Source organism: Streptomyces sp. NBC_01314 (assembly GCF_041435215.1).
In the GTDB taxonomy this organism is placed as follows: Bacteria; Actinomycetota; Actinomycetes; order Streptomycetales; family Streptomycetaceae; genus Streptomyces.
The window spans coordinates 3,217,198-3,332,540 of sequence record NZ_CP108394.1 but is presented as its reverse complement, the minus strand read 5'-3'; the positions used below and the strand labels follow the sequence as shown (position 1 = coordinate 3,332,540).

At 70.7% G+C, this 115,343-nt stretch carries 79 protein-coding genes, 1 pseudogene and 1 riboswitch (2 of these 81 only partly in view); of the genes and pseudogenes, 48 read left to right on the top strand and 32 right to left on the bottom strand.

Going from position 1 to position 115,343, the window contains the following annotated elements:
- The 7 genes from OG622_RS14630 to OG622_RS14600 all read right to left on the bottom strand — a co-directional run.
- Positions 1 to 110: the 5' portion of a cysteine dioxygenase gene (locus OG622_RS14630; protein ID WP_371576456.1), read on the bottom strand. Its footprint begins 430 nt before the window's first position; the window shows 110 of its 540 coding nt (coding positions 1-110); the start codon lies at positions 108 to 110; its stop codon lies beyond the left edge, outside the window.
- Between the two features lie 79 nt (positions 111 to 189).
- The gene (locus OG622_RS14625; RefSeq protein WP_316731559.1) at positions 190 to 276 is read right to left on the bottom strand and encodes a putative leader peptide; all 87 of its coding nucleotides are present in this window, start codon (positions 274 to 276) and stop codon (positions 190 to 192) included.
- Positions 277 to 367: 91 nt separating this feature from the next.
- A complete protein-coding gene (locus OG622_RS14620; RefSeq protein ID WP_371576455.1) occupies positions 368 to 2,059 on the bottom strand; it encodes an FAD-dependent monooxygenase in 1,692 nt (563 codons plus the stop codon).
- Positions 2,060 to 2,257: 198 nt separating this feature from the next.
- Entirely contained in the window at positions 2,258 to 3,145 is an 888-nt protein-coding gene (locus OG622_RS14615) for an amino acid ABC transporter permease (RefSeq protein WP_371576453.1), read from the bottom strand.
- Positions 3,142 to 3,819 carry an amino acid ABC transporter permease gene (locus OG622_RS14610; protein WP_371584093.1) on the bottom strand — a complete coding sequence of 226 codons (678 nt, stop codon included), beginning with the start codon at positions 3,817 to 3,819 and terminating at the stop codon, positions 3,142 to 3,144. The genes OG622_RS14615 and OG622_RS14610 overlap by 4 nt, the downstream gene beginning before the upstream one ends.
- 124 nt (positions 3,820 to 3,943) lie before the next feature.
- Entirely contained in the window at positions 3,944 to 4,792 is an 849-nt protein-coding gene (locus OG622_RS14605) for a glutamate ABC transporter substrate-binding protein (RefSeq protein ID WP_371576451.1), read from the bottom strand.
- Positions 4,793 to 4,874: 82 nt separating this feature from the next.
- Positions 4,875 to 5,651, bottom strand: coding sequence for an amino acid ABC transporter ATP-binding protein (locus tag OG622_RS14600; protein ID WP_371576449.1), 777 nt, complete (start codon positions 5,649 to 5,651; stop codon positions 4,875 to 4,877).
- A gap of 327 nt (positions 5,652 to 5,978) precedes the next feature.
- Between OG622_RS14600 and OG622_RS14595 the strand changes: the two genes are divergently transcribed.
- Positions 5,979 to 6,665, top strand: a complete 687-nt coding sequence (locus OG622_RS14595) for a response regulator transcription factor (protein ID WP_371576447.1) — start codon at positions 5,979 to 5,981, stop codon at positions 6,663 to 6,665.
- 9 nt (positions 6,666 to 6,674) lie between these two features.
- Complete coding sequence (locus tag OG622_RS14590; RefSeq protein ID WP_371576446.1) at positions 6,675 to 8,087, top strand: sensor histidine kinase; 1,413 nt, start codon at positions 6,675 to 6,677, stop codon at positions 8,085 to 8,087.
- Between the two features lie 103 nt (positions 8,088 to 8,190).
- On the opposite strand, the gene OG622_RS14585 is transcribed toward OG622_RS14590, so the two are convergent.
- Together OG622_RS14585 and OG622_RS14580 are read right to left on the bottom strand one after the other, a co-directional pair.
- Complete coding sequence (locus tag OG622_RS14585) at positions 8,191 to 9,189, bottom strand: TAXI family TRAP transporter solute-binding subunit (RefSeq protein ID WP_371576445.1); 999 nt, start codon at positions 9,187 to 9,189, stop codon at positions 8,191 to 8,193.
- A gap of 95 nt (positions 9,190 to 9,284) precedes the next feature.
- Positions 9,285 to 9,491 (bottom strand): hypothetical protein, encoded by a 207-nt coding sequence (locus OG622_RS14580; RefSeq protein WP_371576443.1) that lies wholly within the window; start codon positions 9,489 to 9,491, stop codon positions 9,285 to 9,287.
- Positions 9,492 to 9,620: 129 nt separating this feature from the next.
- Here OG622_RS14580 and OG622_RS14575 point away from each other — a divergent pair, with 129 nt between their 5' ends.
- The gene (locus OG622_RS14575) at positions 9,621 to 10,016 is read left to right on the top strand and encodes a MazG nucleotide pyrophosphohydrolase domain-containing protein (protein WP_371576441.1); all 396 of its coding nucleotides are present in this window, start codon (positions 9,621 to 9,623) and stop codon (positions 10,014 to 10,016) included.
- A 25-nt stretch (positions 10,017 to 10,041) separates the two neighbouring features.
- Here OG622_RS14575 and OG622_RS14570 read toward each other — a convergent pair whose 3' ends face one another.
- From OG622_RS14570 to OG622_RS14560, 3 genes are all read right to left on the bottom strand, one after another.
- Entirely contained in the window at positions 10,042 to 10,920 is an 879-nt protein-coding gene (locus OG622_RS14570) for a hypothetical protein (protein WP_371576440.1), read from the bottom strand.
- 64 nt (positions 10,921 to 10,984) lie between these two features.
- A complete protein-coding gene (locus tag OG622_RS14565; RefSeq protein ID WP_371576437.1) occupies positions 10,985 to 13,669 on the bottom strand; it encodes a right-handed parallel beta-helix repeat-containing protein in 2,685 nt (894 codons plus the stop codon).
- A complete protein-coding gene (locus OG622_RS14560; RefSeq protein ID WP_371576436.1) occupies positions 13,666 to 25,644 on the bottom strand; it encodes an actin cross-linking domain-containing toxin in 11,979 nt (3,992 codons plus the stop codon). The genes OG622_RS14565 and OG622_RS14560 overlap by 4 nt, the downstream gene beginning before the upstream one ends.
- A 223-nt stretch (positions 25,645 to 25,867) precedes the next feature.
- Here OG622_RS14560 and OG622_RS14555 point away from each other — a divergent pair, with 223 nt between their 5' ends.
- The 7 genes from OG622_RS14555 to OG622_RS14525 all read left to right on the top strand — a co-directional run bounded on the left by OG622_RS14555 (position 25,868) and on the right by OG622_RS14525 (position 38,055).
- Positions 25,868 to 28,120, top strand: coding sequence for a hypothetical protein (locus OG622_RS14555; protein ID WP_371576434.1), 2,253 nt, complete (start codon positions 25,868 to 25,870; stop codon positions 28,118 to 28,120).
- A gap of 98 nt (positions 28,121 to 28,218) precedes the next feature.
- Positions 28,219 to 28,518 carry a hypothetical protein gene (locus OG622_RS14550; RefSeq protein ID WP_371576432.1) on the top strand — a complete coding sequence of 100 codons (300 nt, stop codon included), beginning with the start codon at positions 28,219 to 28,221 and terminating at the stop codon, positions 28,516 to 28,518.
- Positions 28,519 to 28,840: 322 nt separating this feature from the next.
- Entirely contained in the window at positions 28,841 to 29,416 is a 576-nt protein-coding gene (locus tag OG622_RS14545; protein ID WP_371576431.1) for a sigma-70 family RNA polymerase sigma factor, read from the top strand.
- On the top strand, positions 29,413 to 30,780 hold the full coding sequence (locus OG622_RS14540; protein ID WP_371576430.1) for a hypothetical protein: 1,368 nt from the start codon (positions 29,413 to 29,415) through the stop codon (positions 30,778 to 30,780). Before OG622_RS14545 ends, OG622_RS14540 begins: the two co-directional genes overlap by 4 nt.
- Before the next feature lie 184 nt (positions 30,781 to 30,964).
- Entirely contained in the window at positions 30,965 to 35,617 is a 4,653-nt protein-coding gene (locus tag OG622_RS14535) for an FtsK/SpoIIIE domain-containing protein (RefSeq protein WP_371576429.1), read from the top strand.
- Between the two features lie 66 nt (positions 35,618 to 35,683).
- Positions 35,684 to 37,210: a tRNA (N6-isopentenyl adenosine(37)-C2)-methylthiotransferase MiaB gene (gene miaB, locus OG622_RS14530; protein ID WP_371576427.1), complete on the top strand. Its 1,527-nt coding sequence runs from the start codon at positions 35,684 to 35,686 to the stop codon at positions 37,208 to 37,210.
- Positions 37,211 to 37,338: 128 nt separating this feature from the next.
- A complete protein-coding gene (locus tag OG622_RS14525; RefSeq protein ID WP_371576425.1) occupies positions 37,339 to 38,055 on the top strand; it encodes a class III extradiol dioxygenase subunit B-like domain-containing protein in 717 nt (238 codons plus the stop codon).
- Positions 38,056 to 38,160: 105 nt separating this feature from the next.
- On the opposite strand, the gene OG622_RS14520 is transcribed toward OG622_RS14525, so the two are convergent.
- Together OG622_RS14520 and OG622_RS14515 are read right to left on the bottom strand one after the other, a co-directional pair.
- On the bottom strand, positions 38,161 to 38,487 hold the full coding sequence (locus OG622_RS14520) for an antitoxin (protein WP_371576424.1): 327 nt from the start codon (positions 38,485 to 38,487) through the stop codon (positions 38,161 to 38,163).
- A 24-nt stretch (positions 38,488 to 38,511) separates the two neighbouring features.
- On the bottom strand, positions 38,512 to 38,787 hold the full coding sequence (locus OG622_RS14515; RefSeq protein ID WP_371576422.1) for a hypothetical protein: 276 nt from the start codon (positions 38,785 to 38,787) through the stop codon (positions 38,512 to 38,514).
- 181 nt (positions 38,788 to 38,968) lie between these two features.
- On the opposite strand from OG622_RS14515, the gene miaA reads away from it, so the two are divergent.
- The 6 genes from miaA to hflX all read left to right on the top strand — a co-directional run bounded on the left by miaA (position 38,969) and on the right by hflX (position 47,303).
- Positions 38,969 to 39,907, top strand: coding sequence for a tRNA (adenosine(37)-N6)-dimethylallyltransferase MiaA (gene miaA / locus OG622_RS14510; RefSeq protein WP_371576420.1), 939 nt, complete (start codon positions 38,969 to 38,971; stop codon positions 39,905 to 39,907).
- 102 nt (positions 39,908 to 40,009) lie between these two features.
- Complete coding sequence (locus OG622_RS14505; protein ID WP_371576419.1) at positions 40,010 to 40,540, top strand: hypothetical protein; 531 nt, start codon at positions 40,010 to 40,012, stop codon at positions 40,538 to 40,540.
- Between the two features lie 134 nt (positions 40,541 to 40,674).
- Complete coding sequence (gene dapF, locus OG622_RS14500; RefSeq protein ID WP_371576417.1) at positions 40,675 to 41,544, top strand: diaminopimelate epimerase; 870 nt, start codon at positions 40,675 to 40,677, stop codon at positions 41,542 to 41,544.
- 298 nt (positions 41,545 to 41,842) lie between these two features.
- Complete coding sequence (locus tag OG622_RS14495; RefSeq protein WP_371576415.1) at positions 41,843 to 43,996, top strand: bifunctional (p)ppGpp synthetase/guanosine-3',5'-bis(diphosphate) 3'-pyrophosphohydrolase; 2,154 nt, start codon at positions 41,843 to 41,845, stop codon at positions 43,994 to 43,996.
- A gap of 151 nt (positions 43,997 to 44,147) precedes the next feature.
- On the top strand, positions 44,148 to 45,626 hold the full coding sequence (locus tag OG622_RS14490; protein ID WP_371576413.1) for a M1 family metallopeptidase: 1,479 nt from the start codon (positions 44,148 to 44,150) through the stop codon (positions 45,624 to 45,626).
- Between the two features lie 180 nt (positions 45,627 to 45,806).
- Positions 45,807 to 47,303 carry a GTPase HflX gene (gene hflX, locus OG622_RS14485; protein WP_371576411.1) on the top strand — a complete coding sequence of 499 codons (1,497 nt, stop codon included), beginning with the start codon at positions 45,807 to 45,809 and terminating at the stop codon, positions 47,301 to 47,303.
- Between the two features lie 168 nt (positions 47,304 to 47,471).
- On the opposite strand, the gene OG622_RS14480 is transcribed toward hflX, so the two are convergent.
- Genes OG622_RS14480 through OG622_RS14470 form a run of 3 tightly spaced genes read right to left on the bottom strand, consistent with a single transcriptional unit; the run spans position 47,472 to position 50,906 of the window.
- Positions 47,472 to 48,575 carry a hypothetical protein gene (locus tag OG622_RS14480; RefSeq protein ID WP_371576410.1) on the bottom strand — a complete coding sequence of 368 codons (1,104 nt, stop codon included), beginning with the start codon at positions 48,573 to 48,575 and terminating at the stop codon, positions 47,472 to 47,474.
- A gap of 11 nt (positions 48,576 to 48,586) precedes the next feature.
- A complete protein-coding gene (locus OG622_RS14475) occupies positions 48,587 to 49,501 on the bottom strand; it encodes a hypothetical protein (RefSeq protein ID WP_371576408.1) in 915 nt (304 codons plus the stop codon).
- Positions 49,502 to 49,541: 40 nt separating this feature from the next.
- Positions 49,542 to 50,906, bottom strand: a complete 1,365-nt coding sequence (locus OG622_RS14470) for a (5-formylfuran-3-yl)methyl phosphate synthase (protein ID WP_371576407.1) — start codon at positions 50,904 to 50,906, stop codon at positions 49,542 to 49,544.
- Between the two features lie 178 nt (positions 50,907 to 51,084).
- On the opposite strand from OG622_RS14470, the gene OG622_RS14465 reads away from it, so the two are divergent.
- The 3 genes from OG622_RS14465 (at position 51,085) to OG622_RS14455 (ending at position 54,949) form a co-directional block, all read left to right on the top strand.
- Positions 51,085 to 52,023 (top strand): LysR family transcriptional regulator, encoded by a 939-nt coding sequence (locus OG622_RS14465; protein ID WP_371576406.1) that lies wholly within the window; start codon positions 51,085 to 51,087, stop codon positions 52,021 to 52,023.
- A 279-nt stretch (positions 52,024 to 52,302) separates the two neighbouring features.
- Entirely contained in the window at positions 52,303 to 53,685 is a 1,383-nt protein-coding gene (locus OG622_RS14460; protein ID WP_371576404.1) for a Gfo/Idh/MocA family protein, read from the top strand.
- Positions 53,678 to 54,949: a DegT/DnrJ/EryC1/StrS family aminotransferase gene (locus OG622_RS14455; RefSeq protein WP_371576402.1), complete on the top strand. Its 1,272-nt coding sequence runs from the start codon at positions 53,678 to 53,680 to the stop codon at positions 54,947 to 54,949. Before OG622_RS14460 ends, OG622_RS14455 begins: the two co-directional genes overlap by 8 nt.
- 18 nt (positions 54,950 to 54,967) lie before the next feature.
- Here the strand turns inward: OG622_RS14455 and OG622_RS14450 are convergent.
- A pseudogene (locus OG622_RS14450) lies at positions 54,968 to 55,410 on the bottom strand (hypothetical protein); the annotation flags it as partial.
- Between the two features lie 93 nt (positions 55,411 to 55,503).
- On the bottom strand, positions 55,504 to 56,733 hold the full coding sequence (locus OG622_RS14445; RefSeq protein WP_371576401.1) for a serine protease: 1,230 nt from the start codon (positions 56,731 to 56,733) through the stop codon (positions 55,504 to 55,506).
- A 503-nt stretch (positions 56,734 to 57,236) separates the two neighbouring features.
- On the opposite strand from OG622_RS14445, the gene OG622_RS14440 reads away from it, so the two are divergent.
- The 4 genes from OG622_RS14440 to OG622_RS14425 all read left to right on the top strand — a co-directional run bounded on the left by OG622_RS14440 (position 57,237) and on the right by OG622_RS14425 (position 64,431).
- Positions 57,237 to 58,604, top strand: a complete 1,368-nt coding sequence (locus tag OG622_RS14440; RefSeq protein WP_371584092.1) for a diaminobutyrate--2-oxoglutarate transaminase family protein — start codon at positions 57,237 to 57,239, stop codon at positions 58,602 to 58,604.
- Positions 58,605 to 59,355: 751 nt separating this feature from the next.
- Positions 59,356 to 61,365 carry an IucA/IucC family siderophore biosynthesis protein gene (locus OG622_RS14435; RefSeq protein WP_371576399.1) on the top strand — a complete coding sequence of 670 codons (2,010 nt, stop codon included), beginning with the start codon at positions 59,356 to 59,358 and terminating at the stop codon, positions 61,363 to 61,365.
- A 99-nt stretch (positions 61,366 to 61,464) separates the two neighbouring features.
- A complete protein-coding gene (locus OG622_RS14430) occupies positions 61,465 to 62,205 on the top strand; it encodes a GNAT family N-acetyltransferase (RefSeq protein WP_371576398.1) in 741 nt (246 codons plus the stop codon).
- A gap of 216 nt (positions 62,206 to 62,421) precedes the next feature.
- Entirely contained in the window at positions 62,422 to 64,431 is a 2,010-nt protein-coding gene (locus tag OG622_RS14425) for an ATP-dependent DNA helicase (protein ID WP_371576396.1), read from the top strand.
- Positions 64,432 to 64,624: 193 nt separating this feature from the next.
- On the opposite strand, the gene lexA is transcribed toward OG622_RS14425, so the two are convergent.
- A complete protein-coding gene (lexA, locus tag OG622_RS14420) occupies positions 64,625 to 65,401 on the bottom strand; it encodes a transcriptional repressor LexA (protein WP_020114122.1) in 777 nt (258 codons plus the stop codon).
- A gap of 537 nt (positions 65,402 to 65,938) precedes the next feature.
- Between lexA and nrdR the strand changes: the two genes are divergently transcribed.
- Both nrdR and OG622_RS14410 read left to right on the top strand, forming a co-directional pair.
- Complete coding sequence (nrdR, locus tag OG622_RS14415) at positions 65,939 to 66,502, top strand: transcriptional regulator NrdR (protein ID WP_371576394.1); 564 nt, start codon at positions 65,939 to 65,941, stop codon at positions 66,500 to 66,502.
- 157 nt (positions 66,503 to 66,659) lie between these two features.
- The gene (locus OG622_RS14410; protein ID WP_371576392.1) at positions 66,660 to 69,554 is read left to right on the top strand and encodes a vitamin B12-dependent ribonucleotide reductase; all 2,895 of its coding nucleotides are present in this window, start codon (positions 66,660 to 66,662) and stop codon (positions 69,552 to 69,554) included.
- Between the two features lie 88 nt (positions 69,555 to 69,642).
- Here the strand turns inward: OG622_RS14410 and OG622_RS14405 are convergent, their stop codons facing one another.
- Complete coding sequence (locus OG622_RS14405; protein ID WP_371576391.1) at positions 69,643 to 70,179, bottom strand: TerD family protein; 537 nt, start codon at positions 70,177 to 70,179, stop codon at positions 69,643 to 69,645.
- A gap of 152 nt (positions 70,180 to 70,331) precedes the next feature.
- Between OG622_RS14405 and OG622_RS14400 the strand changes: the two genes are divergently transcribed.
- From OG622_RS14400 to OG622_RS14385, 4 genes are all read left to right on the top strand, one after another.
- Complete coding sequence (locus OG622_RS14400; RefSeq protein ID WP_371576389.1) at positions 70,332 to 70,937, top strand: YdbC family protein; 606 nt, start codon at positions 70,332 to 70,334, stop codon at positions 70,935 to 70,937.
- 124 nt (positions 70,938 to 71,061) lie between these two features.
- On the top strand, positions 71,062 to 71,721 hold the full coding sequence (locus tag OG622_RS14395) for a histidine phosphatase family protein (RefSeq protein ID WP_371576387.1): 660 nt from the start codon (positions 71,062 to 71,064) through the stop codon (positions 71,719 to 71,721).
- A gap of 12 nt (positions 71,722 to 71,733) precedes the next feature.
- Complete coding sequence (locus OG622_RS14390) at positions 71,734 to 72,636, top strand: ADP-ribosylglycohydrolase family protein (RefSeq protein ID WP_371576385.1); 903 nt, start codon at positions 71,734 to 71,736, stop codon at positions 72,634 to 72,636.
- Between the two features lie 236 nt (positions 72,637 to 72,872).
- A complete protein-coding gene (locus tag OG622_RS14385) occupies positions 72,873 to 74,522 on the top strand; it encodes a DUF4153 domain-containing protein (protein ID WP_371576383.1) in 1,650 nt (549 codons plus the stop codon).
- 104 nt (positions 74,523 to 74,626) lie between these two features.
- Here the strand turns inward: OG622_RS14385 and OG622_RS14380 are convergent, their stop codons facing one another.
- Positions 74,627 to 76,177 carry an MFS transporter gene (locus OG622_RS14380; RefSeq protein WP_371576381.1) on the bottom strand — a complete coding sequence of 517 codons (1,551 nt, stop codon included), beginning with the start codon at positions 76,175 to 76,177 and terminating at the stop codon, positions 74,627 to 74,629.
- Between the two features lie 171 nt (positions 76,178 to 76,348).
- On the opposite strand from OG622_RS14380, the gene OG622_RS14375 reads away from it, so the two are divergent.
- The 3 genes from OG622_RS14375 to OG622_RS14365 all read left to right on the top strand — a co-directional run bounded on the left by OG622_RS14375 (position 76,349) and on the right by OG622_RS14365 (position 78,430).
- Positions 76,349 to 76,972 (top strand): TetR/AcrR family transcriptional regulator, encoded by a 624-nt coding sequence (locus OG622_RS14375; protein ID WP_371576380.1) that lies wholly within the window; start codon positions 76,349 to 76,351, stop codon positions 76,970 to 76,972.
- An 82-nt stretch (positions 76,973 to 77,054) separates the two neighbouring features.
- Complete coding sequence (locus OG622_RS14370; RefSeq protein WP_371576378.1) at positions 77,055 to 77,756, top strand: ribonuclease HII; 702 nt, start codon at positions 77,055 to 77,057, stop codon at positions 77,754 to 77,756.
- Positions 77,757 to 77,824: 68 nt separating this feature from the next.
- On the top strand, positions 77,825 to 78,430 hold the full coding sequence (locus OG622_RS14365; protein ID WP_371576376.1) for a hypothetical protein: 606 nt from the start codon (positions 77,825 to 77,827) through the stop codon (positions 78,428 to 78,430).
- A gap of 345 nt (positions 78,431 to 78,775) precedes the next feature.
- Here OG622_RS14365 and OG622_RS14360 read toward each other — a convergent pair whose 3' ends face one another.
- The gene (locus OG622_RS14360; RefSeq protein ID WP_371576374.1) at positions 78,776 to 79,402 is read right to left on the bottom strand and encodes a hypothetical protein; all 627 of its coding nucleotides are present in this window, start codon (positions 79,400 to 79,402) and stop codon (positions 78,776 to 78,778) included.
- Between the two features lie 257 nt (positions 79,403 to 79,659).
- Positions 79,660 to 81,840, bottom strand: coding sequence for a RecQ family ATP-dependent DNA helicase (locus OG622_RS14355; RefSeq protein WP_371576372.1), 2,181 nt, complete (start codon positions 81,838 to 81,840; stop codon positions 79,660 to 79,662).
- A gap of 133 nt (positions 81,841 to 81,973) precedes the next feature.
- Here OG622_RS14355 and OG622_RS14350 point away from each other — a divergent pair, with 133 nt between their 5' ends.
- The 7 genes from OG622_RS14350 (at position 81,974) to OG622_RS14320 (ending at position 93,629) form a co-directional block, all read left to right on the top strand.
- Complete coding sequence (locus OG622_RS14350; RefSeq protein WP_371576370.1) at positions 81,974 to 83,515, top strand: DUF4192 domain-containing protein; 1,542 nt, start codon at positions 81,974 to 81,976, stop codon at positions 83,513 to 83,515.
- A 497-nt stretch (positions 83,516 to 84,012) separates the two neighbouring features.
- A complete protein-coding gene (locus OG622_RS14345; protein WP_371576368.1) occupies positions 84,013 to 86,229 on the top strand; it encodes a glycogen debranching N-terminal domain-containing protein in 2,217 nt (738 codons plus the stop codon).
- A gap of 151 nt (positions 86,230 to 86,380) precedes the next feature.
- Positions 86,381 to 87,139 carry an NUDIX domain-containing protein gene (locus OG622_RS14340; RefSeq protein ID WP_239757660.1) on the top strand — a complete coding sequence of 253 codons (759 nt, stop codon included), beginning with the start codon at positions 86,381 to 86,383 and terminating at the stop codon, positions 87,137 to 87,139.
- 195 nt (positions 87,140 to 87,334) lie between these two features.
- Positions 87,335 to 89,473, top strand: coding sequence for an ATP-binding cassette domain-containing protein (locus tag OG622_RS14335; protein WP_371576367.1), 2,139 nt, complete (start codon positions 87,335 to 87,337; stop codon positions 89,471 to 89,473).
- A gap of 185 nt (positions 89,474 to 89,658) precedes the next feature.
- Positions 89,659 to 90,546, top strand: a complete 888-nt coding sequence (locus OG622_RS14330; RefSeq protein WP_371576365.1) for a FadR/GntR family transcriptional regulator — start codon at positions 89,659 to 89,661, stop codon at positions 90,544 to 90,546.
- Between the two features lie 571 nt (positions 90,547 to 91,117).
- Positions 91,118 to 92,665, top strand: a complete 1,548-nt coding sequence (locus OG622_RS14325; protein WP_371576364.1) for an RNA polymerase sigma factor — start codon at positions 91,118 to 91,120, stop codon at positions 92,663 to 92,665.
- 145 nt (positions 92,666 to 92,810) lie between these two features.
- Positions 92,811 to 93,629 (top strand): trypsin-like serine protease, encoded by an 819-nt coding sequence (locus tag OG622_RS14320; protein ID WP_371576362.1) that lies wholly within the window; start codon positions 92,811 to 92,813, stop codon positions 93,627 to 93,629.
- Between the two features lie 126 nt (positions 93,630 to 93,755).
- On the opposite strand, the gene OG622_RS14315 is transcribed toward OG622_RS14320, so the two are convergent.
- The gene (locus tag OG622_RS14315) at positions 93,756 to 93,986 is read right to left on the bottom strand and encodes a hypothetical protein (protein ID WP_013000244.1); all 231 of its coding nucleotides are present in this window, start codon (positions 93,984 to 93,986) and stop codon (positions 93,756 to 93,758) included.
- Between the two features lie 468 nt (positions 93,987 to 94,454).
- Here OG622_RS14315 and OG622_RS14310 point away from each other — a divergent pair, with 468 nt between their 5' ends.
- From OG622_RS14310 to OG622_RS14300, 3 genes are all read left to right on the top strand, one after another.
- Entirely contained in the window at positions 94,455 to 96,575 is a 2,121-nt protein-coding gene (locus OG622_RS14310) for a type IIA DNA topoisomerase subunit B (RefSeq protein ID WP_371576360.1), read from the top strand.
- 324 nt (positions 96,576 to 96,899) lie between these two features.
- Positions 96,900 to 97,439 carry a DUF485 domain-containing protein gene (locus OG622_RS14305; protein WP_371576358.1) on the top strand — a complete coding sequence of 180 codons (540 nt, stop codon included), beginning with the start codon at positions 96,900 to 96,902 and terminating at the stop codon, positions 97,437 to 97,439.
- On the top strand, positions 97,436 to 99,028 hold the full coding sequence (locus tag OG622_RS14300) for a cation acetate symporter (RefSeq protein ID WP_371576356.1): 1,593 nt from the start codon (positions 97,436 to 97,438) through the stop codon (positions 99,026 to 99,028). Before OG622_RS14305 ends, OG622_RS14300 begins: the two co-directional genes overlap by 4 nt.
- 94 nt (positions 99,029 to 99,122) lie before the next feature.
- Here OG622_RS14300 and OG622_RS14295 read toward each other — a convergent pair whose 3' ends face one another.
- From OG622_RS14295 to OG622_RS14275, 5 genes are all read right to left on the bottom strand, one after another.
- Complete coding sequence (locus tag OG622_RS14295) at positions 99,123 to 99,803, bottom strand: response regulator (protein WP_371576354.1); 681 nt, start codon at positions 99,801 to 99,803, stop codon at positions 99,123 to 99,125.
- Positions 99,800 to 101,569 carry an ATP-binding protein gene (locus OG622_RS14290; protein ID WP_371576352.1) on the bottom strand — a complete coding sequence of 590 codons (1,770 nt, stop codon included), beginning with the start codon at positions 101,567 to 101,569 and terminating at the stop codon, positions 99,800 to 99,802. The genes OG622_RS14295 and OG622_RS14290 overlap by 4 nt, the downstream gene beginning before the upstream one ends.
- 254 nt (positions 101,570 to 101,823) lie before the next feature.
- Complete coding sequence (locus OG622_RS14285; protein ID WP_371576350.1) at positions 101,824 to 102,762, bottom strand: sucrase ferredoxin; 939 nt, start codon at positions 102,760 to 102,762, stop codon at positions 101,824 to 101,826.
- A 200-nt stretch (positions 102,763 to 102,962) separates the two neighbouring features.
- Positions 102,963 to 103,199: a hypothetical protein gene (locus OG622_RS14280; protein ID WP_371576348.1), complete on the bottom strand. Its 237-nt coding sequence runs from the start codon at positions 103,197 to 103,199 to the stop codon at positions 102,963 to 102,965.
- A gap of 268 nt (positions 103,200 to 103,467) precedes the next feature.
- On the bottom strand, positions 103,468 to 104,016 hold the full coding sequence (locus OG622_RS14275; RefSeq protein WP_371576346.1) for a DUF6082 family protein: 549 nt from the start codon (positions 104,014 to 104,016) through the stop codon (positions 103,468 to 103,470).
- A 367-nt stretch (positions 104,017 to 104,383) separates the two neighbouring features.
- Here OG622_RS14275 and OG622_RS14270 point away from each other — a divergent pair, with 367 nt between their 5' ends.
- Positions 104,384 to 105,565 (top strand): GTP-binding protein, encoded by a 1,182-nt coding sequence (locus OG622_RS14270; RefSeq protein ID WP_371576344.1) that lies wholly within the window; start codon positions 104,384 to 104,386, stop codon positions 105,563 to 105,565.
- Positions 105,566 to 105,575: 10 nt separating this feature from the next.
- On the opposite strand, the gene OG622_RS14265 is transcribed toward OG622_RS14270, so the two are convergent.
- Positions 105,576 to 108,032, bottom strand: a complete 2,457-nt coding sequence (locus OG622_RS14265) for a DNA topoisomerase (ATP-hydrolyzing) subunit A (protein ID WP_371576343.1) — start codon at positions 108,030 to 108,032, stop codon at positions 105,576 to 105,578.
- A 372-nt stretch (positions 108,033 to 108,404) separates the two neighbouring features.
- Here OG622_RS14265 and OG622_RS14260 point away from each other — a divergent pair, with 372 nt between their 5' ends.
- The 4 genes from OG622_RS14260 (at position 108,405) to OG622_RS14245 (ending at position 113,262) form a co-directional block, all read left to right on the top strand.
- On the top strand, positions 108,405 to 109,781 hold the full coding sequence (locus OG622_RS14260; protein ID WP_371576341.1) for a M16 family metallopeptidase: 1,377 nt from the start codon (positions 108,405 to 108,407) through the stop codon (positions 109,779 to 109,781).
- Complete coding sequence (locus tag OG622_RS14255; RefSeq protein WP_371576339.1) at positions 109,778 to 111,166, top strand: M16 family metallopeptidase; 1,389 nt, start codon at positions 109,778 to 109,780, stop codon at positions 111,164 to 111,166. Before OG622_RS14260 ends, OG622_RS14255 begins: the two co-directional genes overlap by 4 nt.
- 203 nt (positions 111,167 to 111,369) lie before the next feature.
- Positions 111,370 to 111,543, top strand: a riboswitch (cyclic di-AMP (ydaO/yuaA leader).
- 12 nt (positions 111,544 to 111,555) lie between these two features.
- Positions 111,556 to 112,344 carry a M23 family metallopeptidase gene (locus tag OG622_RS14250; RefSeq protein ID WP_371576338.1) on the top strand — a complete coding sequence of 263 codons (789 nt, stop codon included), beginning with the start codon at positions 111,556 to 111,558 and terminating at the stop codon, positions 112,342 to 112,344.
- Positions 112,345 to 112,557: 213 nt separating this feature from the next.
- Positions 112,558 to 113,262, top strand: coding sequence for a GntR family transcriptional regulator (locus tag OG622_RS14245; protein ID WP_371576336.1), 705 nt, complete (start codon positions 112,558 to 112,560; stop codon positions 113,260 to 113,262).
- Positions 113,263 to 113,456: 194 nt separating this feature from the next.
- Here the strand turns inward: OG622_RS14245 and OG622_RS14240 are convergent, their stop codons facing one another.
- Positions 113,457 to 113,738, bottom strand: coding sequence for an HPr family phosphocarrier protein (locus OG622_RS14240; RefSeq protein WP_371576334.1), 282 nt, complete (start codon positions 113,736 to 113,738; stop codon positions 113,457 to 113,459).
- A 190-nt stretch (positions 113,739 to 113,928) separates the two neighbouring features.
- Between OG622_RS14240 and OG622_RS14235 the strand changes: the two genes are divergently transcribed.
- On the top strand, positions 113,929 to 115,343 hold the 5' portion of the coding sequence (locus OG622_RS14235) for a GNAT family N-acetyltransferase (RefSeq protein ID WP_371576332.1). Its footprint extends 1,534 nt past the window's final position; 1,415 of the gene's 2,949 nt are visible here — the first part of the coding sequence; it begins with the start codon at positions 113,929 to 113,931; its stop codon lies beyond the right edge, outside the window.

The window sequence follows — 115,343 nt, the reverse complement described above, 5'->3', positions numbered from 1 at the left end:
ATCAGTTCGGCGTCGGCGGCCGTCCGACGTGCGAAGTCGAGGAGTTCCGCCTGCGTGGGGGTGGAGACGGCCGGCGCGGAAGAGAGGGGAACAACGGGAGACACAGACACGGGTACCGTCCTGAAGTGCGTTCGCTCGGCAGCGCGCGGCGGCACACGGGCGGCGCGCACATGAAATAGGAATGCGAATTCAGCAGGACGGACGACACACGCAGCCCGCATAGCGGACGAGGTCCATATGGACCCTCCGCCACAGGCGCGTCGAGGTGTCGGTCACGGACGGGAGTACACCATGACAGCGCGGAGTGGTCAAATGACCGTCAATATATGGACACAGGGTGACGGTCGCGCCGACAGGCTCGGACGCTTCAGCCCGAACTCGCGGCCGCCCCGGTCGTCTCGGCCTGCTGCTCCGCCATGCCCAGCGTCGCTGCCGCCGCCGTGTACAGGTCGGCCGGGCGTACGCCGCTCAGGGCGGTGACGAGGTATCCGTCGGGGCGGATGAGGAGGACGGTGTGGGCGCCCGCGCCCGGGTAGGCCTCGGCCACCAGTAGCTCGGCGGGGTGCGGCAGGGCGGCGACGGCGGCGGCGAGGCGCGGCATGAGCCCGGCGCTCATCCAGTGCTTGCGCTCCCATACCCCGGTACCCGGCGCGACCAGGAGCACCAGCAGTGCACCGCGTCCGAGCCGGTCCCGTAGGGGCACGAAGGAGCCGTCCTCCGCGGTCACCTCCACATCCACGACCTGGGTGCCCTGCTGTGTGTCGACCGGAGTCTCCGCGGCGGCGTGCGGAGGCATGAGCGGGGAGTCGGCGTACGCCCCCGGCGCACCCAGTGCCCCGCGCCCCAGGTGGCCGTCGGAGAGGAGCGCGTCATGGCCCCGGGACGAGCCGGGGACGTACGACCGCAGTCCCTTGCCGCCGCGCAGCAGGGGCAGCACCTGGTCGGCGGCGCGGAGTCGGGTGGCGACGACCGCGCGCCGTTCGGTCTGGTAGCTGTCGAGCAGGGCCTCGTGCGGGCCGTGGTGCCAGGCCAGGGCCAGTTTCCAGGCGAGGTTGTCGGCGTCCCGCAGCCCCTCGTCGAGGCCCTGGGTGCCGAGCGCCCCGAGCAGGTGCGCGGCGTCCCCGGCGAGGAAGACGCGGCCGACCCGCCAGCGCCGCGCGAGCCGGTGGTGGACGGTGTGGACGCCCGTGTCCAGCAGGTCGTACGGCGGTGTGGAGCCGCCCGTCCAGCCGGCGAGGGTCTCCCGGACGCGGGCCACGAGGAGCTCGGGTGTCACGAGGTCCTTGCCCGGCGGCAGGAGCCAGTCCAGGCGCCAGACACCCCCGTCGAGCGGCCGTGCGGTGATCTCCCCCCCGGACGGGCCCGACGTGCGCCACGGCGGCATGCGGTGGAGCAATGCTTCGCCCGGCCAGGGGAGTTCCGCGCGCAGCGCCGCCACCGCGTGCCGTTCCACCGCCGTACGGCCCGGGAAGCGGATGTCCTGGAGTTTGCGGACCGCCGAGCGCGGGCCGTCGCAGCCCACCAGGTAACTACCCCTCCACCAGGTGCTCTTGGGGCCGCGGGTGTGGGCCGTGACGCCGGACTTCTCCTGCTCGATCGCGTCGAGCCGGCTCTCCACGGCGACCTTGACGAGCCGTTCGCCGACGATGGCCTCGCGCAGGGCGGCGGTCAGGACATGCTGGGCGATGTGGAGCGGGGAGAGCCCGGCGGAGCCCTCGACGACCTCCTCCGGGCCGCCGCGGGCGCCCTTCGAGCCGTCCCGGGGCGGAACGTCCGACTCGTCGAAGTCGGCTTCCCCGAAACGGACCTGACGCATCACCTGCTTGCGCCGCATCGACCGCCATCCGGCCCAACGGCAGCCGGCCCGGGAGAGCGGTACGCCGGACAATCGTTCCAGCAGCGCGGCCGTGTCCTCGTTCAGGACCACCGTGCGCGCGAGCCGCTGCTCGTCCTTCCCCGGGCCCTCGTCGAGGACCACGGACGGCACCTCCTGCCGCGCCAGCGCAAGGGCGAGCGTGAGGCCCACGGGCCCCGCGCCGACGATGATCACCGGGTCCACGGCGCGGCGCCCCCTGCCCGACGTGACGTCCCGGCGGACGTGGGTGAACAGGAAGTTGGAGCAGGGTGCACGATCACAGAACGTATGCAACCCATTGCCGGTGCTTGCGTCAAGTGACGGAGGGCAGTGGCGATCATGCCACTGCCCTCCGGGGACTGAATCGGGGGACACCCTGGGCGGATGTCACCTGATCACCTGTCACATAGTGCCGCCACCCGCACCGGTCGCCGCGGTGCCCTGGACCGTCTCCGGGCCGAGCACGGCCCCCGTCGACTTCTTGCCCTTCCGCAGCCGCTGCTCCAGCCAGCTCGCGAAGCTGGTGATGAGGAAGTTCAGGACGATGTAGATGATCGCCACCACGATGAAGCTCGGGATGGGGTTGGCGTAGAACGCGGCCAGCGTCTGGCGGCCGTTGAGCAGCTCGGTGAACCCGATCATCACTCCGCCGAGTGCGGTGTCCTTCACGATGACCACGAGCTGGCTGACGATGGCCGGCAGCATCACGGTGACGGCCTGCGGCAGCAGGATGCTGCCCATCGTCTGGCCCTTGCGCAGACCGATCGCCTGGGCGGCTTCCGTCTGGCCCTTGGGGAGGGCGAGGATGCCGGCCCGTACGACCTCGGCGAGGACCGAGGCGTTGTACAGCACCAGACCGGTGACGACCGCGTAGAGCTGCCGTTGCTCGGTGGTGACGTCCATCGAGCGAGCGATGATCTCGTTGGCGAACAGCATCAGCAGCAGGACGGGGATGGCCCGGAAGAACTCGACCACCGCACCGGCCGGGATGCGGACCCACCGGTGGTCGGAGAGACGCGCGATGCCGAAGAGCGCACCGAGGGGAAGGGCGATCACGATGGAGAACGCCATGGCCTTGAGCGTGTTGGCGAGACCGGGCAGCAGATACGTCGTCCAGGCCTCGGAGGTGAAGAACGGCTTCCAGAGCTTCCACTCCAGCTGGTTCTTGCTGTCCAGCGCCCGCCAGAGCCACCATGAGAGGAGGGCCAGCAGAACGACGAAGACCACCGTGAGGATCACGTTGCGCCGTTTGGCCCGGGGGCCGGGGGCGTCGTAGAGAACAGAACTCATCGCTTCACCGCCAGTCGCTTGCTCAGCCAGCCGAGGATCAGGCCGGTGGGCAGGGTCAGAACCACGAATCCGAAGGCGAAGATCGCGCCGATCAGCAGCGTCTGCGCATCCTTCTCGATCATGCCCTTCATGAGGTAGGCGGCCTCCGCCACACCGATCGCGGCGGCCACGGTCGTGTTCTTCGTGAGCGCGATCAGGACGTTGGCCAGCGGTCCGATGACCGCGCGGAACGCCTGCGGCAGCACGATGAGGCCGAGGACCTGGCTGAAGCTCAGTCCGATGGCGCGGGCCGCCTCCGCCTGGCCGACGGGTACGGTGTTGATGCCGGAGCGCAGCGCCTCGCAGACGAACGCCGCGGTGTAGGCCACGAAACCGAGGATGGCGAGCCGGAAGGCCTGCAGCTTGACATCGCCACCCGCTCCCATCGTCACCCGGAAGATGTCGGCGAGGCCGAGCGAGCTGAAGACGATGATGACGGTCAGCGGGATGTTCCGCACGATGTTCACATAGACGGCGCCGAAGCCGCGCATCAGGGGTACGGGGCTCACGCGCATGGCCGCGAGCAGTGTCCCCCAGATCAGGGAGCCGATGGCTGAGAAGACGGTGAGCTTGACCGTCATCCAGAACGCACCCAAGAAGGTTGGGTCGTTGTAGTTTGAAAGGAAGTCGAACACTGTCTCCCGCGCTTCCGGGTGTGTGGCGTACGAGGCCAGGCGACGCACCGCGCCGCCGCCTCTACCGCACTGTGCGGCGGGCGGCGGCGCGACTACGAGAACCGCGCTGGGTGCGGATGTCCGCTTACTTGATGTCGCCGATCTTCGGGGCGGGCTCGTTCTTGTACTCGGCCGGGCCGAAGTTCTCCTTGACCGCGGTCTCCCAGGCGCCGTCGCTGACCATCTTCTCCAGCGCGGCGTTGATCTTGTCGACGGTCGCGGTGTCGCCCTTCTTGACGCCGATGCCGTAGTTCTCGTTGCTGAGCTTCAGGCCTGCGAGCTTGAACTGACCCTTGTAGTTCTCCTGCGCGGCGAAGCCCGCGAGGATCGAGTCGTCGGTGGTGACCGCGTCCACGGCGCCGCTCTGCAGGCCGGCGATGCACTCCGAGTAGCCGCCGTACTCCTTCAGCTGGGCCTTCGGAGCGATGTCCTTCTTGACGTTCTCAGCCGAGGTGGAACCGGTCACCGAGCAGAGGATCTTGCCGTTGAGGTCCGTGCCCTCGGCGATGTCCGAGTCCGCCTTGACCAGCAGGTCCTGGTGGGCCAGCAGGTACGGGCCGGCGAAGTCGACCAGCTTCGCACGCTCGTCGTTGATCGAGTAGGTGGCCGCGATGAACTTGACGTCGCCGCGGGCCAGCGCGTTCTCACGGTCGGCGCTCTTGGTCTCGACGAACTCGATCTGCTTGGGCTCGTAGCCGAGCTCCTTGGCCACGTACGTCGCCACGTCTACGTCGAAGCCGGAGAAGGAACCGTCGGGGTTCTTCAGGCCGAGACCTGGCTGGTCGTACTTGATACCGACCTTGATCTTGTCGCCGCCACCGGAACCGGAGCCCGAGCCGCTCTCGTTGCTGCTGTCGTCGCCACCACAGGCGGTGGCCGTAAGGGCGAGGACGAGGGCGGTGGCCGCTGCGGCGGAGACCTTGCGGAGCTTCATGGTGAACATCCTTTGAGTGGAGAAGAGATGCGGACCGTCATGGTGTGGGTGCCGGGGGCGGGACTCTGCGTCGGCAGGGCCGTCAGTGGTGCAGGATCTTCGACAGGAAGTCCTTGGCCCGGTCGCTGCGGGGGTTGCTGAAGAACTGGTCCGGCACAGCCTCTTCGACGATGCGGCCGTCGGCCATGAACACCACCCGATTGGCGGCCGAACGGGCGAAGCCCATCTCGTGGGTGACCACGACCATGGTCATGCCCTCGCGGGCGAGTTGCTGCATGACTTCCAGGACCTCGTTGATCATCTCGGGGTCGAGCGCCGAGGTCGGCTCGTCGAAGAGCATGACCTTGGGGTCCATGGCCAGCGCCCGCGCGATCGCGACACGCTGCTGCTGGCCGCCCGAGAGCTGTGCGGGGTACTTGTCCGCCTGGGTGGTCACACCGACCCGGTCCAGCAGACTCCGGGCCTTCTCCTCGGCCTTCTTCTTGTCGGACTTGCGGACCTTGAGCTGCCCCAGCATCACGTTCTCGAGCACGGTCTTGTGCGCGAAGAGATTGAACGACTGGAACACCATGCCGACGTCCGCCCGCAGTCGTGCGAGCGCCTTGCCCTCGGCGGGCAGCGGCTTGCCGTCGATCTGGATGTCACCGGAGTCGATCGACTCCAGCCGGTTGATGGTGCGGCACAGGGTGGACTTGCCGGACCCGGAGGGTCCGATCACCACGACGACCTCGCCCCTGGTGATCGTCAGATCGATGTCCTGGAGTACGTGCAACGCGCCGAAGTGCTTGTTGACGCTCTTCAGGACGACCAGGTCGTCGGCCGCGGGCACCGCGTCCTTGACCACCGAAACTTTGGTCATCGCTTTGTGGCTCCGTCCTCCTCGGTTTCGGTGGACAGTAGTGACCCGCGACGACCAGCGTCATTACATCTGAGCGAGAATTGAGCATAACGATCTGGTAGCCGGACGGACACTGCACGTGACGGGTTCGCACGGGGCGTTCCGGCTGGGTAACGGAACCCGCTCGGAACTCGTCAGGCCTTGACGGCGTCCTCACTCATCAGTGTGACTGCGAATGGGGCGATGCGCGCGTGTCCGGGATGCGGATCCGCGTAATGTGTGCCAGCCGAGACTCCGAGACGCACAAATGACCGAGACGCACGACCGACCGAACCGGAAGGGGCCGGAATGAGGCTGCTCCTCGTCGAGGACGACAACCATGTCGCCGCCGCCCTGTCCGCGGTCCTGGCCCGGCACGGCTTCAACGTCACGCATGCCCGCAGCGGCGAGGAGGCGCTCCAGGCGCTCGTGCCGGAGGGGAACGGTTTCGGGGTGGTCCTGCTCGACCTCGGCCTGCCCGACCAGGACGGCTACGAGGTCTGCGGCAAGATCCGCAAGCGCACCAGCACCCCGGTGATCATGGTGACGGCCCGCGCCGACGTACGCTCCCGGATCCACGGACTCAACCTCGGCGCCGACGACTACGTCGTCAAGCCGTACGACACCGGCGAGCTCCTCGCCCGTATCCACGCCGTCGCCCGCCGCAGGGCCCCCGACGAGGCCGCGGCCCCGGGCGACACCGGCCTGCGTCTCGGGTCCGTACTCATCGAGCTGCCCACCCGCCAGGTCAGCGTGGACGGCTCGGTGGTCCAGCTGACCCGCAAGGAGTTCGATCTGCTCGCGCTGCTGGCCCAGCGGCCCGGGGTGGTGTTCCGCCGGGAACAGATCATCAGCGAGGTGTGGCGGACCAGCTGGGAAGGGACCGGCCGCACCCTGGAAGTGCACGTCGCCTCCCTGCGGTCCAAGCTGCGGATGCCCGCCCTGATCGAGACGGTGCGTGGGGTCGGCTACCGGCTGGTCGCCCCGACGCCGTAGCGTGCCCGCGTGCGCACTCGTCTTCTTCCGCTGCTCATCGTCCTGATGGCCGCCGTGCTGCTGGCCCTCGGCATCCCGCTGGCGGTGAGCCTCGCGGCGGCGCGGCAACAGGAGGTGGTCGTCGACCGTATCGACGACACGGCGCGCTTCGCCTCCCTCGCGCAGTTCGTCACCGAGCGCCCGAGCGGCTCCCGGGTGGACACCACCGACGGCCGTGGCGAGACCCTGAAGCGGGAGCTGGAGCAGTACTACCGCGTGTACGGGATCAAGGCCGGCGTCTTCTACAGGGAGAAGGACCAGCAGGCCATGGCCAACGCCCCCCGCGAGTGGGGCAGGCCCACCGAGGGCGAAGGGCTCGCCGCGCTCAAGGAAGCTCTGCTGGGGCGCCGTCCGCACAGCCCGAAACAGGTGTGGCCCTGGCAGGAGGGCCGGCTCGTCGTCGCGTCCCCGGTCATCCACGACGGTGACGTCGTCGCCGCCGTCGTCACCGACTCGCCCACCGATCAGATGCGCTCGAAGATCCTGCGCGGCTGGCTGATCATCGGCGCGGGCGAGATCGCCGCGATGCTCCTCGCCGTCGGTGCCGCGCTGCGGCTGACGGGCTGGGTCCTCAAGCCCGTACGCGTCCTCGACTTCACCACCCACGCCATCGCCTCCGGACGACTCAAGTCCAGGGTGGCGGTGGCCGGCGGGCCGCCCGAACTCCGGCGTCTGGCACGGTCGTTCAACGAGATGGCCGACAACGTCGAGGACGTCCTGGAACAGCAGCGGGCCTTCGTCGCCGACGCCTCGCACCAACTGCGCAACCCGCTGGCCGCGTTGCTGCTCCGCATCGACCTGCTCGCGCTCGAACTGCCCGAGGGCAATGAGGAGATCGCCTCCGTCCGCACCGAGGGCAAGCGCCTCGGTTCGGTCCTCGACGACCTGCTCGACCTGGCGCTCGCCGAGCACGCGGAGTCCGATCTGCGGCTCATAGATGTGGGCGAGCTGACCGCCGAGCGCGTCGCGTCCTGGTCGCCGTTGGCCGACGACAAGGGTGTGACGCTGGTCGGCACCTGCCCGGCCACCACGGCCTGGGCCGACCCCATCGCCCTGTCCAGTGCCTTGGACGCGGTGATCGACAACGCGCTGAAGTTCACGCCTGCCGGGGAGGCCGTCGAGGTGCGGGTCACCTCGAACGGTGAGTCATCCACGGTCGTCGTCACCGACGGCGGGCCGGGCCTCAGCGACGAGGAACTGGAACGGGTCGGCGACCGCTTCTGGCGCAGCACCGCGCACCAGAACATCAAGGGATCGGGCCTGGGGCTTTCCATCTCCCGGGCGCTGATCGCGGCGGGCGGCGGTTCCATCTCGTACGCCCACCAGAAGCCGAACGGGCTGCGGGTGACGGTGACGGTGCCCCGGTCGCGTCCGCCGGCCTGAGAGCGGCCTACCAGGGGTTTTGAGCCCAGGGGCGGCCTCCGAAACCGCCGCGCCACGGCTTCGCGACCGGTACGGCGCCACGGCTTCACGGATCCGTGCAGCGCTACGGCTTCACCGATCGGTAGTACCACCGTGCGCCTTTGTGCAGTCGCAGCGGGTCCGTGTAGATGGCGGTGCGCAGGTCCACCACCTGGGCCGCGTGGACGTCCTCCCCGATTTTGTCCCGGCTCTTCAGGACGACGCGGGTCAGCCACTCGGTGAGTCGGGGGTCCAGGTCCTCGCGGGTGATGAGCAGGTTGGCCACGGTGAGCGTGGGCACGGAGTCCTTGAGGATGGTCGGGTAGGCGTCGGCGGGCATCAAGGACGTCCGGTAGTGGCTGAAGACGCCGCCCTGGTCGTGCAGCTTCGTCACCAGGTCGCTGCGGATCGGGACGAATTGGAAGTCGTACTTCTCTTTCGTCGCGAGGTTGGTCACACCCTTCGTGGGCAGTCCGCCCGACCAGAAGAAGGCGTCGATTTTGCCGGTGCGAAGGGCGTCAGGACTTGTCGCGATGGTGTCCGGCCGTGCGTCGATGTCCTTGTCGATGTCCAGCCCGTCCGCCTCCAGCAGACGTTCGGCTATCAGCCGTACGCCGGAGCCCTCGGGTCCGACGGCGACCCGCTTGCCACTCAGTTCCGAGATGTTCTGGATGGTCGAGTCGGCGGGGACGACCAGCTGCACGTAGTCGTCGTACAGCCGCGCCACACTTTGCAGCTTTTCGGCGCCGGGCCGGCCCTCCTCGATGTATGTCTGCACGGCGTCTGCCGCGGCGATGGCGAAGTCGGCGTCCCCGGTGGCCACGCCGTGGACATTGTCCTGGGAGCCGTCGCTGGGTTTCAGAACGACCCGCAGGTCTGGCATGTCCCCGGCGATCGCGGTCCGCAGCTGTTCGCCGTACTGTTGGTAGACGCCTCGGTCGGCTCCGGTCATGAGCGTGATCGTCCCGCTCGGCGGCTCCTCGCGCGGCCACAGCCACCACGCGAGCAGCCCGAGCACCACCAACGAAGCCACCGAGCCCAGCAGCGCCTGCCGCGTGCCGATGCGTGGGAGTACCTGGACCATGCGACGAGATCCTGCCAGGTCACCGGAGAGGCGGCCAGGATCGGACCCATCCGGTGCGAGGCTGTGACCTCGGAGGGCGGCGCGGGGCGGCGCGGTCAGCGGCCGGTGGCCACGGCCGTGCGGAGTTGTTCCAGCTCCTGGTACATGACCTCGCCCGGACACTCGGTCGCCAGCCAGTCCCGGTGGCCGCTGATCTCCGCGACCTCCTTCCGGGTGCCGTTGACCGGGTTCGTGTACGTCACCCGGGCCTGCGGGTCGACGCCGTGCTGCCGGACACAACGGAGGGTACGGAGTGGAGTCACTGCTTCCGCCAGTGCCCCCGACTCTGACCAAACGTCAAAGACTTCCTGCACAAAGGGACTTGAGGCGTCAGGACCGTGTGAGAAGGACAGAATTGTCGGCGTGGGGCGGCCGGTCGGTAGGGTCGCCGGATGAGTTCCTCTCCCGCTCGCCTGGTCCGCGAGTTCCACCGGGCCTTCGGCCTCGACGCCCGTACCGCGCCCACCGAGGTCTCGCCCGAGCTGGCCGCCCACCGCGGCGAGTTGCTGGCCGAGGAGGCCGCCGAGGTCGCCGAGGTGGCGGTCGACGGCCCGCTCGACCGGCTGGCCCACGAGCTGGCCGACGTCGTGTACGTGGCGTACGGCACCGCCCTCGTCCACGGCATCGACCTCGACGCGGTGATCGCCGAGATCCACCGCTCCAACATGACGAAGCTGGGCCCCGACGGGCGGATCGCCCGCCGGGACGACGGCAAGGTGCTCAAGGGGGACCACTACCGGGCGCCCGACGTGTCGGCGGTGCTGCGGCAGCAGGGCTGGACCGGGTGAGCACCCACCCCGACGGGGTGGGTGCTCAGAAGCGGCCGGAGAGGAACTCGTCGTCCGAGTCGGCGGTGACGGCGGTGACGGTGTAGAGGTCGCGGCCGGCGTCGCGCCCGCCCTGGGCGTGGTTGTACTGGACCTTGAAGACATAGGTGCCGGGGGCGAGAGTGATCCCCGACTTCAGCGTGATGACGTACCCCAGCTGGTCGCTGGTGGAGTTCTGGCCCACGGCCACCTTGTCGCCCAGGGAAGTCCAGGTGCCGCTGCTCGAGACGCCGCCGGTCTGGATGACACGGACGACGACCTTGAGCGAGGTCAGCGGCTTGGTGGACTTGACGGTGACGCTGCTCTGGTCCCAGTAGTCGTTGGAGTCGGTGTCCACGTCGCCGTCGGCCCACAGAGGGTCGGCCGGCGACGGCGACTCGGTGTTCCGGGTGGTGCTCTTCTTCTCCTCGGTGCCGGTCGAGCCGGAGGTGCCGCCGCTGGTGCCGTCGGTGCCGGACTTCGTGTCGGCGTCCGGCGCCGCGTCCGCCGCACCGCCCGCCGAAGTCCCCGCGCCCGCCCCTCCGGAGACGGGGGCATGGACGACCTCGGGGTCGTCCTTGCCCTTGCCCTGCTTCTTCGGCGACGGGACGACGGCCTCCTTCTCGGCGTCGCCCGGGGAGGACTTCTCCTTGGCGGGCCCGTCGGCAGCCGTGGTCACCTTCTCGGCGGAGCCGCCGTCCCAGTCGATGGCGGCCACGGCCGTGGCCGAGCCGACGATCACCAGGACCGCCGCGGCGGAGCCCCCGACCGCGTTCCACACCCGGCGGCCGGGCAGGAAGCCGCGGAGCGGGGCGCGGGTCTTCCGGGCGAAGAGGTCGGCGAAGTCACCGTCACCGTGGTCGCTGGGGGCGGGCGTGTGCGGCATGGGGCGGTCCTTAGAAGGTTGTCCGTGGGCTGGAGCGCGTGTACAGGGGTGGGCGAGGGGTGGCTCAAGGGCTCTGCGGGACGTCCTCGGGCCTGAGCGTCATCACGTCGGACTCCGTGGCGTCCGGCAGTTCGGCGATGCGGTACGCCTGGCGTTCCGTCATGGCCTGGAACAGCTGGCGGGCCGTACGGCCGTTGCCGAAGCCCCGGTCCCGGGGCATCGCGTCGAAGCGCGAGATCAGCGACTCGCGGGTGTCCGGGGCGAGTTCGTACTGATGTTGTGCCGCCTGGTGCTCGACGATGCTCACCAGTTCGGCGCTGCCGTAGTCCTCGAAGAGGAGGGTGCGGTTGAAGCGGGAGGCGAGGCCGGGGTTGGAGCGGACGAAGGCCTCCATCTCCTTGAGGTAGCCGGCGACGATCACCACCACGTCGTCGCGGTGGTCCTCCATCAGCTTCAGCAGGGTGGCGATCGCCTCCTGGCCGAAGTCGTTCGAACCGGCGTACTGGGTGAGGGAGTACGCCTCGTCGATGAACAGCACGCCGCCCCGGGCCTGCTGGAAGACGCGGGAGGTCTTCGGGCCGGTGTGGCCGACGTACTCGCCGACCAGGGCCGAGCGGTCGGCCTCGACCAGATGGCCGCGCTCCAGCAGGCCGACGGCGGCCAGGATGCGGCCGTAGAGCCGGGCGACGGTCGTCTTTCCGGTGCCCGGGTTGCCGGTGAAGACGAGATGGCGGCTGAGCGGGGGCGGGGCGAGGCCCATCTCCTCGCGGCGGCGGACCATCCGCATCAGCTTCACCAAGGACGACACGTCCTGCTTGACGCGGTCCAGGCCGGCGAGGCCGTCGAGTTCGGCGAGCAGGTCCTCGATGGTGTCCTCGGGGGGTGCCTCGGTCTCCCGTGCGGTCGACAGCGGGTCCCCGCCCGGGCTTTTGGTGGCCGCCAGGGACTGGTCCACGCCGGTCGGCAGGGACGGGTTCTTCACGTCCCGGGAGAGGCATTCGTCGAACACGGGCCGGGCGCCCTTCTCCAGCGCCACGTCCTCCTCGGTGTCCCGGACCAGACAGCCGCGCAGGACGGGGGCGCCGCCGGCCGACACATGCAGCGCCGGGAAGGCCGTGCCGTCGCCGCCGGCCCCGGCGAAGACGCAGTCCTCGAAGGTGCCGCGTGCCTTCTCGCCGACGAACAGGCTGTTCTTGCCGGTCCGGGCCACCGTGACGGACCTGACCCGGGGGTCGGCCCCCGGGCCCACCACCAGACCGGAGCCGGCGGTGTCCCGGACCGTGCAGCCCTCGACGCTGGGCGTGGCGCGTTCGCCGATCACCAGGCCCGCCGTCCCGGTTCCGCTGATCCGGCAGTCCCGCAGCACCGGGGTCGTCCCCGTGCCGCAGGAGATTCCGGCCCGCTCGGCGTCCGTGACGTCGCACTCCTCCAGGACCACCGTCCCGGTCGACTCGGTGGTGATCCCGGCGCGGCCGCGCACCACGGACAGGCCGCGCATCCGGGCCTCGGCCGCGCTGTCGATCCGCACCCCGGACAGTCCGCAGTCCGTGATGCGGCCGCCCTCGACGGTGAGCCCGGCGCGGTCGGTGGCCCGGATCCCGTGCTCCGGGGTCGAGGCGATACGGCACGACGTGAGCGTCACCCGGGAGTCGTCGCAGGCGTGCACCGCGCTGAACGAGGACTCCGTCATGTCGCCGGTGGCCATACGGACCTCGGAACGGCCGCCCGCCAGCAGCGCGTTGGCCCGGCTGCCGGTCACCGACGTGCTCTCGGCGGTCAGCCGGGCGGAGCCCCGGGCCACCAGACCCGAGCCGTGCGCCCGGTCGACCTGGCAGTCCACCAGCTCCGCGCGGCTCTCGCCGTCCGCGCTCACCCCGGGCCCCGAGCCGTCCCGCACACGGCAGTCGAGCAGCAGGACGTCCCCGGTGCCGGAGACGGCGACCCCGTCCGTGCCGGTGCGCAGGATCTCGCAGCGGGCGAGCAGGACGCCGCCGCGTGCTCGCTCCTGGCCCGCAGGGTCCTCGGGCCGGGCCGAACTGCCCAGCACCCGTACGCCCTCGGCGGCCGTCTCCGCCACCCGGCAGTCCAGCGCCGCGACGGACGCCTCGTCCTCCACCAGCAGGCCGCTGCGGCCCGCTCCGGAGATCCGGCACTCGCGCAGCACGGCCCGGGCGGCGCCCCGTACGCGGACGCCGGACCCGGTGACCCGCCGTACGGTCAGTTCGGTGGCCTCGGCGACGGCCCGGGCGCCGACGACCACTCCGGTGCCCTCGATGTCCTCGATCACGACCCGGGTCAGCCGTGCCGGGCCGGTGGTGTTGAGGTGCACGGCGGCCAGCTCGGCCCCCGCCACCCGGCAGTCGGTCAGCGTGAGCGACGCGTCGCCGCCCACCTCGATCCGGCCGCCGGCGACCTCGCAGGCGTCCAGCTCCAGCTCGCCGGTGCCCACCAGCACGGCGGGCAGCGCCGGGTCCTGGCCGGTCAGGACGAGGCCCTCGATCCGTACGCCCGGGGCGGCGACCTCCAGCACGGGGCGGCCGGGGGACGCGGCCAGCAGCCGTACCGCGTGCGCCGGGCCGTCCTCGGGCAGCAGGCGCACCGTGCGGTCGAGGAGCAGCTGCTCGACGTACTCGCCCGGGGCGATGTGGATCTCGTCGCCGTCGCGGGCGGCGCGTACGGCGGAGGCGATGCTGCGGTGCGTGCCGCGGCCCTTGGGGGCGACCCGGTGCACGGTGGAGGTGGGGGTCACGTGAGTTCCAATCCCTCGATGGGCGAGACGGCCGGTTGCTGCGTCCCCTGCGACGGCGTCGGGGCGGTGGTGGTCTGCGGCGGGAACGGATGGCTCGAGTCGATGTGGGCGCCCTCGGTGTTGATCCAGTAGTTGAGGATGCCCGTGGTCAGCGACTCCGCGCTCTGCCAGAGCAACTCGCCGGGGCCGCCGCGATGGAAGAGCCGCGAGCCCGCGGTGGTGTGGAAGGTGTACCTGACCGTCCCGCTGGTGACGCCGGTGAAGAGCGAGCCCGCCGCGCCCCAGGCACCGGCTTCGAGCGCTTCGAGGCCGGTGTGCTTCTCGCCGCCAATTCCCCATATGGCCGCGTTGGCGGCGTTGTTGACGAAAGCGGTGAGCGCGCTGACCGCCAGGCCGTCGAAGAAGGCGTAGGTGCCGGACCGCCAGCGGGTGGGGTTCTCGTACGACGACCACTCGCCGGCCCAGTCGTCGCCGGAGGCCAGGGAGTGGCGGTTCCAGTTCTGGCCCTGGTCGAGATTGGCCAGGCCCTGCTTGATCTTGCCGAGCGCGGTCATGTCCTGGGCCACGTTGAAGCCGGCCCGGATGCCGCCGCCGACGGCGCCGTTGAACAGCGCCCGCTCGAAGGCCACCAACGGGTCGAAGCGGGTGTTGGCGAAGTCGGAGACGATCGCCGACACCGCGAGGCTGGTGCCGAACTCGATCAGGAAGCCCGTGGCGAACTCGGTGGCCGCCTTGCGCAGCTCATGGCGCCACAGCGGCATGGCGGCCGAGGAGCCGTCCTGGACGCCGGTCCAGATCTCGTGGAACGGGTCGCGGAACTCGCGGTTCACGCCACGGAACTCGGTGGTGTAGCCGCGGAAGTCGACCTCGCGGCCGATGAGCCGCCAGGCGCGGTGGCCGTCCAGGCCCACCTGTCCGCCGACCGACGGCAGGCTGCTGATCTCCGGCAGCTTGGCGACGTCGAACGCGGACCAGCGGCCGAAGGCGTCGGTGGCCCAGACCCGTCCGGTGACGGTGCGCTGGGCCACCAGCCGGTCGCCCTGGTACTCCCGCCACTGCCCCCACAGCGACTCCGACTCCCGGTACCGGCCCGGGACGCCCTCCACCGCGTCACGGCGGTGGAGCACCTTGCCCATGTCGAACTCCCGCCAGACCTCCCGGTCGACGGTGACCGTCGTGGTCGGCTCGAAGTGGCGCGCGGACCGGGAGAGCAGATCCGCCAAGGTGGTCGGGCCGCTTTCCGGCGGGGTGGGGGCCGACGGGGTACGGGCCGCGGGGGCCGTCTCCTCCACCGTGTACGCGTACTCGCGGACCCGGCCGCCGGTGCGCCGCCTCACCACATCGTCACCGATGCGGTCGGTCCAGCGGCCCTTCGCGAGGTCCTGGTACTCGCGGACGCCCTGGGAATGGACCGTGCCGTCGGCGTTGGTCTTCTGCCAGGTCCAGGTGGTGTCGGGCTGCCGGGTGGCGTCGATCCAGACGGTGCCGTCGTCGGTGGCGTTGCGTTCCCGCAGCGCCTGTCCCGGTCGGCCGTTCTCCAGCCGTTCGAAGTCGACGAACGAGTCGTCCCAGGTGCGGGAGTACAGAGAGCCGCGGTTCTGCATGCGGATGCCCTCGGTGACCGTCCCGTCCGGGCCGGTGGCCTTCCACTGCCAGGTGCGGTGGCGGGGGTTGCCGTGCGCCTCGACGCGGAGATCGCCCCACTGGTCGCGCCGCCCGGTGATCTGCGACTGGGTGTTCTTGTCCACCCACACCCCGGAGACGTCGTCGCGGCCGATGCCACGCGCCGGATTCTCGCCGAGGTACTCGCGCACACCGGTGCCCTGCGAGCGCATCGACAGCAGTTCGTCACCGGCGGCGTTGGTGAACACATCGTCGAAGCTGCCGTCGCCGGCGACATGGCGGGTGCCGGAGACCCCGCTCGTCGTGTTCAGCCAGGGCAGTTCGTACGGGTCGGCGGTACCGTTCCACTTCGGGGCCGGGGCCCACTGCGTGGGATCGTCGAGACTGCGGCCGACCTCGACGACGTGGCCGTTCTCCAGCTTGCGGGTCTCCCGGACGATCCGGCCGAACCGGTCGACGTCCCGCCAGCTGTGACCGCCGTGCGAGACGAGCCGGACACCTTTCAGCCGGGTGCCGTCGGCGGCGGTCTCGGTCCACTTGGACACCGCGAACATGGAGTCCCCGGTGACGAGGTTCCCGAGGAACCCGTCGAACCGGCCGGCGCCCGTACGCGTCTGCCAGAGGGCCGCGGGCATGCGCTGGTCGGAGATGCGTACGACGTGCAGGGTCCCGCCGTCCGCGAGGTGCTCGATGACGTCGATCGGCTTGTTGGCGGGGCCGACGGCGGAGTGCAGCTCGGGGTTCACCCGCATGCCCGCGGGGCTCTCACCGGGCAGTACGGGGTGCTCCAGGTACTGGCGCGAGTTGTGGTAGCGGTTCAGCGGCCATATGTTGCCGCGCCGGTGGGCGACGGTCCGTTGTCCGGTGACCGGGTCGATGTAGGTGTCCTTGAAACCGATGTGGTTCCAGGACCACTCGCGGGTGCCCGACAGCACCTCGGTGCCCCCGGAGTCGAAGCGCGTCCACGTCCAGTCGCCCCCCGCGCCCTTCTCCGCCCGGATCAGACCACCGTCCATGGCCTTGGTGTACGTCCGTACGTCGAGGACGTCCATCGGGGCCCAGCGGTAGGAGAGCGTGTCGTGGACGGTTCTGCGGTCGCCGTCCCAGATCCGCTCGCCGGACCGCACCTTGGTGCCCGCCGGGTCGAACTCGCTCCAGCGGGCCCGGCCGACCCGGTCCAGGTCGATGTGGAGGACGTTGCCGTTGCGGAGCACCTCGCGTTCGAAGAGGGTCACGTTGCCCTCGCCGGTCAGTTTGAACCGGCCGGTTGCCGACATCTCCACCTTGGCCGTGGAGAAACGGCCGGTGAGCGGAGTGCCCGACGAGTCGACTCGTACGGCAGCGCTGGTCGCGTGGTCGATCCTCCAGTATTCGCCGTTGGCCTTTCCGCCCTTGATCCGTACGGCGATCGTCTCCTCCAGCAGTGTGCCGGCGTCGCTGAAGACGGTCCGCTCCATCGGCTGGGCCGCCTTGCCGGTGGGGACCAGGGCGATCCCACCGTCGTCCAGGAGCTCCGGGCGCACCCCAGGAAGCGGCCGGTCCGCCGAGTCCAGCACCTGCGGTACGCCGCCGGGGGCGTCGGCGTCGAAACGGAGGATGCCCCGGTCGCCGGGCAGCTGTACGTCCCGCAGGGTGTGCACGCCTTCGGGGCCGTAGTGCCAGCTCGTGGTGGAGGCCGCGTCGGTGACGGTGAAACCGCCGCGCGGGTTCGGCGCTGTCGTGAAGAGGCCGTCGGCCGGGCGTGCGCCCACGAAGTCGAGCGAACCCGGGGTCCATGGCCCGCCGTCGGCCGAGCGGCCGGTGATGCCGACCCTCAGCCCGTCCAGGTCGTTCGGTCCGCCTCTCAGGAACACCTCCTGGTAGAGGAGTTCACGGTTCGGGCCGAAGCCCAGCGTCACGCCCGACGGGCCGTGGTGCACCGTGTAGCGGCTGCCGCCGGGCCCGCCGTGCGGCGTCGGCGTGACGGTGAAGTCGCCGATCACGCGGCCGTCGGCGCCCCGGGCCACGGTCATGGACCGGAGGTCGTCGAGGCGGGGCGTCGGCGGCCGGTCGAGGTAGTCGCCGAGTGTGGTGACGGCGTGCTGCCGCAGGGTCTGCCGGGCCTGTCCGGTCATCTGCCGCAACTGGTCGTTCAGCAACTCCGGGCGCAGGCCCAACCTGTCCGGCGACGCGGTCGCGTCGTCGAGCCTGCGGATGACGATCTGGGCCGCGTCGTCCAGGGCGATCCCCTCGGGGAGGTCGCCGACGTCGAGGCGGACTGGTGCGGTGCCGGGTGCGGCGTCTTCGGTGAAGCGCAGGAATCCGGGGCCGTCCGGGTCCGGCAGGTCGCGGAGGACGAGGCGGTGGTCCGCGTCGAAGTGGAAGCGGCTGTGGGTGATCGTGTCGGTCACCGTGAGGCCGTTCGGCAGCCGTCCGGAGAGAGTGCTGTCCGCCGGGGTGAGCCGGAGGGCGCCGGTGAGATGCTGCGGGCCGGTCAGCTCGACCACCCTGGTCGTGGTGGCGCCCGCGCCCGGTGTGACCGTCACCTTGATCCCCAGGCCGACCGACCCGTCGAGGCCGGGCAGTGTGATCGGCAGCTCCTGCTGACGCAGCAGACCACCGGGTTCGAACCGCCACACCGCCGTGAGACCGTCCGTGCCCGACATGGGCACCCGCACGGTCAGTTCGCTCAGCGCACCGGTCGCGTTCCGGGCCGGCGTGACGGCCGCACCCGGCACGGGCACCCCGTCCCGGCCGACCACCGTCATCGGGCTGAGCGCGTCGTCGGTGAACCGCAGCGCGAAGTCGGTGCCGGACAGCGGCAGTTCCCGGTACTCCAGCTGTCCCAGGGAGTCGAACTGCCAGCGCACACCGCTCTGCGGACCGGTCGCGGTGAATCCGCCGCCCTCGCGCACGGTGACCGGGACATCCGGCAGGCGCACCGAGCCGCCCTGCGCGGTGAAGTCCACCATCTCGATCCGGACCGAAGCCGGGACGGTGTCGGTCGCCGGAACCTCCGTGACGCGCAGCCGCAGCCCTGTCACGTCGTCCAGCCCGGACAGGGGTATCTCCCGCACCGAGGAGACCGGCGGGACCGGGGAGTCGAGGGACTGCCTCAGGCCGGTGGGGCCTCTCAGGTCCGATGCCGGTCCCTGTGTGATGCGTGCCAGGTCGACGCCGGGTCCGCTCAGGTCCGAGACCGGTCCCTGCGTGATCCGCGCCGGGTCGACGACGGGCACGTCCGGGCCGCCGACGCGAGCCACCGGCCGCCCCAGTTCTTCGGGCAGCGGCCCTGGTGCGACTTGCGGCGCCACCGGCGGGGCGGAGGGGACGGCCGAAGCGGGTGGCCTGACGACGGCGGGGGTCCTCGCGGTGATGTCCTGCCACGTCCGCGGGTGCCGCGCGGCGATCCACTCGGCCTTGTGGCGGGCCGCCGCCATCCTGAGGATCGAGGCGGTGCTCTTGTTCTGGTGGATCCGCCCGGCGTCCGGATCCCTGGGGAACTCCGCGCGGTACCAGTCCGCGAAGGCGTCCCTGTTCTCCGGCCCGGAGACGAAGTCGTTGATCTTCTGGACCGCGGCCACCCGGTTCCCGCCCAGTTCCGCCAAAGGGTCGGTCACCAGAGAGACAGGTGCCTTCTCGTGCGGTACGGAGCCCTTCAGCTCGTCCGGGAGGGTCCGGAACTCGAACAGCAGGGCTCGCTCTCCGCCGACGGTGGCGTTGTTGATACCACGTCCGGCCACCTCGTTGCCGTTCAGGATGTACTGTCTGGCCGCCGTCCAGATGGACTCGTCACCGATGGCGGGGGTCTCACGGAGGAGCCTCAGCGTCACGGCGCGGTCACCGGACGACAGGGAGTCGAGGACGAGGCTCGGCCTGGTCCGGGGCAGCACCTTCCACTCGTTCTTCACCGCCGGATGGGTCAGCCCGTGGTACGGCGGCGCGCCGGCCCAGTCCTCGATGGGGATGCCGTGTCTGTTCACCAGGTCGGAGGTGAACTCGATGACGGACTTCGTATAGGTGTACGCGTTCTCCACCTGCTCGGGCGCGTCGAGCGTCTCCCGCGCGAGCGCCGTCCGCAGGGCGTCGTCGTTCCGGAAAGCGGGCTTGTACCAGTGGGCGTGGTCCGCCAGCAGTCTCAGCTCGTGCGTGGCACGGGTGCCGAAGTCCACGGCCCTGATACCGATCGTCGCCTGCTGCTGGGTGGTCGGCATGGAGACGGAGGGCAGCCCCTCGAGTTCCAGGCCGGTCCCGGCCGCGATGACGTGCCGGTCGCTCGTCACCCGCAACCTGTAGAGGCCGTCGGGGCTGATCATCGACTCGAGCGGCTGGTGGTTGTGGACGCCGAGCCGGTCCTTGAAGACGTCGAGCAGCCATTGGGTGGCGTCGTTGCGGGCGCCGATCGCCACCTGGTCGCCCAGCCGTGAGGGATAGGTGATCAGCTCCACGGTGTGCGTCTGCCAGTTTCCGTGCTGGGCCATCGGGAGGCGCGCGGGGTTGGTGTATCCGCCCGTGCCCATGTCCTTCGTGACCATGAGCAGGGGTTCGTCGGTGTCGACCTTCGACACGAAGGCGAAGGTTCTGTCCGCGCTTCCCGGGAGGGCGACGACGAACCCGCCGAGTTCGCTCTCGGTGCCGATGGAAGGGGCCGGGAAGGACGAGCCGAATCCCGGTGCCACGGCCCGCGCGGGCCGCGCGGCCACGGGCGTTTCCGGCAGGTGCACGGTGCGAGGGGCCGCGGGAACCGGGGGCGGGGCGACGCGGGGCGGGGCGGGAGCCGGCGGGGGAGCGACACGGGGCGGGGCCGGGATCGCCAGGCCTTCCATGGACACGTGCTCGCCGGCCGGAACCGTTCCCGTGAGATCGGTGGTGACGTCGTCCAGAACGCCGTTCCCCGGGGCGGTGGTGAGCGGGAGCCGCTCCGGCAGAGGGCCGCCGAGACCGTCGAGGGCTGTCATCGGGCCCACGGTCGTCTCCGGCGCCACCGACCCGGACACATCCAGCCGGGTGGGCGCGGCCCCGTCCGCCGGAAGGTCCACGAACCGGCCGCCCCGGTCGAAGACGAGCCGTGCGCCGGTCGGGTCGGTCATCGCGAACCCGCCCGGCAGCCGCTGCGCGAGCTCCCCGTCCAGCCGTACGACGGAGAAGGCGCCGTCGCCCGTCCCCGGCACTGTCAGCCGGTACGCCGGTGCCGTCGCGCCGCCCGGCAGCTGGGTGAACGTCGTGGTCAGCCGGGCCCCGGTCAGCGGGCCGCCGACGGGGCCCGACAGCGTCAACTGCTCGGACAGCCGCGTACCGTCCAGGTCGAACCGCCCGATCCAGGCCCCCTCCAGCGACTGGACCCGCACACCGGTGACCACGTTCAGCGCGCCCCTGACCGGCTCGATCACCGTGCCGCCGGGCAGCGGCACTCCGTCCGTGCCGACCACCCGGGGAAGTGCGCCCGGCCCTGGTTCGGCCTCGAAGCGGAGGAAGCCGTCCGCACCGGGGAACCGGACGTCACGGAACTGAAGGACCTCGTCCGCGGTGAAGACCAGGCGCATGTCCCCGGCCGGGTCGGTGAGCGCGAACCCGCCGTGATCCAGCGGGGTCTGCTGCCATTCCATCCGTACGCCCGGTACGCCTGTGACCTGCTGAGGATCCAGCAGCACGGTCTCGCCGCGGGGCGCGGGAGCGTCGAAGCGGTCCAGCCGGAGGGAGTCGGTGTCGACGGAGTGGTCGGCGGCGAGGGCGGGCCGGTCCATTTCCCCCGGCGCGGGCAGGACCACCTCGTCGACGCCCGTTCGCGTCACCTGCGGGACGGAGACCGCTCCCAGGTCGCCGAGGCCCGTCGGCCGGCCGTCCGTGCCGAACCTGGCGCCGATCCCGTCGGGCGTGGTGAGGGTGAAGACGCCGTCGGCCATGTCCACCCGGACGTCGGGGACGATCCCGGAGTCCGTCCTGAGGACCCAGTTGATGTTCTGCCCGGGCTCCATGGTGATCCACTGACCGGTGGGCCGCCCCAGGTCGTCCAGCAGCCCCAGCTCACCGACGCGCGGCTCCAGCAGCCGACCGGAGTTCGTGCCGGCCGGAGTGCGCCACTCGATGGTGACGGCCTTCACCTCGAAGTCCGTCTTGAACGTGTCGGACAGCCGGAGGTCGCCGGCGGCTTCGTCGAGACCACGGAGTGCGGTGCCCGTGGGCACCGAGCCACCCGCGACCTCGGACCCTGCCACCCGGGGGTACGGACCCTCCAGATAACTCCTGGGAATGGTGCCCTTGATCAGCCATTCCTGGTCACGGGTGGTGTTCAGCAGAACGCGGACATCTTTGGCGAACTTGATGAACGGGTCCTTGCCGCCCCGGCCCGCGACATTGACGTCGCTCTTCTTGAGGAACTCGATGACGTCGTTGCGGGAACTGGTCCCGGTGAGCCCCGAGAAATCGAGCCGCTTCCCGATGGTCCGCTCGATCTGGTCGCCGATCAGTTGCTGGAGATCCCGGGCCGGGAGAATTCCCACGTTCTCCAGCTTCCCGGTCTTGATGTCCAGACCCAGCTTGTAGACATCGAGGGCGAACTCCGTGTTGCCGTACACCTTCTCGCCGCCGGCCACGGCGAACGAGGTGAAGGGACTGTTGCTCTTCCGCTCCACGTTCTCGGCACCCGACACATGCTGGAAGGCGGTGGTCCTGCCGTCCGGGTTGGCCGGGACCATTCCGAGGTCGGGGTCGAAGTACGACTTGCGCAGGCCCTTGAGGACCTCCACCGCGTGGGAGTCGTCCTGCCGGATGAGCTTGACACCGCGCAACTGCTCCAGGTCGACGTTCGACATGAAGAAGTCGTCCGTCCTGATGACCAACTGCGGACTCTCCGAAGGAGAGAGCCCGGAACCGGAGGCCCGGCCCGCGGACTCCAGCAGGTCCGTGGGCGCCGTGACGGGTGCGATGGTGGCCGGCGCGGCCGGTACGCGCTGCAGGGATTCGACGGTCGGATAGGTGTCCGTCAGATACTTCTTCGGAATGGCCCCCTGCACGAGCCAGGTGTTGTCCCGGCGCGCCTGCAGCAGCGCCTTGATGTCCGTCGTGACCGATACACCCAACTTCTTCGGCACGTTGTATTCGGCGAGGAATTTCTTGATGTCGTCGTTCTTCGTCAGGTGGGTGAACTTCGACGGAATCTCCAGTGTCGAGTTCTCGACGGCGAACCGGATCTCCTTGAGGATCTCCTGTTCCAGTTGGGCGTTGGAGATGATCCGCACGCCCCTGACGTTCTCCGCACCCGCTGTGATGTCGTTGCTGAGAGATACGAGATCGAGCCCGATCTCCCTGTCCCCGAAGGGCTTTCCGGTGCCGCCGGGCACGGAGAACGCGGTGAACTGGCTTTTCTCCTTGAACACCTTGGCATTGGCGGTGGACACCGCCTGCAGCGGTGTGATGGTGCCGTCGATCCTGACCGGTACCAGACCGTCCTCGGTCAGCCGCGACTTCAACCCGGACTTGCCCAGCGCCGCCGAGAAGTTCATGTCCTGCCGCACCAGCCAGTGGACCTGCGGCACGGACGGCGCCGTCACCTCCGGCGCGACGGGCACCCGCACCGGATCCACACCCTGCGGGGCGGCCGACGGACCCGCGGGCGACGCCGGCCGGATCGTGATGTCGTCGAGCAGGGGTCTGCCGTCCAGGCCGATCCTGGTGGTGAGGCCGTCGGCCGGGGTGAGGGTGAAGGCGCCGTCGGTCATGGTCACCCTGACGTCCGGGACGATCCCGGAGTCCCCCTTGAGGACCCAGTCGACGGTCGGTCCGGGCTCCATGGTGATCCACTGGCCCGTGGGCCGCCCCAGGTTGTCCATGAGCCGCAGTTCACCGGTGGGCAGGGTGGCCGCCGGGCCGTCTATGCGGGTCATCATCACCGTGACGTCCCGGCGGACCGTGTCCAGGTTCATCCCCAGCCGGTCGAACGCGCTGCGGGCCTGGTTGAAGTCGATCTTCGCGGCGCTCAGATCCAGCTCGGCCCGGGCGCGACCCAGCGGCGGTACGTCGGTCAGTCCGTCGATCTCGGAGAGCTTGCGCCCGGCGGTGTCCAGCTGGACCTGGGTGGCCCGGGTGCGCACCCAGGTCTGGAAGCGTTCTGTGGCGAGCTTGCCGGTGGCCCCGCCGGTGACGATGTCCCGCAGGGTCAGGGGCGTGAAGCCGGGGCTCTTGGCGAGCGGGGCAGCGGTGAGGTCCGTCCTGACCGGTCCCAGGCCGAGCAGGTCACGTGCGGTGCGCGCGTCGTCGCCGGCGTCGGGGATCAGCCGGGTGAGGTCGTCGAGCCTGATCCCGAGCCCGTCCGGACGGTCGCTGCCGGTCATCGTGGTCCAGGCCGGGACCCGGGTGTCGGCCGGGCCGAGGACGTCGACCTCCACCCCGTCCTTCAACCGCACCCGGACGTCCACCGGATCGGTGGTCCCGACTCGCAGGACGACTCCGTCCGGTGTGGCGTTCACCAGGTCGATCTCGCCGTCCAGGATCTGACGCACCTGGAACTCGGTCAGACCGCCGAGCCTGCCGTCGAGGCTCAGGCCCGCCAGATCCGACAGGTCGTCGAGGGGCTTGAGCAGCCCGGCCGTGGTGCGCTCCATGCCCGTCAGTTCGTCGAGGTCCCGCAGCTGGTCGACCGCCGTGCGCGGTGGCAGCAGGGTGGTGGGGGAGCCGGGGTCGAGGGGGGCGCCGAAGTCGTCCACCTGGTCGAACATGGTGAGCGTGGTGCGCAGCCGAGGTGGCGTCAGATCGTCGCCCACCCGGCCCGTCACCGGGTTCAGCACGCCGAGCCGCTGTCCGCCGGGGACCGTGCCGACCGGGAGTCCCACCGTGTCGAGGGTGCCCAGGGTGTTGAGCCGGACACCCATGTCGTCGAGGCGGCCCGGCATACGGGGGGTGCCCGAGCCGGTCAGGGAGCTGAATCCGGGGATACGGGGTGTCGTCACGGGCGTCACCGAGATCTCGGCCAGCTCGTCGAGGGCGGCGTTGAACTCCGGGGTCCCGGGCACGGCGAGCCGGTCGGTGTTCGTGCCGGTCACCGGGCGCAGACTTCCGCCCCGGTCGAGACCGCGGCCCGGCAGGTTCGCGAGGTCCCCGGTCAGGGAGCCCGTTCTGCCGAGCGTGCCGACGGCCCGCGGGGTGAAGTGGAGACCGCGATCGACGAACCCCATGCGGAAGGCGCCCCGGTAGCCGAACCGGGCGATCTCGGAGTACCTCATGGGCAGGAGTGCCGTCATCGTGAGCCGGCCCAGGCTCATGACAGTGAAGACGCCGAGCCGTCCGGCCGTGTTGCCGCCGACGAACGCGGTCGACTCGACGAAGTCGCGGGTCAGCGCGGACGAGCCCTGCCGCCACGTGCTCCGGGCGAAGCCACCCATGAACCGCAGGGCCGACCCGAGCATCGCGGGCGTCCTGGACAGGACCCGGGGCAGCGCCATGAACCCGCTCGCGGCCCGGCTGCCGAGCCCGCCGCCGAACCGCACGAGGCCCTGCCCGGCCAGCGACAGGAGCCTGCCGGGGGAGGAGAACAGCATCCTGCCGCCCCGGAACAGCAGCCGCCCGCTGGCGGAGAGGGCGCCGCCGAGGGCCTTCGTGCCCGACGAGGCCATACGGGCCAGCCCGCCGAGGGTGGTGAGCCCCTTCGTCGACGGGAACAGGATGCCGAGGAAGGCGAGGCCCAGGCTGAGGGCGTTGCCGTTGCCCGTGGCGTAGTCGACGAGGGCCTTGGCGAAGAGCACCGCGCCCAGTCCGAACGCCACCAGGCCCAGCGGGCCGCCGATGATGGCCGCGATGAGGGTGATGACCAGCGCGACGATCTCCAGGACCTTGAAGAACGTCGACACGAACCGCTTCCAGAAGCTCTTCTTGGGCTTCTTCACGGGCCGTGACACCAGCCGGGCCGCCTCGCGCAGCGTGTCCTCCAGGATCTTCGCCTCGGCCTGGACGGCGTCGATCTCGGCGTCCACCTCGCCCCGGGCGCGGGTCATCTCCGGATCGTTCTCGGCCAGCGGCTGATCACCGAACCGGTCCAGCGCGGCGACGGTGTCCGCGGCGTTCTCGGCCCGGTCCTGAGAGTCCCCGAGGGCGCGTGCGTAGCGTGCGGTGGCGTCGGCCGCCATGTCGAACGAGCGGTTGACGTTCGCCATGAACGTCTTGAGTTCGTTCTTGACGTACGTGCGCAGCGCGTCCGCGGTCCGCCCCTCGAAGCCTCCGTCCTCGGCCTTGGTCAGCAGGGCGTCGAGGCCGCCGCTGACCCGCCCGGAGAGATCGCTGAGGCCGCGCAGTTCCTTGGTGATGTTGTCGACGACGCCCGGATTCCCCGTCACCGGATTGCCGGTGAATCCGACTCTGCTCCACTCGTCGGAGGTGGCCAAGGAGTCCTCCAGGTGGTCCGGGACTTGGGGTACCGAAAGCAGACGTACCGAGGTGGGTCCGGAGTTCAAGAAAGTGGCGCACGCCACAGTTTTCGCCGGTCAGCGCGGTGCGGACGAAATCTTTTTGAACCATCCGGACCCGAGTCCTCGTCTACAGGGCGGCTCGGCACGGACCCGACGCTTCTCGGCACGGACACGACGCTTCGAGGAAAGGACGGCGGACATGGTGCGCGTCTCCTACGACTACGACCTGATGACCGTCCTCGCACGCCATCTGTGGCACCTCCGCGACGAACTCGACGCCACCTCGCACACGGACAAGACGTTCGCCGCCGGGGACATCGGCCCGCGCCGGGAGACGGCCGAGGCGCTGGAGGACTTCTACGGCGCCTGGAAGAAGTCCTTCGGCGAGGGCTGGCAGGCCATGACGGACCTCGGCAACCTCCTCGACAAGGCGGGCAAGGCCTTCTACGACCAGGACGCCTCCCAGGCCGCCGGCGCGGCCCAGCAGGTCACGGCCCAGGTCCGCGGCGAGGCCACCCGGCAGAACGAGACCCGCAAGCAGCAGCTGAACGGCAAGCTCCGCGCGGACGAGGCCGGAAGACTGGAAGCCCGCTACAGGACCCAGCAGGCGCGTCTGAAGAAGGAACAGGACGCGCTGGTCGAGAAGCGGAAGAAGTTCGACGAACAGACCGCGGCCCAGCAGAAGCGGCAGGAAGAGCTGAACAAGGAGCAGGAGGAGCTCGCCCGGAAGCGGGAGCCCCTGCTGAAGGAGCAGGACGCACTCCAGGCCAGACAGCAGCAGCTCTGGCAGGAGGAGAAGGATCTCCTCAGGCAGCGCGAGGAGAAGCTGCAGGTCAGGCGGGACGAGCTGCAGAAGGACTACGAGGCCCTCCGCAAGGAGCAGGAGCCCCTGATCAAGCAGCAGGAGGAACTCCAGCGCAGGCAGCAGCAGCTCTGGGAGGACGAGAAGGCCCTCCGTGCGGAGCAGGACGCGGCCATGCAGAAGAAGGTCACCGCTCTGGAGGAGGAGCAGAAGGCCTACGACGGCAAGCAGGACGTCCTCCAGGAGAAGCAGGAAGCCCTGTGGAAGGAACGGCGAGCCCTGCTGGACAAGGACGGCGTCACCCAGGCCGAACTCGACGCCTGGCAGCGCCGTCAGGACGCCCTGGACAAGGAGCGCGACGCCCTGTGGGAGTCCGAGGGCAAGGGGCTCGCCGGGCGCTGGGAAGCCCTGGAACAGGAACAGCGCGATCAGGAGAAGGCGTTCGCCCCGCTTCGTGAGCGGCAGAGGGAACTCGACGACGAGCGTGACGCGCTGAGCCGCGCCCAGGAGCCCCTCTCCGAGCGGCAGGACGCACTCCAGGCCAGGCAGAAGGACCTCTGGGCCCTGGAGAAGTCCACCCAGAAGGAGGTCGAGGGCGCCGTCAAGGTCAAGCAGGACGACCTGGACTCCGATCGCGCCGACCTCCAGACCCGACTGGACCCCCTGGACCAGGAGTCGAACGACCTTCAGGCCCGCCAGAAGGAGCTGTGGGACGACCAGTCGGAGACCGACAAGGAGCAGACCGCGCTCACCGAGGAGGAGAAGCCCGTCCAGCAGCGGCAGCAGGACCTCCAGGACTCCTTCGGCGAGGAGTACGACAAGCTGCGCGACTGGGACCCGGACAAGGACGCCGACGTCGGCCGGCTCAGGGGCATGCGCGGTCAGCTGGACGATCTGCCCCCCGAGGCCTTCGTCCCCAAGGGCTACACGATCGAGGACGCCAACAACACCACCACGGTGTCGTACCAGCTCGACGAGAACGGTGAGATCAAGGTCGACAAGAACGGCGACCCCGTCGAGACGACCACCACCGTCACCAACAAGAACACGGGCCTTTCGTACTCCGAGACGTACCACGCGCTGGCCAAGGACGGCGACTCCGTCACCACGATCCGCAGCTCCGACGGCAGCGTCACCAAGATCTACATGGACTCGTCGCCCGAGGACGCGCCCGACGGGTGGATGAGGCGCTACGTCACCGACGAGACCGGCCGGGACACTCTCCAGATCTGGACCAAGCGGCCGGACGGTGACTGGGAGCTGACCATGGACAAGGAGACCTACCTCAACTCCGAGGCCGGCAAGGAGGACGACCAGCAGCGGCTGGACAGACCCCCCGCGTATCTCACGGTGGAGAACCCGCTCGTCGACGCGGGCGGCCGTCCCACCGGGTCCACCGCTCCGCCGACGACGACCACGGTGCAGGAGGGCGTCACCCGGACCGTCTACACCGGTGCGGACGGCTCCGTCACCAAGGTCGTCACCAACGAGAACGCCGGAATCCGCTTCGTCGCCGACGCGAGCAACGAGGTCCAGGAGATCTGGCAGCGGGCCGAGGACGGGACCTGGTACCTGAGGGAGTCCCTCACCCAGCACGAACGCATCAGCGCCGAACCACCCCTCGGAACACTCGGCGAGAACTGGCGCTGACCCCACCCGGGGCGGCCCGCCGCCGCACCCCACCCCCAAGCTCCCTGCGCGCGCGTTCCCCGCGTCGCCGGGTCCGTCAACAGAGAACGAGGTGCACCATGCCCAAGAACGTCATCGACGACGAAGAAGTCGAAGCAACGGCGAAGAAGCTGGACTCCGCGGTCAGCGACACGCTGGTCCCCCAGCTGTCCTCGCTGCAGGCCGACGTCGAGAACCTCCTCCAGGGAGGCCTGCTGCTGACAGCGACCAGCCCGAAGATGCAGATGTCCTACGCGAACTTCAACAAGTCGCTGACCGAGGCTGTGAACAACATCACGCAGTTCTCCAAGCAGTTCCGGGACGTCTGCAACGCCGTGAACAACCTCGACGCGCAGATCGCCGGCGGCATCCCCACCTGAGCCGGTTCCACCCCCCGAGCCGGGACGCCGCCCAGGATTCCCCCTCCGTCGGCGTCCCCTCCGCAGGGGTGCCGGTCCGTTTCCCCCCGGACCGGCACCCCTGTTCGGGTTTTTGGACAACTCATCAGTAACCTCAGGTTCCTCTCAGGACCCCTTGAAAGCTACTGAACCACTCATAGAATCCACCTTGCGGAACCTCACCTTCCACATGTGAACCGCGAGGTCATCCCGGGTACATGTGCTCAGCCCTGCCCAGCCAACGCCGCGGTCGCGGCGCCCGACCGGACCGGCACGACGATTCACGCCGGCACTGGGGGAATCCATGAGAACGTCCACGCCCAGTCCCGTCGCGACGGGGAGTGCTCTCGCCTCGGGCGAAGCACCGCCCGCCGGCGACGGATCCATCCGCAGACTCTACGAAGAGCACCACGGCCCGCTGCTCCGCTATGTCGCCGGCCTGATCCGCGGTGACCGCCAGCGCGCCGAGGACTTCGTCCAGGAGACCCTGGTCCGAGCCTGGCAGAGCACCGCGAGCCAGCCGCCCGACTGGTCGCCGTCCCGGGCCTGGCTGATGCGGGTGGCGCACAACCTGGTGATCGACTGGGCCCGGCGCGAGCGGCCGCACAACGAGGTCACCCACGAACACGCCCTGGAGCACCACGCCGAGACCGTGGACCCGATGAGCCAGGCCGTCCAGCGCCGCTTCATGGTCCACGCCCTCTCCCGGCTCTCCCACTCCCACCGTGAGGTGCTCTTCTACGTCTACGTCCTGGGCTGCACCGGCACCGACGCCGCCGACGCCCTGGGCATACCGCCGGGCACGGTGAAGTCCCGCACCCATCACGCCATACGGGAGCTGCGCCGTCGGCACCCGGAGCACACGCTGGCGGCGGCATGACCACGCCCGCCGTGCCGAGTCCCGGCCCGGCCATGTCCCACCCGAACGCCCTCGACCCGGCCCACGGCTCGGTTCTCGCGCTGGGTAAGCCCGGCGACTCGCTGCTCACGGTCCTCATCGTCGCCGTGGTCGTCCTTCTGCTGCTCCTTCTGCTGCTCCGGCACCTGGTTCGCAAACGGGGCGGCTGGCGGCGCTTCCGGCGTCGCGTCGGCCGTGAACTGACCCTGACCCGGCGGGCGTTCGGCGAACCGCTGCGCAGCTACCGGCGCCACCGGCGTGGCGTACGCGCCCTGGCCCGTCACCTGTCCGACCCCCGAGGCGGCCTGCTCGTACGGCGGCTGCTGGACGCGGCCGCGACGGCTCTGGCCGACGCGCCCGGGGCGGTCCCCCACGCCGTGCGCACGGAACCCGGGCTCGCGGCCGTACAGATCGCCGCCCGCCCGCTGCCCGAACCACCCGCCCCCTGGGAGTGGTCGGACGAGCCCGGCCCACAGCGCTGGGAGCTTCCCCTCGCGGAGGCGGAGGGGCTGCCGCAGGGCCGCCCGCGCACCGGTGCGCGCATTCGTCCGCTGCCGGTCGCCCTCGGCATGGCGGACGAGGCCTGCGTCCACCTCGATCTGGCCGCCGGACCACGGCTGATCACCGTCGAGGGCGACACCGCCGCCCGGGGCCGGCTGCTCCAGGCGCTGGCCGCACAGCTGGACCGGCCCGGCAGCGGGGCCTCGGTCACCGTCACGGCCGGGGTCCATCCGCAGTTCCCGGGGCAGCGGCTCGACGCCGTGCTGCGCGACCTGGAAGAGGCGGCCGAGGAGCCCTGGGAGACCGAGGGCGCCGGTGAGTTCGACGAGTCCGGCCGGGCCGCCACGACCGTGGTCGTCTGCGCCGCTCCCGGCCCGGAACAGGCCCGGCGGCTCGGTGCCCTCGCCGCCGCGGGCGCCGTCGTCTGCCTGATCGACGGCCGGGTGGCAGGGCACAGCTGGGCCCTGCGGGTCGACGTACGCGGCCGGGTGGTCGCGCCCGAGCTGGGGCTGGACGCGGACTCGGCCCCGCTGGGCGGAGCCGTCTCCGTCGCCGTCCGCGCCGACCGCCGCCGGCTGCGCCGCGAGTCCGCCCCTCGGCGGGGCGCACCCACCCGGCAGCGGTCCCGCGTCACGGAACCCCAGCCGCGGGAAGTCGAGGAAACCCGGCACTTCGAGGCGACCCAGGCGCTGGAGGAGGCCGAGGTCCGCCGGGAGGAGTCACCGGGGGCGGCCCTCCAGGCCCCGGCCCCCGCACGGACCACCACCGGATCCGAGCTGCTCGCCGAACCGGCCGCCGCCAGGGACCGCACCGCCGCCGCCTCCTCCGGCGCCCGAGAGGACTGACGTCCGCCGGCGGGGCCCCGAGCCCCGCGACAGGCCCCGGCCCGTCCGCCGCGAGAGGCGGAGGCCGCCAAGGGAGCCGACCCCGAGGCCGCCCCCGGTGGCCCGGCCCCACCGCACGGCGGACAGGCCCCGGCCCGTCCGCCGCACCCGAACCGCCCACCCCCGAGCACCCCCTAGGGGAGCAGTGAAACTCCTCATCACCACGGTCGCCGACGGCGACGCCACCGGCCGTCAGGACGTGCTGCTGAGCGCGTCCGGATCCACCCCCGTCGAGGATGTCGCCGCGCATCTGGCCCGGCTGCGCGCCGGTGACACCGACGAGACCGGGACCTCGCCCGCCGCACCGGGACCGGCCCCGGCCTGCTACCTGGGCGACGAGCCCCTCGCCCCGGGCACCCCGCTGGCCGCCACCCGTCTGATGGACGGCAGCGTCGTCGCCCTCGGCGCCCCGCAGCCGACCCCGGCCACCGCCTACGGCCCCGAACGCGACGCCATGCCCCAGCCGCACCGCGCGGACCACTCACCGGTGGTCGAACTCCAGGTGGTGGGCGGCCCGGACGCCGGACAGGTTCACCCGCTCGGCCAAGGCACGCACGGCATCGGCCCGCTGGCGGACGCGGCCGTCCCGCTCGACGGGCGGGGCATGCCGGGCGAGGGCGTCCGGGTGACCGTACGCCCGGACGGTTCGGCGATCGTGGAACTGCCCGAGGGCGGCCCGGCACGGCTGTCCGTCCCGGAGCCGCCGGAGCACCGGGGCAGGCCCAACACCCCGTTGCTGCCGCTCGCGGAGCAGGACGAGGAGGACGAGCCGGAGGACGCCGCCGACGCCGGCGCGGAACTCCCCGACGGCTGGGTGCTCTGGCCCGTGGGAGCGGAGCTGTCCGTCGGCGACCACCTGCTGCGGCTGACCGAACCGACCGTCAGGGACGCCGCGGTGGTGCCGTCCGAGGGCGGAGGCGGCCTGGACTACAACCGGCCGCCGCGCATCCTGCCGCACCTGGCGCCCGAGCGGTTCCGGCTGCCCGGACCGCCCGATCCCCCCGGACGCAGGCCGATTCCGCTGCTCGTGGCCCTCGCCCCGATGGTCTTCGGCGTCAGCATGATGTTCTTCCTGAACTCGTACTTCTATCTGCTCTTCATGTTCCTGTCGCCGGTGCTGATCGCCGCGAACTACGTCAGCGGACGGCGGCAGGCCCGCAAGGACTACGAGGAGAAGTCGAGCATCTACCGGCAGCGCCGGGCCTCGCTGGAGGAGGACGTCCGGCAGAAGGTCGCCACCGAACGACGGCTGCGCGCCGAGAGCGCGCCCGACCCGGCGGTGGCCGGACTGTGGGCGGTCGGCCCGGGCCGCCGGCTGTGGGAGCGGCGCCGGGGCGACCCGGACCACCTGGCCCTGCGCCTCGGCACCGCCCCGCAGCCGTCCCTGCTCGGCATCGACGACACCGCCCGCGAGGACAACCACACCGCCGTCCACTGGACGATCCCGGACGCCCCGGTCGGCGTCGACCTCGTCGAGTGCGGTGTGGTGGGCCTGGCCGGCGCGACCGGCCCGGTGCAGGCGCTGGCCCGCTGGATGACGGCCCAGGCCGCCGTTCTGCACACGCCGCGCGACCTGCGGATCGTCGTCCTCACCGACAAGGCCGCCGAGGACTCCTGGCACTGGGCGCGCTGGCTGCCCCACTCCCGCGACGGCCTGCCCGGCATCCGCGGCGGCGCCGTCACCCTGATCGGCAACGACCCGGAGACGGTCGCCAACCGCGTGGCCGAACTGGTCTCCACCCTGCGCACCCGGCAGCGGGCCGCCGAGTCCACCATGAGCAAGGCGCTGCTCAGCGAACCGGACGTCCTGGTGGTGATGGACGGCGCCCGGCGTCTGCGCGACGTACCCGGCGTGGTCTCGATCCTCAAGGAGGGGCCGGGCGTCCGGATCTTCCCCCTCTGCCTGGACCAGGAGGAACGGCTCCTGCCGGAGGAGTGCACCGCCGTGGTCCGCCACGAGAACCACCGGCTGACCCTGCGCCGCACCGGCCGGCCGGACATCACCGACATCCGCCCGGACCTGGTCGAACCCGAGTGGTGCGAACGCGTGGCCCGGGGCATCGCCCCGATCCGCGACGTCACCCCGGACGCCTCCGAGGGCCTGCCCGCCAGGGTCGGGCTCCTGGAACTCCTTGGTCTGCCCGAGCCGACGGCCGAGCAGATCGCGGCCCGCTGGGAGCGGCGCCCCGCCTCCACCGGCGTCCTGCTGGGCGCCGGCTACGACGGCCCGATCGCCTTCGACCTGGTCAAGGACGGCCCGCACGGCCTCGTCGCCGGAACCACCGGCTCCGGCAAGTCCGAGCTGCTGCAGACCTTCGTGGCCACGCTCGCCGCGGTCAACCGGCCCGACGAACTCACCTTCGTCCTCGTCGACTACAAGGGCGGCAGCGCCTTCAAGGACTGCGTCGACCTGCCGCACACCCTCGGCATGGTCACCGACCTCGACAGCCACCTGGTGCAGCGCGCGCTCACCTCGCTGTCCGCCGAACTGACCCGCCGCGAGCACATCCTGGCCGACGCCGGCGCCAAGGACCTCCCCGAGTACCAGGGCATGCGCCGCCGTACCCCCGCACTCCTGCCGGTGCCCCGGCTGGTGATCGTCATCGACGAGTTCGCCACCCTCTACCGGGAGATCCCGGACTTCATCCCCGGCCTGGTGAGCATCGCCCAGCGCGGCCGTTCCCTCGGCATCCACCTGGTCCTGGCCACCCAGCGCCCGGCCGGTGTGGTCAGCTCCGACATCCGGGCCAACACCAACCTGCGCATCGCGCTCCGGGTCACCGACGCCTCCGAGAGCATGGACGTCATCGACACCAAGGACGCCGTCAGCATCTCCCCGGCCACCCCAGGCCGCGCCCTCGCCCGGCTCGGCCACGGCACCGTCGTACCCTTCCAGACCGCCTACGCCGGCACCCCGATGCCCGGCACGCAGCCCGCCCCCGAGCCCCATGAGCGGCGGCCCGCGGAGGAGTCCCGTATCCAGGGCACCGAACTCTCCTGGCAGCGCCTCGGCCGCGCCGCGGGACCGCCCGGCACGGCGGAGTCGGACGAGGGCGGAGACCCGGCGGCGGACACGGCCGACGACGACGTCCCCACCGACCTCAACGCCCTGGTGGCGGCGGTCTCCGAGGCGGCAGGCCTCACCGGATGCGCCCCACAGCCCAGCCCCTGGCTCCCGGCCCTCGGCCAGAACCTCCTGATCGACGACCTGCCCCAGCCCGACGAACCGGGCGGCGCCCGCCTGGCCCCCGTCTCCTGGGGCCTGTCGGACCTGCCCGAGGCCCAGGCCCAGCTGCCCGTCCGCCTCGACTTCGCCGAGTTCGGGCACCTGTACGTCATCGGCATCCCGCGCTCCGGCCGCTCCCAGGTGCTCCGCACGATGGCGGGAGCCCTCGCCCGGGGCCACTCCAGCGCCGACGTGCACCTCTACGGCGTCGACTTCGCGGGCGGCGCCCTCACGGCGCTCGGCGTGCTGCCGCACTGCGGCGCGGTCGTGCCCCGAGGCGACATCGAGCGGTTGGAACGGCTGTTCGCCCGGCTCGACGGCGAACTGGAACGCCGTCAGGAACTCCTCACCGGGCGGCACGCCGGAAACCTCACCGAACTCCGCGAGACCGTCGGAGCCGGCTCCCGCCCGCCGCACGTCATGCTGTTCATCGACGGCTGGGACGCGCTGATCGAGGCCGTCGCCGACCACAACGGCGGCCGCCTGGTGGAACAGCTCAACCGGCTCCTGCGCGAGGGCGCCGCCGCGGGCCTGCACATCGTCGCCACCTCCGAACGCGCCCTGCTGTCCGGCCGGGCCACCGCCCTCAACGACAACAAGCTGCTGCTGCGCCTGAACGACAAGACCGACTACCACGCCGTCGGAAAGCGGGCGCGCGACGTCCCCGACCTCGTCCTCCCCGGCCGCGGCTTCACCTCCGACGGCGGCACCGAGATCCAGGTGGCGCTGCTCGCCCCCGGCGCCACCGGCCAGGAACAGGCCGAAGCGCTGCGCGCCATCGGCGCCGAGGCCACCCGCCGCGACGCCGGACTCCCGGCCGACCGCCGGCCCGCCCGTATCGGCACCCTGCCGGTGAAGGTCACGTTCACGGACGCGTACGAGAAGGTGGGGGAGGAGTTCCGCCGGCCGATGTGGGGCCTGCTGGGCCTCGGCGGCGACGACGTCTCCCCGGTGGGCGTGGACTTCGCGGACACCGCGCCCACCTTCTCGGTCGTCGGCCCGCCCGGCTCCGGCCGCAGCACCACCCTGGCCGCCCTGGCCGTCTCCCTGCTCGCCTCGGGTACCCGCCTGGTGATCCTCGCCCCGCGCGAGTCGCCGCTGCGCACCCTGGGGAAGCACCCCGGCGTACGGCTGGTCACCGCGACGGAACCCACCGTCGAGGAGTTCACCGAGGCCCTGGAATCCGGCGACGGGCCCCGGGTGGTCATGGTGGACGACGCCGACCTGTTCGTCCTGCCGGACATCGACCAGAACCTGCGCTCCCTGGCCCAGTCCGGCCGGGACCACGGCATCGGCATCGTCATCTCCGCCACCGCGGAGACCATGACGGGCGCGATGGGCTGGCTCAGTGCCCTGAAACGGCACCGCAAGGGCGTCCTCCTCGGCCCGCAGAGCGTCCTGGAGGGCGACTTTGTCGGCGCCCGCCTCGCCCACGCCCACTTGCGCGGCGGCCGCAGACCCGGCCGGGGCCTCACCGTCGACCAGCGCACCGGTGAACTGATCAACGTGCAGATCCCCGAGACCGTCCTCGACGGCGACGGCGGTGACGACGGGGGCGACACGACGGCCTGACCCCGGCCGAGAGACCGCAGCGCCCGGGGGACGAGGGCTCCCCGGGCGCTGCCTTAGGCTTACGGAGTGACCAACAGCAGCGACCGGAGTCAGGCAGTGGGCGTCAAGACATACGAAGTGCGTACTTATGGATGTCAGATGAACGTCCACGATTCCGAACGCCTGTCCGGTCTTCTGGAGGACGCCGGATACGTACGCGCGCCCGAGGACGCCGGCGAGGGCAACGCCGATGTCGTCGTCTTCAACACCTGCGCCGTACGGGAGAACGCCGACAACCGCCTCTACGGCAACCTCGGCCGCCTCGCCCCGATGAAGACCACCCGCCCGGGCATGCAGATCGCCGTCGGCGGCTGTCTGGCCCAGAAGGACCGGGACACCATCGTCAAGAGGGCGCCCTGGGTGGACGTCGTCTTCGGCACGCACAACATCGGCAAGCTGCCCGTCCTGCTGGAGCGCGCCCGCGTCCAGGACGAGGCCCAGGTCGAGATCGCCGAGTCCCTGGAGGCCTTCCCCTCCACGCTGCCGACCCGCCGCGAGAGCGCCTACGCCGCCTGGGTCTCGATCTCCGTCGGCTGCAACAACACCTGCACGTTCTGCATCGTCCCGGCCCTGCGCGGCAAGGAGAAGGACCGCCGGACGGGCGACATCCTCGCCGAGATCGAGGCCCTGGTCGGCGAGGGCGTCTCCGAGATCACCCTGCTCGGCCAGAACGTCAACGCGTACGGCTCCGACATCGGCGACCGCGAGGCGTTCAGCAAGCTGCTGCGGGCCTGCGGGAAGATCGACGGACTGGAGCGGGTCCGCTTCACCTCTCCCCACCCCCGCGACTTCACCGACGACGTGATCGCCGCCATGGCCGAGACACCGAACGTGATGCCGCAGCTGCACATGCCGATGCAGTCCGGCTCGGACACGGTCCTGAAGGCCATGCGCCGCTCGTACCGCCAGGAGCGCTACCTCGGGATCATCGAGAAGGTCCGCGCCTCCATCCCGCACGCGGCCATCACCACCGACATCATCGTGGGCTTCCCCGGCGAGACCGAGGAGGACTTCGAGCAGACGATGCACGCGGTCCGCGAGGCCCGCTTCACGCAGGCGTTCACCTTCCAGTACTCCAAGCGCCCCGGCACGCCCGCCGCCACCATGGAGAACCAGATCCCCAAGGAGGTCGTCCAGAAGCGCTACGAGCGCCTGGTCGCCCTCCAGGAGGAGATCTCCTGGGAGGAGAACAAGAAGCAGGTCGGCCGCACGCTGGAGCTGATGGTCGCCGAGGGCGAGGGCCGCAAGGACGGCGCCACCCACCGCCTCTCCGGCCGCGCCGCCGACAACCGCCTGGTCCACTTCACCAAGCCCGACCACGAGGTCCGCCCCGGTGACGTCGTGACCGTCGAGATCACGTACGCCGCCCCGCACCACCTCCTCGCCGAGGGTGCCGTGCTCGACGTACGCCGGACGCGGGCGGGCGACGCCTGGGAGAAGCGGAACGCCCTTCCGGCGGACAAGCCGGCCGGTGTGATGCTGGGCCTTCCCAGGATCGGTGTGCCGGAGCCGCTGCCGGTGGCCACGACCGGCGGTTGCGACGTCGGTCAGTAGCGGGTCCGGCTCAGCGGCGGCGGTCGTTCGCGGACCGCGGGTGCGTGGGAGTTGTTCGCGCGGTTCCCCGCGCCCCTGACGGGGGCGCGGTCGTCGTCCCGCGAGTCGCGGAAGTTACCCTGCGGATCATGCTTGTAGCCGCCGCCGTCTGTCCCTGTCCGCCGCTGCTCGTGCCGGAGGTCGCCGCGGGGGCCGCGCCCGAGATGAGTACGGCGCGGGACGCCTGTGCCGAAGTACTCGGGGTGCTTGCCGCCGCTCGGCCCGACCGGCTGGTGGTCGTGGGCCCCGCCGAGCGGGACGGGCGGCACCCGCAGGGCTCCCGCGGTTCCTTCCGGGGCTTCGGCGTGGACCTCGACGTCCGCCTGGGGCGCGGCGGCACGACCGACCCGGCACCCTCGCAGGCCACGCTCCCCGCCTCCCTCGCCGTCGCCGCCCGGCTGCTCGACCGCGTCGGCTGGGCCGACACCCCCGTGGAAGGGCTCGGGGTGGGGGGCTCGCGCTCCGTCGAGCGGTGTGTCCAGGCCGGACGGGACATCGCCGGGTCGGCCGAACGGGTGGCTCTGCTGGTGATGGGCGACGGCAGCGCGTGCCGGACGCTGAAGGCCCCGGGGTATCTGGACGACCGCGCGGTCGGCTTCGACGCGGAGATCGCCCGTGCGCTCGCCGCCGTCGACATCGCGGCCCTTCAGGCGCTGGACGCCGGGCTCGCGCGCGAACTGCAGGCCTCCGGCCGCGCCCCGTGGCAGGTCCTGGCCGGCGCCGCCGAGAGCGCGACGCTGGGTGGCAGCCTGCTGTACGACGACGCGCCGTACGGCGTGGGCTACCTGGTGGCCGTCTGGTCGTAGATCGAAAGCGGTGGGGCGGAAGCCCGGCTCGGCTGCCGCAAGGGGCGTACATGGCGGACGGCCGGGAGCGTGAGACGCTCCGCGGCCGTCCGGCGATGTGAACGTTCAGGAAGCAGGGGGCGGTGGTGTGGCGCCGCCACCCGGAGGTGGGGGCGTGTGGCCGCCTGCCGCAGGCGGGGGTGTGTGCCCGCCGCCCGCCGACGGGGGCGTGTGGCCGCCGTCGTCCTGGTGCGCGAGTCGGTCCATGGCGTGCTTCGCCTTGCCCGTGCCCGACTGGATCTTGTGGCTGTACTTGCCCTTGGTCTTCTTGTCGACCGTGTGCGCGGCCTTGTCGAGACCGTGCTGGACCCTGTGCTCGTGCTTCTGCGCGAGGTGCGAGACCTTGTCCTTGGCCGGGGAGAGTTTGGATTTCAGATTATCCAGCAGATCCATGGTTCACCTTCCCGCGCGGGGCAGTCACTTGCGGGCGCCCTCACTGGCCTCGTTGTCGGCCGCCTGCTCGGCGGTCTGCTGCTTGGGGATCTCCACGTCGTCCGCCGCGTCGACGGCCTCGGCCGCCTGCTCGGCAGGCTCGTCCTCGGTCGCGGCCTTGCCTTCTGGCTGGGCGACCTCGGTGGATCCCTTCGCCTCGTCCGACTCCTCCGCCTCGGTCTCGGCGGTCGGTGCGGGTGCCGTCACGGCGGCCTCGTCCGCGTCCTTCGCCTTGCGCCGGAAAAGTGAAAAAACGCCCATGTCAACCTCAATGCTAATCATGCGGGGTAATTCCCGCGCTCTCCCGGAGTGTCCCATTGCGTCATCCGGGCCGCCGGCACTCGAATCCGGCGCTTCGAACTCCCCACACGCAACGACCCCGGCTCCGTCGCGTCACGTAGCTCGTTCGAGAAGAGGCCCCGACATTTGCGAGACTGGGGTCGTGAGTAGCGCAGTTCCCCCTCCCCGAGTCATCGCCGTCGTCGGACCGACCGCGGCCGGAAAATCCGATCTGGGTGTCTTCCTTGCCCGGCGCCTCGGCGGCGAGGTCGTCAACGCCGATTCCATGCAGCTCTACCGGGGGATGGACATCGGCACCGCCAAGCTGACCCCCGGAGAGCGCGACGGAGTCCCGCACCACCTCCTGGACATCTGGGACGTCACGGCCGCCGCCAGCGTCGCCGAGTACCAGCGGCTCGCCCGCGCGCGCATCGACGCCCTGCTCGCCGAGGGACGCTGGCCGATCCTGGTGGGCGGCTCCGGGCTGTACGTCAGAGGGGCCGTCGACCATCTGGAGTTCCCCGGCACCGACCCCGAGGTCCGCGCCCGTCTGGAGGAGGAGCTGACCCTGCGCGGCTCCGGCGCGCTGCACGCCCGGCTCGCCGCCGCCGACCCCGAGGCCGCCCACGCGATCCTGCCGAGCAACGGGCGCCGGATCGTCCGGGCCCTCGAAGTGATCGAGATCACCGGTAAGCCGTTCACGGCGAATCTCCCGGGCCATGACTCGGTCTACGACACCGTCCAGATCGGCGTCGACGTGGCGCGCCCCGAACTCGACGAGCGCATCACCCGCCGCGTCGACCGCATGTGGGACGCCGGACTGATCGAAGAAGTGCGCTCCCTCACGGCGCAGGGGTTGCGCGAGGGGCGTACGGCGTCGCGTGCGCTCGGCTACCAGCAGGTCCTCGCGGCGCTCGCCGGGCAGTGCACCATGGACGAGGCGCGAGCCGAGACCGTGCGGGCCACCAAGCGCTTCGCGCGCCGCCAGGATTCATGGTTCAGACGCGACCCGCGGGTGCATTGGCTCAAGGGGGGGCTCGCCGACCTGACGGAACTCCCGCAGCTCGCGCTGGCGTTGGTCGAACGACCGGTCACAGCCTGATCACGTCATGGCATCGGGTCGCCCCGGCGGTCATCCCGGCCTCCGGGGGCGTGCCATCATCGAGCTTCGATCGACCAAGTGGAGTCCGAGTTGGGAGGGCGCGTGGCGATGGAGGCCGGCCCTCGCGACACCGCACAAGGCGCGGAGCACGGCACCGCGGAGGACGCGGAGCAGCTGGTTACCGAGGGGTACGCACTGGATCCCGACGACGACCCGCTGAGCCCCGACGGTCCGGAGGACCAGACTCCCGGTGGTGTGAGCGACGACGGACCGGAACCGGACGAGATGTCCGGGCCGGAGGTCGAGGTCGAGCTGCGCCCCCAGCGCAGACTGCGGCTCTGGCAGCTCGCGCCCATCGTGGGCCTCGCCGCGGTCGGCTCCCTGATGTTCGCCTTCCCGCTCGCCTTCGAGTTCGGTGACGGCGGCGCCGTGGTCGCCATGCTCGGCCTGCTGATCTGCGCCACCTCGGCCGGCTGGGGCATGATGGCCGCCCGCCGCGTCGGTTACACGTGGCCCGGCCTGCCCGCCCGCGGCTCCGGCCGCCGCCCGGACTGGCGGATGGCCCTGCTCTACGTCCTGATCGTCGCCGCGGTGGTCGTCCTGGCCGTGTGGCGGGTGGCGCGGCTCCGCTAGAGCGCCCCGCACGGGGCGCGGGGCCGTATCGGCATACGGCTCCGCCACCGGGCGCGACCAGCCACGATCGACCCGCGCCGACCCCCGCACCCTCCGTCGGCCTTCCCCGCGGAGCGCTCCCGTACGATCGAGGAATGAGCACGCGGATCGCCTTCCTCAAGGGCCACGGGACCGAGAACGACTTCGTGATCGTCCCGGATCCCGAGAACGCCCTCGACCTCTCCCCGGCCGCCGTCGCCGCCCTGTGCGACCGCCGCGCCGGCATCGGGGGCGACGGTGTGCTCCACGTCGTACGGTCCGCCGCGCACCCCGAGGCGAAGGGGCTGGCGGCCGAGGCGGAGTGGTTCATGGACTACCGCAACGGCGACGGGTCGATCGCCGAGATGTGCGGAAACGGCGTCCGGGTCTTCGCCCGCTACCTCCTGCACGCCGGTCATGTCGCCGAGGGCGACCTCGCGGTCGCCACGCGCGGAGGCGTGAAGAGGGTCCACATCGACAAGGACGGTGACGTCACGGTAGGCATGGGCAGCGCCCGCCTCCCCGAAGGGGACGTCACGGTGAGCGTCGGCGAGCACAGCTGGCCCGCGCGCAACGTGAACATGGGCAACCCGCACGCGGTCGCCTTCGTGGCCGACCTCGCGCAGGCGGGCGACCTGCTCTCCCCGCCGCCCTTCAGCCCGGCCGCCGCCTACCCGGACGGTGTGAACGTCGAGTTCGTCGTCGACTGCGGTCCCCGGCACGTGGCGATGCGCGTCCACGAGCGCGGCTCCGGCGAGACCCGCTCCTGCGGCACCGGCGCATGCGCCGTCGCCGTGGCCGCCGCCCGCAGGGACGGCGCCGACCCGGCCGTCACGGGCACCCCGGCGACGTACACCGTCGACGTACCCGGCGGCACGCTGGTGATCACCGAACGGCCCGACGGCGAGATCGAGATGACCGGCCCCGCGGTGATCGTCGCCGAGGGGGAGATCGACGCCAAGTGGCTTGAAAGCGCGGCGCGTTGAGGTGTGGTAGGGCTTGACTTGGCGGTGTCCGGAGCGCGGCCGCCGTGTACATCCAAGCCCACCATGCGTGCAGAGGCGCGAATCCATGGCGCACCCCGGATGAGCTGACTCGAAACCGCGCACCTCGGCACCTTCCCTCGAATGGGTGATCCGTTTCACGCTCGGCGAGAGGCGGTCGGACGGGCGTGATGGGGTCGGTAGCATCAAGCACCGGCACGGACGGGGGAACGACACGATCCCCTGAGCCGCCGCACGCCATGGGGCACCCGTCCGCCGGTCCACGCAGCCGGAGGTGCCCATGAGCGCGGAGGCCACGAACCCCGCCGTATCGCCCGCCCCTGCGCCGCCGCCAGCGCACCGCAGGAAGGGCCGACCCCGTATCGACCTGCGCCGTCTGGGCCGCGCCGCACTCCTGGGCCCGGCGACTCGCGACCGGCTGCCCGACGCGATCAGCCATGTCGCCGAGGCGCACCGCGCCCACCATCCCGACGCCGACCCGGAGGCGCTGCGCCGGGCCTACGTCCTCGCCGAGTCCTCGCACCGCGGTCAGATGCGCAAGAGCGGTGAGCCGTACATCACACACCCGCTCGCCGTGACCCTCATCCTCGCCGAACTGGGCGCGGAGACAACGACCTTGACGGCCTCTCTGCTCCACGACACCGTCGAGGACACGGATGTGACCCTCGATCAGGTGCGCGAGGAGTTCGGCGAGGAGGTGCGGTATCTCGTCGACGGCGTCACCAAGTTGGAGAAGGTCGACTACGGAGCCGCCGCCGAGCCCGAGACCTTCCGCAAGATGCTCGTCGCCACCGGCAACGACGTCCGCGTGATGTCGATCAAACTCGCCGACCGGCTGCACAACATGCGCACCCTCGGCGTGATGCGCCCCGAGAAGCAGGAACGCATCGCCAAGGTCACCAAGGACGTCCTGATCCCGCTCGCCGAACGGCTCGGTGTCCAGGCGCTCAAGACCGAGCTGGAGGACCTCGTCTTCGCGATCCTCCACCCCGAGGAGTACGCGCACACCCGCGAACTCATCGCGGAGAACGAGGCGCGGGAGAGCGACCCGCTCGCCGAGATCTCCGACGAGGTGCGTGGGGTCCTGCGCGAGGCCGGCATCCAGGCAGAAGTCCTCATAAGGCCACGCCACTTCGTCTCCCTGCACCGGGTCTCCCGAAAGCGCGGACAGCTGCGCGGCTCCGACTTCGGCCGGCTCCTGGTCCTCGTCAACGAGGACGCCGACTGCTACGCGGTCCTCGGCGAACTGCACACCTGCCTCACCCCCGTGGTCTCGGAGTTCAAGGACTTCATCGCCGTACCGAAGTTCAACCTGTACCAGTCACTGCACACGGCCGTCGCCAGGAGCGACGGCCAGGTCGCCGAAGTCCTCATCCGCACCCACCAGATGCACAAGGTCGCCGAGGCCGGCGTCATCGCGCTGGGCAATCCCTACGCCGCTCCCGCGGAGGAGCAGGCCGACGGAGAGGGCGAGCGCATCGACCCCACCCGCCCCGGCTGGCTCTCCCGGCTCCTCGACTGGCAGGAGGCTGCACCGGACGCGGACATGTTCTGGTCGACCCTGCGCGAGGACCTCGCCCAGGACCGCGAGATCACCGTCTTCCGGCCCGACGGGGGCACGTTGGGGCTCCCCGAGGGCTCCAGTTGCGTGGACGCGGCGTACGCGCAGTACGGCGAGGACGCGCACGCCTGCATCGGCGCCCGCGTCAACGGCCGCCTGGCGAGACTGAGCACCGTCCTGAAGGACGGCGACACCGTCCAGCTCCTCATGGGCCAGGACCCGGCCTCCGAGCCCTCCAGAGAGTGGCTGGACCACGCCCACACGCCCGGCGCGCGCATCGCCATCCAGCGCTGGCTCGCCACCCACCCCTCGCCCGTCGCCGACGAGGAGCACGCGGAACGGGACGGCGCACGCAAGGACGGGACACCGCCCCTCCGCCCCGCCATGGACGAACCCGCCGCCACCTCCGACACCGTCGGCGCCGTGGTCGTCGTCGACAGGCCCGAGGCGACCGTACGCCTCGCCGGCTGCTGTACGCCCGTACCGCCCGACGAGGTCACCGGCTTCGCCGTCCGCGGGGGAGTGGTGACCGTGCACCGCGTCGAATGCGTCACGGTGACGCGCATGAAGGGCCTGGGGCGCCCGGAGATCGAGGTGCGCTGGGGAGACACCACCGAGTTCCGGGTCACCCTCGTCGCCGAGTCCTTCCAGCGGCCCCACCTGCTCGCCGACCTCACCGAGGCCATCGCCCTCGAAGGCGTCGCCGTCGTCTCCGCCACCGTCGAGCCCCCGACCCAGCAGCGCGTCCGTCACACCTACACGCTGCAGCTCCCGGACGCCGCCCACCTCCCGGCCCTGATGCGGGCCATGCGGAACGTGCCGGGCGTGTACGACGTGGGCCGGGCCCAGCACCAGGCGGCGGCCGCCCACTGACCCCGGCGGCCGGCCGTGCACCGATCTCGGTGGCCGGCCGCGCGGTGACCCCAACGGGTGGAGGCGGCCCGGCAGACGGCGGGCCGCTCGTTCGGGTGGGACCGCTGCGCGTCGGCAGCGCGGAGCACGGGCGCGCTGGTAGCGGTGGTCCATGCCGCTCACCCCACGCCCCAGGAGCCGCGTCCAGGCCGCGCTGCTCGCCTCCGCCGTCTCCGTCTGTCTGATCGCCGCGAGCGCCCCCGCACCCGCCGTGCCCCTCGGCATCGGCGACCGGCTCTTCCCGCACCTCGGCAACCCGGGATACGACGTGGAGTCGTACGACCTCGCGTTCACCTACCCCGGCAGAAACCGCGAGCCGCTCACCGCCGTCACCTCGATCGACGCCCGGACGACCTCCCGTCTGGAACGGCTCAACCTCGACTTCTCGCACGGAAAGGTCGGCTCCGTGGAGGTCGACGGGGAGTCCGCCGCCTTCACGAGCGCGGGGGAGGACCTGGTGATCACACCCAGGGAGCCGCTCCCTCGGGGCAGCCGGACCCGCATCACCGTGCGGCACACCAGTGACCCGGTGTACACGGGGGACAAGGAGGGCGGCTGGCTGCAGACCGCCGACGGGCTCGCCATGGCCAACCAGGCCGACGCGGCGCACGTGGTGTTCCCCTGCAACGACCATCCCTCCGACAAGGCCATGTTCACCGTCCGCGTCACCGTGCCGGACGGGTACACGGCCGTCTCCAACGGCCTCGCCGTCGGTAGGGACCGTGCTCCCGGAACCACCACCTGGACCTACCGTACCCAGCACCCCATGGCTACCGAACTGGCCCAGGTCTCCATCGGCCGTTCCGCGGTCCTCCACCGCACCGGACCGCACCGCCTCCCCGTACGCGACGTGGTGCCCGCGAAGGACCGCGAGAAGCTCGAACCCTGGCTCAGGAAGACCCCCGCCCAGATCGAGTGGATGGAGGGCAAGGTCGGCCGGTACCCCTTCGAGACGTACGGTGTGCTGATCGCCGAGGCGCAGACCGGGTTCGAGCTGGAGACACAGACCCTCTCCCTCTTCGAGAGGGAGTTGTTCGTCCGGCCCGAGTACCCCAAGTGGTACGTCGAGTCGATCATGGTGCACGAGTTGTCGCACCAGTGGTTCGGCAACAGCGTCAGCCCCCGCACGTGGTCCGACCTGTGGCTGAACGAAGGGCACGCCACCTGGTACGAGGCCCTGTACGCCGAGGAGACCGCGGGCAGGACCGTGGAGGCGCGCATGAAGGCCGCGTACGGCGCCTCCGACCGCTGGCGGACCGCCGGGGGACCGCCTGCGGCACCGAAGGAGCCCAGGAACGGCCAGAAGATCGGCATCTTCCGGGCGAACGTCTACGACGGGGCCGCGCTCTTCCTGTACGCCCTGCGCGAGGAGATCGGCGGCCCCGCCTTCGCCCGGCTCCAGCGGGCCTGGGTCGCCGTCCACCGGGACGGCGTCGCCTCGACCGCGGACTTCCAGGAGCTCGCCTCCGCGATCGCCGGCCGCAAGCTGGGCGGCTTCTTCCACGCCTGGCTGTACGAGGTGCGGACACCGCCGATGCCGGGGCACCCCGACTGGAAGTCGGCGCCGGTGGAGGCCTCGGAGAAGCGGTAGCCGGTGATCCACCGGGGTGTGGCCCCGGTGCGAACGGGAATAACCCGGGTGACGAGACGGGGCGTCCCGTGCGACCATCTTCGAGTCGGCGGCGGGAATCTCCCGGACGCCCCGGGCGTTGTCGCCAGTGACGGATCGTGATCCGTCGACCTTCGTTATCCCTCTCGACGTAAGGACCCAATGACCTCCTCTTCTTCCCCTTCCCAGGCCGCACAGAGCGCCTTCGCGCAGAACGACCCCGAGAATCTTCGGGCCGATGCCCTGATGGAAGAGGACGTCGCCTGGAGCTTCGAGATCGACGGAGAGCGGGACGGCGACCAGTTCGACCGCTCCGACCGTGCGGCCCTGCGCCGTGTGGCGGGCCTCTCCACCGAACTCGAGGACGTCACCGAGGTCGAGTACCGCCAGCTCCGTCTGGAGCGCGTCGTACTCGTCGGTGTCTGGACCACGGGAACCGCGCGGGACGCGGAGAACTCGCTGGCCGAGCTGGCCGCCCTCGCGGAGACCGCGGGAGCGCTCGTGCTCGACGGCGTGATCCAGCGCCGCGACAAGCCGGACGCGGCCACCTACATCGGCTCCGGCAAGGCCAACGAGCTGCGGGACGTCGTCCTCGAATCGGGCGCGGACACCGTCATCTGCGACGGTGAACTGAGCCCTGGCCAGCTGATCCACCTCGAAGACGTCGTCAAGGTCAAGGTCATCGACCGTACGGCCCTGATCCTCGACATCTTCGCCCAGCACGCCAAGTCCCGGGAGGGCAAGGCACAGGTCGCGCTCGCGCAGATGCAGTACATGCTGCCGAGGCTGCGAGGCTGGGGTCAGTCGCTGTCCCGGCAGATGGGCGGTGGCAAGGGCGGCGGCCTGGCCACCCGTGGTCCCGGTGAGACCAAGATCGAGACGGACCGGCGGCGGATCCGCGAGAAGATGGCGAAGATGCGCCGGGAGATCGCGGAGATGAAGACCGGCCGCGAGATCAAGCGCCAGGAGCGCCGCAGGAACAAGGTGCCCTCGGTCGCCATCGCCGGTTACACCAACGCCGGCAAGTCCTCGCTGCTCAACCGCCTCACGGGCGCGGGCGTGCTGGTCGAGAACTCCCTGTTCGCGACCCTCGACCCGACCGTGCGCCGGGCCGAGACCCCGAGCGGGCGGCTGTACACGCTGGCGGACACCGTCGGCTTCGTACGTCACCTGCCGCACCACCTCGTCGAGGCGTTCCGCTCCACGATGGAGGAGGTCGGCGACGCCGACCTGATCCTGCACGTGGTCGACGGTTCGCACCCCGCGCCGGAGGAGCAGTTGGCCGCCGTGCGCGAGGTCATCCGTGACGTGGGCGCGACCAAGGTGCCCGAGATCGTGGTGATCAACAAGGCGGACGCGGCCGACCCGCTGACGCTGCAGCGGCTGCTGCGGATCGAGAAGCGCTCCATCGCGGTCTCGGCCCGTTCCGGCCAGGGCATCGATGAACTGCTTGCCCTGATCGACAACGAACTGCCGCGCCCCTCGGTCGAGATCGAGGCGCTCGTGCCGTACACCCACGGCAAGCTCGTCGCCCGCGCCCACACCGAGGGCGAGGTGATCTCCGAGGAGCACACCCCGGAGGGCACCCTGCTCAAGGCCCGGGTGCACGAGGAGCTGGCGGCCGATCTGGCACCGTACGTTCCGGCGGCGACGGCCTGACGGTCGACTGAATCGCCCGTACGTTCGATGCTCGACCGGCACGTCTGATGCCTCTGACGCAGTCGTACGTCCCGAAGGCCCGCCCTCTCCGCCGAGGGGCGGGCCTTCGGTATGTGCGGGGGCACCGGCCGCTTGGTGCCCCCGCACACCCCCCGTCCGTCCCCCGCGCTACGCGGTCTTCTCCGTGACCTCGTAACCGGGGGAGGTCTCCAGTTCGCTCTCGGCCATCGAGCGGGCGCGTCCGCCGTAGTAGGCGGCGATCAGCTCGCCGGGGCCGTAGGCCGGGTGCCCGGCACGTGCCCTGTTCAGCCGGACGAAGATGTTCCACTCGTCGTGGCAGCCGAGGCTGTACGAGCCGCCCGCGCGCACGGTGTAGAAGCGGACGAACTCCTTGCGCCTGGCCTCCCACACCCTCGCGTCGTCGCGGTCGGTGAGATCCAGGGGGCGGCGGTTGCCGGCCGGTCCGGGGACGGTGCCGAAGTCGGTCCAGAAGTCGGGGTCGACGGCGTACTTGCGGGCGAAGTACGCCTCCACCGCGGCCACCAGCGCACCGCCGCCGCCCGAGTCCGCGCGGAAGAAGCCGTGCATGTCGTCGGGGCCGAGGAAGTAGAACGCGTCGAAGAGACCGCCGAGCTGAAGCTTGTGGCGTGAGGGCTGACCGGGCGGGCCGGGCAGATCCGTGAGGTAGTGGTCCTCGGCCAGGACCCGGGTCCACATGCGCATGTAGTCTCCGCCGGTCGGCCGGGCGGTGGCCATGAGGTCGTCCAGGTTCAGCGGCCGGCCGGTCTCCCGGGCGAGTTCGGCGATGTGCCGTGCGACCAGTCCCGTGCCCTCCTTCGACTCCAGCTGATACGCGGCCGGGTTGACGACGAAGAACCGCTCGCCCCATTCGGACGCCAGCCGACGGGCCACGAAGTTCGCGATCTCGGTGTTGGTCCGGAAGTGACCGCCGCCCCGCGAGCTGATCGGGCAGCTCAGATAGACGATGACACGGTCCTCGGCCTGGGCGCGGGCGATGTCCGACTGGATGAGGGCGACATGCTTCTCGAAGACGTCGAACCAGTCACCCGTGTGCCACTCGAAGCGGATGTCCGGTCCGCCGGTGACCGGGAAACCGGTCTCGGTGGGCACGACCGCGCGGGTGAAAGGGGTGGATCTCCCGGGGGCAGGGGCAGGGGCAGGGGCAGCGGCGCTGGTGGTCGGGCTCGCGGCGGCAGGCGTCTTGGCGCTGGTCGTCTCGGTGGTGGTGGTCAGGATCGGGTTCTCGGGCATGGGGTCCGTCCTCACCTTCCCCAGCCCGTCGGGCCGAGCAGGTTGTTGTTGCGTACCTTGATCCGGTCCGGGACCTCCGCGTTGTAGGCGGCGACGAAGTCCCCGCCCAGCTCGTCCTCGGCGCCCGTCTCGTCCATCACGCGCAGCACGGTGAACCAGGAGTTGAGCAGGCCGTCGAAGTGCACGATGCACCAGGTCAGTTCGACGGTCATCGCGTTGACCCAGGCGGCCAGATAGGCCTCCGTCCCGGTGCCCGGGACCTCCGCGAGCGGTCCCTTCGCGATGTTCTCCGCGGCCACCCCGCGCAGGACCTCGCGCAGATCGGCGAACTGCCGGTCGGTGACCGAGTGCGGGTCCCGCTGGATCGCTTCCGCCAGCCGCAGGCAGTGCTGCTGCGGCACGGTGTAGAGGGGTTCGACGACCCCGTTCCAGGCGAAGGTCCGGTCCTCCCAGTCCGGGCGCCCCGTCGAGTCCACCAGCCGCAGCAGCATCTCCTCGGCGCGCGCCGCCCGCTGCGCCGGGTCCACGTGCGGCAACCGGCCGCTCAGCACGCCGTAGCCGATGAAGCTGTGGTGGGTGAGGGAGTACCGGCTGCGGTTGAGCAGGCTCACCAGGTTGATGACCAGTTCCTTGGTCACCCGGTCCACGAAACCGCCCTGCGGGAACAGGATGTCCTGTCCGTCCGGGTCCCCGGGAGGCCGGGGCGCGGGCGCGTACCGAGGGGCGTCGAAGATGAACGAGTTGGCGTACTCGACCTCGGTGAGCGCGAGCCCCGGCAGCCACGCCATCGTCCGGAACAGGTTGCTGGGAATGCCCCAGTCCCGGACCGATCTGTCGAGCTCGGTCCGGACCCGGGCCTCGGTCCGCCCGGCGGGCAGCACGGGCACACGGGGGCCGGGGGCGACGGGCGGGATCAGATCGGACATGGGGGTCACGCTCCTCTGCTTCGTTGTTCGGTGTCGGTCGTCAGCCGAACGGCGTCAGGCGGCCGTACCTGTCCGCCCAGTGCCCGGTCAGCCCCGGGAAGCGGTCCAGTACCTCCCGCACAGCCTCCCCGGACCGCGGTTTCATCTCCTGCGGCAGCCAGAGGTGGCCGCCCTGCTCCGGCGGGGCCAGACCGCGGACCAGGCTCCGGACGATCACCCGGTCGCGCCGGGAGTCCTCGCCCTCGCCCTCGGGCCGGTGCGGGTTCTGGGCCACGGCCGAGGCGGCGCCCCGGGTGGAGATCTGGTCGATCTCCGGGACGAGCCGCCAGAGCTGCTGGGCCTGGTAGCTGGTGACGGAGCCGGCGAGGTTGGCCTCGATGCCGCGGTGGTGGCAGTAGTCGACGAAGAACCGGATGTCGTCGAGGCCGAGGATGCCCCGCCGCTTCAGACCGGTCGTCTCGTCGACGTCCAGGGAGTTGAAGTCGGTCATGTCCGGGCTGCGTTCGGTGGCGACGAGTCCGACCCGGGCCACCTTCAGCAGGACGCTGGTGTCGAGCATCATCGCGCCCGCGCCGGCCCGGACGGTCGCGTCGACCATGCGGGCGATCGCCTCGCGGTCGGTGCGGCGGGCGGAGCGGTCCCCGGTGATGCCGTAACGGGCGTGCGGGAACAGCTCGTTGAGGGCGACCGTCGTGTGCCGGGTGCCCTCGGGCAGGACGCCGTGGTCGACCAGCGACTCCAGGTCCACCTGACCGGGGTCGGTGAACAGGAGCTTCCCGTCCTCGTCCCGCAACGTCCCGGCCGCGTATGCGGTGAGGTCGAAGCCGTGCTCCGCGCCGGGCTCACAGGGGTGGAACTCGCGCAGTCCGACCAGGGCCTGGCGGATCGCGCGCACCGAGCGACGCTCCTCCCACAGATCGAGGTCCTGGGCGAACAGCACCGACATCACCTGGGTGTGCGAGAAGCCCTCGGTGCGCCGCAGGGTCTGCACGCACTCGCGCAGCACATCGGTGAGCAGGCCGGTCTCCATGCCGTCCAGGCCCACCTTCACGATGCCGCAGGGGTGCACACGGGTCCCCATGGACACCGCCACCCCGAGCGCGGCCTGGGAGGCCTTGCCGGCGATCTCGTACGCGGACTTCTGGATCGCCGCCCCGGTACCGGAACGGTCGAAGAGCAGCTGGTCCTCGCCGATGTTGGTGGAGAGCTGGACCTCCAGATCGCGCCGGAATCCGAGGACCGCGTCGCTGATCGCCATGATCTGCTGCGGCTTGATATTGCCGAGGGCGCTGCGCGGATCCTCGCTGTCGATGATTCTGCCGCCCCCGAGAACGGCCTCGCGTGCCTCCTGCGGATTGAAGACACTGACGAGCAGTTTGCGGTTCGTCGTCCGGTCATCGGTCATGAGAAAACCCCGGTATCGGATCGCTGCGTCGGATCGCGCGGACTCGCACGGATTTGCCATTTCCCGGCCCCTGTGCCGTCCTGGACGGCGGCCGGTTCATTAGCCGTCCGCGATGGCCATTCGAATGTCGCAGTACGGGGCGCGCCGTGTCCAATAGATTCGTTGATAACCTCTCGGCATGGATGTGGATCTGCGCTTGCTGCGATCATTCGTCGCGGTCGCGGAAGAACTTCACTTCACCCGTGCGGCGCAGCGCCTGCACATTACGCAGCCCGCGCTTTCCAAACAGATCGAACAACTGGAGCGATCCCTTCGGCTGCCGTTGCTGAAGCGCTCCAGCCGTTCCGTGACCCTGACCGCCGCCGGGAGGGCGCTGCTGCCCGGAGTGCGCCGCATCCTGGCCGACTGGCAGGGCGTGCTCGGTGCGGCCCAGGAGGCGGCGGCGACGGAGGAGCGGACGCTGCGGGTCGGGTTCATCGCCAACGCGGCCAGCGAGCTCACCCCGCGGATCCTCGCGACGTTCGGCATGATCCGGCCGGACTGGCGGGTCGTGATGACCCAGGCGCCGTGGATCGACCCCACCGCCGGGCTGGCGGGCGGCGACGTGGATGTGGCCCTGGTGAGGCTGCCGCTGCCGCACGGTCCGTCGAGCATCCGTACGCAGGTGTTGCTGTCCGAGGACCGCTGGGTCCTCATGGCCTCCGGACATCCGCTGGCCGGGCAGGACGTGGTGCGCTTCGAACAACTGCTGGACGAGCCGTTCGTCGCCGTGCCCGTGGAGTCCGGGGTCTGGCGCGACTACTGGCTGGCGCTCGACCACCGCGACGGTCATCCCGTGGTCATCGGCGCGGAGGTGAACAGCACGGACGAGTGGATGGAGGCCATCGCCAACAACTTCGGGGTCTGCCTCACGGGTGCCTCGACCGCGCGGTTCTACCCCCGCCCCGGTGTCGTCTGCCGCCCGATCGACAGGATCACGCCCACGGAGGTCGCCGTGGCCTGGCGTGCGGCCGACCACCGTGAGGTGGTCGCCGACTTCGTCACGGCCTGCGCGGAGACGGTCGCGGGGGCGGGGGCGGGGGACGCGAGGGCGGGGGACGGAGGGGTCGGCCCGTGACCGAGCCGGAACTCCGGCAGTGCCTCCCGGATTGTTCTGGCCGGTCGAAACGACCCTCGAATTCACCCGTCGAATCAGTGGGCGCGAAAGGCGCCGAATGGTTTCTTCCTAGTCCCCGTCGACTCGACGGCAAACATTCCATCCAGGCATGGACGAATCTATTGGACGCTGCCGGTTCGGCGTTGCGAGCATTCGGGAGAAAGGACCAGCCTCCCGGCCGGGCCGCCGAGCCACCGGCCCCACGGTCACCGGCCGCCGCATCGCCGAAGGGCATTCACCGTGGTGAATCTCCGCGCAGCCGTTGTCGGCTGCGGACGTATCGCCTCCACCGACCATGCCTCCGCCCATGCCGCCGACCCTCGCGTGAACCTGGCCGCGGTCGTCGACCCCGACTACGACCGAGCCCGGTCCCTGGCCCGCCGGTTCGGCGTACGCGAGGTCTTCACGTCCCTGGAGGAGATGCTCGCCACCACGGACGTGGACCTCGTCAGCGTCTGCGCCGCGCCCCACCCGCACGCCCCGCTCGCGACGACCGCCCTCCGGGCCGGCTGTCACGTGCTCTGCGAGCCTCCCGCAGCCACCGACGCCGCGGACCTGGCCCGCCTGGCCGCGATCGCCACGGCCGAACACCGCGTCCTGACCGTCGCCTTCCCCTATCGCCACCTCACCGAGACACGCACCGCCCGCGGCATCGTCGACGCCGGCGAGATCGGCGAGATCCACGACATCCAACTCACCGTCAGGGGCTGCCACGAGACGCCGGCCGGGGGCCGCCACCACGACCGGGCCGTTGGCGGCGACGGGCCCCGTGACCGGCCCCGGGGCGCCGACGAACCCCGGCGGTCCCGGGCCGCCGACGAGCCCTGCGGTGGGTTCCGGGCGGACGGTGATCCGTGCGACGGGTTCCGTGCGGACGGTGATCCCGGCGGCGGGTTCCGAGGGGCCGAGGGAGCTTTCGACCGGCCCCTGGCCACCGCCGACCCGCATGATCCGCACCGGGCCAGGGGCGCGTGCGGTCCCCTCACCGATACCGGCATTCACCTGCTGGACCTGGCCATGTGGATCACGGGCTTCCCCGAGGTCGTCGAAACGCTCTGTGCCCCCCACGGCCTCGTCATCGCGAAGGGGACCTCCCAGGTCCGGGACAGGGCCACCACCCTTGTCCGCTGCCGCGACGGCATGTCCCTGAGCATCACCACCTCGTACGCCGCCCGTCCGGCCGACGAGGAGACCGTCCGGGTACGGCTGCTCGGGGACCGGGGAGGTCTGGAGGTCTTCCCGCTGCTGCTGTCCCACCCCGACCTGCCCGCCCCGGGCCACTCGCGGCTGCCCCTGCCCGGAAAGCCCTGGGACCTCCGACTCGCCCGCCGACGGCAGATCGCCGCGTTCGTCGACGCCTGCCTCGGCCGGGGCCCCGCGCCCGTCACCGCCGCCGAAGCCATCCACGTCCAGGAAATCGTCGACCGGCTCCAACGCTCCGCCCACGACACCGCCGTACGAGGAGAGTCGGACGCGCGCGGACAGGGGGAGGGCTGCCAACAGTCGTTCGTCCTCGGGCAGTTGGACATCCGCGGGCAGTTGGACGTCCGCGGGCAGTCGGACCTCAGCGAGACGGTCCCCACCACTGTCGACGACCTCGTCCAGGAGGCGAGCCGTGCCTGAGACCTCTCTCGCGCTCTTCGGCGGTGACCCCGTGGCCGCCGAACCACCCTGCTGGCCTCAGCGCGGACCGCAGGAAGCCCGCATGCTGCGCGAAGTCCTCGACGACGGCCTGTGGTCGCTGCACGGCGGCACCCGCTGCACCCGCTTCGAGTCACGTTTCGCCGAACTGCAGGGCCTCGACCGCGTCCTGACCGTCAGCAACGGCACCGCCGCCCTCCAACTCGCCTGCGAGGCCCTGGGCCTGGGCCCCGGCGACGAGGTCATCGTCCCCGGCCTCACCCGGCCCGGAACGGCCGGCGCGGTCCTGGACGCCAACGCCGTACCCGTTCTGGTCGACGTAGACCCCGACACCTGGTGTCTGGACCCGGCCACCGTGGAGTCCGCCGTGACGGAACGGACCCGCGCGGTCGTAGCCGTCCACCTCTACGGGACGATGCCCGACCTCATGGGCCTGGCCGCACTCTCCGCCCGGTACGGCCTCGCGCTGATCGAGGACTGCGCCCACGCGCCCGGCGCCCGCTGGCAGCGCTACGGCGCCGGCTCCATCGGCACCCTGTCCTGCTTCAGCTTCGGGATGAACAGCACACTCACCGCGGGCGAGGGCGGCTGCGTGGCCACCGCCGACCCCCTGCTCGCCGGCCGTCTGGCCGGCCTGCGTGACTGCGGACGCCGACCGGAGGGCTCACCACTCGGCTGGCGGCCCCTCCAGAGCGGCAACCACCGGATGACGGAATGGCAGGGGGCGATCCTGCTCGCCCAGTGCGACCGGTTCGCGGCACAACGCGAACGACGGGAAACCGTCAGCCGCCGCTGGCGCGAAGCGGCGCTCGCCTCCGGCTTCCTGCGCCCCGCCCGACTGCTCCCCCAGGTCGAGCGACCACCCGGACAAGCCCTGGCCCTGTCGTACGACCCCGACACGGCCCTCCCGCGCGACATCCCCGTCGCGGCCGTCCGTGCCGCTCTCGCCGCCGAACTCCGCGTCCCCGTCGAGGCCTGCCACCGCCCCCTCGACACCTCGCCCGCCTACCTGCCGCACAGCAAGCCCCGGCACCGCCTGTCCCAGGAGTACTGGGAGGCCATCGACCCCCGCCGCGCCCGACTCCCGCACTGCGCCCGCCTGTACGACTCCTCCGTGATCCTCCCGCACACCGCGATGCTCCGCCCCGGCGCCGAGGAAGACCTGCCCCGGGCACTCGACCGGCTGACCCGCCACGCCGGGCAACTGCGCGACTGGGCCGCCGGACGAAGGAAGGCGGCAGCATGACAGCGCCCTCGGCCACGCTCACCGACAGCCGTACGAGCAGCTCATCTCCTCGTACAAGGCCCTGGCCCCTCGCCCACCTGCGGTCCCGCGAGCCAGGTGCCGTCGGCCGGGCCGATCGACGTGTCCGACACGAGCCGGGGCTCGGTGCCGACCCTGCGGAACCAGCCGCCGCCGGAGGCACCGCCGGTGAGGGTGCGGCCGATGCGGTACACCGTCGACAGGGACGGATCGAGGGAGAACCGCCCCGGCTCGTCGACATACCGGAACATGGTCAGCCCGTTGCACGGCGGTGCCGCCGGGTAACCCGAGGCACCCGTCGCCTCGGACGCGGACGGCGCGGAGCAGTCCACGCCCAGGGCCCTCCCGACGATCTCCTCTTCGGACTTGCCCGGTTCGTTGAAGGCCGGGACGAAGACGATGTCGCGGTACCAGCCGCCCCCGCCACCGGTGTGCACACAGTGGCTGAGCCACAGGTGGTGGCGCCTGGGGGCGGACGGAGGGCGCGCGGCACACTTTTCCACGCGCCGCCCGTCGTCGTCACCGCCTGCCAGGCGTCACCGCGCGAACTTGTCACTCACCGCCTGGTACACGCCCTCGGCCTCCTTGCCCAGCCGGGGCCCGGCCAGCCAGCCGGCGCTCACCGGTCCGATGGAGGTGTTGGACACCAGCGCGGGCTGACCGTCCGAACCCTTCGCCACCCAGCCACCGCCGGACGAACCACCGGTCATGCTGCAGCCGATGCGGTACATCGTCGGATCGGCCTCGACGAGCGAGAGCCGCCCCGGCTTGTCCGCGCACTGGTACATCGTCTCGCCGTCGTACGGGGCCCCGGCCGGGTAGCCCGTCGCCGTGATGCTCTGCACCTGCGTCACGGCAGGCGCGTCGAAGTCCACCGGCAGCGCCGAACCGACCATCTCCTCCAACGACTTGCCCCCGCTGCCCTCCTCCGGCGTCACATGGATCACCGCGAAGTCGTACGGCGCTCCGTCACCGCCCGTCTGGCCGCCCTGCTCGATCCACTGGTCCGAGGTCTGCGCCCAGTCACCCCACCAGACGCCGTACGGAGCGACCTGTTCCTTGGTGGCGGTCTGCAACTCCGACGCCGACATACCGCTGTCGTTGTACGAGGGCACGAAGGCGATATTGCGGTACCAGCCGCCCGACTTGCCGGCGTGCACACAGTGGCCGGCCGTCCACACGATGTTGGACTTGCCCGGGTTGGCCGGGTCCTGGACCACGGTCGCCGAGCAGACCATCGTGCCCTCGGGCGCGTCGAAGAACACCTTGCCCGCCTCGGGCGCGTTCGCGTGGTACTCCGTCGACACCGCCTCGGCGTCGACGGACCGAGGCGTCGGGTCGGTCACGCCCTGGTCACCGGTGAGGTCGCTCTCGTCGACCTCCTTCTCCGGCTCCTCGGCGTCCCGCATCCGGTCCGGGTCCCACAGGTCCTCGATGATCGGGTTGACGTAGTCCTCGGCCTCGCGCAGCCAGTCGTCCTTGTCCCAGTTCTTCCAGGCCCCGCCCCGCCACTTGTCGAGGTCGATCCCGTGTTCCTTGAGCTTGTCCTTGATGTCGTCCGGAATCCGGATCTTGCCGTCGCCCGAGCCGGCGCTGTCCTGCGCGGACGCCGACGCGTCGGCGTTCGCCGTGGTGTCACCCGAGCCGCACGCCGTTGCGGTCAACGACAGAACCGTGGCAAGGCCGACCGCGGCCAGAACGGGGGAGGTTCTGCGGCGTGTGCTCCTCCCACGACGGGCGGTGAAGAGCGGTCGTATGGGTCGCATGGTCTGGACTCCCCCTGGGGCGTAAGAGAACTCTGTGCTGCCGAAGCGGATCGCGCACGGTTCCTCCGCGCGCCCACCGCCTCCTTGTACGTATCCGACACGGCATCGCGCGGCTCCGTACACCTGATTCTTCGTACGTAGCCGTCGTACGCGCGGCTTGGTTCGGATCCGCCGAGCCGCGTCCTTCGGAACGGCACCACACACTATGCGGTCGTTGTGGGGGACATCCGATGGAACGGCAACGGTTCCGTCACGGCAAGGATCTTCGTCTCACCCGCTTCCCCGTGCGAGTCGCGTCGTTGGTACGTGCGGGGGGACCGGCCGGTGCTCGGTGACCCCTGCCAACTCGCCTCTGAACAGCGGGAGGAAGTGCAGTCGTGGCGGTGACCGACTCTACGGTGGCGCGATTGGAGCGTGAGCCCGAGCGAGCCCGTTCGGGACACGAGGACGAACCGGCGCGCACACGACGGGAACGCGACGGGGCACGCGCGGCGCACGAGGGGATCCTGCGGCGGCAGGCCGCCCGAGAGCCGGCGGCGCGCACCTACGCGCGCGCCCTGCCCATCGTGCCCGTCCGAGCTCGCGGGCTGACCATCGAGGGTGCCGACGGCCGCCGCTACCTCGACTGTCTGTCCGGCGCGGGCACCCTGGCCCTCGGCCACAACCACCCGGTCGTCCTCGAAGCGGTCCGCAAGGTACTGGACTCGGGCGCTCCGCTGCACGTCCTCGACCTGGCCACCCCCGTCAAGGACGCCTTCACCACCGAATTGTTCCGCACCCTTCCGCCAGGACTCGCGGACCGCGCACGCGTCCAATTCTGCGGACCCGCCGGTACGGACGCGGTCGAGGCCGCTTTCAAACTGGTCCGGGCGGCGACCGGACGCACCGGAATGCTCGCTTTCACCGGCGCCTGTCACGGCATGACCGCCGGGGCACTGGAAGCGTCCGGCGGCGCCTACGACGTACGGGTGGCACGTCTGCCGTACCCGCAGGACTACCGCTGCCCCTTCGGCGTCGGCGGTGAGCGCGGCGCCGAACTCGCCGCCCGCTGGACCGAGTCCGTCCTCGACGACGCCAAGTCCGGCGTACCGCTGCCCGCCGGCATGATCCTCGAACCCGTTCAGGGCGAGGGCGGCGTCATCCCCGCCCCGGACGGCTGGCTGCGGCGGATGCGTGAGATCACCGCCGCGCGCTCGATCCCGCTGATCGCCGACGAGGTGCAGACGGGCGTGGGCCGCACCGGTCGGTTCTGGGCCGTCGAGCACAGCGGCGTCGTCCCCGATGTGATGGTCATGTCCAAGGCCATCGGCGGCAGCCTGCCGCTGGCCGTCGTGGTCTACCGCGAGGACCTCGACGTCTGGCGACCCGGCGCCCACGCGGGCACCTTCCGCGGCAACCAGCTCGCCATGGCCGCCGGCACCGCCACCCTCGCCCACGTCCGCGAGAACGGCCTCGCCGAACGTGCCGCAGCCCTGGGCACCCGCATGCTCACCCAACTCCGCGGCCTCACAAACCAGTTCGCCTGCGTCGGCGACGTACGGGGACGGGGGCTGATGATCGGCATCGAAATGGTCACCCCGGACGCACCGCCTCCCTCCGAGGACACGGGTCCACGCCCACCGGCGCCCTCCCTCGCCACCGCGGTCCAGCGCGAGTGCCTCCGCCGCGGCCTGATCGTCGAACTCGGCGGCCGCCACGCCGGCGTCGTCCGCCTCCTCCCACCCCTGACGATCACCGACGAACAGACGAACGCCGTACTCGACCGCCTGACGGACGCGATCGCCTCGGTAGCGGCCACCGCCGAAACCCGAGGATCGGTGAGCCCGACGCCCGGGCGAACCGGAGGATTCGGACGCCCGCCCGGCGGCTGACCGCCGAGCCGACCCGAGCAGCCACCCGAAACGACCCCCACCCCACTGGGACCCAGCCACGCACCCCAGATACCGCGTCATTCCGACACCGTCCCCCCCCACATCCTCCGGGCAAGCCCCCACCACGCCATCGCCCCACCTCCCTGCCACAGCCCTCACTGCGCCATCGCTCCACACTCCTCCCACACAGGCCCCCGACCCCGCTCGACTCGACCGCACAGACCAGACCCGCGACTGCCCTCCCGCACGAGCAACCCCAGGAACCGCTTTGAAGCCGCCGCCCGCCCCCGAGGCCCGCACCCACGATCCCCACGCGGACGCCCACACCTTCCAGGCACCGAGCCCGCCGAGTGCCGAACCGTCGCCCAGTCAGGCAGAGCAGTCGCCCAGCCAGGCCGAACGGGGGGCCGGTCCGGCCGAGCGGGGGCCCGCTCAGCCCGAACCGGAGTTCGGTCAGGCTGAGCCAGCGCCCTGTCAGGCCTTGCCATTGCCCTGCCAGGACAAGCCAACGCCCTGCCAGGCTGAGCTGGGCTCCGGTCAACCCGCGCAGGTTCCGTACTCTGCCAAGCCAGTCCCTCGCCAAGCCGCGCTCGCTCACGATCCGGCCGAGCCACGGCATGAGCGCGACGAGCCAATCCCCGGCCAGGTCGGCGGAGCCCGGACCACCAAACGTCTACCCACCCCCGCCACCGACGCCCTGCACCACCCCGACCCCCACACCGCGGCCCAAGCGGCAGCGGTCGAGAATCTCTTGCGCTGCTGGGTACGCGAACACAACCTCGCCTCCCCCCACGACGGCATCCTCCATATCCCCCTCCCCACGACCGGTACGACACTCCTCGCCCCGGTGCGCTACTGGTCCCCCACCGGCTGGCACCGCTTCGGCCCGTCACACCTCGCCGACACCCCCGAGACTGCGCCCCCGGTCGACGCGGTCACAGTGGCGACCCTCCTGGCCAGGGAGGCTGCCGCGCGAGACCGTCACGAGACAGGCATCCCCGAGCCCCGATCCGCAGCAGCGCACACCCCCGCGTCCGCCATCTCCGCGTCCCTCGCCACGGGCCGAGCGGATCACCTCACCGATTCCCTCGCCCCGCTCGACCACCCTGGCCCGCCCCGCCGACCCGGCCCCCTCGACCAGCCTCGCCAACCAGGTCCACTCGACCGGCTCGACCCGTCCGAGCAAATCGACCGACTCGACCGGCTCGACCTGGTCCGCAGGGTCGCCGACTCCGCCCGACGCGTCACCATGTTCATTGCCGAACGCCGAGCAGAGCCCGCCGACCATCCGGACCGATTCCTCGCCGCAGAGCAGGCTCTCGTCCTCGGTCACCCCCTGCACCCCACCCCGAAGAGCCGGGAGGGGCTCTCCAACGCCGAAGCACGGCTCTACTCCCCGGAGTTGCGTGGCTCCTTTCCTCTGCACTGGCTCGCGATCGCACCCTCCGTCCTGTCAACCGACTCGGCATGGACCGAACGCGGTCGTGTCATCCCCGCCGAGCGGCTGACCGCACGGCTGGCCGGCCCGGGGCTGTCTCTGCCGGAGGGATACGCCGCCCTGCCTGTGCATCCCTGGCAGCTCCGCGAGATCCGCTACCGCCCGGCCGTCGCCGCTCTGCTCGCCGCCGGCCTGCTCCAGGACCTGGGTCCGCACGGTGACCCGTGGCACCCCACCTCCTCCGTGCGCACCGTTCACCGCACCGGCGCCCCCGCGATGCTGAAGCTCTCGCTGGGCCTGCGCATCACCAACTCCCGTCGTGAGAACCTCCGGAAGGAACTCCACCGCGGTGTCGAGGTCCACCGCCTGCTGCGCACCGGCCTGGCCGCGCAGTGGCAGGCGACCCACCCCGGGTTCGACATCGTCCGCGACCCGGCCTGGCTGGCGGTCACCGCACCGGACGACAACCCCATGCCCGGCCTGGACGTGCTGGTCCGGCACAATCCGTTCGGCCCGGCGGACGACGCGTCCTGCCTCGCGGGACTTGTGTCACCGAGGCCGTACGGCCGTGTCGAGCGACGAGCGGACCACGTCGCGGACCATCCCGGGCAGCGGCAGGACCGCCCCGACGGCCAGGAGCCGGAGTGCCCCGGCAGCCCCCTCCAGCAGGGCTGCGGCATCCCTCCCGATGAGCGTTTCACCCTGCGGTCGCGGCTCGCCGACGTCGTCACCCGCCTCGCCGGGCGCACCGGCCGTCCCCGAGGCACCGTCGCCGCCGAGTGGTTCCTGCGCTATCTGGAGCAGGTCGTGCGGCCCGTGCTGTGGCTGGACAGCGAGGCCGGGATCGCCCTCGAAGCGCACCAGCAGAACACGCTCGTCCTGCTGGACCCCCACGGCTGGCCCATCGGTGGCCGGTACCGCGACAACCAGGGTTACTACTTCCGCGAATCCCGCCGCGCGGATCTCGAAGCCCGACTGCCCGGCATCGGCGAGCGCAGCGACACATTCGTCTCCGACGAGGTCACCGACGAACGGTTCGCCTATTACCTCGGCATCAACAACGTGCTCGGCCTCATCGGCGCGTTCGGCTCTCAGCGCCTCGGTGACGAGCGACTCCTGCTCGCCGCCTTCCGCCGCTTCCTCACGAATGTGGCCACCGGCCCAGCCTCGCTGAACACGACCCTGCCGACCCGGCTGCTCGACTCACCCCTCCTGCGCTGCAAGGCCAACCTCCTGACCCGCCTCCAGGGCCTCGACGAACTCGTCGGCCCGGTCGACACCCAGTCCGTCTACGTCACCATCGCCAATCCCCTCCATCGCTGACCAGGCCGTTCGCCGCTGTCAGTCCACCTGTCTCCGTACTCCGACTCCCTTCAGCCCCGAGGAACATGATCCGCCCGATCTCATGAGAGGAGCGTCGCCGTGGCTCCCACCGACGCGAGCACCGACACCGGCACCGCCTCGGCCCCGACGAGCAATGAGGACACACTCGAACTGCGCCTGCCCGACGACTTCCTCGCGCTCCTGTCCGAGGACAGCGACTCGTGCGGCGGCAGGACCGAGGCGGGACAGAAGGCGCACCCGGACAACGGCGAGTTGCTCGACGACCTCGCCGACTGGGGGCCGGTCGTCACCACGGCAGGCACCCTGCACCTTGTTCCCGTCCGCCTCGAACGGGAACTCCCGCTGATCTCCCGCTGGATGAACGACTCAGCCGTGGCCTCCTACTGGAAGCTCGCCGGAACCGAGGACGTGACCGCGAACCACCTCCGGACCCAGCTCGGCGGAGACGGCCGCAGCGTGCCCTGCCTCGGGCTGCTGGACGGCACCCCGATGAGCTACTGGGAGATCTACCGGGCGGACCTCGACCCCATCGCTCGCCACTACCCCTCCCGTCCGCACGACACCGGAATCCACCTCCTCATCGGCCCCGTCGCCGACCGGGGACGGGGCCTCGGCGCCACTCTGCTCCGTGCCGTCGCCGATCTCGTCCTCGACAGAAGACCATCCTGTGTCCGCGTCGTCGCGGAACCCGACCTTCGAAACTTTCCCTCCGTCTCCGCCTTCCTGAGCGCAGGCTTCCGGTTCTCCGCCGAGGTCGACCTGCCCGACAAGCGGGCCGCCCTCATGGTGAGAGACAGGCTCCTGCGCGATCTGATGTAGATCCGTTGTGGATCCGATGTGGATCTGCTGTGACGCCGTCATTTTTGGTACACCGCCCGCGCCGATCCGGTTCCCGATCGAACCGACTCGATTTCCGGCCCCCGAGAATCGGCCCTTCCCTCACGAAGAGAACCCGGCCTTGATCCCGCCTCTCACACCCCGTGCCTCCGCCTTGATAACCCGTTTGTCAGTGGTGACCCGTAGGGTGGTCGCGCTATGACGAAGCCCTCACTCCACGAACTCCTGCACGCCGCCGTCGCCGCTGTCGGCGGCATGGAGCGCCCCGGCCAGGTGACCATGGCCGAAGCCGTCGCGGAGGCGATCGACGACGGCTCCCATCTGCTGGTTCAGGCGGGCACCGGCACCGGAAAGTCGCTCGGTTACCTGGTGCCCGCGCTCGCCCAGGGGGAGCGAGTCGTCGTGGCGACGGCGACCCTGGCGCTCCAGCGCCAGCTCGTGGAGCGGGACCTGCCGAGAACGGTCGACGCGTTGCATCCGCTGCTGCGCCGCCGCCCCGAGTTCGCGATGCTCAAGGGCCGGTCGAACTACCTGTGCCTGCACCGCCTGAACGAAGGCGTGCCGCAGGACGAGGAGGAGGGCCTCTTCGACCAGTTCGAGGCGGCCGCGCCCTCCAGCAAGCTGGGCCAGGACCTGCTGCGGCTGCGGGACTGGTCGCAGGAGACCGAGACCGGTGACCGGGATGACCTCACCCCCGGTGTGTCAGACCGTGCCTGGGCGCAGATCTCCGTGTCGTCCAGGGAGTGCCTGGGCGCTTCGAAGTGTGCGTACGGCGCCGAGTGCTTCGCCGAGATGGCCCGGGAGCGGGCCAAGCTCGCCGAGGTGGTCGTCACCAATCACGCGCTGCTCGCGATCGACGCCATCGAGGGCGCGCCGGTGCTTCCGCAGCACGAGGTGCTGATCGTGGACGAGGCGCACGAGCTCGTCTCACGGGTGACCGGCGTGGCGACCGGCGAGCTCACCCCCGGCCAGGTCAACCGCGCTGTGAAGCGGGCGGCGAAGCTCGTGAACGAGAAGGCCGCCGACCAGCTCCAAACCGCCGCAGAGGGGTTCGAGCGGGTCATGGAGCTGGCCCTGCCGGGCCGTCTGGAGGAGGTTCCCGAGGACCTGGCGTACGTCATCATGGCGCTGCGCGACGCCGCCCGTACGGTGATCTCGGCCCTCGGCAGCACACGCGACAAGTCCGTCCAGGACGAGGACGCCGTTCGCAAGCAGGCGCTGGCGGCGGTGGAGAGCGTCCATGACGTGGCGGAGCGGATCAGTAACGGTTCCGAATGGGACGTCATCTGGTACGAACGCCACGACCGCTTCGGCGCGTCCTTGCGCGTCGCCCCGATGTCCGTGTCCGGCCTCCTCCGGGAGAAGCTCTTCGCGGACCGGTCCGTCACCCTGACCTCGGCCACGCTCAAGCTGGGCGGCGACTTCAACGGCGTGGGCGCGTCACTGGGTCTGGCGCCGGAGGGCACTCAGGGAGACGACCTTCCCCACTGGAAGGGCGTGGACGTCGGATCGCCGTTCGACTACCCGAGGCAGGGCATCCTCTACGTCGCCAAGCATCTGTCGCGGCCCGCACGGGACGGCGACCGGACGGACATGCTGGACGAGCTCACGGAGCTGATCCAGGCGGCCGGCGGCCGGACGCTCGGCCTGTTCTCGTCGATGAGAGCAGCCCAGCTGGCGGCGGAGGAGCTGCGCGTCCGGATCCCCGAATATCCGATCCTGCTGCAGGGCGAGGAGACGCTCGGCGAGCTCATCAAGGGCTTCGCGGCCGACCCGAAGACCTGTCTCTTCGGCACGCTGTCGCTCTGGCAGGGTGTCGACGTGCCCGGTCCCAGCTGTCAGCTGGTCGTCATGGACAAGATCCCGTTCCCGCGCCCCGACGACCCTTTGATGAGCGCCCGCCAGAAGGCGGTCGAGGAGGCGGGCGGCAACGGCTTCATGGCCGTCGCCGCCACCCACGCGGCCCTGCTGATGGCCCAGGGCGCAGGCCGGCTCGTTCGGGCGCAGGGAGACCGCGGAGTGGTCGCCGTACTGGATCAGCGGCTGGCGACCGCGCGGTACGGCAGCTATCTGAAGGCGTCACTGCCCGACTTCTGGTACACGACGGACCGTAACCAGGTCCGCAGGTCGCTCGCCGCGATCGACGGCGCGGCGAAGGGCAAGGAAGAAGAGGCGGAGGAAGAAGAGGCGGAGAAGGCGGATGCGTGAACGGCCGGTGGCCTGTCCCCGTGGTTTCAGGGGACAGGCCACCGGCCGTTCTGCGCACAGGCTCACAGGGCCTGGACCGTGATTCTTCGGCGGGCCCTGACAGCCCAGGGCCCCGGAACCGGCGCAGTGGATTCCGGGGCCCGGATCAGGGGCGGGGACGGGCATGGCATGGGCGCCCGTCCGCCGCTGGGTGTCACACGCGGCGCAGGACGGCCACCACCTTGCCGAGGATGGTCGCGTCGTCACCCGGAATGGGCTCGTAGGCGGCGTTGTGCGGGAGCAGCCAGACGTGGCCGTCCTCGCGCTTGAAGCGCTTGACCGTGGCCTCGCCGTCCAGCATGGCGGCCACGATGTCGCCGTTCTCGGCTACGGGCTGACGGCGGACCGTCACCCAGTCGCCGTCGCAGATGGCGGCCTCGATCATGGAGTCACCCACGACCTTGAGGACGAAGAGTTCGCCGTCGCCCACCAGTTGGCGGGGGAGCGGGAACACGTCCTCGACGGACTCCTCGGCGAGGATCGGGCCACCGGCGGCGATCCTGCCGACGAGTGGCACGTACGAGGCGGCCGGCTTGCCGGCCGTGTCCGTCGGTTGTGCCGAGGACTGGTCGGAGCCGCGGACCTCGTACGCCCGAGGGCGGTGCGGGTCTCGGCGCAAGAATCCCTTGCGCTCCAGTGCCATCAGCTGGTGTGCCACGGAAGACGTGCTGGACAGGCCGACCGCCTGGCCGATCTCCCGCATCGACGGCGGGTATCCCCGCCGCTGCACCGAGTCCCTGATCACCTCGATGACCCGGCGCTGCCGATCGGTGAGCCCGGAGCTGTCCGCCCTGATGCCTGGAGGTCGGCCGGGCAAGGCTCGCTTGGGCCCTTCATGGTTCGTGGCTTCGTTCATCGCATGCACCGGCTCGAGTCGGCTCTGGGAGCGGTCCTGGGCAGTGATGGTGGCACTGTCAGCGGTGGTGGTCACGTCGGCCCCTCTCGATGGTCTCCCGTGCAGCACAACGGTAGTTGCTTTCGAAAGGTTGCGCCAAACACACGTTCGAGTGAAAAACCGTGAATAACCGGACGTGACCATGAGTCTGGGTGTAAGGCTTGCGGTCCGGCGGACAAAAGCACTGATTGCCGTACTCTTCACCGCCGAGGTGGAGGGCCTTGTGGGCCGCTGTCACCGCGTGGCCCAGTCTGCCACCCGGTACTCCGTCGGCCCAGTACCGGCCCCTTTTCCGCGGTGCCCCACCGTATCCCCGTCCGCTCCGCGACGGTACGGCTGCGCTCCGCGACAGTGTCCCCGTCTGCCGCATGCCCATACGCGGGCGACACGCGCGCCGTGGGTGGATTTATGTGCCAAGCCCTACATCTAGTGCTTGGATTGCCGCAACAGCCCAGAAGTTGTGGTCCCCCGGGTCCTAGGGCTCTTGGTCATCCCCTATGCTTGGGGCTGCTTCCGCGGGGCCCGAGTGGCTCGTGGGGGCCATCGAACCGTGCTGTGAGGAGGGTTGGAGTTATGCACTGTCCCTTCTGCAGGCACCCCGACAGCCGTGTCGTCGACAGTCGTACGACGGACGACGGCACGTCGATCCGCAGGCGCCGCCAGTGTCCCGACTGCTCCCGTCGTTTCACGACGGTGGAGACGTGCTCACTGATGGTCGTCAAGAGGTCCGGCGTGACTGAGCCCTTCAGCCGTACCAAGGTCATCAACGGTGTGCGCAAGGCGTGCCAGGGGAGGCCTGTCACCGAGGACGCGCTCGCCCAACTCGGCCAACGGGTCGAGGAGGCGGTGCGCGCCACCGGAAGCGCCGAACTGACCACCCACGACGTGGGACTGGCCATACTCGGCCCGCTGCAGGAACTCGACCTCGTCGCCTACTTGCGGTTCGCCTCGGTCTACCGGGCGTTCGACTCGCTGGAGGACTTCGAGGCCGCCATCGTGGAACTCAGGGAAGAGCAGGACAGGCGTCCCGACGCGAACGACGAAGACGTCGAGAACGCGGTCGAGGGACGCCCGAAGAGGGACCGCGGGTCCGGAGGGGCTGCCCAAGTCCCCGTGCCCGCCAACGCCGCCGACTGACGGCGGGCCGCATCGCCGGACCAGGGGTCCGGACGGCGGCGGCGATCCAGACCTGTCGCGAACGGCTGTGTCAGCCGGGTCGCGGCACAAGACAGAACACCGTGTCACGGGAACAACGTGGCACTTCAGGGCGTTTTCGCCCGTACAGGGAGGCGGCATGACAGAGACGGCGAGCGGTCCGGCACGGAGTTCCCGCGCCAAGGGCGCCAAGGCGAGCAGGGGCCTGCGTATCGAGCGCATCCACACCACCCCCGGCGTGCACCCGTACGACGAGGTGGTCTGGGAACGCCGTGACGTCGTCATGACCAACTGGCGCGACGGCTCGATCAACTTCGAGCAGCGTGGCGTCGAGTTCCCCGACTTCTGGTCGGTGAACGCGGTCAACATCGTCACCAGCAAGTACTTCCGGGGCGCCGTGGGCACCCCGCAGCGCGAGACCGGCCTCAGGCAGCTGATCGACCGCATCGTGAAGACGTACACGAAGGCCGGCGAGGACAACAGGTACTTCGCTTCGCCCGCCGACGCCGAGATCTTCGAGCACGAACTGGCGTACGCCCTCCTGCACCAGGTCTTCAGCTTCAACAGCCCCGTCTGGTTCAACGTGGGCACCCCGCAGCCCCAACAGGTGTCCGCCTGCTTCATCCTGGCCGTCGACGACTCCATGGAGTCGATCCTCGACTGGTACAAGGAAGAGGGCATGATCTTCAAGGGCGGCTCCGGCGCCGGCCTGAACCTCTCCCGCATCCGCTCCTCCAAGGAACTGCTCTCCTCCGGCGGCAACGCCTCCGGCCCGGTCTCCTTCATGCGGGGCGCCGACGCCTCCGCGGGAACGATCAAGTCGGGCGGCGCCACCCGTCGCGCGGCCAAGATGGTCGTCCTCGACGTGGACCACCCGGACGTCGAGGACTTCATCGCCACCAAGGTGAAGGAAGAGGAGAAGATCCGCGCCCTGCGCGACGCGGGCTTCGACATGGACCTGGGCGGCGACGACATCACGTCCGTCCAGTACCAGAACGCCAACAACTCGGTCCGCGTGAACGACGAGTTCATGACGGCAGTCGAGAACGGCACCGAGTTCGGCCTCCGCGCGCGAATGACCGGCGAGATCATCGAGAAGGTCGACGCCAAGGCGTTGTTCCGCAAGCTCGCCGAGGCCGCGTGGGCCTGCGCCGACCCGGGCATCCAGTACGACGGTGTGATCAACAACTGGCACACCTGCCCCGAGTCCGGCCGCATCACGGCGTCCAACCCGTGCAGCGAGTACATGCACCTGGACAACACGTCCTGCAACCTGGCCTCGCTGAACCTGATGAAGTTCCTCAAGGACGACGGCAAGGGCACCCAGTCCTTCGAGGTCGAGCGCTTCGCCAAGGTCGTCGAGCTCGTCATCACCGCGATGGACATCTCCATCTGCTTCGCCGACTTCCCCACCCAGAAGATCGGCGAGAACACCCGCGCCTTCCGTCAGCTCGGCATCGGCTACGCCAACCTCGGCGCCCTGCTGATGGCGACCGGTCACGCGTACGACTCCGACGGCGGCCGCGCCCTCGCCGGTGCCATCACCTCCCTGATGACCGGCACGGCGTACAGGCGCTCCGCGGAACTGGCCGCGGTCGTCGGCCCCTACGACGGCTATGCCCGCAACGCCGACGCCCACAACCGCGTCATGAAGCAGCACTCCGATGCCAACGGCACGGCCGTGCAGATGGACGACCTGGACACCCCGGTATGGGCCGCCGCTACCGAGGCCTGGCAGGACGTGCTGCGCCTCGGCGAGAAGAACGGCTTCCGCAACTCGCAGGCGTCCGTGCTCGCGCCGACCGGCACGATCGGTCTGGCCATGTCCTGCGACACCACCGGTGTCGAGCCGGACCTTGCGCTGGTCAAGTTCAAGAAGCTGGTCGGCGGCGGCTCGATGCAGATCGTCAACGGCACGGTTCCGCAGGCCCTGCGCCGCATGGGTTACCTGGAGGAGCAGATCGAGGCGATCGTCGCCCACATCGCCGACAACGGCAACGTGATCGATGCCCCGAGCCTCAAGCAGGAGCACTACGAGGTCTTCGACTGCGCCATGGGCGAGCGAGCCATCTCCCCGATGGGCCACGTCCGCATGATGGCCGCGATCCAGCCGTGGATCTCCGGCGCCATCTCCAAGACGGTCAACATGCCGGAGACGGCGACCGTCGAAGAGATCGAGGAGATCTACTTCGAGGCCTGGAAGCTCGGCGTCAAGGCGCTCGCGATCTACCGCGACAACTGCAAGGTCGGCCAGCCGCTCTCCGCCAAGACCAAGAACTCGGAGAAGGCGGAGATCACGGAGAAGGCAGAGGAGACGATCCGGGCCACGGTCGAGAAGATCGTCGAGTACCGCCCGGTCCGCAAGCGTCTCCCGAAGGGCCGTCCCGGCATCACCACGTCCTTCACCGTCGGCGGCGCCGAGGGTTACATGATCGCCAACTCCTACCCGGACGACGGCCTGGGCGAGGTCTTCCTGAAGATGTCCAAGCAGGGCTCGACCCTCGCGGGCATGATGGACGCCTTCTCGATCGCCGTCTCGGTGGGTCTGCAGTACGGCGTGCCGCTGGAGACGTACGTCTCGAAGTTCACGAACATGCGCTTCGAGCCGGCGGGTATGACGGACGACCCGGACGTGCGGATGGCGGCGTCGATCGTCGACTACATCTTCCGCCGCCTGGCGCTGGACTTCCTGCCCTTCGAGACCCGCTCCGCGCTCGGCATCCACTCCGCCGGTGAGCGGCAGCGGCACCTGGAGACCGGTTCGTACGAGCCGATCCTCGACGACGAGGTGGACGTCGAGGGCCTTTCCCAGTCGGCGCCGCGTCAGTCCTTGAAGGCCGTTTCCGCTCCGAAGGCCGAGGACGAGAGGGCCAAGCCCGCGCCGAAGCAGGCCCACACCAGCGCCGAACTGGTGGAGATGCAGCTGGGTATCCAGGCCGATGCGCCGCTGTGCTTCTCCTGCGGCACGAAGATGCAGCGGGCCGGCTCCTGCTACATCTGCGAGGGCTGCGGCTCGACGAGCGGTTGCAGCTGATCTGAGCGCCCCCGGGCGCGAACCGGCAGCTCAGGGCGGTGGAGTCGAAGTCGGCTCCACCGCCCTCGGCGTGTCGACGGGCGGCTCGTCAGGGTCGGGGCGGGCTGCCCATGACGCGGGCGAACGTCGCCGGGTCCTCGTCGTAGCCGGTGATGCCGGGGTGGAAGGTCCACTCGCCGGTGGCGTCACGGACGAACTCGGCGACGGTCGCGGCGGTGGAACCGAGGACGCTGCCGAAGTCGTCCTCCGCCAGGACTGTGTAGGCCTCACGGATGCGCAGGCCGGGCTTGTGGACGTTGGCGAAGGTCCTCGCGCCGGATCCCTGCTGTATGGCGACACCGAGAACGACCCGCCCGTAGCGGCTGTCGAGGCGGTTCAGCTCCACGGTCATGATCTCGTCCCAGCCCAGGCCCTGGCCGGTCTTGCTGTCGCGGTTGAGGGTGATGGTGCCGTCGGGCGAGCGGCTGTCGAAATGCACGACGTAGGCGGGACTGCCGCTCGGATCGGCCGCCGTGTAGGTCGCCGCGATGATGTCGAGATCCGTCGGCGGCTGTCCGGTGGGGCTCGGGTCCCACTTCACCGACACCTCGACCTTGCGGATGCCCTTGTTGAGGCCGTTCAACAAAACTCTCCTCCCCGTTCCTCTGAAGCTTGCGAGCCGAACTGCCTGGCGGTCCAGGCCAGTTGTCCATCCTTGCACGCGCGCGGGGGCGCTCGCCCGGGCGCGACCGGCCGGAGAGTGACCGCCGCCACGTTCTGTGGCCTTACCATGGCGCGGTGCTGGTCAAGTGGATTCGCTGCACCGTGGTGGACCGCCGCGGTTTCGAGCGGGGGCAGCGAAAGTGGGCGGGGCTTCTGGGGGAGCCGGGTTTCCGTGGACAGGGTGGGGGTTGGAGCCGGGCGCGGCCCGGAGTGACGCACATCTTCTCCTTCTGGGAGAGCCGTGCCTTCTACGACTCCTTCATGGCGCGCTCCCACGACCGGCTCGCCGCCTCGCAGTCGGGCACCTTCAAGGACATCCAGGTCAAGCTCTTCGACCACCGCTTCGATGTGAAGACCGGTTTCGAGCCGCGCTTCACCGAGGCCGATCTGGTGCGGGTGGCGCACTGCCGCGTCCACGAGGAGCGCGCCGAACACTTCGCTCTGATGCAGGAGAAGGTCTGGAACCCCGCGATGGCCGGCTCTCCGGGCATGGTGCGGGGCCTGTTCGGCGAGGCACCGGGTTGCGAGTTCATGATTCTCTCCATGTGGCGGTCGGCCGCCGAGCACGGCAAGTACCGAGCCGAGCGCATCGAACGCCTCGCCCTGCGGGCCCAGCTCGAGGCCGATGTCGCCGCCCTGGCGGGAGACATCGTGGAACTGGAGCCGAGCTGGACGGTTTGAGATCCGAACTCGCGCGAGTTGGAATTTCCAACCTTCATGATCGATGTGCGGGAGTTGTGTGACCTACGCCGTATGGCACCCGGACGAGTGCTCGATCCGGCGTCGTCCCCTTTAGGGTCTTGGCATGGCACGACCGCGGCGCATCATCCTTGTCCGGCACGGCGAGTCAACGGGCAATGTTGATGACACCGTGTACGAGCGCGAGCCCGACCACGCCCTCGCGCTCACCGATCTCGGTTGGCGGCAGGCGGAGGAGAGCGGCAAACGCATCCGCGACGTCCTCGGCCGCGAGCGCGTCAGCGTCTACGTCTCCCCGTACCGCCGTACGCACGAGACGTTCCAGGCGTTTCATCTGGACCCCGAACAGGTGCGCGTGCGCGAGGAGCCCCGCCTGCGCGAGCAGGACTGGGGCAACTGGCAGGACCCCGGTGACGTACGACTCCAGAAGGCGTACCGGGACGCGTACGGGCACTTCTTCTACCGCTTCGCGCAAGGGGAGTCCGGCGCCGATGTGTACGACCGGGTCGGCGGCTTCCTGGAGAGCCTGTTCCGCAGCTTCGAGGACCCCGACCATCCGCCGAACGTGCTGCTGGTCACCCATGGGCTCGCCATGCGGCTGTTCTGCATGCGCTGGTTCCACTGGACGGTGGCGGAGTTCGAGTCGCTGTCCAATCCCGGGAACGCGGAGATGCGGCTGCTCGTTCTGGGGGAGGACGGCAAGTACGCGCTCGACCGGCCCTTCGACCGCTGGCGGGATCCGGAGTCGTACGGGGCCACCGGATAGAGTGGCAGGGCCATGACCGCTGACTACTCTTTTGACGGCCGCCTGGAGCGTGCCCTGTCCAGTCTGCGCGGACTCGCGGTGGGGGACGCGCTGGGCTCGCAGTACTTCGTGCCCGTGAACTACCCCCTGCTCAAGCGCCGTGAGACCCCGCCCGGCCTCTGGCAGTGGACCGACGACACCGAGATGGCCTGTTCCGTCGTGGCCGTCCTGGCGGCTCACCACCGGATCGACCAGGACGAGCTGGCCCGCTCCTTCGCCGTGCACCACGACTTCGACCGGGGCTACGGACCCGCGGTCAACCGTCTGCTGCGCCTCGTCCGGGAGGGCGGCGACTGGCGTGAGCTGGCCTCCGCGCTCTTCAACGGCCAGGGATCCTGGGGCAACGGGGCCGCCATGCGGATCGCGCCCCTGGGTGCCTGGTACGCGGACGACCCCGAGCAGGCCACCCACCAGGCGGAGATCTCGGCCTACCCCACGCACCAGCACCGCGAGGCCGTCGTCGGCGCCATGGCCGTCGCCGCTGCCGCCGCGCTCGCGGCCGACCCGGCCGGACCGCCGAGCGCGGGAGCACTGCTCGACGGTGTCATCGCGCTCGTCCCGAAGAGCGCCGTAGCTGCGGGACTGCGGCGCGCCCGGGACATGCTCGACTACGCCGACGCGGACACCGTGGCCGCCGTACTGGGCTGCGGGCGGCGCACGACGGCGCACGACACGGTGCCGTTCGCGCTCTGGTCGGCGGCGCGCGCCCTCGGTGACTACGAGCAGGGATTCTGGACGACGGCCCAGGTGGGCGGTGACGTCGACACGACCTGTGCCATCGTCGGCGGAGTGGTCGCCTCAGCGAAGGCCGGGACGCCTCCCGAGGCATGGGTGGCGCAGACCGAGGCGTTCCCGGGCTGGCTGCAGGTGGGATAGCCGACCGGACGGGATGCCTTTCCCAGGCACATCGGCCCCAATCGCCTCGACTGTCACAGGAGTGCCACAGTGCCCTCCTCGGTCGGCCACGGGTGCTCTCCTGCGGCATACCCTTTCCGCGACGCCGCCTGTTGATCATGACGAGACGCGGCGACGAGGTACCGGCCACGAGCCTCCCGCCGCAGCTGGGCGCTGCGCACGCAGGGCTTTGAGGGCCGGTCGGGGGAGGGGGTCCCATGTCCGAGACACCGTCGGCACCAGCCACGCCGGAGCCCGAAGGTCCGGCACCCAGGGCACGCGCCGCGACCGAAGAGGGCCGCTCAGGGCCGAAAGTGCCCAAGGACGCCGCACCGGAGCGCAAGGCGGGCGGGCCCGAACCGATACCGGGCGGACCGCCGCCCGCGGTGCCCGGACGGATCGACTTCGGCCCTGACGAACCCGCGCCGATCCGCACCGCGACCCTGTGGGCCGCCCTGGCCACCGGCGTCCTCAGCTTGGTGCTGCTCGGCGAGGGACTGGCGGTCAACCTGCTAGTCGTCGCCGTGCCCGCCACGCTGGCCGTGTACTTCGCCGGACGGCGAGCGGGCCGCCGCCCGCGACCGTGGGCGCTCGCCTGGGGCGTCGGCGGGGTCGCCCTGCTGACCGTGCCCGCGCTGCGCGCCGCCGAATGGCCTTCGTTCCTCGCCGTCGTCACCGCCCTCGGGGCAGGCTCGCTCGCCCTGCACGGCGGCCGCACCTGGCCCGCCGTCCTGCTCGGCCCGATCGGTGTGTTCACCTCACTGGTCACAGGCCCGGCCTGGGGATGGCAGGGGCTGCGCGAGCGGGTGGGCGGTGACCGGGACCGTCTGGTGCCCCTGCTGCGGGCGCTGGTCGTGGCCGCGGTCCTGCTCTTCGTCTTCGGCGCACTGTTCGCCGGGGCCGACGCGGCCTTCGCGGATCTGCTCGGCGCTCTGGTGCCCGACGTCTCCGTGTCCGACGGCCCCTGGCGGATCCTGCTTCTCGCGCTGGGCCTGTTCGGGACCCTCGCGGCGGCCCGTACGGCGGCCGCGCCCGCCCGCTGGGACCGCGTGCAGGTGCCCGCGGGGCGCGCCCGCGGCCGCGTCGAGTGGGCGCTGCCCCTGGTCGGGCTCGTCGCGCTCTTCGCTGTCTTCAACGCCGTCCAGCTCGCCGTGCTCTTCGGCGGCTACGACGCCGTCCTGAAGGAGACCGGCCAGACGTACGCCGAGTATGCCCGCCAGGGGTTCTGGCAGCTGCTCATGGCCACGCTGCTCACCCTGCTGGTCATCGTGGTCGCCCTCCGTTGGGCCCCGCGCACTCGGTCGAGTGACCGGACGCTCGTGCGCGGTGTGCTGGGAACCCTGTGTGCGCTGGCGCTCGTTGTCGTGGCATCCGCTGTGCGCCGTATGGACATGTACGTGGAGGCCTATGGGCTGACGCGGCTGAGGATCTCGGTGCTGACCATGGAGCTGTGGCTCGGCCTGGTCATCGTGCTCATCATGGCCGCCGGGGTGTGGGGCGCCCGCTGGCTGCCGCGCGCCGTCGCGGCCAGTGCGGTCGCCGTGGTACTGGCGTTCGGGCTCGCGTCGCCGGACGCGCTGATCGCCGAGCGCAATGTCGAGCGGTACGAGACCACGGGACGCTTCGACCTCCCTTATGCCAAGGGGCTGTCCGCCGATGCGGTGCCTGCCCTGGACCGACTCGAGGAGCCCATGCGCTCGTGCGCGCTGTGGGACATCACGGAGGAACTGGACGAGCGGCGACACATCCCCTGGTACGCCACGAGCTGGGGCGAGGCCGAGGCCAGGCGCATCCTGGACGGGCGTCCGCCGGTGGCGGGGGCGAGCGGTCCGGCGTGCGGTGAGCTGGGGCCGGAGTTCTACCGCTGAGCAGTCATCGCGCCGCCGCATACGACACACGGCCGGACCATGCCCTCGTCATCGCTTCCCTGGGCGTGGTCCGGCCGTCCGCGGTCGTTTCCACGGCGGTCCTGTCAGCCTCCGGCGGCGGGGCCGGCCGTGCCGGAGAGGGCCTCCAGGTCGCTCTTGCGGACCCTGATCACGAAGATGGCGGTGATCAGGGCCAGTACGGCCATCGCGACGGCCGGGACGAACGCCGTCGAGATGCCCTGGGCGAGCACTTCGTGGCCCCAGGGGGCCGGCAGCTGGTGGGTCCTGGCGAACTCGGCCTTCTGCTCGTCCGTGGCCTGCGTCATGAAGAGCTGCACCTGCTTGTCCGCCTCGGTACGGCTGGCCGTACCGAAGACCGTGGTGAGGATGGACAGGCCGAGCGAGCCGCCCACCTGCTGAGTGACGTTGAGCAGACCGGAGGCCGCACCCGCCTCGTGCGGGGCGACCCCGGAGACCGCGGTCAGGGTGAGGGTCACGAAGTTCAGGCCCATGCCGAAACCGAACATCACCATCGGGCCGAGCACCCCGCCGGCGTACGAGCTGTCGGGGCTGATGAAGGTCTGCCAGCCCAGGCCGAGAACGACCATCGTCGAGCCGACCACCATGAACGGCTTGGGCCCGAGCACCGGCAGGAACCGCTGGGACAGCCCGGCACCCGTGACGATCGCGACGGTCACCGGAAGGAAGGCCAGGCCGGCCTCGATCGGCGTGTACTGCAGCACGTTCTGTACGAACAGCACGATGAAGAAGAACATCCCGAACATCGCCGCGGCCAGGCTCAGCATGATCACGTACGTGCCCGAACGATTGCGGTCGGTGAACATCCTCAGCGGGGTGATGGGCTCCTTGGCCCGCCTCTCGATGAAGCCGAACACCAGCAGCAGGACCACGGCTGCAGTGAAGGAACCGATGGCCAGGCTGTCGCGCCAGCCGTCCTCCGCCGCGCGGATGAACCCGTAGACCAGTGAGGCCATACCGGCTGTCGAGGTGAGCGCGCCCGCGATGTCGAACCGTCCCGGGTGCCGCTCGGACTCGCTGATGTACATCGGGGTGAGGACGGCTATCAGCACACCGATGGGCACGTTGACGAACAGTACCCACCGCCAGTCGAGCCACTCGGTGAGCATGCCGCCCGCGAGCAGTCCGATGGCGCCGCCACCCGCGGAGACCGCGGCGAAGACACCGAACGCCCGGTTCCGCTCGGGACCTTCGGGGAACGTCGTGGTGATGAGCGCCAGCGAGGTCGGCGACGCGATCGCCCCACCGACGCCCTGGAGGGCGCGTGCCGCCAGCAGCTGCCAGGGCTCCTGGGCGAATCCGCCGAGCAGTGAGGCGAGTGTGAAGACGAGAATCCCGGTCATGAACACACGGCGGCGGCCGAGGATGTCGCCGGCCCGGCCGCCCAGGAGCAGCAGACCGCCGAAAGTCAGCGTGTAGGCGCTGACCACCCATGTCAGGTCGGTGGTGCTGAATTTGAGCGCGTCTTGAATGTGCGGGAGCGCGATGTTCACAATCGTCGCGTCGAGTACGACCATGAGTTGGCAGGCCGCGATGACGGTGAGCGCGATGCCGGGGCGCCCCTCCCGGCGGGCGGCTCCCGGCTTCTGATTCTGAATCAACGGAGAGGTTGTCACTATGGGTCCCCCACAACTGCCTTAGTGAACGCTTGCGTTCACTGACGCGCCCACGGTAGTGAGTCCCCCTTAGTGAACGCAAGCGTTCATTGAAGTCGCCGCCGTGGTGTGCGTCGCCCGTCCGATTCCGCTTCTCGCATCCCCACCCCTCGGCTCAACGGAGAAACACAGATGGTCACTTCGCGCTGGACGGCCGCCCCCGCTCAGACGGCCTCCCCGCGTCGGCGCGGCGCCGTGCTCGAGCGCGCGATCCTCGATGCCGCGCTCGAACAGCTCAGCACGGTCGGCTGGAGCGGCCTCACCATGGAGGGGGTCGCCGCGGGCGCCCAGACGGGCAAGGCCGCGGTCTACCGCCGTTGGCCCTCCAAGGAGGACCTCGTGGCCGACGCGCTCCAGGCCGGACTGCCGCGCTTCGAGGAGGCGCCGGACCTCGGGAGCGTGCGCGAGGATCTGCTGGAGCTGTGTCGGCAGACGCGCGAGGCGATGTTCTCGCGGCCCGGGTTCGCGCTCCGCTCGGTGATTCACGAATGCGACACCGTCCAGGCCGAGCGCTTCCATGGTGTGATCATCGGGGGCGTCGTGGAGCCGACGGTCAGGCTTCTGCGAGACGTTGTCGAGCGGGGAATCAGGCGCGGCGAGGTGCGGTCCGACGCGGCTAACAGCTACGTCTTCGACGCGATTCCGGCCATGATGATGTACCGCTCGAAGATGTGCGGGAGCGAATGGAACGAGCATGACATCAAGGAGATGATCGACCAGTTGATGGTGCCGCTGCTGTGCCGGAGAGGGGCCTGAACCGGGTCGGCGAGAAGGCTGAGGTTGCCCCGGGAAGCCTGGGTGTCGTGTGGGGGTGCGGGCGGCGTAGGCTAAGGGCGCCATGCCGTACGAACCACCTACTCACACTGTCGAGCGCTCTCTGCGTGCCACGACCGGAGCGAAGATCATCGCCGGCGTCGACGAGGTGGGGCGCGGAGCGTGGGCCGGCCCTGTCACCGTCTGTGCGGCGGTCACCGGACTGCGCCGACCGCCCGAGGGCCTCACCGACTCCAAGCTCCTGACGATCAAGCGACGCGAGTCGCTCTCCGAGGAACTGCTGAAGTGGGTGACGTCGCACGCCCTCGGTCACGCCTCTCCGGAGGAGATCGACGACCTGGGCATGACGGCCGCGTTGCGGCTGGCCGCGGGACGGGCCCTGGAGGCCCTTCCGGTGCGGCCCGACGCGGTCATCCTTGATGGCAAGCACGACTACCTGGGGTCACCCTGGCGGGTCCGTACGGTGATCAAGGGCGATCAGTCCTGCGTCGCCGTGGCGGCCGCCTCGGTGATCGCCAAGGTTCAGCGCGACAAAATGATGGCCGAACTGGGTGTCGACCATGCAGACTTCGGTTTCGCGGCCAACGCCGGGTATCCGTCGCCTGTCCACAAGGCCGCACTGGCGGAGCGGGGCCCCACCCCGTACCACCGGTTGTCGTGGGCGTATCTTGATGCGCTGCCTCAGTGGCGGCACCTCAAGAAGGCCCGCAACTGGGCGAACGGAAACGTTCCGGAGATCGAGGGCCAGCTCGGCTTCGATTTCTGACGGATCAGTTCGCACTCATGTGCCACCCGCCGATGCGGGTCGCACCAGTGTTTGATAAAAATCAGCTCATGCCTCTCATTCCCGAGGAGCCTCAGATTCACGAGAGTGCCCAGGGCCCGCGTGTCACTCCGGCCAGCGGCCGGGTCGCACCGACCCCCCGTCCCGTACCCGGTCCCCGTCCCGCGGCTCCGCCGCGTCCCGGTCGTCCGGGTCCTGCCCGGCCGGTGCCGGCCCAGCGCGCGGCGCACGCCGCGGTCAAGCCCGGGCCGTCCGCTCCTGCCGCCACCCCGCAGATCCAGCTGATCCCGGCCTCGGCCGAGGGCGCGCTGGACGCCGCCGAGGAAGCCGTCGACCTGCTGCTGGAGTCGGGCCGTGCCCCCGGTGACGTGCTGGTGATCACCACCGGCGAGTCGCATCCGTGGGCCGACCACGAACTCTCCTTCGGCGAGGCCGCCTACTGGGCTCAGCACGACGCGGGCGACGACGTCTTCTACGCCGATGCCTCGACCACCGAGCGGGCCGCGCCGCGTCCCGTGGTAGTGGTCGCCGTCAACGGCGGAAACGAGTCCGTCGCCGCGCAGGCGCTGCCCAAGGCCCTCGGCCGGGCCAGGGCTCTGCTGATCGTGTGCGGCGAGCTGCAGACGATCAACTCGGTGTTGGGCGCCGGAGTCTGAGCGATTCGAACCGTGCCCCGGTCGGCCCGTCAGGGTTCGCCGGGGAGCCGTTCACGCCCCGAGCACCATCAGGGCGCCACGACGGCCACACCCCGCGACGGGGCGCTTCGGCGTGCCTGCGGGGTGTTTCGGCGTGTCCGGGTGCTTCGCTGGCGGATGCCCCATGGCTGTCGGTGCGGTGCGGTGCGGTGCGGTGCGGTGCGGTGCGGGCCGGATACGGGTGCCGCGTGGGCTTGAGGGTGCGAGGGCGGTGCTCGGGCCGCCGGGGCCCTTGCCGCCCCCGCGCAGACTCAGGCGTGGGGGTGGGTCGTTCTGCCGTGGCTGTGTCGGCAGCCGAAGAGGCTTTCAGCGTGCGGCGGCCCGGCGCAGTACCTCCGACGCGACGCCGCCGGTGCGTGGCATGGGCGGCGGTGCCACGGCCGTGGCGAAGGGCTCGGCCGGTGAGCCCGCGTGGGGGCGACGGCCGCCGCGGCCCTCGCCGAGAACCTGCCAGCCGTCACGTGTAAGCGTGATGTACGCGCCGCAGCGCAACCCGTGCAGCGTGCAGGCGTCCCGCAGCCCCCACATCCACGCCCCGTCCTCCTCCGTCCAACGCGCGTCGCCGTCACGGCAGTAGAGCAGCACGGCCGTTCGCACGGGAGTCCGTCGGCGCAGGTCGTGCGGAATGACCCGCCGCAGTTGGGCGAGGAGCGCGTTGCGGAACATCCAGCCGTCGGCAGGGGCCGGACGTCGGATGAACGAGGCGCTCGCCCTCAACCGCTCGTCCGGATCCAGGATGGCGATGACCGCCGTCGCGGGCCGGGGCTGATGCCGCGCGTGCAGCCCGCTGACGACGTCCCGGGGATTGCGCAACAGCGGAATCCCGGCGGCGGCCCATTCGGCGGGCTCGAGCATACGGCTGGCGGAAGCGGCGGACAGGTCGGCAGACGTTGACACGGAGGCCGCCGAGGACGGAGCGAATCCGAAGGTCACGATCCTCCCTTCGGCTACGCGCCCACTCTGCGGGCGAGGGTCGGACTTGGGGGAGCGCACGCCGCAGCAGAAGCCCTACCGATTCACGGGTAGGCCGTGCGGGGAGCGGACTCCAATTCTTCCTGGCGAACTTGGTTGCGGCAACGAGCAATTGGGGCCACTGACAGGTTTGTGGTGATTCACTGCTTATATCCTTGCGCAAGGGACTCGTCGGCAACGCCCAGGCTGCACGGTGCCCCCGTCCGGTTGACTGTCTGTTACGCCCGGACGGCGAGAACGAGTGGCAACACCCCCTGTGCGCCCGCGCGCCGGAGCACGCGCGCGGCGACCGCGAGTGTCCAGCCGGTCTCGGTGGCGTCGTCGACCAGGAGCACGGGCCCGTCCGCCTCCTGGAGAGCGAGGGCAAGCTCGGGCGGCACGGTCAGCGCCCCGTCGAGCGCCTTGAGCCGTTGTGCGCTGTTGCTACGGGTGACCTGGGAGACCGCGCCGGTGTACGCCACCGATCCCAGCAGGGGCAGCCGGCCGATCTCGGCGATCCGTGCGCCCAGGGAACCGATCAACTGCGGACGGGAACGGGACGCCATGGTGACCACACCCACCGGGCGGGGCTGGGCGTCAGCCTGCCCGGAGGCCCAGCCGCCGGGGCCCTTCGCCCAGTCGGCCAGCACGGCGACCACGGCCTTCGCCACATCGTCGGGGACCGGGCCGTCCGGGGCCTGGGGCGCGAGCATCGGCCGCAGTCGATTGCCCCAGCCGATGTCCGACAGCCGCCCCAACGCCCGCCCCGGCGTGGCCAGCTCACCGGCCGGAATACGCCCCTTCAGATTGACCCCGACCGCCGGCAGCCCCGTCGGCCACATCTTGCGGGGCTCGACCTCGACACCCGCGCGCCCCAACTCGCCGCGCGCCGCGTCCAGTGCCGCCGGGGAGACGGAGTCCGAGAATCTGGGCTTCGTACAGGTGTCGCACCGCCCGCACGGGACGGCTTCCTCGTCGTCCAACTGCCTCCGCAGGAACTCCATTCGGCAACCCGAGGTCGCGACGTAGTCACGCATGGCCTGCTGCTCGGCGGCGCGCTGCTTGGCGACCCAGGCATAGCGCTCGGTGTCGTACGTCCAGGGGACGCCGGTGGAGACCCAGCCGCCCTGGACGCGTCGGACCGCACCGTCCACGTCGAGGACCTTCAGCATCGTCTCCAGCCGGGAGCGGCGCAGCTCCACCAGTGGTTCGAGGGCGGGCAGTGACAGCGGTCGTTCCGCGTGCGCGAGGACGTCCAGGGTGCGGCGCACCTGCTCCTCCGGAGGAAAGGCGACCGAGGCGAAGTACTCCCAGATCGCCTGGTCCTCCTTGCCGGGCAGGAGCAACACCTCGGCGTGCTCGACACCACGACCCGCGCGGCCCACCTGCTGGTAGTAGGCGATGGGGGAGGACGGCGAACCCAGGTGGACCACGAAGCCCAGGTCGGGCTTGTCGAAGCCCATGCCCAGCGCGGAGGTGGCGACCAGGGCCTTGACCCGGTTGGCCAGCAGGTCCTCCTCGGCCTGTTGCCGGTCCGCGTTCTCCGTCTTGCCCGTGTACGACGTGACGGTGTGCCCGCATTGGCGGAGGAACGCGGTGACCTCCTCGGCGGCGGCCACCGTGAGCGTGTAGATGATCCCGGAGCCCGGCAACTCGTCCAGGTGGTCGGCGAGCCAGGCCATCCGGTGGGCGGCGTCCGGCAGTTCGAGCACTGCGAGGCTCAGGCTCTCGCGGTCCAGTGGCCCACGCAGGACCAGTGCGTCCGTTCCGCCGCCGGTACCCAACTGCTCGGCCACATCGGCCGTCACGCGGGCGTTGGCCGTCGCGGTGGTGGCGAGCACCGGGACGCCGGGCGGGAGGTCGGCCAGCATGGTGCGCAGCCGGCGGTAGTCGGGGCGGAAGTCGTGGCCCCAGTCCGAGATGCAGTGCGCCTCGTCGACCACGAGCAGCCCGGTCGCGGCCGCCAGCTCGGGCAGGACTTGATCACGGAAGTCCGGGTTGTTGAGCCGCTCGGGGCTGACCAGGAGTACGTCGACCGTGCCCGCGGTGACCTCCTGGCGAATCGTGTCCCACTCCTCCGTGTTCGAGGAGTTGATGGTCCGCGCGTGAATTCCGGCGCGGGCGGCAGCCTCCACCTGGTTACGCATCAGGGCGAGGAGCGGGGAGACAATGACGGTGGGGCCCGCCCCGCGCTCGCGCAGCAGCGCGGTCGCGACGAAGTACACCGCGGACTTCCCCCAGCCCGTGCGCTGCACCACCAGGGCTCTGCGTTTGTCCGCGACCAGCGCTTCGATGGCGTGCCACTGGTCCTCGCGCAGCCGCGCGGCGCCCGCCGGGGCGCCGACGAGGCGGGCGAGCACGACATCTGCGGTTGTACGCAGATCCTGGCGGTCCGTGGTGGGCTGGTCTTCGTCGCTCATGACCCCATGCAACCCGATGCCTCGGACATCGCGCGAACGAGCGGGGTGAACTGTGGACAGTGTTTGACGTGTCCATGATAAAACTTATCCACAGGGTAAAGCGGAATCTCAAGATCCGCGAGATGGTCGCCGCATGACGAATCACAGCGAAGCGGCCGGGACCTCCGGCAACAATGACATCAGCGGGCAGAACGGATGCAGGGGGAGCGGCGAGCCCTCCGCCTGCCCGGGACACGGCGCGACCGCCAAACCCGACGGGGAACAGCAGGTCACCCTCCGTACACCGGCCGAACTCGCCGACGCCTTGCCCTACCTGCTCGGATACCGCCCCGAGGACAGCATCGTCCTCGTCGCACTGCACGACCGGGACGCACGCGGACGGTTCGGCGGGCGGGCACGGCTCGGCATCCCGGCCCAGACGGACGACTGGCCGTCCGTGGCCCAACAGCTGGCCCACGGTCTGGTGACCGGGAGTGAGCGCAGGGGAGTCAAACCGGAAAGCATGGTCGCTTTCCTCTGCCAGGACCCGGCGAGCGGTGAGTCGCCACGCGACGTCATGGAACGCCTGCGGCCACTCGCACAGCTGCTGCGCAGGGCGTGCGGCAGCATGGATGTGCCGGTGGTGGAGGCCCTGTGCATCTCCGACGGCCGCTTCTGGTCCTACTGCTGTCCCGGCAACGGATGCTGCGCGGTCGAGGGAGAGCCGATGGGGCTGCCGGGTACCTCCGTGTTGGCGGCCGCCGCGACCTACGCCGGCCTTCAGGTCCGCGGCACCCTGAAGGAGATGCGGGTCCGGCTCCTGCCATGGGAGACCGCTGCCGCGCTGCAGCAGGAAGCCGCGCTCGACTCCGCGCAGTCCGCCCTCATCCCACGGATCCTGGACGCGGAGAGCCGCGCGGAAGTGGCCGAGGAGACCCTGGCGGTGGCACAGCGCATCATCGGGCGCCTGGCGGACTGCCCGACCTTGTCCGGCACGCTGGACGCGGACCTCCACGACGACGAACTGGTCGGGCACGACGACGCGGCCACCCTGATCCTCGGACTCCAGGACCGCGCCACCCGCGATCGCGCCGCCGAATGGATGGAAGGCGACGAAGCAGGCCCGGCGCTCCGTCTCTGGCGCGCCCTCGCCCGCCGCTGCGTCGGCCCCTACGGCGAGCATGCCGCCGCCCCGCTCACGCTCGTCGGCTGGGTCGCCTGGTCCTCCGGCGACGAACTGGAGGCGCGCGAAGCCCTGGCCATGGCCCTCGCCGCAGACCCCGACTACCTCTTCGCCCGCCTCCTCCACCAGGCCTGCAACGAAGGTCTCGATCCCGAGTCCATTCGCCGCTGCCTGCGCGCGGAGCGTAGGGGGCGCGACCTGGTGGCGGCCCCTGCGGGTGCCGGGGCCGACAGCGAAATGAGCCCCTCCGACCAGTCTCCTGGCGTGCCGTCGACCTCGGACCGGCCCTGCGTGGCCACCAACCCCCGCCGTCGACGCAGGTCACGCTCGGAAGGAGGCCCCGAGGCTGCCACCACTCGACGGTCGCCTGGCGCCGCTCGTTCCCGCCGCTCGCGTTCCGCCGACGGCGGCCCACCCGCCGGCCGACGGCCGAGGGGCACAGCGGACGCAGCGAGCGGGCGGGCGCGGGTCCGCCGTGGTGGTGGAGGGCAGCCCGCAGAGGAGGAGACGTGAGCGCGCAGGTCCAGTTCGGGACTCGCATGCCTGTGCTGTCCTGGATCGAGGCGTATCTGAGCACGCTGCTCCTCTTCTGGGCTCGCGCGGGCGCGTTTCCTTGGCTCCGGAGGTACCTGGGCACGCTTCCCTGCCCCACCGGCCGCACGAGTGCGTCGACGTGGCTCCGCGTCAGCCCGGCCACAATCTCCCTGTGCGGTGCGCCCACGGGCCCGCGGCCTCAGCACCGCTCTCACATCGGCCCACAGCTCCGCGCCGGGCCTCACCCACCCGAGCCCACCGCTGCTCGCGGTTTCCCGGCAGTCCCAGGCACAAGACCGCGTCGCGATTCGGTCGGCTTCCCTGGACGGAGGCGTGACCCGGAGTGGAGCCGTTCCGTTCACCTGTGTGGCGGTACCCATGGCCCAACCCCGCCGCCCTGTCACCCCGTCCCTCTCCGGCTCCCCACCTGGTGCCGAGCGCACCCCGCGCGCGCCGAAGACAGAAGAAGCCGCCCCATGCCCCTCCCCGCCATGCCCGACACCCATGACGACGTTCCGCCCTTTCGCCGACCCGTCCAGCCCGCCCCCCGGGCCCGAGGGGACGGCGCCGGCGCATCGCGTACGGACGTCCGCATCCCGGCGACCCGCTCCACAGGCCCACGCCTGGGAAGCCTGGGCGGCCCCGGGTCTTCCGCACCCGGCGCGGGTGTCTCCCCGGGGCCACCGCAGGCAACTCCGGGAGGTTCCTCAACCCCGCAGGGGCCGACCTCCGGCCCGCGCCGCCCCACGGAGCTGCCACCGGCCCACACCACGCTGATCTGTGTCGCCCTGCCGGGCCTCGCGATCTCGACGGACCAGGGCCAGCTGAACGGAAGCGGACTCGAGGGCTTCTATCGCGCGGGACGGCGCATGCTCTCCCGCTGCCAGGTGCGGGTGGGCGGACGGGAACCGCTCGCCGTGCAGGCACGGATGGTGACGGCCGACCGAGCCCGGTTCATGGCGACGCTGCGCCTGTCCGCCGATGCCGGGCCGGACCCGGACGTCATGGTCGAACGCACGCGGTACGCGGACGGCACCGAGCGGATCACCCTGCACAGCACGGCCCGCCGCGCACTGCGCCTGCCCGTCGAGGTCTTCCTGGGTACGGATCTCGCGGAACTCGGCGCCGTCGCCTCCGGCAGCGCCGGCCCGGAGTTGCCCGCGAGCGTGCATGACTCCGGCCTCCGCTGGTCCTGTGCGAACGGGCACTCCACGGTGAGTGCCCATCCTCCGCCAGCCGACGCCCTGGCCTCCGCGGGACTGCTGCGCTGGGAACTGGAACTCCCGCCCGGCGGCACCCGGAGCGTGGAGCTGCGCGTACGACCGGACGGCGCGGGGCCCATCAGACCGGTGGGGCGGGGCGCCACCAGCCCTCTCGCCCAGGCTCGGGTCGCGGGCGACGACCCGGCTGCGCAGGCCCTGCTGCACACGTGTCTGGAGGACCTCGAAGCCCTGCTGCTGCGCGACCCGAAGAACCCGTCCGACACCCACCTCGCGGCGGGCGCGCCCTGGCGCTGCGGTATGGCTCCGGCCGACGCGCTGGTCGCGGCCCGGATGACCCTGCCCCTCGGTACGCGTCTCGCCGCAGGCACCCTGCGCACCCTCGCCCGCACCCAAGCCGCGGGCCGGGAAGCCCAGTCCGGCATGATCCCGGGTCCTCGACGGGACGCGGGTCCGCATCTGCCGCCGGGTTGCACGGGCACCGAGGCGACCCTGCTGTTCCCCGTGCTCCTCGCGGAGGCCCGGCGATGGGGGCTCCCCGAGCAGGAGACCGAGGAACTGCTGCCCGCCGCCGAGCGCTGCCTGCGGTGGCTGCGGGGCGCGGTCGGAACCGGTGGCTATCTGGCCGACCCGCGCCCCGGCGGACCGCTGCGATGTGAGACCCAGGCACACGCCCACCGGGCCGCGCTGCTGGGTGCCGATCTCCTCGACGTGTACGGCCGACCGGGCGGGGCCGAGCTGCGGGACTGGGCGAGAGAGCTGCGGAGCCGGTTCGCGGCGGACTTCTGGGTCGAGGACCGGAGCGGCGGCAGACCCGCTGCCGCCCGCACCCCGGACGGGCGTCTCGTGCCGCATCTGGGCGCCGGTGCCGCCCACCTCCTCGACACCGGGCTGCTCGGCGCGGGGGAGCAGGCTCCGGGACTCCTCGACAAGGTCAGGACCGAGCAGCTGGCCCGGCTGCTCGGAGGGCCTGCCATGGACTCGGGGTGGGGGCTGCGGAGCCTGGGTGCGAAGGAGGCCGCGTACAACCCCTTCGGTCATCGCAGCGGTGCCGTGCGCGTGCAGGACACGGCGATCGCGGTGGCGGGGCTGGCCGCCGCCGGATACGAGAAGGAGGCGAGCGGGCTCCTGCGGGGCGTGCTGGCGGCGGCGGAGAGCTTCGGCCATCGGCTGCCCGAGATGTACGCGGGGGAGCAGCGGACGGCAGGGGGTGCCCCGCTGCCACATCCGGCCTCCTGCAGACCGGCCGCGACGGCGGCGGCCGCAGGGGTGCTGCTGCTCACCACCCTCGTCGGCATCCGTCCCGACGCCCCTGCGGGGACCGTGACGCTGCGGCCGATGCACAGTGCGCCGCTGGGTGAGATCGGTATGAGGGGACTGCGTGTCGCGGGCGCCCCGTTCGCCGTACGCGTCAGCAGGCTGGGGCTCGCCCTGGTCGAGGAGGCGGCCGACGGACTGCAGTTGGGAGTGTGACCTCCCATGACATGGGAGGGGAGGACGGGCCGCGCCGAGTTCCGGATGCCGGGTGGTGGCTCGTGAGATCGGGGTCGGACAGAAGTGGATCAAGTGGGGAAGCGGCCGCGAAGGGAGTGTTTATCGTCAGGCAGACGACTATGATCGCGGCATGCCCTACGACCCGTCGGACTACCCGCCCTTCGCTGTCACCGTGGACCTGGTCGTGCTGACCGTCCGGCGTCACGCGCTCTGCGCGCTGACGGTACGGCGGGGCGAACAGCCGTTCCAGGGGCGGTGGGCGTTGCCCGGCGGCTTCGTGCGGCCGGACGAGGATCTGTCGCAGGCCGCGGCCCGGGAGCTGGCCGAGGAGACCGGCCTGACCGCGCACGAACCGTCCGAGCCCGCTCAGGACAACGGCGCGCACCTGGAGCAGTTGGCGACCTACGGCGACCCGAAGCGCGACCCGCGGATGAGGGTCGTCAGCGTCGCCCACCTCGCCCTCGCCCCGGACCTGCCGGCACCCCGGCCGGGCGGGGACGCCAACAGCGCACGCTGGGCACCCGTCGAGGAACTGCTGGCACAGGGCGGCTACGGGCGTGACGGCGAACCGGTGGCGCCGTTGGCCTTCGACCACGCGCAGATCCTCGCGGACGGGGTGGAGCGTGCCCGCTCCAAGATCGAGTACTCCTCGCTGGCCACGGCCTTCTGCCCGCCGGAGTTCACGGTCGGCGAGCTGCGACGCGTGTACGAGGCGGTGTGGGGCGTGGCGCTGGATCCGCGCAACTTCCATCGCAAGGTGACGGGTACGCCCGGCTTCCTGGTGCCCACCGGCGGTACCACCACGCGGCAGGGAGGCCGCCCCGCCCAGCTTTTCCGCGCCGGCGGCGCAACCCTCCTCAACCCGCCGATGCTGCGCCCCGAGGTCTGACACGGCGAGGCCGAAGCCCTCGCCGCCGTGTACGGCGGCGACGGTCGTGGCAGCCCCGGCGGGCCCGCCGGGGAACGCGAGCCCGAGGATCGGGTCCGTAATTGGGACGCGGCCGGCCCGGCGACCGTGTGGCCGCCTGCGAAGTGAGCCTCAAGATGCCCGGAAAACCGGACATATCGCGCTATCTTGCTTCAGGTGATCCAGGCCATCGGATTGACCAGTAATCCCCGCAAGGAGCTTCCGCCTGCCGTCGACGATGTGTCCTTCGAGGCGCACTCCGGCCGCGTCACCGCACTCCTCGGGACCCCCGGCGCGGGCAAGTCGACAGCGCTGAAACTCATCCTCGAACTCCAACGGGGCCGTGGGATGACCTACTTCAGAGGCCGCCCCCTGCACCGCATCGCCCACCCCGCACGTGAAGTGGGCGTTCTCCTCGGCGACGTGCCCGGCCACCCCGCCCGCACGGTCCGAGGTCATCTGCGCATGCTGTGCGCGGCCGCGGGGCTGCCCACGCGGCGTGCCGACGAAGTCCTGGAGGTCGTGGGCCTGGTCAGCCTGCGCGAGGCGAGGCTGAACACGCTGTCGAGGGGCATGGACCGCCGCCTCGGCCTGGCCTGCGCCCTGCTGTCCGATCCGCACACCCTCGTGCTGGACGACCCCGCCGACGGGCTGGCCGTCCGCGAAGGCCGATGGCTGCACGGGATCACGCGGGCACACGCCGAGCAGGGCGGCACGGTCCTGTTCACCACCGCCGACTCCAAGGAGGCCGCGCGGACCGCCGACCGGGTCCTCACCCTCGAACGAGGTCGACTTGTCGCCGATCAGGAGGTCGCCGACTTCTCCCGCACCCGGCTACGGCCCAGGGTCGCCGTCCGCACTCCGCATGCCGCCCGGCTCGGAGCGCTCATCATGAAGGAGGCCCGGGCCGCGCGACGGTCCGTGGAGGTCGTGCGCGAGGGTGGCAACCGGCTGTCGGTGTACGGCAGTACGTGCGCCGAGATCGGCGAGACCGTGTTTCGGCACGGCATCCTCGTCCACCGACTCGCGGACGAGATCGGGGACATGGGCCCCATGCAGTCGCCGATGCCACCGCCGGCGGCCGAAGGAGGCCCTGAGGCGGCCGAGAGTGCTCGTGGCTCGCTTCAGGGGGCCCAGGAGCCGCCTGAGGCGTGGCGGACGCCTGGCGAAGGATCTCAGGCACCCGCCGCAGAGCCTCAGGTGGCAGCGGCCGGACCGCGGACACCGGCCGACGACGCACCGGACGTCAACTCCGTGCCTCTCGACGACCTCGGCCCTCATGCTCGTTCCGCGCCGCACGCGGATCCCGGATCCCGTGACCACTTCGGGCCGGATTCGGACTCCGGACCTCGTGACAGCCTTGTGCCACGCCCGGATCCCGGCCCCCGTGACCACCTCGTGCCGGACGACGGTCCCTTGCTCGGTGTCCCCTGCGAGCTCCATGTCACCGCCGCCACCGAGGATCGCACCGCACCGTCACCCCCGGCACGGTCGTCCGACGCGGGCCCGCTGCCGCCGCTCCCGCCGCCCATCACCGTGCGCTCGGCGCCGAGTCCGCTGCGTCCGCTGCGCTACGAGCTGCGTCGGGCGGGCGGAGTCGGCACCGCGTACATCACCGCCGCGGCCGTACTTTTCACCTCCGCCCTCACGGCGGTGATCCTGGCCAGGATCGGGCACACCCCGCAGCCACGGCTGCTGGCCGCGTGGCCGCGGGAGCTGCCGTTGCCGCCCGCCGCGATCGGGGCGGGGCTGCTGGGGGCCATCGCCTTCGGCGACGAGTTCCGCCACCCCGCACTGGCCGCGGACCGCGGCACCGTTCCCCGTCGGCTGGGGCTGCTCCTCGCGAAACTCCTCGTCGCGGCGGCCACCGCGCTGCTGCTGGCCGTCCTCACCGTGGGCTGCGACCTCGAAGTGCTCTATCTCGTCCATGGGTCGGAGCTCGTTTCGGTCCCCGCCGACTGGTTCCCGCTCGGCGCGAGTTGGGTCGGCCTCGTCGTGGGGTGTGCCTGGGCGGGAGTGCTCGCGGCGGGTGTCTTCCGGTCCACATCCGCCGGGCTCGCGGCCGTGGTCGCCGTGCCCCTCCTCGTCGTACCGCTGGTGCAGAAGGTGCTGGAGGGATCGGCTGTGCGGAGTGCGGTCGGGTTTCCGCTGCGGCTGCGTGAGCTCGTACTGATGCAGTGGCCATTCGGGGGGGAGCGCTATCTGGAGGCCGCCACGCGAGCCGTCTCCCAACCGGTGGGCGGGGCACTGTTGTTGTCACTGACGGCACTGCTGGGGGCCTACGTGTTCACGAACCTGCGCAGCAGGGTCCGGTGATGATCGTCCTCATCCTTTCGTGCTCACCGTCCGTACTCTTCCGTTGGCGCAATGCGCACAACTCCTCGTAGAACGCACATTTCTTTCCGATAAGGCGTCAATTGCGACGGGGTGAGCGATCACCCTTTCGTGTGCTTTTCACCAAAGACCTCAAGGGAGTTGGAAACGCAGCCGACAAAGGATGCGTGAGTACCCTTGCGCACACCATGATGACCGCCGCCCGCTCCGCCGAATCCGGCCTCGCAGGACCGGGCGAACTCGACCGCTACCCGTACGCCGAGCACCCAGGCGTCGACCGCGTGGGCCTCCCCGCCTGGGACGGCGCGGACCCTGAGCTGGGGCGCGTGGGCCGCCGCGCCGCCGGGAGCCGCGGACGCGGGCTGCACGGCCAACTCGTCCAGCAGCTCGGTCAGATGATCGTCTCCGGCGACCTGGGCGCGGACCGCCCCCTCGTGCCCGAGGAGATCGGTCAGCGGTTCGAGGTCTCCCGCACCGTCGTCCGCGAATCCCTGCGCGTCCTGGAGGCCAAGGGCCTGGTCAGTGCCCGCCCGAACGTCGGCACGCGGGTCCGGCCGGTCAGCGACTGGAACCTCCTCGACCCGGACATCATCGAATGGAGGGCGTTCGGTCCGCAGCGCGACAGCCAGCGGCGCGAGCTCAGCGAACTGCGCTGGACCATGGAGCCGCTGGCCGCCCGCCTCGCCGCCGGCCACGGTCGTGACGACGTGCAGCAGCGCCTCGCTGACATGGTCGAGCTCATGGGCCACGCCATGGCTCAGGGTGACCCGCTGACCTTCTCGCGCGCGGACGCCGAGTTCCATTCGCTGCTCATCCAGCTCGCGGGCAACCGCATGCTGGAGCACCTCTCGGGGATCGTCTCCTCGGCCCTGCAGGTCTCCGGCGGCCCGGCCACCGGGTGTGACCGGCCGACCGAGTCGTCCCTGGCGCACCACGCCCGGATCGTCGACGCTCTCGCCGCAGGCGACGGCGGGGCGGCCGAGGCGGCCATGCGTCAACTGCTCACCGTCCACCCCGAGGTGGAGCGTGTGGTGCCGGCGCCGCGCGAACACTGAGGGCGCCGAGAGCGGGACAAGGGCGACACGGCCGGGGCGCAGGCTGCCCTACTGTGACGTCGCTCGACCGGCGGCACGACGGACGGCGGGCGCCGTCCGGGACGCGCGGGACGGCCGTCCCGAAGGGGCGGTCCGACTGCGGGGCGACTCGTCCCCGGGGGCCGCCGGGCCCTGGCGGGGTGGTGAGTCCTCGCGAGACGGGCGGCCTCGCGCGGGTGCCGGATCTCGGTGAGGATGGTGATCCACATTGAGGAGTTCGTTCGGGAATCGTTCGGGTACCTGTCCAAGCAGAACCGGTTGTGGCCTTGGTCGATCGCCTCTGGCGGTATCTGACCGCTTTTGAGCGCTTACGGGGTGTGACTCGGGCCACGCAGATTGGGCGTAACGCTCGTGGGAACAGCGCGATGACCTAAGAGGTGACAGCTGCGGAGGGAATACGGACGCCGTTCACGGCGCTGTGCATCTTCCCGGCCCTCGCCCGCACCGTCGGCCCACTCCCAAGCCGGTGGTCGGCTCCTGTCCACAGTGGACGGGGCCGGAAGCCGTTTTCCAACGTTCCGAGAGGTTGTTCGTGTCGGCCAGCACATCCCGTACGCTCCCGCCGGAGATCGCCGAGTCCGTCTCTGTCATGGCGCTGATTGAGCGGGGAAAGGCTGAGGGGCAGATCGCCGGCGACGATGTGCGTCGGGCCTTCGAAGCTGACCAGATTCCGGCCACTCAGTGGAAGAACGTACTGCGCAGCCTCAACCAGATCCTCGAGGAAGAGGGTGTGACGCTGATGGTCAGTGCTGCGGAACCCAAGCGCACCCGAAAGAGCGTCGCTGCGAAGAGTCCGGCCAAGCGCACCGCCACCAAGACGGTCGCGGCGAAGACGGTGACCACCAAGAAGGCCACCGCCACAACCGCCCCCGCGGTGCCCACGGCCGACGACTCCGCCGAGGACGCCTCGCCCGCCAAGAAGGCCGCCGCGAAGAAGGCGGTCGCCAAGAAGGCGGCCCCCGCCAAGAAGACCGTCGCCGCCAAGAAGACGGCGGCCAAGAAGACCACCTCCAAGAAGGACGACGGCGAGCTCGTCGACGAAGACGCCATCGAGGAGACCCCCGGCGGCAAGCCCGGCGAAGAGGAAGAGGAGGGGGCCGAGAACAAGGGCTTCGTCCTCTCCGACGACGACGAGGACGACGCGCCCGCCCAGCAGGTCGCCGTGGCCGGTGCCACCGCCGACCCGGTCAAGGACTACCTCAAGCAGATCGGCAAGGTCCCGCTGCTCAACGCCGAGCAGGAGGTCGAACTCGCCAAGCGCATCGAGGCCGGTCTGTTCGCCGAGGACAAGCTGGCCAACGCCGACAAGCTCGCCCCCAAGCTCAAGCGCGAGCTGGAGATCATCGCCGAGGACGGCCGCCGCGCCAAGAACCACCTCCTGGAGGCCAACCTCCGTCTGGTGGTCTCCCTGGCCAAGCGCTACACCGGCCGCGGCATGCTCTTCCTGGACCTTATCCAGGAGGGCAACCTCGGTCTGATCCGCGCGGTCGAGAAGTTCGACTACACCAAGGGCTACAAGTTCTCCACGTACGCCACCTGGTGGATCCGTCAGGCGATCACGCGCGCCATGGCCGACCAGGCCCGCACCATTCGTATCCCGGTGCACATGGTCGAGGTCATCAACAAGCTCGCGCGCGTCCAGCGTCAGATGCTCCAGGACCTGGGCCGCGAGCCCACCCCGGAGGAGCTGGCCAAGGAACTCGACATGACCCCCGAGAAGGTCATCGAGGTCCAGAAGTACGGCCGCGAGCCCATCTCGCTGCACACCCCGCTGGGCGAGGACGGCGACAGCGAGTTCGGTGACCTCATCGAGGACTCCGAGGCCGTCGTCCCGGCCGACGCGGTCAGCTTCACGCTCCTGCAGGAGCAGCTGCACTCGGTGCTCGACACGCTCTCCGAGCGTGAGGCGGGCGTCGTCTCGATGCGCTTCGGTCTCACCGACGGCCAGCCGAAGACCCTCGACGAGATCGGCAAGGTGTACGGCGTCACGCGTGAGCGCATCCGTCAGATCGAGTCCAAGACGATGTCGAAGCTGCGCCACCCGTCCCGTTCGCAGGTTCTGCGCGACTACCTCGACTAGACGGCACGGCACCCGTCGGCTCGGTCGGTCCTGAAGGCCCGGTTCCCTCGAAGGAGCCGGGCCTTCGGCGTGTGTGCGGCATGCGGAAGCCGATCCGGTGGATCACTCTGGGTGTGCCATCCAAGTCCCGGAGTGAGGAGCGCGCATGCGTCGATCGTTCGCCCGACTGCTGGCCGTCGCGGCCACCGCGGCCGTCATACCGCTGGCGTCACCGCCACCGGCGACGGCCGACGTCGTCATCGGCGGTCATCCGGTCGAGATCTCACAGGCGCCCTGGACGGTGGCGCTGTCCAGTCGTGACCGGTTCGGGGGTACGCGGGCAGGACAGTTCTGCGGCGGTGTCGTGGTCGGCCGCTCGACCGTCCTGACGGCCGCCCATTGCCTCAGCGAGGACGTGCTGGGAGGTCCTCCTCCGGAACGGGTCCCCGATCTGCGGATCATCGTGGGCCGGGCCGAGCTGCAGTCGGCCGAGGGTCAGGAGGTCACGGTCAGCGGCGCCTGGGTCAACCCGGAGTACGACCCCTACACGAACGCCGGGGACTTCGCGGTGGTGACTCTCGCCTCACCGCTGCCCGAGAGCTCCGTCATCAGGTTGGCGGGCTCCGGGGACGCCGCGTACGCGCCGGGCACACAGGCCACGGTCTACGGCTGGGGGGACACCACGGGCGCCGGCGACTATGCGCGGAACCTGCGGGCTGCGCCGGTGAGGGTGCTGGCCGACGACGTCTGCGAGCGGGCCTATCCGGGCAGCGCTGAAGGCAGATATCTGTCCGGCTCCATGGTGTGCGCCGGGGAGCAGGACGGCGGCCGGGACGCCTGCCAGGGGGACAGCGGAGGGCCGCTGGTCGCCCAGGGGAAGCTGATCGGGCTCGTCTCGTGGGGCAGCGGCTGTGGGCTCGCCGGGAACCCCGGCGTCTACACCAGGGGCTCGTACGTGGCCCGGGTGCTCGCGGGGAGCCGCTGAGGCGCGGTACGCGGCCGTACGCCACGGTGTGTGCGGCACGAGAGCGGGCGGCCACCCCGTGTGTACGGGAGTGGCCGCCCGGTCACCGGCCTCGAGCCGGTGGCGGCTCGTCGTGGGTGTGAAGCGTCAGCGCTCGTCCTCTTCCGCGGTTGCGGGAGCTGCCGTGAGCCGCTCCGTCTCGTCCTGTATCTCCGCGGCGATCTTCTTGAGCTCCGGCTCGAACTTGCGGCCGTGGTGGGCGCAGAACAGCAGCTCTCCACCGCTCAGCAGGACGACGCGCAGGTAGGCCTGGGCGCCGCAGCGGTCGCATCGGTCAGCGGCCGTCAGCGGGGTCGCGGGGGTCAGAACAGTAGTCACGTCGCCTCTTCTCTAGCTCGACGAGCTGTCGTACCAGGGTCAACATCCAACCAGGCCGAAAACGTTCCCGCTCGCGGCTTTAACTCGAAAAAATCTTTCCGGGCCGGCTGTCTGCTGCCGGTTGGCGGCGAATGAGCCGTAGTGCGTGTCTTCGTGTCGTACGGGCTTCGCGCTGTCGGTCGGTGGTTTTGGTGGTTGTTCTTTCGGTTGTACGGTCCTCCCGGCTGGGTTGCCGGTTGTTCATGAGGACGTGCCCGGAGCCTAAATGGTTCATGCCCCGAAGGGAACGTGATATGTACTTCACCCCATCGAGGGATCGAACGTGCATGCGACGCTGGACTACTCTGAGTTTCGGACGAGGGTGGCGTTACAACGGCTCTACCAGGCCTCGGTACCCTCGGACCGGCAACAGAGCCCGGCCCCTTACCCAAATGGGCCTCACCTGAAATTCAGCGAGGAGCGAACCGCGTGACCGCCGATACGTCCGTGCCGTCCACAGCGCTGCTGACCGGAGCAGACCGGGACGGTTCCAACTACACCGCGCGGCACCTTCTCGTCCTCGAGGGGCTCGAGGCCGTGCGGAAGCGCCCCGGCATGTACATCGGCTCGACCGACAGTCGAGGCCTGATGCACTGCCTCTGGGAGATCATCGACAACTCCGTGGACGAGGCCCTCGGGGGCTACTGCGACCACATCGAGGTCATCCTCCACGACGACGCCTCCGTGGAGGTGCGGGACAACGGCCGGGGCATCCCGGTCGACATCGAGCCCAAGACCGGCCTGTCCGGCGTCGAGGTCGTGATGACCAAGCTGCACGCCGGCGGAAAGTTCGGCGGCGGCTCGTACGCCGCCTCCGGCGGTCTGCACGGCGTGGGCGCCTCCGTGGTGAACGCGCTCTCCGCCCGTCTGGACGTCGAGGTCGACCGCAGCGGCAGCACCCACGCCATCAGCTTCCGGCGCGGCGTGCCCGGCGCCTTCGCGGGCCACGGCGCGGACGCCAGGTTCGAGACCGGCGGCCTGCGCAAGGGCAAGCGGATCCCCAAGACGCGCACCGGCACACGCGTGCGCTACTGGGCCGACCGCCAGATCTTCCTCAAGGACGCCAAGCTGTCGCTGGAGCACCTGCACCAGCGCGCCCGTCAGACCGCCTTCCTCGTGCCCGGACTGACGATCGTGGTCCGTGACGAGCTCGGCCTCGGCGAGGGCGGCAGCAAGGGCGAGGAGTCGTTCCGCTTCGACGGCGGCATCAGCGAGTTCTGCGAGTACCTGGCCTCCGACAAGCCGGTGTGCGACGTCCTCCGCTTCTCCGGGCAGGGCACCTTCAGGGAGACCGTGCCCGTCCTGGACGAGCACGGCCAGATGACGCCCACCCAGGTCACCCGTGAGCTCGCTGTCGACGTCGCCATGCGCTGGGGCACGGGCTACGACACGACCCTCAAGTCGTTCGTGAACATCATCGCCACCCCCAAGGGTGGTACCCACGTCGCGGGCTTCGAGCAGGCTGTGGCCGCCACCATGAACGAGGTGCTGCGCGCCAAGAAGATGCTGCGCGTCGCCGAGGACGACGTCGTCAAGGACGACGCCCTGGAGGGCCTCACCACCGTCGTCACCGTGCGCCTTGCCGAACCCCAGTTCGAGGGTCAGACCAAGGAGGTCCTCGGCACCTCGGCGGCCCGGCGTATCGTGACGCAGGTGGTCGCCAAGGAGCTCAAGGCGTTCCTGACCTCCACGAAGCGGGACGCCGCCGCCCAGGCGCGGGTCGTGATGGAGAAGGCCGTCGCCGCCGCCCGCACGCGTATCGCCGCGCGTCAGCACAAGGACGCGCAGCGCCGCAAGACGGCCCTGGAGTCCTCGTCCCTGCCCGCCAAGCTCGCCGACTGCCGCAGCGACGACGTCGAGCGCAGTGAGCTGTTCATCGTCGAGGGGGACTCGGCGCTCGGCACGGCGAAGCTCGCGCGGAACTCCGAGTTCCAAGCGCTGCTGCCGATCCGGGGCAAGATCCTCAACGTCCAGAAGTCGTCCGTGACGGACATGCTCAAGAACGTTGAGTGCGGCGCGATCATCCAGGTCATAGGGGCCGGATCCGGGCGTACGTTCGATATTGACGCGGCGCGCTACGGCAAGATCATCATGATGACCGACGCCGATGTGGACGGGTCGCACATCCGGTGCCTGTTGCTGACGCTCTTCCAGCGGTACATGCGGCCGATGGTCGAGGCGGGGCGGGTCTTCGCGGCCGTGCCGCCGCTGCACAGGATCGAGCTGGTCCAGCCCAAGAAGGGTCAGGACAAGTACGTCTACACGTACTCGGACCGTGAGCTGCGCGACAAGCTGCTGGAGTTCCAGAGCAAGGGCGTCCGGTACAAGGACTCCATTCAGCGCTACAAGGGCCTCGGTGAGATGGACGCGGACCAGCTGGCGGAAACGACGATGGATCCCAGGCACCGCACTCTGCGGCGGATCAACCTGTCGGACCTGGAAGCTGCGGAGCAGGTGTTCGATCTGCTGATGGGCAACGACGTGGCGCCGCGCAAGGAGTTCATCTCCAGCTCGGCGGCGACGCTGGACCGGTCGCGCATCGACGCGTAGCCGCTGCGGCGGGCTTGGGCCGGGATGCCTTCGGTTCCCTGTGGGCCGGGGGCGTCTCGGGGTGTCCGTGCTCGAACGGCGCGGGAACGGTCGCCTGGAACGTCCGGCCCGTTGACGCGCCAACCGCTGCGGGCGCCCCCGACGCGCCCCCTTCTCGCCGTTCACGGCCGGCCCGCCGTCGGGGTGTGCCTTCAGCGCATAGGTGACCGTCCGGGTTCGGGTCTTTCGTCTCGGGTGGGGGAGGCTGGCCGGGGCTTCACCTGATGGGGTGAAGAATCGTGAAGAGGTGCGCCAGGGGTCTTTCTGTTCTGTCCATGCTTGGGCATGCAGTCAAGCACCGGCCGTCCCCGCCGACGCGGGGGTGGTTCTGAGAGCCCGGTAGAGCAGCCCGACGGGCACGGCCTCGCCAGCGAGGACGTGCGGTTCGACGATCCCTGGTACGACGCGCTGGCCTCCGGCTGGGGGGAGTTGGACGGGACGGGCGGGCCTGCCCCGGTCGTGGCCGAGGTGCGGGAGAGCGGGGGCGGGGGCGCGGCGGACGTCTATCTGGAGGTCCAGCGGAGCGCGGCCTTCCAGGAGGTGCGCAGCCGCTACCGCAGGTTCGTGATTCCGGGCGTCGCCGTCTTCTTCAGCTGGTATGTGGCGTACGTCGTGACGGCGACCACGGCCCCGGGGCTGATGGCACGACCGGTGGCGGGCGCGGTGAACGTGGCGATGCTGGCGGGGCTCGGACAGTTCCTCACGACGTTCCTGTTCACCTGGGCGTACGCACGCCACGCCAGGCTGCGTCGGGACCGGGCGGCGCTCGATCTGCGGTGGGACACCCAGGAGTTGACGCGCGGCGTCAGAGGGGGCGAGCGGTGACGGCCGACCATCAGACGCTGGCGCTGCTGCTGTTCAGCGTGTTCGTGGCGGTCACGTTGGGCATCACGACGTGGGTGAGCCGCCATCGGCACGGCTCGGCGGAGGAGTTCTACGCCGGCGGGCGGCTGTTCTCGCCGATGGAGAATGGTTTTGCCATCGCGGGCGACTACATGTCCGCCGCATCCTTCCTCGGTATCTCCGGGCTCATCGCGCTCTTCGGGTACGACGGGCTGCTCTACTCGGTGGGCTTCCTGGTCGCCTGGCTCGTGGTGCTGTTCCTGGTGGCCGAACTGGTGCGCAACTGCGGGCGGTTCACACTCGCCGACGTCGTCGCGGCGCGGATGAGCGAGCGGCCGGTGCGGATCGCGGCGGGAACTTCCTCGGTGACCGTGTCCGTTCTGTACCTGGTGGCGCAGATGGTCGGAGCGGGCACCCTCGTCGCGCTGCTGCTGGGGGGAGAGAGCGAGGCGGCGCAGGCCTGGACGGTCATCGGGGTCGGCGCGCTCATGGTCGTCTATGTGTCGTTGGGAGGGATGCGGGCCACCACCTGGATCCAGATCGTGAAAGCGGTCCTGCTGATGGGCGGGGCGATCGCGCTGACCGTGCTCGTACTGGTGCGGTTCCACGGCGACTTCGACCAGTTGCTGCGCACGGCGGCCGAACGCAGCGGACACGGCGCCGCGTTCCTCGCGCCCGGGTTGAAGTACGGCGGTGACTGGGTCGCGCGCCTGGACTTCATCAGCCTCGGACTCGCCCTGGTACTGGGCACGGCCGGGCTGCCGCACATCCTGTCGCGCTTCTACACGGTGCCCACCGCGCGGGCCGCACGCCGCTCGGTGGTCTGGTCGATCGGTCTCATCGGCGGCTTCTATCTGATGACGATCGTCCTGGGCTTCGGCGCGGCCGCCATCGTCGGCCCGGAGACCGTACGGGGTTCCAACGCGTCCGGGAACACGGCGGTGCCGTTGCTGGCCCTCGACCTGGGCGGCGGCCCGGACTCCACTGGCGGAACGGTTCTGTTCGCGATCGTCGCCGCCATCGCCTTCGCCACGATCCTCGCGGTCGTCGCCGGCATCACCCTCGCCTCGTCCGCGTCCGTCGCCCATGACCTGTACGCGTCGCTGCGGCGCAGACGTTCGAAGCCGCGCGGCGAGGTCGCCGTGGCACGTACGGCCGCCGTCGGTATCGGCGTGGTCGCGATCGGGCTCGGGCTGCTCGCCAAGGACCTCAACGTGGCCTTTCTCGTCGGCCTCGCCTTCGCGGTCGCCGCCTCCGCCAACCTGCCCGTGCTGCTGTACTCGCTGTTCTGGCGCGGCTTCACCACACGCGGCGCGGTGTGGTCCGTGTACGGCGGACTGATCCCCTCCGTGGTTCTCGTGCTGTTGTCGCCCGTCGTGTCGGGGAGCGCCGACTCGCTGTTCCCCGGCGTCGACTTCCAGTACTTCCCGCTGCAGAACCCGGGCCTCGTCTCCATCCCCCTGGGCTTCCTCGCGGGCTGGCTCGGCACCGTCATGTCGGCCGAGCCACCGGACGAGGCGAAGCACGCGGAGACCGAGGTGCGGTCGCTGACGGGCGCCGGGGCGGTGTGAGTGCCAGGGGCGCGTACGCCGGCGTACGGGCTTCAGAAAGGCGCTCAGGGCGCTCAGGGCGTACGGGAGACACGTTGGCGGGTTGTGGGAGGTCTCAGAGGCGGGTCACCCACTCGTAGCGGTGCTCCGGGCGGCCGGCGTCGCCGTACTTGAGGGTCAGCCGGGCCCGTCCGGTGCGTTCCAGCAGCTTCAGATAGCGCTGGGCGGTCTGGCGGCTCAGGCCGGTCCGTTCGGCGATCTCCTGGGCGGACAGCGCTCCCTCGGCGGTCATCAGGGCGCGGCGCACCAGCTCGGTGGTGGTGGGGGAGTGGCCCTTGGGCAGTTCGGGCTCGCCGCCCGCCGACAGCGCGCCGAAGATCCGGTCCACCTCGGCCTGTTCGGCCTCGCCGCCACCGTCCAGGGTGCGCCGCAACTCCGCGTACGCCTCCAGCTTCGCCCGCAGTCCGGCGAACGCGAACGGTTTGACCAGGTACTGGAGCGCGCCCTGGCGCATCGCGGCCTGGACGGTGGAGACGTCGCGGGCCGCCGTCACCATGATCACGTCGCTCTGGTGGCCACGGCGCCGCATCTCCTGGACGACCATGAGGCCCGTGCCGTCCGGCAGATAGTGGTCCAGGAGGACCAGGTCCACATGGGGCAGCATCTCCAACCGGTGCAGCGCCTCGGCCGCGTTGTGGGCCACACCGGCGACGTGGAAACCGGCGACCTTCTCCACGTAGGCGGCGTTGACGCGGGCGACTCTGATGTCGTCGTCCACGATCAGGACCTCGATCATCGCGACTCCTTGTCGGCGGCTGTGATGGCGGTTTCGGGCTCCCGCTCGGGGCCCGGTCGTCCGTCGAGGCCGGCCGTCGGCTCGTCCTGCCGGGCCGGCTCGTCGGCGGGTGCCGTAGAGATAAGCGCCGGTGTGGGCGTCGGCGTCACCAGGCCCTGTTCCGCTAGTGCGTCGGGCAGGACGACGGTGAACTCCGCGCCACCGCCCGCCGCCTCCGCGACCCGGGCGCTGCCGCCCTGCCGCTCGGCGAGCCGACGCACCAGGGAGAGGCCGATGCCGCGCTCGCGATGGGCCGGCGGCGCCTTGGTGGACCAGCCCTCCGTGAAGATCAACTCGCGCTTGTCGGGTGGGACTCCGGGGCCGGTGTCGCGGACCCGGAGGATCGCCGTACGCCCCTCGGCGCGCAGATCGACCTCCACGCGCGCGTGCGGCGTGCCCGCGACGGCGTCCAGGGCGTTGTCGACGAGGTTGCCGACGATCGTGACCAGCCCACGGGGGTCGATCAGCCGGTCGGGCAGCATCGTGCCGCCCGCGACCGACAGGGCCACTCCGCGCTCGGCCGCGACGGTCGCCTTGCCGACCAGTACCGCGGCGAGCAGCGGATCGTGGATCTTCTCGGTGAACTGCTCGGCGGTCGCCCGGTGGTCGCCGACCACCTCGCCGACGAACTCCACCGCCTCGTCGTACATCTCCAGTTCGAGCAGGCCGAGGAGCGTGTGCATCCGGTTGGCGTGCTCGTGGTCCTGGGCGCGCAGGGCGTCCGTCAGACCGCGCGTGGAGTCGAGTTCGCGGCCGAGCTGCTCCAGCTCGGTGCGGTCGCGCAGGGTGGCGACGGCGCCGCCGTCGTCGGTGGGCATGCGGTTGGTGACCAGCACGCGCTGACCGCGCACGGTCAGCAGGTCGGTGCCGGTGACGCGGCCCGCCAGCACATCGGTCGTACGGCCGGGGCCGAGCGCGTCGTCGAGCGACCTGCCGACCGCCTCGTCGCCTATCCCGAGCAGCCGCCGCGCCTCGTCGTTGAGGAGGCGTACGCGCCCGGCGCGGTCCAGCGCGACCACGCCCTCCCGGATGCCGTGCAGCATTGCCTCGCGCTCCGCCAGCAGCCCCGCGATATCGGAGAAGGCCAGGTCCCGGGTCTGGCGGTGAACCCGCCGTGAGATCAGATACGCGGCCAGCGCCCCGACAGCCATGGCTCCGCCGGCGTACGCCAGGAGCCCGGGGATCGCGTGGATCAGCCGGGCGCGCACGCTGTCGTACTCGATACCCACCGAGACGGCACCGACGATCTTCCCGTCGGCGTCGCGCAGCGGCACCTTGCCCCGGGCGGAGCGTCCCAGCGTCCCCGAGTCGATCTCCATGACCTCGTTCCCGGCGAGGGCTCGGCGTGGGTCGGTCGAGACGAGCCCGCCGATCTCCGCCGGGTCGGGGTGCGACCAGCGCACCCCGACCCTGTCCATCACGACCACGTACTCGGCTCCGCTGGCCTTCCGGATCCGCTCGGCCTCGACCTGTACGGGGCCGTTCACGGACGGCCGCGTCGACACCAGGTCCTCCGCGATCTGCGGCTGGACCGCGGTGGTCTGCGCGATCGCGAGGGCCCTACGCATCGCCTGGTCGTCCAGTTGTTCGCTGAGCGGCGCGAGGAACAGCCCGGTCGCGAGCACGGCGACACCGGCGGCGATCGCCACCTGCATCAGCAGGACCTGCGAGAAAACCCGCCGCGGCATACCGAGACGCAGACGGCGTGCGGGGGGAGTGGGGCTCATGCCCATGACGGTACGTGGACAGGGTGGGCCGGTCGTAGAGGGGTGTGGCGTGGATCTCAGGTGCCGGGTGTTTGCACGGCGACGGGGACCCCGGAGCCGCGGGCTGGGGCTGGGGCTGGGGCTGGGGCTGGGGCTGGGGCTGGGGCTGGGGCTGGGGCTGGGCGGACTGTCGGCCGGCTGGCCTGTCGACCGGCGGCTGTGCCGCGACAGGCCACCGATCAGCCGGCTGTCACCCAGGTCATGGCCGGGTGCGCCTAGCGCGCGAGCGCGGCCGGTGACAGCTCGCGCACGGTCAGTACGTCCATCCTCGCCGGGGAGCCCAGCGGTGAGCCGCAGCTCTCCGGGCGGGGCGGCTGGGCGGAGCCCTGGGCGACGGAGACGGTCCAGCGGCGGCCGTCGGTGTGGGCGACGGTCACCTCCCAGCGCGGTGCCGCGCCGTCCGTGCGGAGGACCGTGAGCGCGTCGGCCGCGTCCTCACCGGTCTCGGTCCGCACCGCCAGTTCGGCCGCCTGCCCGGGACGCTCCCAGGCGGAGCTCCCGCGGCACCCCTCGGTGACGACGCGGCCTTCCCGTACGCCTCGGAGGACCTCCTTGACGTGCTGGGCCTCGGCGCGGCCGTACACGTAACCGAAGGGCAGCACGAGCAGGGTGGGGGAGAAGCGGTGACCACCCAGATGGGTGACCTCCCAGGTGCCCTCGACTCCGGAGGCGGCCAGTTCGGCGGCGAGCGGCCGGCCGAGGAGGGCGCAGCAGCGGTCGCGCCTGCCGTTGGTGCAGACGAGTGCGAGGGGGGCGCCGGTGTGGCGGCGGCCCCGCAGCACCGTCCCGAAGGTGTGGTGGTCGCCTTGGCCGAGGGCGGTGAAGTCGAGGTCGAGCAGCCGCTCTGGGGCGGACGTCATGGCGCTGTGCAGCCAGACGTTCCCGGGAACGGTGTGGGCCACATACACACGGCGCTCGCGGACCTCTCGGCAGTCCGCGTGGCGGCCGGGGCGCCGGATGAGCGCCACGCGTACGCCGGTGCCCTCTGCCGCGGCTTCGAGGGCGCGGCCGAGCACGGGGTCGAGGTGGCTCGAAGTGAGCGCCTTGACGCCCCAGGGACCGGGCTGCTCCAGCAGCAGCCATGTCCTCGCCGTGGCGGCGGTCCCCGCGAGAGGCTCGTCGAGGTGTCGGGACGCGGATGTGCACGTACTCACAGAGGTGAGCCTAACCTGACTTCCGCCCGAGCGACTTCCGGCCGGGCCGAAGGGGTGCGCCGGGGGCGTGCAGGGGGCGTGAACGGACGACCTCGGGTCGCAACGTGCCGGGGTGGCCCGACCGGGACCGAGGCGCTCGCCGTCGTGGGACGGCGGCGCGAGGGGCCCGCGCTGTAGTGCAGGCGAGCCCCCGTGAAGGATCAGGCGTCGGGGATGTCCGACTTTGCCCGGATGAGAGTGTCGCGGCTGATGACCACGATCCTCTCGTAGTCAGCGCGCGAGGCGTCAGCAGGAAGCTCGGGGTCGAGTCTCTCTGTCTGGTCGGTCCCGATCACTGCGAAGTTGCCATCCTGCAGTTCGAAGATGTCTGGGCATGTCTGCCCCGCGGCACTGCCCCTCTCGCGAGGGGACGCACCGATGCGGCGCACGATTTTCAACGGGATTCGATCCTTGAGCTGTGAGTGGTGAGTGGTGAAACGGGCGGGGCCAACCTAGCCGTCCCGAGCCGGTTGATGCGCATGCATCGAAGACGCGATGGAGTGAAGCCAGGGGCAGGGGTCGCGATACGCGCGGCGAGCGCCGTAGGGGGTGAAGGGGGTGAAGAAGGTTGCGCTCGTCGGTCGGCTGGCTAGCGAACTGCCGCACTCGGCCGACGGCTCGTCCGCGGCTCTCCTCGGTAAGCCGACCGTCAGTCCGCGACCCGCCTCACTCGGCGGGCGGATCGCCCACGACCCACCACTCGTCCGTGCTCGCGTCCTCCAGGTCGCTGATCAAGGTGTCGACCATCCTGCCGATCTCCGACTCCTCCGAGCCCTCCTTCAGACTCGACCGGTGGTGACGCGTGGCAGCCCAGTAGTCGCGCATCAGGGTGCTCTGAAAGATGCCGCGGAGGTGCCCGTACAGTTCGGCCCGGCTGAAGACGCCCACCCGGTAACCCTGCAGGACGTGCGTGTAGAGGAGATTGGCGAAGAGGTACTGCCGCTGCCTGTCGGTGGGCAGTTCCTCCTCGTAGGCGTTCAGCACGGGCAGCAGGGTCGGGTCCGCGGCAGCCTTCATGACCAGGTCGAAGTTGTGCCGCTGATAGGCGATCAGGGCCGCACGCTGCTCGGTCTCGCGCTCCAGCCGTTCCAGGCGCCGAAGCACGGTGTGGATGCGCCGCTCCACGGCGAACGTGCCCAGCGCTCCCACCGCGAAGGCGAGACCCGCTGCCGCGGCGGGGCCGAGTCCCCGTGCCCCAGGATTCTGTGTGGCCATGTCAACCCCCGGTTCAGGCGGCCGTCCGCCGGTCGTCGGACGCGGGTCGACGGGATGGGGACCGGCGAGCGGTGGGCGGCGCTTGCCGCCTCTCAGTGTCGCCGAGCGGCGCTGGTCGGCAGGGAGGCGGAGAGGAGGCGCACGGAGGGATGAGCGGGTCGCGCGGACCGGCGCATGCCCGACGTGTGCCCCGCGGGCGCCGCCAACAATCGTTCACTCCACGGGGGGCTCGCCCTCACTCGTATCCTGGGGCGGCATTCAATGGACGGACGAGAGCTGCGGCGTCCCGGTGAGAGCCGGTCCATGAGCCGCCCTCGTGCGGTGGTCGGCCGTGAGCCGGCGCATGCAACGGTGTGAGAGAGGGCGCGTGTTGAACCAGTCGTCGAGGCAGGGTCCGGGACTGGGGCAGGGGCAGGGGCAGGGGCCAGGGCCGAGTCCGCAGGGTTCGCCGCAGGTTCCCGTCGTCGTCCTCGCCGGGTTCCTCGGTTCCGGTAAGACCACCCTGCTCAATCACCTTCTCCACCGCAGTGGCGGCAGCCGTATCGGTGCCGTCGTCAACGACTTCGGGGCGATCGAGATCGACGCGATGGCCGTGGCCGGGGCGCTCGGCGATTCCACCGTGTCGCTGGGCAACGGGTGTCTGTGCTGTGCCGTCGACGTCAGTGAGCTGGATGTCTATCTGGAGAGGCTCGCCGAGCCCGCTGCCGGGATCGACGTCATCGTCATCGAGGCGAGCGGGCTGGCCGAGCCGCAGGAGCTCGTGCGGATGGTGCTCGCCAGTGAGAGCCCCCGGGTGGTGTACGGCGGACTCGTCGAAGTCGTGGACGCGGCCGAGTTCCCGGAGACCCGGCGGCGGCATCCCGAGATCGACCGGCATCTGGCCCTCGCCGACCTCGTTGTCGTCAACAAGCTCGACCGGGCCGAGGACGGGGAGCGGGTCCTGTCGCTCGTCCGGTCGCTCAGCGACCGTGCGGCCGTCGTGCCCGCCACCTACGGGCGCATCGACCCCGAGTTCCTCTTCGACTGCCGGCCCTCCGAGGAGCGCATCGGTCAGCTCTCCTTCGACGACCTCCACCGGCACGACCGCGACGGGCAGGACGAGGAGGACGAGGAGGACGGGCACGATCACGCCGGGCATCTGCACTCCGGCTACGACAGCGTCGCCTTCGTCTCCGACGTGCCGGTCGACCCCCGGCGGCTCATGGGGTTCCTGGACGGGAGGGCCGACGGGCTCTACCGCATCAAGGGGTACGTCGACTTCGGGCCGTACGACCCCCGGAACCGCTACGCCGTGCATGCGGTCGGGCGGTTCCTGCGGTTCTACCCGGAGCCCTGGGCGGAGTGCGACGGGAACGGTGACGAGAGCCGTCTCAGTCAACTCGTGCTCATCGGAGCCGGAATCGACGCCCCCGCGCTGCTCAAGGAGTTGGAGGCGTGCAGGGCCGAGAACGACGCCCCGCAGGCCGACGAGCACGGCATGTGGGGCGTCCTTCGCTACGTCCAGGAGGTGGTGGCCGAGGAGCCCGAGGCCTCCTACGACTACCGGTGAACGCCTCGGCTCACACCGGCCCCGCCACCGAGGCCACCGTCTTGCCCAGGGACACACCCGAGCCGTCGCGGCGCGGGTCCATCTCCGGGAGATCGGCCGGGGTGCCGTTCTTCTGGGCGGCTCGGGCCGGGACGGGCCCCGCCCAGGCGATGGACAGGCAGTCCTCGCCCCTGAGGAACCGCTGGCAGCGGACGCCGCCCGTGGCGCGGCCCTTGCGTGGGTACTGGTCGAAGGGGGTGAGCTTGGCCGTGGTCTGGACGGAGTCGTCGAGGGTGCCGCGGGAGCCCGCCACCGTGAAGACGACCGCGTCCGCCGCAGGGTCGACGGCCGTGAAGGAGATGACCTTCGCGCCCTCGGTGAGCTTGATGCCGGCCATACCACCGGCCGGGCGGCCCTGCGGGCGGACCTGGGAAGCCTGGTAGCGCAACAACTGGGCGTCGTCCGTGATGAAGACCAGGTCCTCCTCGCCGGTGCGCAGCTCGATGGCGCCGACGATCCGGTCACCCTCCTTGAGGGTGATGACCTCCAGCTCCTCCTTGTTGGTCGGGTAGTCGGGGACCACGCGCTTGACGACGCCCTGCTCGGTGCCGATGGCCAGCCCCGGCGACGACTCGTCGAGCGTCATCAGACAGATGACCGTCTCGCCGTCCTGGAGGGAGAGGAACTCCGCGAGCGGGGCGCCGCCCGACAGGTTGGGGGCCGCCGACGTGTCCGGCAGCTGCGGCAGATCGACCACGCTCAGGCGCAGCAGGCGGCCGGTGGAGGTCACCGCGCCCACCTCGCCCCGGGCCGTCGCCGGGACCGCGGAGACGATGACGTCGTGCTTGGCGCGCTTGCCGTCCTCGTCCGCCGCGAAGGGCTCACCATTGGCCGTACGGGCCACCAGACCCGTCGACGACAGCAGCACCCGGCACGGGTCGTCCGCCACCTGGAGCGGGACCGCGGCCACCTGGGTGCCCGAGGACTCCAGCAGGACCGTACGGCGCTCGGTGCCGAACTTCTTGGACACCGCGGCCAGTTCGCCGGAGACCATCTTGCGCAGCTCCGCGTCCGACTCCAGGATGCGGGTCAGCTCGGCGATCTCGGCGTTGAGCCGTTCCTTCTCGGACTCCAGCTCGATGCGGTCGAACCTGGTGAGGCGGCGCAGCGGGGTGTCGAGGATGTACTGCGTCTGGATGTCCGACAGGGAGAAGCGCTCGATCAGGCGTTCCTTGGCCTGCGCGGAGTTGTCGCTGGAGCGGATCAGCCGGATGACCTCGTCGATGTCCACCAGCGCGGTGAGCAGACCCTCGACCAGGTGAAGACGGTCGCGCTTCTTGCCGCGGCGGAACTCCGAACGGCGCCGCACGACCTCGAAGCGGTGGTCGAGGTAGACCTCCAGCAGCTCCTTGAGGCCCAGGGTGAGGGGCTGTCCGTCGACCAGGGCCACGTTGTTGATGCCGAAGGACTCCTCCATCGGCGTCAGTTTGTAGAGCTGCTCCAGGACCGCCTCCGGCACGAAGCCGTTCTTGATCTCGATGACCAGGCGCAGGCCGTGCGCGCGGTCGGTGAGGTCCTTGACGTCGGCGATGCCCTGCAGCTTCTTGGAGCCGACCAGGTCCTTGATCTTGGCGATCACCTTCTCCGGACCGACGGAGAACGGCAGTTCGGTGACGATCAGGCCCTTGCGGCGGGCCGTCACGTTGTCCACCGTCACCGTGGCGCGGATCTTGAAGGTACCGCGGCCCGTCGCGTACGCGTCCCTGATACCGGAGAGGCCGACGATCCGGCCGCCGGTGGGCAGGTCGGGGCCCGGGACGTGCTTCATCAGCGTGTCCAGGTCGGCGTTCGGATACCGGATGAGGTGGCGGGCCGCCGCGATGACCTCGCCCAGGTTGTGCGGCGGCATGTTGGTGGCCATACCGACGGCGATGCCGGACGCGCCGTTGACCAGCAGGTTCGGGAAGGCGGCGGGCAGCGCCACCGGCTCCTGCTCCTGGCCGTCGTAGTTCGGGGAGAAGTCGACCGTGTTCTCCTCGATCGACTCCGTCATCAGGCTCGTCGCGTCGGCCATCCGGCACTCGGTGTACCGCATGGCGGCCGGCGGGTCGTCGTTGCCCAGCGAGCCGAAGTTGCCGTGTCCGTCGATCAGGGGGACCCGCATGGAGAAGGGCTGGGCGAGGCGCACCAGGGCGTCGTAGATCGACGAGTCGCCGTGCGGGTGCAACTTACCCATGACCTCGCCGACGACACGGGCGCACTTCACATAGCCGCGGTCGGGGCGCAGGCCCATCTCGTTCATCTGGTAGACGATCCGGCGGTGCACCGGCTTCAGACCGTCACGGGCGTCCGGCAGGGCTCGGGAGTAGATGACCGAGTACGCGTACTCCAGGAAGGAGCCCTGCATCTCGTCGACGACGTCGATGTCGAGGATCCGCTCCTCGAACGCGTCGTCGGGCGGCGGGGTCTTCGTGCTGCGGCGGGCCATCGCTGCCGGCTCCTCTTTCTCTGGTCGCTCACCTACGGGGCGCGCTCACGTCTCCGGCTCACTCTCACCGAGAGCTGAACGGGATCTGACGCGCACCATTGTGGACTGCCGTACTGACAACCCCGACACGACCCGGCGCCGACCGCCGGGCACGGCCTCGCGAGCCGTCGCGTCAACAGCGTGCGCCGACTTTAACCAGTGACCGCCTGCGGCAACCCCCATCTCGCTCTCGGCGTACGACGCCCGGGAACTTCTCCGGGGGTCCGCGCGCTTGCATACAGTGGCAGGACCGGCAGGAAAACAGCGGTTTCCACGACGATTCCACGACGGATCCCGCGCACACAGCACAGCGATCGAAGGGACGTACCGCCCATGGGTCACACGGCCACAGCCGAGGCCGGCTCCGAAGGCCTGACAGTGAAGGAGCACCGCCTGGACAACGGCCTGCGCGTGGTGCTCTCCGAGGACCACCTGACCCCGGTCGCCGCGGTGTGCCTCTGGTACGACGTCGGTTCGCGCCACGAGGTCAAGGGCCGCACGGGCCTCGCCCACCTCTTCGAGCACCTGATGTTCCAGGGCTCGGGCCAGGTGAAGGACAACGGCCACTTCGAGCTGGTCCAGGGCGCGGGCGGTTCGCTGAACGGCACCACCAGCTGGGAGCGCACCAACTACTTCGAGACCATGCCCACCCACCAGCTGGAGCTCGCGCTGTGGCTGGAGGCCGACCGCATGGGCAGCCTGCTGCTCGCGCTCGACCAGAAGAACCTGGACAACCAGCGGGCCGTCGTCCAGAACGAGCGCCGGCAGCGGTACGACAACGTGCCGTACGGCACCGCCTTCGAGAAGATCTTCCGTCTGGCCTACCCGGAGGGCCACCCCTACCGGCACACGCCGATCGGCTCGATGGACGACCTGGAGGCGGCCAGCCTGGAGGACGCCCAGCAGTTCTTCAGGACGTACTACGCGCCCAACAACGCCGTCCTGTCGATCGTCGGCGACATCGACCCGGAGCAGACGCTCGCGTGGGTGGAGAAGTACTTCGGCTCGATCCCCTCGTACGACGGCAAGCCCGAGCCGCGCAGCGGCGCGCTGCCCGACGTCATGGGCGAGCAACTGCGCGAGGTGGTCGAGGAGAACGTCCCCGCGCGCGCGTTGATGGCCTCCTACCGGCTGCCGGAGGACGGCACGCGCGCGTGCGACGCGGCCGACCTGGCGCTCACGATCCTCGGCGGCGGCGAGTCGTCCCGCCTCTACAACCGGCTCGTACGGCGTGACCGTACGGCCGTGACGGCCGGGTTCGGCCTGCTGCGGCTGGCCGGCGCGCCCTCCGTGGCGTGGATGGACGTGAAGACCTCCGGTGACGTCGAGGTGCCCGTCATCGAGGCCGCCGTCGACGAGGAACTCGCCCGGTTCGCCGCGGAGGGCCCCACGGCGGAGGAGATGGAGCGCGCCCAGGCCCAGCTGGAGCGCGAGTGGCTGGACCGGCTCGGCACGGTCTCGGGCCGCGCCGACGAACTGTGCCGGTACGCGGTCCTGTTCGGCGACCCGAAGCTCGCCCTCACCGCCGTCGACCGTGTCCTCGAAGTGACGGCCGACGAGGTCCAGGAGATCGCCAAGGCGCGCCTCAGGCCCGACAACCGCGCAGTGCTCGTGTACGAGCCCGTCGCCGGCGAAGAGGGCGCCGAAGAGGAAGCCGCCGAGGCGGACGCCGTCGAAACCACCGACGAGAACGAGGAGTCGGCGAAGTGACCGAGCTCGCGACCATGGACTTCCACCCGCAGCCCCAGGCCGGCGACGCCAGGCCCTGGGCGTTCCCGGCACCCGAGCGCGGCACCCTGGACAACGGCCTGACCGTGCTCCACTGTCACCGCCCCGGCCAGCAGGTCGTCGCCGTCGAGGTCATCCTCGACGCGCCCCTGGACGCCGAGCCGACCGGCCTCGACGGCGTCGCCACCATCATGACCAGGGCGTTCTCCGAGGGCACCGACAAGCACACGGCCGAGGAGTTCGCCGCCGAGCTGGAGCGCTGCGGCGCCACCCTGGACTCGCACGCCGACCACCCCTGCGTACGCCTGTCCCTCGAAGTGCCCGTGTCACGGCTGGAGAAAGCCCTCGGGCTGCTCGCCGACGCGCTGCGGGCACCCGCGTTCGAGGACAGCGAGATCGAGCGGCTGGTGGCCAACCGGCTCGACGAGATCCCGCACGAGACCGCCAACCCGGGCCGCCGGGCCGCCAAGGAGCTCTACAGGCAGCTGTTCCCGGCCACGTCCCGCATGTCGCGGCCCCGCCAGGGCACCGAGGAGACCGTGGAGGGCATCGACTCCGCGGCCGTACGCGCCTTCTACGAGCGGCACGTACGCCCCGCGACAGCCACCGCCGTGGTGGTCGGCGACCTCACCGGGGTCGACCTCGACACGCTGCTCGGCGAGACCCTGGGCGCCTGGACCGGCTCCGCGGCCAAGCCGAGCACCGTGCCGTCGGTGAGCGCCGACGACACCGGGCGGGTGATCATCGTGGACCGCCCCGGCTCCGTACAGACCCAGTTGCTCATCGGCCGGGTGGGCGCCGACCGGCACGACCGTGTGTGGCCCGCCCAGGTGCTCGGCACCTACTGCCTCGGTGGCACCCTCACCTCCCGTCTGGACCGGGTCCTGCGCGAGGAGAAGGGCTACACCTACGGGGTGCGCGCGTTCGGCCAGGTGCTGCGTTCCGCGCCCGACGGCTCGGGCACGGCGATGCTCGCCATCAGCGGCTCCGTCGACACACCCAACACCGGTCCGGCGCTCGACGACCTGTGGACCGTGCTGCGCACGCTGGCCGCCGAGGGGTTGACCGACACCGAGCGTGACGTCGCCGTGCAGAACCTCGTCGGGGTCGCCCCCCTCAAGTTCGAGACCGCCGCGGCCGTGGCGAACACGCTGGCCGACCAGGTCGAGCAGCACCTGCCGGACGACTACCAGTCGACGCTTTACCGCCAACTCGCCGCCACCGGCACGGTGGAGGCCACCGCGGCCGTCGTGAGCGCCTTCCCGGTGGACCGTCTGGTGACCGTGCTCGTCGGGGACGCCGCGCAGATCGAGGAGCCGGTCAGGGCCCTCGGAATCGGTGAAGTCACCGTCGTACCGGCCGAGTAGGAACCGGACGAAAAGACGCGCGCCTGTGGGGCCCTGGTGACTGAAGAGTCACCAGGGCCCACGTTTGTCCGTATTGATGGCGGAGGTTGCGTGTCTGACCTGTGGCGTACTTAACAAATCCTGTGATCCGTTTGTTATTTCGAAGGCGGCCCACTTAGCGTCGGTCCGGCTGTTCGTCAGAAGTTCGCCGCAGCCGCGGCACCGGACAGTCATCGCCGAGTCCCCGCATGGCGCGAGCCAGGGGAGCCGGGGACCCACCGAAGTCCCTGGGGTGAATCGGGTGCCCTTCGCGAGCCACGCGAAACGAGGGGTGGCCGTAGGAGACCTTCCTGCTCCGAACCCGTCAGCTAACCCGGTAGGCGAGAGGGAAGGAAAGGACCACCCACTTCATGGCGTTCACCCGCGCCCCCGGGAAGCACCGCCGCCCCGGCCGTGTACAGCGCACGACCACGAGGAACGTGGGCGTCGCCGCTCTCACCACCACCGGTGTCATCGGCACCCTGGCCGCCCCCGCGCTCGCCGCGGAGGAGCCCGCAGTCGAGCAGACCGGCCTGAACCAGATCATCGTGCTCGGCGACACGGTCGCCGACCAGGTGGACGCCCAGGCCGCCGCCCAGCAGCAGGCCGCCGAGGTGGCCGCGGTCAAGAAGAAGGCACAGGAGGAGGCCAGGAAGGCCGCCGCCGAGAAGGCCGAGCAGGAACGTGCCGTCGCCAAGGAGCGCGAGGAGATCAAGGCCCGTGCCGCCCGTGCGGCCGAGCGCGAGCGCCTCAACACCTATGTCTCCCCCATCAGCGGCTCGTACATCTCCACCGGCTACAAGGCCGGCGGCGCCGTCTGGTCCTCCGGCAGCCACACCGGCGTCGACTTCCACGCCGCCACCGGCACGTCCGTCCTGGCGGTCGGCTCCGGCACCGTCGTGGAGGCGGGCTGGGGCGGCGCGTACGGCAACAACATCGTCATCAAGATGACCGACGGCACGTACACCCAGTACGGCCACCTGTCGTCCATCGGCGTCTCCGTCGGCCAGACGGTCACCCCCGGCCAGCAGATCGGCCTCTCCGGGGCGACCGGCAACGTCACCGGCCCGCATCTGCACTTCGAGGCCCGGACGACGGCCGAGTACGGCTCGGACATCGACCCTGTCGCCTACCTGCGCTCGCACGGCGTGAACGTCTGACGCAACTCGCGCGGCGCACTCCGGCGCGACGCTCCACGCTTCCCCGAAGGCCCCGGCTCACCGAGCCGGGGCTTTTCGCGTTGTGACGTACCTCCTGTCCAAAAAATATCCCTGGATTCCGGCCTGCCATCGGAAATTCCGGCCCGCTGCAATAGAGTCGCTGGAACACACGTCAACTATCGACGTTTCACGGGGATTAAGGCGGAGGTCGGTATGCGTATTCCGGCGCACTCGGTATGCACGGCGATCCGTGATGACATCGTCGCGGGTGTCTACGAGCGCGGCAGCCGTCTCACCGAGGAACTGCTCGCCCGCCGGTACGGCGTCAGCCGGGTCCCCGTGCGCGAGGCGCTGCGCACGCTGGAGGCCGAGGGCTTCGTGGTGACCCGCCGGCACGCGGGCGCGTGCGTCGCCGAGCCGACCGAACTGGAGGCCGCCGACCTGCTGGAGATGCGCATGCTGCTGGAGCCGCTGGGCGCCGCCCGCGCCGCCCAGCGCCGCACGGAGGCGCACCTCAAAGTGTTGCGCGGCCTGGTCAGGCTGGGCCAGGAGCGGGCCAGGAGGGGCACCAGCGAGGATCTGCGCTCCCTGGGCGGCTGGTTCCACGAGACGCTCGCACAGGCGTCCGGCAGCCCCGCCCTGACCTCGACGCTCGCCCAGCTGCGGCACAAGATCGCCTGGATGTACGCGGTCGAGGCACCCGCCAACCCCGTGGAGTCCTGGGCGGAGCACGGCGGCATCGTGGACGCCGTCGCGCGCGGCGACAGCGACCGGGCCCGGACGATCACGTCCCTGCACACCGAGCGCGCCACCGCCGTGCACCGGCTCCGATTTCCGGGCGGGGCCGGCGGGACGGAACGCCCGGAGCGTGTGAGGACTTCGCAACATTCCGTAAACACGCCGAGCCTGCGGCATTAACACGGGAGCCGTATACAAAGAAGGAAGAATTCCGCGGGGCATTTTTTCCGCTGCCCGCGGAACGAAAACGGGACGAAAAAGCGAAGGGCCCGCCCGATAAATCGGACGAGCCCTTCGGTGTGTGTGCGGGTGGCCTTTCAGGCCTTTTCCGTTTCGGCTACCCCACCTACCCGGTTACCCGGCTACCCGTCTGTTCAGACCGTCTCGGGGAGTTCTTCGAGCCCCTCGGCCACGAGCTTCGCCAGACGGTCGAGCGCGGCGTCCGAGCCCTCGGCGTCGGAGGTGAGCACGATCTCCTCGCCGCCCTGGGCGCCGAGGCCCAGGACCGCCAGCATGGAGGCCGCGTTGACGGGGTTCCCGTCGGCCTTGGCGATCGTCACGGGGATACCGGAGGCCGTGGTGGCCCGGACGAAGATGGATGCGGGTCGGGCGTGGAGGCCCTCGGCCCAGCCGACGTTGACGCGGCGCTCAGCCATGTGATGCTGCCCTTCAGGTGTCTCGGGTGATTCAGAGAGGTCTAGACCATGTTGTCTAGACCAGTTTCCCATATCGTGCGACGCACCGGAACGGGCCCACGGCCGGACCGCGAACCGGCTGTCGCGCGAGTGTCGCGCTTCCCCGGACGGCCCCGCGCCGTTGCCGTACGCGAGCCGTACTCTGGGGCCCATGCAGACCTCGTCGGACCGGCACGAGTATCCCGCCCACTGGGAGGCCGACGTGGTGCTGCGTGACGGCGGCACCGCACGCGTCAGGCCCATCACCGTCGATGACGCCGAGCGTCTTGTCAGCTTCTACGAGCAGGTCTCGGACGAGTCGAAGTACTACCGCTTCTTCGCGCCGTACCCTCGCCTGTCCGCCAAGGACGTCCACCGCTTCACGCACCACGACTTCGTGGACCGGGTGGGGCTCGCCGCCACCGTGGGCGGCGAGTTCATCGCCACCGTACGCTACGACCGCATCGGCGCCGACGGGATGGCCGCGTCCGCCCCCGCCGACGAGGCCGAGGTCGCCTTCCTCGTCCAGGACGCCCACCAGGGGCGCGGTGTCGCCTCCGCTCTTCTCGAACACATCGCCGCCGTCGCCCGTGAGCGCGGCATCAGACGCTTCGCCGCCGAGGTGCTCCCCGCCAACAACAAGATGATCAAGGTGTTCACCGACGCCGGGTACCAGCAGAAGCGCAGCTTCGAGGACGGCGTCGTCCGCCTGGAGTTCGACCTGGAGCCCACCGACCGCTCCCTCGCCGTGCAGCGCGCGCGGGAGCAGCGGGCCGAGGCCAGATCCGTCCAGCGGCTGCTCGCCCCCGGCTCGGTCGCCGTCATCGGCGCCGGGCGCACGCCGGGCGGAGTGGGCCGCAGCGTCCTCGCCAATCTGCTGGACGCGGGCTTCACCGGCCGGCTGTACGCGGTGAACAAGGCCCTCCGGGACGACGAGAAAGAACTCGGCGGGGTGCCGGCGCACCGCTCCGTCACCGACATCGAGGGGCCCGTCGACCTCGCGGTCGTCGCCGTCCCCGCCGGGCACGTCCCCGAGGTCGTCGCCGAGTGCGGTGAACACGGCGTGCAGGGGCTCGTGGTCGTCTCCGCCGGATACGCCGAGAGCGGCCCCGACGGGCGCGAGCGCCAGCGCGAACTGGTGCGCCAGGCGCGCACGTACGGCATGCGCATCATCGGGCCGAACGCCTTCGGGATCATCAACACCGCCCCCGGCGTACGGCTCAACGCCTCGCTGGCCCCCGAGGCACCGCGCTCCGGTCGCATCGGTCTCTTCGCCCAGTCCGGCGCCATCGGGATCGCGCTGCTGTCCCGGCTCCACCGGCGCGGGGGAGGGGTCACCGGCGTCACGGGCGTCTCCACCTTCGTGTCGTCCGGCAACCGCGCGGACGTCTCCGGCAACGACGTCCTCCAGTACTGGTACGACGACCCGGACACCGACGTCGTCCTCATGTATCTGGAGTCCATCGGCAACCCGCGCAAGTTCACCCGCCTCGCCCGGCGCACGGCGGCGGTCAAGCCGCTCGTGGTGGTGCAGGGGGCGCGCCACGGTTCCGCACCCCAGGGGCATGCCGTACGCGCCACCATGCT

Coding starts and splice junctions, on each gene's coding strand:
- OG622_RS14615 (WP_371576453.1), bottom strand. CDS start 3,145: ATGAGTTCTGTTCTCTACGACGCCCCCGGCCCCCGGGCCAAACGGCGC.
- OG622_RS14605 (WP_371576451.1), bottom strand. CDS start 4,792: ATGAAGCTCCGCAAGGTCTCCGCCGCAGCGGCCACCGCCCTCGTCCTC.
- OG622_RS14600 (WP_371576449.1), bottom strand. CDS start 5,651: ATGACCAAAGTTTCGGTGGTCAAGGACGCGGTGCCCGCGGCCGACGAC.
- OG622_RS14595 (WP_371576447.1), top strand. CDS start 5,979: ATGAGGCTGCTCCTCGTCGAGGACGACAACCATGTCGCCGCCGCCCTG.
- OG622_RS14585 (WP_371576445.1), bottom strand. CDS start 9,189: ATGGTCCAGGTACTCCCACGCATCGGCACGCGGCAGGCGCTGCTGGGC.
- OG622_RS14575 (WP_371576441.1), top strand. CDS start 9,621: ATGAGTTCCTCTCCCGCTCGCCTGGTCCGCGAGTTCCACCGGGCCTTC.
- OG622_RS14570 (WP_371576440.1), bottom strand. CDS start 10,920: ATGCCGCACACGCCCGCCCCCAGCGACCACGGTGACGGTGACTTCGCC.
- OG622_RS14555 (WP_371576434.1), top strand. CDS start 25,868: ATGGTGCGCGTCTCCTACGACTACGACCTGATGACCGTCCTCGCACGC.
- OG622_RS14550 (WP_371576432.1), top strand. CDS start 28,219: ATGCCCAAGAACGTCATCGACGACGAAGAAGTCGAAGCAACGGCGAAG.
- OG622_RS14545 (WP_371576431.1), top strand. CDS start 28,841: ATGAGAACGTCCACGCCCAGTCCCGTCGCGACGGGGAGTGCTCTCGCC.
- OG622_RS14540 (WP_371576430.1), top strand. CDS start 29,413: ATGACCACGCCCGCCGTGCCGAGTCCCGGCCCGGCCATGTCCCACCCG.
- OG622_RS14525 (WP_371576425.1), top strand. CDS start 37,339: ATGCTTGTAGCCGCCGCCGTCTGTCCCTGTCCGCCGCTGCTCGTGCCG.
- OG622_RS14520 (WP_371576424.1), bottom strand. CDS start 38,487: ATGGATCTGCTGGATAATCTGAAATCCAAACTCTCCCCGGCCAAGGAC.
- OG622_RS14515 (WP_371576422.1), bottom strand. CDS start 38,787: ATGGGCGTTTTTTCACTTTTCCGGCGCAAGGCGAAGGACGCGGACGAG.
- dapF (WP_371576417.1), top strand. CDS start 40,675: ATGAGCACGCGGATCGCCTTCCTCAAGGGCCACGGGACCGAGAACGAC.
- OG622_RS14495 (WP_371576415.1), top strand. CDS start 41,843: ATGAGCGCGGAGGCCACGAACCCCGCCGTATCGCCCGCCCCTGCGCCG.
- OG622_RS14490 (WP_371576413.1), top strand. CDS start 44,148: ATGCCGCTCACCCCACGCCCCAGGAGCCGCGTCCAGGCCGCGCTGCTC.
- hflX (WP_371576411.1), top strand. CDS start 45,807: ATGACCTCCTCTTCTTCCCCTTCCCAGGCCGCACAGAGCGCCTTCGCG.
- OG622_RS14480 (WP_371576410.1), bottom strand. CDS start 48,575: ATGCCCGAGAACCCGATCCTGACCACCACCACCGAGACGACCAGCGCC.
- OG622_RS14475 (WP_371576408.1), bottom strand. CDS start 49,501: ATGTCCGATCTGATCCCGCCCGTCGCCCCCGGCCCCCGTGTGCCCGTG.
- OG622_RS14470 (WP_371576407.1), bottom strand. CDS start 50,906: ATGACCGATGACCGGACGACGAACCGCAAACTGCTCGTCAGTGTCTTC.
- OG622_RS14465 (WP_371576406.1), top strand. CDS start 51,085: ATGGATGTGGATCTGCGCTTGCTGCGATCATTCGTCGCGGTCGCGGAA.
- OG622_RS14445 (WP_371576401.1), bottom strand. CDS start 56,733: ATGCGACCCATACGACCGCTCTTCACCGCCCGTCGTGGGAGGAGCACA.
- OG622_RS14425 (WP_371576396.1), top strand. CDS start 62,422: ATGACGAAGCCCTCACTCCACGAACTCCTGCACGCCGCCGTCGCCGCT.
- nrdR (WP_371576394.1), top strand. CDS start 65,939: ATGCACTGTCCCTTCTGCAGGCACCCCGACAGCCGTGTCGTCGACAGT.
- OG622_RS14410 (WP_371576392.1), top strand. CDS start 66,660: ATGACAGAGACGGCGAGCGGTCCGGCACGGAGTTCCCGCGCCAAGGGC.
- OG622_RS14395 (WP_371576387.1), top strand. CDS start 71,062: ATGGCACGACCGCGGCGCATCATCCTTGTCCGGCACGGCGAGTCAACG.
- OG622_RS14390 (WP_371576385.1), top strand. CDS start 71,734: ATGACCGCTGACTACTCTTTTGACGGCCGCCTGGAGCGTGCCCTGTCC.
- OG622_RS14385 (WP_371576383.1), top strand. CDS start 72,873: ATGTCCGAGACACCGTCGGCACCAGCCACGCCGGAGCCCGAAGGTCCG.
- OG622_RS14375 (WP_371576380.1), top strand. CDS start 76,349: ATGGTCACTTCGCGCTGGACGGCCGCCCCCGCTCAGACGGCCTCCCCG.
- OG622_RS14370 (WP_371576378.1), top strand. CDS start 77,055: ATGCCGTACGAACCACCTACTCACACTGTCGAGCGCTCTCTGCGTGCC.
- OG622_RS14365 (WP_371576376.1), top strand. CDS start 77,825: ATGCCTCTCATTCCCGAGGAGCCTCAGATTCACGAGAGTGCCCAGGGC.
- OG622_RS14355 (WP_371576372.1), bottom strand. CDS start 81,840: ATGAGCGACGAAGACCAGCCCACCACGGACCGCCAGGATCTGCGTACA.
- OG622_RS14350 (WP_371576370.1), top strand. CDS start 81,974: ATGACGAATCACAGCGAAGCGGCCGGGACCTCCGGCAACAATGACATC.
- OG622_RS14345 (WP_371576368.1), top strand. CDS start 84,013: ATGCCCCTCCCCGCCATGCCCGACACCCATGACGACGTTCCGCCCTTT.
- OG622_RS14340 (WP_239757660.1), top strand. CDS start 86,381: ATGCCCTACGACCCGTCGGACTACCCGCCCTTCGCTGTCACCGTGGAC.
- OG622_RS14320 (WP_371576362.1), top strand. CDS start 92,811: ATGCGTCGATCGTTCGCCCGACTGCTGGCCGTCGCGGCCACCGCGGCC.
- OG622_RS14305 (WP_371576358.1), top strand. CDS start 96,900: ATGCAGTCAAGCACCGGCCGTCCCCGCCGACGCGGGGGTGGTTCTGAG.
- OG622_RS14295 (WP_371576354.1), bottom strand. CDS start 99,803: ATGATCGAGGTCCTGATCGTGGACGACGACATCAGAGTCGCCCGCGTC.
- OG622_RS14290 (WP_371576352.1), bottom strand. CDS start 101,569: ATGAGCCCCACTCCCCCCGCACGCCGTCTGCGTCTCGGTATGCCGCGG.
- OG622_RS14275 (WP_371576346.1), bottom strand. CDS start 104,016: ATGGCCACACAGAATCCTGGGGCACGGGGACTCGGCCCCGCCGCGGCA.
- OG622_RS14265 (WP_371576343.1), bottom strand. CDS start 108,032: ATGGCCCGCCGCAGCACGAAGACCCCGCCGCCCGACGACGCGTTCGAG.
- OG622_RS14260 (WP_371576341.1), top strand. CDS start 108,405: ATGGGTCACACGGCCACAGCCGAGGCCGGCTCCGAAGGCCTGACAGTG.
- OG622_RS14250 (WP_371576338.1), top strand. CDS start 111,556: ATGGCGTTCACCCGCGCCCCCGGGAAGCACCGCCGCCCCGGCCGTGTA.
- OG622_RS14245 (WP_371576336.1), top strand. CDS start 112,558: ATGCGTATTCCGGCGCACTCGGTATGCACGGCGATCCGTGATGACATC.
- OG622_RS14240 (WP_371576334.1), bottom strand. CDS start 113,738: ATGGCTGAGCGCCGCGTCAACGTCGGCTGGGCCGAGGGCCTCCACGCC.